This is a genomic window from Pseudomonas sp. ADAK18 (assembly GCF_012935695.1).
In the GTDB taxonomy this organism is placed as follows: domain Bacteria; phylum Pseudomonadota; class Gammaproteobacteria; order Pseudomonadales; family Pseudomonadaceae; genus Aquipseudomonas.
Map to the genome: position 1 here is coordinate 1,644,053 of NZ_CP052859.1, position 115,343 is coordinate 1,759,395.

Consider the following 115,343-nt stretch of genomic DNA (forward strand, 5'->3'; position numbering starts at 1 on the left):
TGCCTTCATGGGGCATTGCGTACTCCAGGATCTTTTACCTAATCAATAGGGTGCTATTAGAGCGCTTTTTTACGTGCTGAAATCTGAATTTTTGCCGAGGGATAGCCCTTTGCCATCCGTATTTGCAGGCTCTCAGGCATTTCTGGCGAAGAAAGAACGAAAGTATTAATACCATTTATTTCAATGACTTTTGTGCGGCCAACTACCGTTTTGACAACTAGGAACAGTTGACCACGGTATCAGGCAGTTCGAATTCGATGCGTGTTGGCTCTTTGGTGACCCCCCGCGTGCACACGGACGAAAAGCTTGAACCACAAAGGAGATGAGTGTGGAACGATCATTTGCGACTGCCGCTGCCCCCCGTATTTCTCCCCTCTATCTCGCTATTCGCCTCGGTGTTGCCGGGTTGGTGATTGGCCTCGCCAGCCCTGAAGTGCTGGCTGCCTGTACGCCGGCAAACCCAGCGGACGGTACCACGGTGACGTGCACGGGGGTGCCGTCACTGCCGTTGTTCTTGAATACCTTTTCCAGCGCAGCCAATGGCCTGATCGTCAATGTCAACGCAGGCGCGCAGCTCAACGCAACGCTGGCTGGCACGGCATTGAGCCTGACGGGCAATAACGTGACGTTGAATAACTCCGGCACGGTTGACCCGTCGTTGCTCGGCCTGGTGACGGCGTTAAGTGGCGGCGTGGTGGTGGGCAACACTACGGCCAGCACGGTGAACATCACCAACTCGGTCACCGGGATTATCCGCGGTACCGGCAACCTCCTGGGGGTAAACCTGGCATCGCTGGGGGGCCTGGCACTTAACGTCATCAACGGCACTGCCGGTTCTGGCGGTACCACCACTATCACCAACAATGGCACCATTGAATCCTCTTCACTGCTCGGCCTTAGCCTGTTCAGCTCCGATACCCCGGTGATCGCGGTGCAGGGCGGCGGACCGGTCCACATGGTCAACAACGGTACCCTGACCGGGCGCGTTGCATTCGAAACCTCTGCCTCGGGCAACACCTTCGTCAACACCGGGAGCATTGCCGGCGGCGTGTCGATGGGCGCCAGCAGCACCAACACCTTTACCGCCGTTACCGGGTCGACCATTTCCGCCGCCGGTGGCCTCGGGCTCAGTTTGGGCGGCCTGCTCGGCGTTGAGCTGACGTTTGCCCCTACCGGCCAGGTAGACGGTGGCGCCACCGGCAGCAACACCTTGATCCTGCAAAACCCCCTCGGTGTGGGCGGTGGCACTTCGGGCGCCGGTACGGCATCGAGTGCCAATTACGTCAACTTCAACAACCTGACCGTCAACAGTGGCACCTGGGCCTTGCAAGGCCCGCTGATCAGCGGTAGCGCCACCCTCAATGGCGGTGTTGCACAGTTCAACGACAGCGGCACATTCGGTACCGGTGTCCTGACCTCCAATGGTGGGGCGATCCAAGCGAGTAATGCGGGCCTGACACTCAATAACTTGATGACCCTGGGCACGGGGGGGCTGAGCATTCTAGGCGCCAACGGGATGACGTTGGGAGGTGTGCTGTCGGGCACTGGCAGCCTGATCAAGTCCGGCACTGGTCAACTCATCCTCAATGGTGCCAACTCCTACAGCGGCGGTACCACGCTGAATGGCGGCAGCGTGCAAGTGGGTAACGCCCTGGCGCTTGGCTCGGGCGCAGTGACGGTCGCCGGAGCGTCAACCCTGGCCGCACCAGGCACCGTTAGCCTGGCCAACGCGTTCACCCTCAACAACGCCCTGACCACCAGCGGCACCGGAGCGTTGGCCCTCAGCGGCAACCTCACGGGGGCCGGTGGCCTCAATGTAAACGGTAGCGGTGGCCTGACTCTGAGTGGCAACAACGCCGGTTACACCGGTCCTACCGGTTTGAACGCCGGTATCTTGACCCTCGGCAGTGGCAATGCGCTGGGTTCGGGGGCGCTGAGCGTCAACGGTGTCGCCAGCCTGGATACCACCGCAGCAGCCACGCTGAACAACAACGTGACCCTCAACGCCAACCTGACGACCGTTGGCAGCAACCCGCTGACCCTTGGCGGAGTGATCTCGGGAGCCGCCGGAATCATCAAAAATGGCCTCGGGGCCCTGACGCTGACTGGCAACAATGCTTACCAAGGCCCAACCGCCCTCAATGGCGGCACACTGTTGCTGGGTTCCAATACCGCCTTGGGCACAGGCGTGTTGAACGCGGCGGCAGGCACAACCCTGGACGCCACCACGGGCGTCACCCTGGGCAACGCCCTCAACCTGGCGGGTAACCTGACACTCGGCGGCAGCCAGGCGATGACCCTGACCGGCGTCGTCAATGGCATCGGCGGCCTGATCAAAAACGGCGCCGGCGCCCTGACCCTCAGTGGCAACAACGGCTTTCTGGGTAATACAGCGCTGAACGCAGGCTCTTTGATCCTGGGCAGCAACAACGCGCTGGGCCCGATTGGAACCTTGAGTACCGCCAACAACACCACCTTGGATACCAGTGGGGCGGTGACGTTGGGCAATGCGCTGAATGTCACCGGCAACTTGAATTTGGGCGGCAGCAACAACCTGACGTTGGGCGGTGTCATCGGCGGTACGGGCGGCCTGACCAAAAACGGCGCGGCCAACCTGATTGTCAATGGCGCCAACACCTTCCTTGCCGGCACCGTCCTCAATGGCGGGACCTTGACCGTCAACAATAACAACGCACTGGGCACCGGCAACTTGACCGTCAGCGGTGCGGGCACCCTGGACAACGCAATTGGCATCAACCTGGCCAACGGCATCGACCTCAACGCCGACTTGACCCTCGCCGGCACCAACGGTTTGACCCTGGGCGGTGTGATCGGCGGCACCAACCAGTTGATCAAGAATGGCGCGGGCTTGCTGACTCTCAATGGCGCTAACACCTTCCAGGGCGGTACTACCCTGAACGCCGGTGGCCTGAACCTGGGCAACGGCGCGGCGCTGGGCACTGGCGCGTTGACCGTGGCCGGCGCTGCCAGCCTGGATACCGGCGCCGGGCTGACGGCCAACAACGCTATCAACCTCAACGCTAACTTGACCCTCAACGGCAGCAATCCCCTGACTTTGGGTGGCGTGATCGGTGGTGCGGCCGGCCTGATCAAGGCCGGCGCGTCGAGCCTGACCCTCAATGGCGCCAACACCTACGCCGGCGCTACCGCGTTGAACGGAGGGTCGCTGATTGTCGGTTCCAATACGGCGTTGGGTATCGGCGCATTGAACACAGCGGGCGGCACCACTCTGGATGCCAGTGCGGCCATTTCCCTGGGTAATAACATCAACCTGGGCGGCACCCTGTCCCTCGGCGGCAGCAACGCTCTGACCCTCAACGGTAATGTGAATGGCGTCGGCGGCCTGACCAAAAATGGTGCCGCAGACCTGACCCTCAATGGCAATAACGGTTACCTGGGCAACACCGCACTGAACAGCGGCAAACTGATAGTGGGCTCCAATACCGCCCTGGGCATTGGCGCGTTGAACGCGGTAGGCAACACCACGCTGGACGCCAATACCGCCGTCAGCCTGAACAACCTGCTCAACCTGGGCGGAGCCTTGAACATTGGCGGCAGCGCCGACTTGACCTTGAACGGCGTGGTCAATGGCCTCGGGGGCAGCCTGGTCAAGAACGGTACCGCCAACCTGGTGCTCAATGGAAACAACGGCTACCTCGGCGGCACCACCCTCAATGCGGGTACCCTGACGGCCGGCAGCAACGCCGCACTGGGCCTCGGCGGCCTGACCGTTGGTGGCGCGGCCACTCTGGACAGCAACACAGGGGTCACCTTGAGCAACAACGTGGCCTTGAACGCTAACCTGACCCTTGGCGGCAGCAATGCCCTGACCTTGGGTGGTTTGATCAGCGGCGCAGGTGGCCTGATCAAGAATGGCGCGGGCAACCTGACCCTCAACGGCATCAACACCTTTCAGGGCGGTACCAACCTCAATGCCGGTGCCCTGACCCTGGGCAACGCGGGCGCCCTGGGCGGCGGCTCCTTGATCGTTGGCGGCGCCGCGACCCTGGACAACAGCGCAGCCTTCACCTTGGGCAATAACATCGCCCTCAATGGCGACTTGACCCTGGCAGGCAACAACAACCTCAACCTTGGCGGTGTCATCAGCGGCGCCAGCGCCTTGATCAAAAATGGTTTGGCCGACCTGACTCTGAGCGGTAACAACACCTTTACCGGGCCGTTGAATGTCGTCTCCGGCAGCCTCACTACCGTCGGCACCGGCGCCTTGGGCAACACCTCCGGCGCCAACATCAGCGCCGGGGCCAGCCTCAACCTCGGTTCCGACAGCAGCCTGGCGACCTTGGCCGGCAGCGGTGGTTTGCAGATTGGCGCTGGCACCACGTTGAGCGTGGGCGGTGTCAACAGCACCAGCACCTTTGACGGTAGCCTCACCGGCACCGGCAGCCTGGACAAAATCGGCACCGGCACCCTCAATCTCAGCGGCATCAATGGGCTCACCGGTAACACCGCGGTCAACGGCGGTACCTTGAACCTCACCGGCCCCCTGGGCAGTGCCCTGGTCGACGTCAATAGCGGCGGTACCTTTACCGGCACTGGCTCGGTGCTGGGTACGCTGAATATCAACAATGGCGGCCACCTAGCCTTGAGCAGCGGCAATACGTTGTCTGCTGGCGTATTGAACATGGGCGCCGGTGGCAACCTGGACGTCGCTCTCGGTGCGCCATCCCTCACGTCCTTGCTCAACGTCGGCGGCAACGTGAACCTCGCCGGCAACCTGAATGTGACCGACGCCGGTGGTTTTGGCGCGGGTACCTATCGCCTGATCAACTACACCGGCGGCCTGACCGGTGGGTTGACAGTGGCTGGTGTTCCCGTGGGCTTTGGCCTCGGCGATCTGCTGGTACAGACCTCCGTCGGTAACCAGGTCAACCTGGTGGTAGCGGCGCCGAATATTCGGTTCTGGGATGGCAGCCAGTCCGTCGCCAACGGCGTCGTGGATGGCGGCACCGGCAACTGGACCGCTGGCGGCTCCAATTGGACCTCGGCCGACGGCCTGACCAACTCACCTTGGGCCAGCGGTTTTGCGGTATTCACGGGTGCGGCGGGGACCGTTACCGTGCAAGGCCCGCAAGCCTTTACCGGCCTGCAATTTGTCACCGATGGCTACAATCTGGTCAGCGGCGCGGGTGGGCAATTGACCGCGATCAATGGTGGTACCGGCAATGTGTCGCTGCGAGTTGACCCGGGCGCTACCGCGACTATCGGCGTCAATATCGACGGCGCCGGCACCCTGAATAAACTCGACACCGGCACCCTGGTACTCGGTGGCGCCAACACCTATACCGGCGGCACCTTACTCAACGGCGGCACCTTGGTGGTCGGTAGCAACACGGCGCTGGGCACCGGCCAGTTGACCGCTGTGGTGGGCACGACGCTGGACAGCAATGCGGCAGTGACGCTGGGTAATGACGTTGCCCTTGCCGGTAACCTGACTGTCGGCGGCAGCAACGCCCTGACCCTGAATGGGGTGGTCAATGGCGTTGGCGGCCTGATCAAAAATGGCGCTGCGAACCTGACCCTGGGCGGTGCTAACACCTACCTCGGCGTCACCGCACTGAATGCCGGCGGCCTGATCCTGGCGTCCAATACTGCACTGGGTGGCAGTGTGCTGAATGCCGCGGGCGGCACCACGCTGGATGCAAGCAGCGCCGTCACTGTCGCCAACGCCATCAACCTGGCGGGCGACCTGGGCATAGGCGGTACGGCTGACCTGACCCTGAACGGACCTGTCGCGGGGATCGGCAGCCTGACCAAGAACGGTACGGCTAACCTGACCCTCAATACGGTCAACGGCTTCCTCGGTGGCACCACACTTAATGCCGGTACCTTGACAGTGGGCAATGCCCTGGCTCTCGGGCTGGGCAACCTGACTGTCGGCGGTGCTTCGACCCTCGACAACAACACGCCGCTGGCCCTCGGTAACAATGTGATGCTGAACGCCAACCTGGCGGTGGCCGGCAGTAATGACCTGACCCTGGGCGGCGTGCTCAGCGGCACGGGTGCCCTGACCAAAAACGGCGCCGCCAACCTGACCCTCAATGGAGCCAACACCTATCAGGGCGGGACCACTCTCAATGCGGGCACGTTGACCTTGGGCAATGCCACTGCTCTGGGTAGCGGCGCCTTGACGGTGGCTGGCACCGCCGGGCTGACCAACAGCGCACCGTTGGTTCTGGCTAATGCGGTCAATGTCAATGGCGGGCTGACGGTGTCCGGGGTTAACAACCTGACGTTGACCGGTCCTCTGGCGGGCAACGGCACCCTGACCAAACAGGGCATCGCTGACCTGACCTTGAGCGGCAACAACACCTTCGGTGGCCTGTTCGATGTACAGGTGGGCAGCCTGACCACTGTTGGTAGCTCAGCCCTGGGCAACAATGCCGGGGTCAATCTGGCGACGGGCGCGTCTCTCAACCTCGGCGCTTCGACCAGCCTGGGTAGGCTGACCGGCAGCGGCACCACAGCAGTCGGTGGCGGCAGCACCCTGAGTATCGGCGGCGGTAACCTGAGCAGCACCTTCGGTGGCAGCCTGAATGGCGCCGGAGGTCTGGACAAAGTCGGCACCGGCACCCTGACTCTCGGTGGCATCAGCGGCTTGACTGGCGACACGCTGGTCAGCGGTGGCACCCTGAACGTCAACGGTTCCCTGGCCAGCGGCAACGTCGGCGTCGGCAGCGGTGCCACCCTGGGCGGCACCGGTACCCTGGCAGGGTTGGTGAATGTCGCCGATGGCGGCCACCTGGCGGTCAACTCTGGCAACACCCTGACGGTCGGCGGCCTGGTACTGGGCGCCAACGCCAACCTGGATGTGGGCCTCGGCGCACCGTCCACCGGCGGTACGGCATTGGTCCATGTGGGCGGCAACCTGACCCTAGACGGTACCCTCAATGTCAGCGATATCGGCGGCTTCGGCACCGGGATTTACCGGTTGTTCGACTACACCGGCGCTCTGACCAACAACGGTCTGCAATTGGGCAGCCTGCCGGTCAATATTTCCCCCGGTAGCCTTGACCTGCAAACCGCCGTCGGCAGCCAGATCAACCTGCTGGTCAGTGGCACTACCAACGTGCAGTTCTGGGACGGTAGCCAGACCACTGGCAACGGCGCAGTGGACGGCGGCACCGGCAGTTGGAATGGCACCGGCACCAACTGGACTGGGGTCAATGGCTCGTTCAACTCGGCGTGGGCACCCAATAGCTTCGCGGTGTTCCAGGGCACGGCCGGTACGGTCACCGTGGACGGTCCGCAAGCCATCACCGGCCTGCAATTCGTCACCGACGGCTACAACGTAGTGGGCGGCGCGGCGGGGGCCTTGACCCTGTTCAACGGCACTGGCGGCAACACCGCTGTGCGGGTCGACCCCAACGTGACCGCGACCCTGGGTGTGACCCTCGATGGCGGCGGCACCCTGGCCAAACTCGACGCCGGCACCCTGGTGCTTAACGGCGCCAACACCTACACCGGCGGCACGGCCCTCAATGGCGGTACGCTGATTATCGGTAACAACAGCGCCCTGGGTACGGGGCTGCTGACCACGTCCAACGGCACCACCCTGGACAGCAACGCAGCGATCACCTTGGCCAATGGCGTCACCGTCAACGGTGCGCTGACGGTGGGCGGCACTAACGCACTGACCCTGGCGGGCACCGTGGCCGGCACTGGCAGCTTGATCAAGAACGGCATTGCCGCCTTGACCCTGAACGGCGCCAACACTTACACCGGGCCAACCGCGCTGAACGCCGGTGGCCTGATTCTCGGGTCCAACACCGCACTCGGCGCAGGTGCCTTGAATGCGGCAGCGGGTACTACCCTCGATACCAACACTGGCGTGACCCTGGCCAATAACGTAACGGTGGCCGGCAACCTGGGCATTCTCGGCACCTCCGACCTGACCCTCAACGGTCTGGTCACCGGCGCTGGCGGGCTGACCAAAAGCGGGGCGGGCAATCTGATCCTCAACGGTGCCAACGGCTATGTCGGTGGCACCCAACTGAACGCAGGCTCCCTGACCCTTGGCAACAACACCGCCATCGGCACCGGCGCCTTGCTGGTCAATGGCCCTGCCACGCTGGACAACAGTGCGGCGCTGGTGCTGGCCAACAACGCCACGCTCAATGGCAACCTGACGGTGGCGGGCAGCAACGGCCTGACCCTCAATGGTGTCGTCGACGGTGCGGCGCAGTTGATCAAAAACGGTGGTGCCGACCTGACGCTCAACGGCGCCAACACCTACAGCGGCGGTACGGCGCTGAATGCCGGTTCGCTGACGCTGGGCAACACCACGGCGCTGGGTTCCGGCGCCTTGACGGTTGGCGGTGCGGCGACCCTGGATAACAGCGTTCCACTGGTGCTGGCCAACGCGGTCAATCTCAACGGCGACCTGTCGGTAGCCGGCAACAATAACCTGACCCTGGCCGGTGTAGTGGCAGGGGCGGGCGGCTTGATCAAAAACGGTGGTGCGGACCTGACCCTGAGCGGTAACAACACCCTGACCGGGCCGTTGAGTGTGCTGGGTGGCAGTCTCACTACCGTGGGCAACGGCGCTCTGGGCAACACCTCCGGCGTGACCGTTGGCAGCGGCGCGGCTCTCAACCTGGGCGGTAATGCCAGCCTCAACACCCTGGCCGGTAACGGCGCGGTGCAAGTGGCGGGCGGCAGCACCTTGGCAGTGGGCGGCAGCAACCTGGACAACACCTTCGGCGGCTCACTGGGCGGTGCAGGCAACCTCGACAAGAACGGCACCGGTACGCTCAACCTGACCGGCACCAATGGCATCAGCGGCGCGGCCAACGTCAACGGCGGCACCTTGAATGTTGGCGGAACCCTGGCCAGCGGCACAGTGGCCGTCAACAGCGGCGCGACCCTGACCGGTACCGGTTCGCTGGCGGGCGCGGTGACGGTGGCCGACGGTGGCCATATCGGCCTGACCTCCGGCAGTACCTTGTCGGTAGGCTCGCTGGCACTTGGCGCCAACGCCAACCTCGACGTCGGCCTGGGTACTCCGACCGTGGGCGGTGGCAGCGGCCTGTTGAATGTCGGCGGCAACCTGACGTTAGACGGTAACCTCAATGTCACCGATATCGGCGGCTTTGGCAGCGGCGTCTACAACCTCATCAACTACGGCGGCGCCCTGACCGATAATGGCCTGACCGTTGGTACCGTCCCAGGCAGCGTGGCACCGGGCGATCTGCAAGTGCAGACCGCGATCAACAACAAGGTCAACCTGCTGGTGACCGCGCCGAATACCACCGTGCAGTTCTGGGACGGTGCCCAATTGGCCGGTAACGGCGCCATCTTGGGCGGGAATGGCACTTGGGGCACAGGCACCACCAACTGGACCAACGTCGACGGCACCGTCAACCAAGGTTGGGGCAACAGCTTCGCAGTGTTCCAAGGGGCGGCGGGTAATGTGACGGTTGACGGCGCGCAAGCCATCACCGGCATGCAGTTCGTCACTGATGGCTACAACCTGTCCTCCGGCGCTGGCGGTTCGCTGACCCTGGTCAACGGTAGCACGGGCAACACGGCGATCCGTGTTGACCCGAACGCCACCGCGACCCTGGGCGTGACCCTCACTGGCGGCGGTACCCTGGCCAAACTCGACACGGGCACCCTGGTGCTCAACGGCACCAACACCTACACCGGCGGCACCGCGCTCAATGGCGGCAAGCTGGTGGTCGGTAACAACAGTGCCCTGGGCACCGGTGTCTTGACGGCTGCCAATGGCACCACGTTGGACAGCACCGCAGCCGTTACCCTGGCCAACGCGACGGTACTCAACGGTGCGTTGACCGTCGGCGGCTCCAATGCGCTGACGCTCAACGGAGTGGTCAGCGGCAGCGGCAGCCTGGTGAAAAACGGTGCTTCGAGCCTGACCCTCAACGGCGTTAATACCTACAGCGGTAGCACCGGCCTGAACGCAGGCCAGTTGGTCCTCGGCAACAACGGCGCCCTGGGCAGTAGTGCCCTGAGTGTCGGCGGCGCCGCGCAACTGGACGGCACCTCGGCCCTGCAACTGGCCAACGCGATCAACCTCGGCGGCCCGCTGACCCTCGCCGGCAGCAATGACCTGGCCTTGAACGGCGTGGTCAGCGGTACCGGCAGCCTGGTGAAAAACGGCAACGGTTCGCTGTTGTTGGCCGGTGCCAACACCTACAGCGGTGGCACGACGTTGAATGGCGGCACCACCAGCGGCACCACCAGCAGCTTGCAAGGCGCGATCGTCAACAATGCGACCCTGACCTTCGAGCAAGGCAGCGACGGTACCTACACCGGCAACCTCACCGGCACGGGCGTGCTGAACAAAAACGGCACGGGCAACCTGCTGTTGACCGGCAACAATACCTTCACCGGCAACACCAACGTCGCGGCCGGCAGCTTGCTGGTCAATGGCACCTTGAACAGCGGGGCGGTGCAAGTCGCCAGCGGTGCTTCTCTGGGGGGCAGTGGTTCGCTGGCAGGTGCGGTGACCATGGCGAATGGTTCGACCCTGGCCGGTGGCGGCGGTACTGCGCCATTGTCCGTGGGCTCCCTGGCACTGTCTTCGGGCACCAACCTGAACTTCGCCCTGGGCGCACCGGGTTCGTCAACCACGGCGGTCAACGTCGCCAGCAACCTGACCCTGGACGGCACGCTTAACGTCACGGACGCGGGCGGCTTTGGTGTCGGTGTCTATCAACTGTTCCGCTACGGCGGCACGCTCACCGACAACGGCCTGGCTTACGGCACGCTGCCCACCGGCATCGTTCCGGGGGCTTTGACCCTACAAACGGCGCTGGCCAATCAGGTCAACCTGCTGGTGCAAACCACACCGGGGCAAATCCAGTTCTGGAACGGCGGCACCACCAACCCTAACGGGACCATCACCGGTGGCAGCGGTACTTGGGGGCCAGGCACCAACTGGACTGATCCGAACGGTACCCAAGGCCAGGCGTCCACCAACCAGTTCGCCGTGTTTGGCGGGCAGGGCGGGACCGTCACCGTGGTGGGCAACCAAGGCTTTACCGGCCTGCAAGTGCTCGACCCGGGTTATACGCTGGTGGCAGGAACAGGCGGTAGCCTGAGCCCGACCAATGCGCCGGATGGCAGCCTGGCCGCCGTTCGCGTGAATGCGGGTGTCACCGCGCAAATCGATGCGCCATTGGTAGGCACAGGCGGTATCAACAAACTGGACGCCGGCACCTTGCTGTTGACCGGTGCCAATACCTACACCGGCGGCACCACCGTCAGTGGCGGTACCTTGGCGGGTAACACCACCAGCCTGCGGGGCAATATCCGCAACAACGCCCGGTTGCTGTTTGCGCAAAACAGCAATGGTCGCTTCAACGGTGTACTGACGGGTACCGGTGCCGTGGTCAAGCAAGGCGCAGGTGCGCTGTTGCTGACTGGCAACCAGCCGTTCAGCGGGACTGTGGCGGTGGATCAAGGCGTGTTGCAAGTCGGTGATGCGGCCAACCCAGGCACAGTGCTGGGTGGGCAGGTCACGGTGGCCAACGGTGCAGGCCTGACCGGCAACGGCAGCGTCGGCTCGCTGGTCAACCATGGCTCGGTCACACCTGACAGCGGCAAACTGACCGTCGCAGGCAACTTCACCAACGCCGCCGATGGCGCCCTGAATCTGGTGATTACGCCATCGGTTGCAAGCTCCTTGGCGGTCGGCGGCACGGCCAACCTGGCGGGCACCTTGAATGTGGTCAACCTGGCACCGTATGCCGGGCCTGCCACCTACACCTTGTTGACCGCCAGCGGTGGGGTCAACGGCACCTTCAGCACCACCAACCTGGATAACCTGGCGTTCCTCAACACCGCACTCAACTACAGCCCGAACCAGGTCGCCCTGGCGGTTAGCCGCAATAACGTCAGCTACGCCAGCGTGGCGGCAACCGGTAACCAACGGGCCGTGGCGGCTGCGTTGGGCAGCGGGGCGGCAGTCGGAGGTGCAGCGGTGCAAAATGCGCTGCTCAGCGGCAACGCAGCGGGTGCGCGTGCGGCCTTTGACAACCTCTCGGGTGAAATTCACGCCAGCACCGCCAGCGCCATGATCGAAGACTCGCGCTACGTGCGTGACGCGGTCAACGAGCGTATGCGTCAGCAGGGTTGCTCGCGTGAGGACGATCCACGCAACAGCCTGGCACCTAGCGAAAACCGTCTGAGCAGTGCCGGTTGCCACGATGAGATAGTTGGCTGGATGCGCGCTCTTGGCGCCTGGGGCCATATGGGGGGCGACGGCGACACCGCCAAGCTGGATCGCAACCTCGGTGGTTTCTTGTTGGGGGCCGACAAACAACTGGATGACGCCTGGCGTGCCGGTGTGGCTGCCGGTTACACCCGCAGCGACCTCGACGCCAAGCGCCGCAATTCCAGTGCCGATGTCGATAGCTACCACCTGATGGCCTACACCGTGTACCAGCAAGAAGCCTTCGCCGCTCGCATGGGCGTGGCCTACAGCTGGAACGACATCGAAAGCAAACGCGATGTGGCCGTAGGTTCTGTCAGCCAGCGTCTGAAGGCTGACTACAAGGCCCGTACTGCACAAGTGTTCGGTGAAGTCGGTTACACCTTCGAGAAAGGCGGTGTAGCCCTGGAACCGTTCGCAGGTCTGGCCTACGTTAATTACGACACCGACACCATCAAGGAAAAAGGTGGCTCAGCTGCCCTCAAGGGCGACGCCGATCAGAACGTCACGTTCTCCACCCTGGGTCTGCGTATCGGCAAATCCATCACGCTGGGCAATGGCTCGAAAATCACTCCACGGGGCAGCATCGGCTGGCGTCACGCCTTTGGTGACACCAAACCGGATGCCGACCTGAGCTTCATCAATGGCGGTGGTGCTTCGTTCAGTACCCAAGGCGTACCGATTGCCAAGGACAGCGCGGTGCTGGAAGCCGGTGTTGATTACCAGATCAGTGCCAACGGCAAGCTGGGCCTGGGTTACTCCGGTCAGCTCTCGCGCAACGACAAGGACCACGCGATGACCGTCACTTTCTCCCTCGGTTTCTGATCAAGGCCGAGTATTTCAAACCGCCCGAAAGGGCGGTTTTTTTTGGCTGGAGTTCAGCGACGGACTATCAAACACCCGCATCTGGGGAGAGCAAGGCTTGACGCAGAAAGTTGTTGATCACCGTCTGACAGCCCGTCCCGGCGCTTTCAGCTTGTTCGCGCGCTGATGTGATCACCGCGTCATCCAGCATGATGGTGATACGTGTTTTGCCTTTGTTGCTGGCAATGGGTCCACGTTTGGCGTTACTGAAATCGTATTCGTCTTTCATTGTTCAAGCCTCTTCATACTGGCCCTGTGGCGAGGGGGCTTGCCCCCGTTGGGCTGCGGAGCAGCCCTAAAACCTGTCATCTCGGTCTCTTTGAAAGAACTCAGCGACCTTATTGGGGCTGCTTCGCAGCCCAACGGGGGCAAGCCCCCTCGCCACAGTCCATTTGCTGTCGGCTCTTTTATTGCGTCAGAAACCGCGACGCTCGATCACTGCAAACACATCACTGGCATCTTGCAGCAACACCCGGGCGACGTTGGTCAGGGTGTTGAGGTCTCGTTCGTCGGTGTCGTTGAGTGTGGTGCAGGCCAGGGTGGTGATCAGGTCAAGGGCGGCTCGCAGGCGTTCGCTGACGCAGGCGTGCAGGTCGAGCAGCGGGGCTTGGTTGTCGATTAAAAGGACGGGGGTGTCGGTGGCGATGCGGGTGAGGGGGGTGTAGCGGTCGGGCGTTGGTTGTACGGTCATGGTAAGAACTCTCTTTCAGAAAAAGAATTGCCACCGTTCGCTGCGAAACAAATGGGTGGCAGCTGTGCGCGGGTTCGCAGACCGGATAAAGAGAGCCAACCCGGCAGACCCGAAGGTCTCCCACACACAGCCGCCATAAAGTGAAACACAGACGAAATTTGTCTGTGTTGTCGTTTAGTGGTGCTGAATGCTCTCTTTGTTAAGGGCTGCGAAACCCTGCTGCTGACCGAAGCCAGCAAGCGCACGAACTATAAGCGTGAGGGCTGTTGGCTGCAACCTGAAGACGGTGTGAGAGACGTCCGATTGGCGTCACGCTGGAAATGGAATCCTAGGGGACCTTCGCCCCGACAGTCAGGACGATTTTTGCCTACCTCTAAACGTTAAATACCTGTCGTCATTGTGCGGTTCTGTGGACAATGTTTGCTGTTCCTCACCGCAGCGGACACCACCGTGAACCAACTGTTAGCCATGCGCGCCTTCGTCCGTGTCGTCGAAACCGGCTCTTTCAGTCGCGCAGCCGACCAACTGGCACTGCCACGTTCCACCGTCAGCAAGCTGATCACCGACCTGGAAAAACACCTCGGTATCCAGCTCATGCATCGCACCACCCGTGCGCTCGCCACCACCTCGGAAGGGCTGGAGTACTACCACCATGCGATGCGTCTGGTGGTCGAACTCGATGCTGTGGACACTGCCGTGCGCGGTAAAAAGCTCAAGCCCGGTGGCCATCTGCGGGTGGATGCACCGGCGTCCTTCGCCAATTGCCTGCTGATCCCGGCGCTGGTGGATTTTCATCGCGAGTATCCGGATATCACCATTGCCCTGGGCATCAGTGATCGTGCGGTGAATATCGTAGGGGAGGGTGTGGACTGCGTGATTCGTGCGGGCAAACTCGATGATATGGCGATGATTGGTCGCAAGGTCACCGACCTTGAATACCTGACCTGCGCAGCGCCCAGCTACTTGGAGCGCATGGGTATGCCTGTCTCTCCGGAGGATCTTGAAAACAACCATCTGCGGACCGGTTACTTCTTTGCCGGGTCGGGCAAGCCGGAACCGTTGATTTTCGAGAATGGAACGACTCGGTATGAAGTGGGCAACTGCGCCTTTTCCACCAACGAAGGCAACGGCCTTAAAGAAATGCTGCTGGCGGGTCTGGGCGTCGGGCAGCACTTCACGTCGATTGTTCAGTATTACGTGGACGCGGGGCAGTTAGTTCCGGTGTTGCAAGACTGGACGCGACCTGCCACGCCGCTGCACATCATTTATCCACCTAACCGCCATCAGAACGCCCGGCTGAAGGTGTTTATCGACTGGGTAATCCAGACTTTCGGCGTCAGGGAATAATCGCTGTCACGCGGATTTCCACGCGCATTGTCGGCAGCCCCAGGGCTTCGACGCCAACTTGTGTCCAGATGGGCGCGTGGTTGGGCATGTAATGGCGGTACCACTTGACCATGGCCTCGTTGACCTCGGGAGGGAAGCCGCCGACATGGTACGAGTTGACGTGGATGACATGCTCCCAGCCGGTACCGGCGGTGGCCAAGGTGCGCTCCAGGTTGTGGAAGGCCTGGGCGATCTCGTCGTCGAGGGAGTGTGGAATCTGAAACGCATCATCCCAGCCGCCCTGGCCTGAGGTTTCCACGCGATTACCGACTTTTACCGCTTGGGCGTAGTGCAGGTGTTCGCGCATGTAGTCGCCGTAGCCGGGGGTGATGAAAAATTCGGGCTTGTTCATGCTATTCCTCTGTTCAGTTGAATACCCGATGGATGCTAATGGAGTAGAAAGCTGAACAAAATCCACAATTCATGGCATGACTATCCATCTGTGTGGACAGTCTGGTCGGTCAGTTTTCACAATTCCCCCATGCGCCCTTTGCTACTATCGCCTCCCCACCGTCACCAGGAGTCACCGCCCCATGCAACACCAGTGGGATGAAATGCACCGCACCCGCAAGCCTACGTTCGTGCTGTGTGGCGAGCCCCAAGGGGAAGTGCTCAATCTCTATGTTCACGGCTACTCGGCGTTCTTCAATCAGCAACAGCTGGGCAACTTCACCGAACAACTGGCGAGCATCGAAGGTTCGACCAACTTGATGCTGTTCTGGCCGGCGGGGCATTTTCTGGAGAACCTGTTTGCACCGTTCAAGGATGTGATCGCCTCGATGCTCGGTGGCGGCACCCTGGGCGCGGCGACTATCGGGTTGGGCAAGGCGATTGCCTACTTTCTCGACCACTACAAAAGTGTCGAGGCCCGGGTCGATGAGGTGGCGACAGGTCTGCTGCCTGAGTTGGCCAATTATCTGCACCGCGAATCCATCAACGTTCGACGGATCAACCTGATCGGCCATTCCCTGGGCGCCCGGATTCTGGTCAAGAGCCTGCTGGCACACCCCGAAACAGCCCGTGAACTGCCGTTGAATAACCTGCTGCTGATGGGCGGCGCGATTTGTACCTCCAGCCCCTGGGACCAGGTCTCGGCGCCCCTCAAGGGCCGGGTGATCAATTGCCATTCCAGCAAGGACTGGGCGCTGGCGCTCAAGCCTGACACCGAGCGTTGCATCGGGCGCTATGCGATCCCTGTGACGCCGGCGCTCAAAGCCAAGGTGGCCAATGTGCACTTGGCCACGTTTGACCACGCCGCCTACTGGCCGCAGTTGAAGACGGTGGTGCAGTACACCGACCTGTTGCAGGAGCGTCGCGGCATGATCCGTGCCGATCAGCGCAGCAGTGAGGTGCGCTTTGCCGAGGACGATGTCGACCTGTTCCCGTTGCTTGCGCAGGCGCGGCCGGAAGAGTTGAAGTTCCTCGCCGAGTTGATGGCGCAAAAGCGCAGTGCGACGATCGACGCCACGGTGCGCGAGCCGTTGAAACTGGCCGTGGAACTGCAGCGCATGGGCGGTGACACCTTCATGAACCTGGCGCGCGGCCATGGCGTCAGCTACCGCGAAATGGCCCAGGATGTGGCGCAGCGGGTGGGGATCAAGTTTGATGAACCTATCGAAACGGTCGCGCTGGCGGACATCGAAGCCCAGGTCGCCGAGACGCTGATTGAGCAGTACAAGGACAAACTCAGCCAGGCCGACCGGCAAGTGTTCGAGGCAGAGCTCAAGGCCGCTGCGCAAAAGGAACAGGGTTTTTTCAATCGCTTCGATGTGGGTCGCTCCGCCACAACGGCGCTAAGCGGTACTGCACTGGCTGGGTTGACCGGCTTTATCCTGCGCCGTGGTGCCGCCACAGCGATCCCGGTGGTGGGCCAGGCGCTGGCGGCGGCGATGTTGCTGGTCACCGGTGTACGGGCCTTTTCCGGGCCGGCGTATTCCATCACCACCTTGGCGGTGTTGGTGATCGGGGTGATTCGCGAGCGCATGGAACGTGAGGCGCTGAATCAGGAAATGGACCTGGTGGTGAAAGTCGTCGAGGCGTTTGATTTGCCTCGGGAGACGGTGATGCGCACGGTCGCGTCCGACTGATAAGCTGCGGCCTTGTCTTGTGTGTTTGCCGGGTACCCGCGTGAAATTCAACCTGCCGAAAGTCGCTACTGCCCCGTTCTGCCCACCGGAAGTGGCCGGCACTATTGTCGTCGACCCCAGGGCTTCGTTTTTCAAGCGGGTCTTCGCATTTGCCGGGCCCGGCCTGTTGGTTTCCATCGGCTACATGGACCCGGGCAACTGGGCCACGGCCATCGAGGCCGGCTCACGCTACGGCTACAACCTGCTATTCGTGGTGCTGCTGGCTAGCCTCGCGGGGATGGCGGTGCAGTGCCTGTGCTCGCGGTTGGGCATCGCCACCGGCAAGGACCTGGCGCAACTGAGCCGCGAGCGCTACAGCAAGCGTGCGTCGTTCACCCAGTGGATATTGGCGGAAATCTCGATCATTGCCACTGACCTGGCCGAAGTCCTCGGGTGTGCCCTGGCGTTCCACTTGCTGCTGGGGGTGTCGCTGACCACCGGGATTGTCATTACCGCCTTCGATACGCTGCTGATCCTGGCCCTGCAAAATCGCGGTTTTCGTCGGCTGGAAGCGATCATGCTGGCGCTGGTGGCGACCATCGGCGTGTGTTTTTTTGTCGAGCTGGTGTTGATCAAACCTTACTGGCCGGACGTGTTCCGGGGGTTCACGCCGTCGTTGTCGGCCATCAGTGACGCTGCGCCGTTGTACCTGGCTATCGGGATTCTCGGTGCGACGGTGATGCCGCATAACCTGTACCTACACACCTCTATCGTGCAAACCCGGTTGTTCGGCAAGGACTTGGCCAGCCGCCAGGACGCGGTCAAGCTGGCGCGGATCGACACCATCGGCTCCCTGGCCCTGGCGTTGCTGGTCAATGCAGCGATCCTGATCCTGGCCGCCGCAGCCTTCCACCAGACCGGTCACACCGAGGTGGTGGAAATCCAGGACGCCTACCACCTGTTGGACCCGCTGGTGGGTGGCGCCTTCGCCAGTGTGCTGTTCGGCGTGGCGTTGCTGGCGTCCGGGCAGAGTTCCACGTTCACCGGCACCATTGCCGGGCAGGTGATCATGGAGGGCTACCTCAACCTGCGGATTCCCTGCTGGCAACGGCGCCTGATCACCCGTGGCCTGGCGCTGATCCCGGCGTTTCTCGGGGTGTGGCTGATGGGGGACAGCGCCATCGGCAAATTGCTGATCCTCAGCCAAGTGGTACTCAGCCTGCAGCTACCGTTTGCGTTGTATCCATTGATTCGTATGACCGGCGATAAAAAACTCATGGGGCCGTTCGTCAATCGCCTGCCGACGCGGCTATTGGCCTGGAGCCTGTTTGCCGTGATCAGCGCAGCGAATGCCTGGCTGATCGGGCAGTGGTTGTTTTGAGTCAGCGATCCCAGTACGGCACCGGCCCGAAGCATTCGACGAAGTAGTCGATCACCGTGCGTACCTTTAACGACAACCGTCGGCTGCCGGGCCACAGCGCGGCGATTTGCTGTGGTTCCAGGGTTGTCGCCACTTCATAGTCCGTCAGCACCGCCTGTAACGTCCCGGCACGCAGGCTTTCGCCGATCAGCCACGACGGAAACACCACCAACCCCAGCCCTTGCTCGGCGGCGTGGGTGAGGGTATCGGCGTGGTTGCCGGTGATCGGGCCTTTGACGCTGTAGGGCGTCCAGTCGCTCTGGCCGCGACGGAAAAACCAGCGTTGCTGGCCGGTCACACCTTTGTAGGCCAGGCATTGGTGGTTCACCAGATTATCGGGATGTTGGGGCGTGCCGAACTTCGCCAGGTAAGCTGGGCTGGCAGCGATGCGGAACCGTTGGGGGGCAAAGATGCGCGCCTGCATACCGGAGTCGTTGAGCACGCCGATGCGAAACAGCAGGTCGGTGCCGTCTTGCAGCGGGTCGACATAGGTGTCGGTTTGCTGGATATCCAATTGCAACTTGGGATAGCGCCTGCACAACTCGCCCAGCCAGGGTGATAGATGACGCTGGCCAAACACCATGGGTGCATTGATCCGTACCAGGCCGCTGGGCTCGCTGTCCTGCTCCTGCAAGGCTTGGCCGGCCGCTTCCAGCTGTTCGAGCATCAAGCGCGCGTGCTGACCCAGCAGGCGACCGGCTTCGGTGGGGCTGACGGCGCGGGTGTGGCGATACAACAATTGTTGGCTCAAGGCTTGTTCCATCAACTGGATCTGCCGGGAGATGGAGGAGGGAGCCAAGCCTTCACGACGGGCGACTTCGGAAAAACTGCCGTAGTCCAGCACTGCGACAAACAGGCGAAGTGTCTTAAAACTCAACTCGTTCAAGCCCTGCATGATGACTCCGTGCTGTGCGTAATGCGCAAAGGTGTTGTCTGTATGCTCCCATTTATCGCATAGCTCGGCCACCCGATAATGCACGCCATGTTTATTCTCTGACACGCAGGTGGTGTATGCAGGTTTCAACTCTTGATGGTGTGGGTGCGGCTTCGGCCAAGCCCAAGACGGTGCTGCGCTTGTTGTTATTGCCGCTGGTGATTTTCGCCGGCATGGGGTTGTCGGTGGAGGCCGGCTTGCTGGGGCCTCTGGGTGTGCAGGTCGGGCACTTGTGGGCGACCTTGAGTATCTTCGGCGTCGGCTCGGCGATTCTGTTTTTGCTGTTGCTGTTCAGCGGCCGGCAAAAAGGCCCGGCGCTGACTGACCTGCCGCGCTGGCAGTTGATCGGCGGTTTCCTGGGGCCGATGTACGTGGTGGTACTGACCCTGGCCACGCCGCATATCGGCATTGCCATGACCATGATCGCGATCCTCTCCGGCCAGGTGGGCAAGAGCGTGTTGATCGACCATTTCGGCTGGTTCGACACGGTGCGTAAACGGGTCAATGGAGAGCGCTGGATGGCGTTGGCGTTGATTGTGGTTGCACTGGTTTTGATAGCGCGAGGTTGAGGCGATGAATCTGATTCTGTTGTTGGTGTTGGTGGTAGCCGCTGGTGCGGTATTGAGTGTGCAGGCGGCGATCAATGGGCGTCTGGGGCAAACAGTGGGCGTGCTGCGCAGCAGTCTGCTGACCTTTGTGGTGGGCGCGATCAGTACCGGCCTGCTGATTGTGTTTTTTGAGCCGGCCCATGTTGTCAGCCTGCTCGATGTGCCGAAGTGGCAACTGACCGGCGCGTTGTTCGGGGTGGTGTACATGATGGTTATGGTGGGTGCGGTGCCGATTGTCGGCACGGCCGTGGCGACGGTGGCGGTGATCGTCGGGCAGTTGGGCATGGGCATGTTGATCGATAACTTCGGATGGCTCGGCAACCCGGCCATCGAGCTGTCCGGCAGCCGGATTGTCGCGATGCTCTGCCTGGCGTTGGCCCTGGTGTTCATGTACCGCAGCAGCGCACGCGCGGACTAATGCCTTTGAACCCTGGGCTCAGGCCCGGAGTCACTGCTTAAGGTGTCGGTGTTCGCCGCTACCTGGACGACCACGAAAAAGGAGTCTGATCATGCAACAGCAAACCTGTGCTTGCCCACACTGCAATTGCCTGGTGGGAAACAACGCGGTGATGAAAGACGGCAAGAGTTATTGCTGCCAGGGCTGCGCCGATCACCATGCCCATGGTGAACCGTGCGCTTCGTCGGCTGGATGCGAGTGCGCCAAGTCAGCCCACGGCTAGCGTGAACGGATTGTAAGAGCGAGCAGGCTCGCTCTTACAGCTGCCCATCCGAGCGGCGCCATTGCACATTTTCGATGCCGAACTGTTGAGCCTGGAGCGGGCTGGTCTTCTTCACCTGCTCTCGGGCAAACCGGCCGATTCGGCCCACACCGGCATCGCAGCTTGCCCAATGCCAGGCTTCGGGCGTGTCGAGTTTTTCCAGGCGGATGATGAAAGACTTGGGTTGGCCGTGCAGCGTGTAGTCGATGACGAAAAGCTTTGCGTTGTTCATGGATCCGTTGACCCTCCTTGTGTCTTTAAGTGATCCCGTGGCGTTGTAAAAATTCACTCGGATTGTCGGCCGTTGATCATTAACATGGCGGTTCCAGCCTTGAGTGATGTGCCGTCCATGGCCCTTGCCGCACCTCCCGACCTCAGCGATCACGGCGTCCCCGTTCAGCCTCTGGCGCGCACGTACCCGCGTGGGCTGTATGTGGAGCCTCATCAGCATGACTGGGGCCAGTTGCTCTACGCCATGAGCGGGGTGATGTGGGTCGAGACACCGCGGGAAGCGCTGGTGGTGCCGCCACAGCGGGCGGTGTGGCTGCCGCCGGGTGTGGAGCACGCGATTCGCGTGGTCTCGGACTTGCAGATGCGCAATATCTATTTGCGCCCGGCCCTGGCGGCGACGTTGGACAGCCAGGTGCAGGTGATCGAGGTCGGCGGCCTGTTGCGCGAATTGATCGTGACGCTGGTGGAGCAGGGCGACCGCTTTGATGCCTACTACGACGCCGTCGTGGGCCTGGCCCTGCTGGAACTGCAGCGCGCCCGGCGCTCGGCCATCCGCATCGCCTTGCCTGAAGGTGCCGACCGACGTTTGCTGAATGCCTGCCAGGCGGTGATGGCGGCGCCCTCCCTGGACATTCCCTTCGAGCAGCACGCCGAAATGGCCGGCGCCAGCGTGCGCACCCTGGCGCGTCTGTTTCAGATCAGCCTGGGTATGGGCTTTGCTGAATGGCGTCGACAGGTGCAACTGGCCACCGCCGTGGCCGAGTTGATCCAGGGCCAGTCGGTCAGCGGTATCGCCCGTTCCCTGGGCTATTCCCCCAGCAGTTTCAGCGACATGTTTCGCCGCGAACTGGGCATGGCGCCGTCGCAATACCGCACCTGAGGCAGCGTTTTCCCGTAGTGAGCCACCCCACCCCGTAGATACCGTCTTGAACCTCACCCGGCAAGACCCCGTAGCAGCTGTCGAGCGCCAGCGAGGCTGCGTAAGGAGCACCTTGATGCCAGTGATTGTCGATGGCAGCGGTATGGCCTACGCAGCCTCGCTGGCGCTCGACAGCTGCGGGGGGCGTGCTTTCCCGGTGAGGTTCAAGATGGTGTTTTTAGAGGGTTGGCCGAAATCCTGAAGTACTTGGCCGATTGTGTCGGCCGCTCCTCCCTAAACTGACCGCATCGACTACCGCTGCGGAGTGCCCCATGAGTTACCTGATTTCCCTGGCCATCGGCCTGTTTGTCGGCGTGCTTTACGGTGCCCTGGACTTTCGCTCGCCTGCGCCGCCGGCCATTGCCCTGGTTGGGCTGATGGGCATGCTCATGGGTGAAAAGCTCTGGCCCATGGGCCGACAATTGATCAGCGGCTGGTTGTCCTGAACTTTTCTGACTTTCAAGGAATATTTGCCACATGAAAGCACTGCAATTTTCCGCCACTGGCGATCTCGCTGCCCTGGACTACGTCGAGGTGCCCACACCGGTGCCGGCTGCCGGTGAGGTTTTGGTACAGGTCAAAGCCGCCGGGTTGAACCCCAGCGATGTCAAGAATGTGCTCGGACGTTTCCCCTACACCACGTTGCCGCGTATTCCCGGTCGTGATTTTGCCGGCGTGGTGGTGGAAGGCCCGCAGGACCTGCTGGGCCAGGAAGTCTGGGGCACCGGTCGTGACCTGGGTTTCTTCGCTGACGGTTCCCACAGCCAGTACCTCACGGTGTCGGCCAAGGGCGTGGCCCACAAGCCCAGTCATCTGAGCTTTGCCCAGGCGGCCAGCCTTGGTGTGCCGTACACCACGGCTTGGGATGCCCTAGAGCGTAGCGGGGTAGGCAAGGGCACGCGGTTACTGGTGATAGGAGCCAATGGTGCGGTGGGCAGTGCGGCCCTGGCCCTGGCGAAAATTCGTGGAGCGCAGGTGCTGGCGGCGGTGCGTCGCCCCGAGCAGGTCGAGGCGTTGAGGGCTCAAGGCTTTGACGCGATTGCCTTGGACAAGCCTGAAGACTTGGCGGCGCAGGTGAGCGCGGTATTGGGCGGCGCTGATGTGATCTTCGACACCACCGGTTTCTGGCTGCCAGCGGCGGTTTCGGCCCTGGCGCCCTTTGGTCGCATCGCGATCATAGCCGCTCCGGTGGACGGCCATGTGCAACTGCCCGCCCTGGCGTTGTACCGCAAGGGTGGCTCGGTGGTGGGGATCAATTCGTTGCTCTACAACAGCGAGGCCTGTGCGCTGATGCTGGAGCAGTTCGGGCGATTCTTCGATGAAGGGTTGTTGCCATTGCCGACGGGCTTGCGGGAGGTGCCGCTGGCGCAAGGGGTGAAGTGCTACGAGGAAGTGAATCGGGGCAGTGCGGACAAGATTATCTTCCTGCCTTGACACGGTCAGTGTGGGAGCGGGCTTGCTCGCGAATGCGGTGTACCAGCCGACATATTCGTCGATTGACACTACGCATTCGCGAGCAAGCCCGCTCCCACATTTGATCTCTGGTGCCGGGAGGTTAGGCCTCAGGAACCCCTTTCTCCCACGCCGACCAGTTCTTCAGAATCGCCTGCACCAACGGGTTACCCGTGCGGTACAGGTTCTCCAGCGCCGGCACAAAACCGCCCTGGTCCGCATATTTCAGCAGGTTGTCCACTTCGCTGTAACCCGGGTATGGCCGATCAAAATCAGACCCGGCACGCACCACGGCCAGGCGCTGCATATCCACCAGGCCTTCACGGCTGGCTCGCAGCAGCGCTTCATAGGTGGAGTTGTCTTCCTGCTGGGTGGTGCAGTACTCGCCTTTATTATCCGTCAGCAGTTTGGTCCAGACTTCGGCGCGCTCGCTCAGGCGCGTCCCGGAGAACCAGGTGTTGCCCGCCACGGTGTCGCACTGGGTGACCTGGGGTGGCTGGTTGGCTGGGGCATTCGGATAATGCTTGCGCCACGCCGTGGATTCCTTGCTTTCACTGAGTTCGACCTTGTGCGACAGGGCAAAGGCCTTGGCTTGCAGTTTCGGGTTCAGCTCGAAGACTTCAGTCTTGTAGTCCAGCGGTGGTTTTTCATTCGGGCCCTTGGTGTTGATGCCGATGTAACCGGTCGGCCAATCCTTGGGTGCGTCCCGGGAATCCAGCTCCCATTGCGTACCGAACTCCACCAGGTAATGGGCCCACGCGGCCGTGCCGATGGTGCCGTGTTTCGGGCTGATCCCGGCAATCCCGGCGATCAGGAAGTAGCTCTGGCGCAGGTCGAACTTGGGCGACAATGCCAGGGCCAGGGTGGAAGCGGCGGCGTTGGTTTGGCCCATGCCGGTTACCAGCAGGCACACGTCCTGGGTGTTGCAGCGGATCACTGGATATTCAGCGGACAAGCCCGGTACGCGGACTTCCTGCTTGAGTTCCAGGCGATCAATCCAGTTCTGCGCCTCGGGGGCGAACATGGTGATCAGCACCACTTTGGGTTTGATCGGTGCCGGGGTATTGGCCAGCACTGCCTGGGGCAACAGCGAACCCACGGCCAGGCCGATGGCGATTGAAAGGCGGGCAAACGTAGTCATCCATTTCTCCTTTATCAAGTAAACGCACACTCAGAATTGATAGCCCACACCGGCGTAGTAACCCCAGCCATTGGACCGGGCGCGGAAATTACCGTCGCCGAAATTCAGCTCACTGCCGTCTTCCCAGTTGCCGCCGTTGTGGAAGTAACGACCCACCAGGGTGAAGCGCAGGTGAGTGAAGGAATACAACAGCACGTTGGTTGCAACCAGGGAGTTGGCGGTACGCGCCGGGTTGTCCTTGTGCAAGTCCGAACCGAAATCGTAGTTGGTAAAACCGATATAGGTGAGCGACGCGCCGTTATCAAAGCTGCTGATGGGCACGATGTACTTCATTTGTGCGCGGTAGCCGTCCCAGGAATATTCGTTGCTGGCGCCGTAGTTTTCCCACTGGTAGCGCCCATAGAAGTTGGCCGACAGGTTGACCCGCGAGTGGGTTTCGATGTCAGTGCCCAGGCCGCTGTAGAGGGTGTTGGCGCGGTTGGCCTTGTTGCTGCCGTGGTCGTAGATCCAGTCGAAGGCGACGTACCATTCCTTGAACGGCCCGATGGCCAGGCTGCGGCCGGCCAGGTAGTCGATGGAGATACGTGGCTCGTGCTCCATGAACACCGGTGAACCGTGGTCCCAGGCGCCTTTGTCATTGGCGTTACCGATGCCGAAGATCTTCGGTATGTCGATGTAGCCATAGAGCTCGAAGGGCCCTTTGCGGCCGAAGTATTCGTACTCCAGATAAACGTCGTCAGCAGGTTTTGGGCCGAAGCTGATGTCTTTGCTGCCAATGACCGTCAGGTCCTGGTTGAACCAGTCCGACAGGTAAACGCCTTTTTTCGCTGGACTGGCTTCCGGGGCCAGGGTTTCGCCCTGTGCTGAATCATCAACGGGCGCTTGCTGCCCAAAACTGGGCGCGCTGAGTACTCCCGTAACGGCAGCCAGTAGCAAGGAAACACCCAAAGTGGTGGTCGACGTGGGGCGTCTGGAGGTTGATTGCATTGAAAATCCCTGTTCGTACGCGGTTTGGACCCGATTCACCGGGTGTGGGGTGAACATGTCGCCAGTTGGCGGTCAAGTTCGATTCGCAAACGTTTGCACAGGCTGTACCAACTTTTGTCAATTGCTTGAAGTGGATAGAAAAATGTCGAATTAGCCGACCTTTTGGTCAGAAACGTGAGTGCCCGCTTATGGCATCCTGTCGGGCAATGAACAGAGAGCCCTCGGATGTTTGAGCACTATTTACAACGCTGGAATCTGACGACGGACGGCGATGCCATCATCACTCCTGGCAGTCACCTGCTGCCGGTGCGCTGGCAAGGTCTGCCTGCGATGCTGAAAATCGCCCATACACCTGAAGAAAAACTCGGCGGCTTGCTGATGAGCTGGTGGGCGGGTGAGGGCGCAGCGCGGGTTTTCGCCCATGACGGCAATGCACTGGTGATGGAGCGCGCCACTGGGACGGGTTCCTTGAGGCAGATGGCCCTCAATGGCCAGGACGACGAAGCCAGCCGTATCGCCTGCGCCACCGTCGCCCGGTTGCATGCGCCGAGGCCGTCACCGCCGCCAGGGTTGTTTTCCCTGGAGCGGTGGTTTGAGTCGCTATGGACTGCCGCTGAGCACGAAGGCGGGCTGTTGCTCGACTGTGCAGCGACGGCGCGCACGCTATTGGCTTCACCGCAGGACATCGTGGTGCTGCACGGCGATGTGCACCACGACAACATCCTCGACTTCGGCCCGCAGGGCTGGCTGGCCATCGACCCGAAGCGGGTGATGGGCGAACGGGGCTACGACTACGCCAATTTGATCTGCAACCCGGACTTGCCCACCTGCGCTGATCCGGCGCGTTTCAGCCGGCAGGTCGAGGTCATTACAGAGGCCGCCGGACTGACACGCCAGCGTCTGCTGCAATGGGTTGTGGCCCACGCCGGGTTGTCAGCCGCCTGGTTTCTGGAGGATGGCGAACGGGAACGGGCCGATGTCGAGCTGGACGTGGCACGCTTGGCTCAATGCGCCTTGGTAAACGGCAACGCCTGATCGCCATTGCGATGAAACAGGTACAGCGCGGTTTCGCGTCGATATTCGCTGGGCGTCTGGTGCATCTCGATACGAAAGTGCCGATTGAAGTTGGAGAGGTTAGCGTAGCCCACTTCAAAGCAGATATCGGCCACCGACATTTCGGTCTGCAATAACAGCCGGCAGGCGCGCTGCACCCTGAACTTGCGCATCAGATCAATAAAGCCGTGGCCGGTGACCCGTTTGAAAAAACGCGAGAAGCCTGGCTCGCTCATCTTCAAGCGCTGGGCGATCACCGACAGGCGCACATCGCCGGTCAGCTCTGTCATCAGGTAGTCGAAAGCCTTGTGGATGCGCTCGGAACTGCGGGCATCCAGGGTCGGCGTGTAGCAAGCGCTGGCCAGTGCATGAGACTCCTGTGACGGTGCCTGGACCAGGGTTTGTAGCAACTGCATAAACAGAATCAGACGGTCGAGCCCTTGCGCCGGCCCGATGGCCTCAAGCAGTTCTGCCGCGCGAGTAGCCGTCTCACCGGTAAATTCCAGGCCACGCCGTGCCCGTTCAAACAGCCCTTGCAGATCCCCCAACTCCGGCAGCGTGCCACGTAGTGCCAGCAGCGCCGCACCATCGAATTGCAGCACCACATCACGTCCTGTCAGATATTCATCGGGCGCTAGGTCGCCAATCCAGTCATGGGGCAGGTCGGGGCCGATCAGCGCCACATGGCCGGCGCCAAACGCACCAATATAGTCACCCGCCACCAACTTGCCGCTGCCTTGGCGGATCAGGTGGATCTCGAATTCAGGGTGGTGATTCCAGCGGGCGAGGTCGTAGGGATAGTCGTGTTCATACCAGCGAAAGCCATGTTCGGCTTCAGGCAGAATCACTTCCAGCTCGGCAGGACGTTGCTCGAACAGGGCGGTGCGGCTGTCAGGCATGGATATGGCCCTTATGGGGTCTTGGAATAGCACCAAAATACGCTCTTTGGGCAAGCGGTGGCTACTCCAGGTTTTACCCGCCACTGATACTTTTTTGATCCATGTTCGTCCGGTTAAAAAAGTACCAGAACAGCATCCGCCACGCGTTTGTCCGAGCCTTTCCGAGCTGCTGTAATCGAGCCGTCAAAAATAAAAACAATAGCTCCCGTTGCCCACGGCGCGGGGTGGAGAGCAGCATGATCAAGATCCCGAAAGCGCTTTTACTGATCACGGGTCTGTCAGTGGCCATGACCAGCCACGCAGCAGACACCGTCACCATCGCCACGGTCAACAACAGCGACATGATCCGCATGCAGCGGCTCTCCAAGGTGTTCGAACAGCAGCATCCCGAGGTGAAACTCAACTGGGTGGTGCTGGAAGAGAACGTCCTTCGCCAACGCCTGACCACCGACATCGCCACCCAGGGCGGTCAGTTCGACGTACTGACCATCGGCACCTATGAAACCCCGCTATGGGCCGCCAAGCACTGGTTGGAGCCGCTGACCCAACTGCCTCCCGAGTACGACGTTGACGATATCTTCCCGTCGGTACGCCAGGGCTTGTCGGTCAATAACACCCTCTACGCCTTGCCGTTCTATGGCGAAAGCACCGTGACTTATTACCGCACCGACCTGTTCCAGCAAGCCGGCCTGAGCATGCCGGAACATCCCACCTGGACCCAGCTCGGCGAGTTCGCCGCCAAACTGCACGCCCCGGCAAAAGACCAGTACGGCATGTGCTTGCGGGGCAAGGCGGGGTGGGGTGAGAACACTGCGTTGCTGAGCACCATGGCCAATGCCTTTGGCGCGCGCTGGTTCGACGAGCAATGGAAGCCGCAGCTCACCAGTCCCGAGTGGACTGCCGCGGCAAATTTCTACGTTGATACCCTCAAGAAGTACGGTCCACCCGGCGTATCGAGCAACGGTTTCAACGAAACCCTGGCGCTGTTCAACAGCGGCAAGTGTGCGATCTGGGTGGATGCCAGCGTCGCCGGCTCCTTCACCACCGACACCACCCAAAGCAAGGTTGCCGATCGTGTTGGCTTTGTCGCGGCGCCCACCGAAGTAACCGACAAGGGTTCGTCCTGGCTGTACGCATGGTCCTTGGCGATACCCGCCACTTCCAAGCATAAAGACGCGGCGAAGGCCTTTATCACCTGGGCCACGTCCAAGGACTACATCCAGTTGGTGGCTGACAAGGAAGGCATCACCAACGTACCGCCGGGCACCCGCCAGTCGACATACAACGAGGCGTACTTGAAGGCCGCACCGTTTGCCAAAGTCACCTTGCAGATGATGCAGCACGCTGACCCGGCGCATCCCTCCGCGCAGCCGGTGCCGTACGTGGGCATCCAGTACGTGACCATTCCCGAGTTCCAGGCTATCGGCACCTCCGTGGGCAAGCTGTTCTCGGCCGCGCTTACCGGCGGGATGACTGTCGACCAGGCTCTGGCCCAGGCGCAGTCCACCACCGAGCGCGAGATGAAACGCGCCGGATATCCGAAGTAATCACTTTTCAAGACGGATGAACATTCAATGAAACGACTGGAAGGTAAAAGCGCACTGATCACTGGGTCCGCCCGTGGCATCGGTCGAACCTTTGCCCAGGCCTATATTGCCGAGGGCGCGACCGTGGCCATCGCCGATATCAACCTGCAGCGCGCCCAGGCCACGGCGGCGGAGCTGGGCCCGATGGCTTACGCGGTAGAGATGGACGTCACGGACCAAGCCTCCATCGACGCCTCCATTGCGGCGGTGGTGGCCCAGACCGGCAAGCTCGACATCCTGGTCAACAATGCCGCGCTGTTCGACCTGGCACCTATCGTCGACATCACCCGGGAAAGCTTCGACCGCCTGTTCTCCATCAACGTCGCCGGTACGCTGTTCACCCTGCAGTCCGCCGCGCGGCAGATGATCCAGCAGGGCCACGGCGGCAAGATCATCAACATGGCCAGCCAGGCCGGGCGCCGGGGCGAGGCGCTGGTGGCGGTATACTGCGCGAGCAAGGCGGCGGTGATCAGCCTGACCCAATCCGCCGGGCTGAACCTGATCAAGCAGGGGATCAACGTGAACGCCATCGCCCCCGGCGTGGTGGATGGCGAACATTGGGACGGGGTGGATGCGCTGTTCGCCAGGCACGAAGGTTTACCGTTGGGCGAGAAGAAAAAACGCGTAGGGGCCGAGGTGCCGTTTGGGCGGATGGGCACGGCGGAAGACCTCACCGGCATGGCGATTTTCCTCGCCTCCAAGGACGCCGATTACGTGGTGGCGCAGACCTATAACGTGGATGGTGGGAACTGGATGAACTGAGCCGGTGCCCACTTATTCAGAAAAGCTGCGATCAAAGAAATAAATCTCCCCAGGCTTCAGGTTCTCCACCGTCGCCTGGGGCCTGCCGCCATCGCCATGCTTTTTGCGCCCTGTTTCCCGCAAATACCCCGCCTCAGTCAGCTTCAGCAAGCGCTGGCGAATGCTGGTCTTGAGCACTGGCCTTGCCAGCACCAACGAGAAAATCGTGGTGGCTTCCGGCGCACTGAATTCACTCCCCAAAAACAGCAGCGGCAAGTTGCTGTACAGCGACTTGGAAAACAGCCGCTCCAGCACTGCGGCGACGATGACGTTGTGATCGAAGGGCAGCTTGATGCTGCCATTGGCCACGTCCTTGAGGGAGAACCAGGCCTGATGTGCGCCTAGCGGCGATTCTTGATCAACGATCGCCAGATAGTAGGTGGATGACGACCAGCAGCGTGGGTCGCGGAAGGCATCGCCAACGGTGCCCACTTGCTCGCTCCAGACCAGGGGCAGGCCGACCTTGTCACTGGCGCGCAAGCGCTCCACCGCATCCTTGAGGCTCAGATCTTGCACCCCGCCGTTCACCACCACTCCTGGCAGCGCCCAATGCCCGACGAAGGGATCGGCTTCACGCTGATTCAGCAGCAGCTTCAATTCCCCCGAGACACGGCAATAAAACAGTACGCACAGGTCGACGGTGTGAAGGTAGGCACTAAGGGGCATGTGAAGTCCTTGTAAACAGGGTAGGGCACAGTCTAACGGATCAGGCGGCTATGTCATGTACTTGACTCAGCATAGATAACTAAATGTTTCTTGCAGTTAAAGTACATGACGTGTACTTTTATTTCCATGACAGAGGAGAACTCGAAAATGACCATCTCGAAAAACACCATCGCCTCATTCGACGTCGACCCACAAAAGAGCTTCACGCCACTGTGCCCCAATGAGTTACCGGTGGCGGGCGGTGACCAGATTGGCGCCGAGCTCAACTACATGGCCAGCCTCGCCAGCCACCGGGTCGGCAGCAAGGACGCCCACGCCCCGCAGGCGCCCTGGGTGGTCAAGCAACACAGCGAGATGCTGCAACCTACCGGCCTGGCACACGCCGACCTCACCTGGGTCAGCCACTGCGTGCCGGGTACCGAAGGCTTCACCTTGCTGGACGAATTGCCAGCGCCCTATGACTACGACTACTTCATCTGGAAGGGTGTCGAGCCCGACCTGCACCCCTACGGCGCCTGCTACCACGACCTGCACGACAAGCTGTCCACCGGCGTCATCGAGTACCTGAACGCCCAGGGCATCACCCGTGTTTTGGTCGGCGGCCTGGCCCTGGACTACTGCGTCAAGACCACTGCGCTGCAACTGCTCAAGGCCGGCTTTGAAGTGATTCTGCACTTGCCGGCCTGCCGAGGCATCAGCGAGGAGGGTGGGGTGCAGGCCGTCAACCACCTGCTGCAAGCCGGCGCTGCCATCAGCAGCACCCGGGAAGAACTGGCCGCATTGGCCACGCGTTAAGGAGAAGCCCATGGAAAGTGCATTCGACTATGAAAACGGTGTGATCCAGGGCCTGCTGGACACCGACTACTACACCTTCACCATGATGCAGGCTGTGTTGCACCAGCACCCTAATGTGGATGTGGAATACCAGTTCATCGTGCGCGCCAAGGAGAAACTCGGGCACCTGATTCCCGAGCTGCGCCTGGAGCTTGAGAAGCTCGCCGACCTGCACATGCGCGAAGGTGAATTGCGCTTTCTGTTCAACAAGCGTTTTCGTGAGTACCTGACCCCGGATTTCGAGCAATTCCTCGGCCTGTTCCGCTTCAACCTGCGCTATATCCATGTCAGTGAAGTCGATGGCCAACTGAGCATCCGGGTGATCGGCCCGATGCTGCACTGCATCATGTTCGAACAGCCGGTATTGGCCCTGGTCAGTGAGTTGCGCAACCGCGACAAGTACCCGGACGTGACCCTGGAAGACGTGACTCGCAAGCTCTACCAGAAGTTTGATTGGCTGGAGAAAAACCTCAGTCAGGAGGAGTTGGCCGATCTGCGAGTCTCGGACTTTTCCACCCGGCGCCGGTTGTCGTTCAAGGCCCAGCGGGAAGTGGTCAACATCATGGCCCGCGACTTCCCCGGCAAGTTTATCGGCACCAGCAACGCCCACCTGGCCTACGAATTCGACTTGCCGCTGATCGGCACCATGGCCCACCAATGGCTGATGGTGCACCAGCAACTGGGGCGGTTACGCGAGAGCCAAAACGCGGCGCTGGAAAACTGGGTGCGCGAATACCGTGGGCGTCTGGGGATTGCCCTGACCGATTGCATCAGCACCGACTTTTTCCTCAAGGATTTCGACCTGTACTTCGCCAAGCTGTATGACGGGCTGCGCCAGGATTCCGGTGACCCCATCGTCTGGGCCGACAAGGTCCTGGCCCGCTACCAGGAGCTGGGCATTGATCCGATGACCAAGGACCTGATGTTCTCCGACGGCCTGAACTTCGAGAAATGCCTGCCGATCCTGCGGCACGTGCGTGGCAAGGCCAAGTTCGGGTTCGGCATGGGCACCAGCCTGGCGTGTGATGTCGACGGTGTGGAGCCGTTGAGCATCGTCATGAAGCTGGTGCGGGTGCACGGCGAGCCGGTGGTGAAATTCTCCGATGACCCGATCAAGAATGTCTGCGAAGACGCCTCGTTTTTGCAGTACGCGGCGCAGGTGTTCAACGTGGGTAACGTCAATCCGAAGCTGGGGGTGTGACATGGAAACTCAGGCGCGTATTGCCCGGGAACTGAATATCAACCGGATGCTGGTCAAAGGGGGAGAGGGCGAGGAACTGCAACGGCGCATAGCCTTCATCAAGAGCACCTTGCGCCAGTCGGGCTGCAAGGCCCTGGTGCTGGGGATCAGCGGCGGCGTTGATTCACTGGCGGCCGGGCGCTTGTGCCAGCGGGCGGTGGAGCAACTGCGCCGTGAAGACTACGACGCCCGCTTTATCGCCATGCGCTTGCCTTACAAGACCCAGGCTGATGAACGCGATGCCCAGGCGTCACTGGACTTTATCGCGCCGGACTTGATCGAAACCTTGAACATCGCCGCCTGTGTCGATGGGCTGATGGGCAGCCTGACTACCGCCAATGTCAGTGCCGAGCGTATCGACTTTATCAAGGGCAACGTCAAGGCCCGGGCGCGGATGATGGCTCAGTATGCGGTGGCCAATTTGCACAATGGATTGGTGGTGGGCACTGATCATGGTGCTGAAGCGTTGATGGGCTTTTTTACCAAGTTTGGTGATGGTGCTTGCGATCTGGCGCCGTTGTCGGGGCTGACTAAAACACAGGTTCGGTTGCTGGCGGCGGCGCTCGGTGGGCCGGCGCAGTTGGTGGCTAAACCGCCGACGGCTGATCTTGAGGAACTGGCGCCAGGCAAGCTGGACGAGCTGGCGTATGGGTGCAGTTATGACGAGATTGACGCGTACCTGATGGGCGAGGTGGTGAGTGAGCGAGTGAGGGGGGTTGTTGAAAGTGCCTACCTGAAGACGGCTCACAAGCGAGCGTTGCCCATCACACCGACTTGAAATGATACAGACCTGACAATGAGGTCAAATGTGGGAGCTGGCTTGCCTGCGATAGCCATGGGTATCTACACATTTCTTGAATTCCCCGAAAGCCCTGCAACCGCCATCGCAGGCAACCAGCTCCCACATTGGATTGATATTGGCTTATAGATCGTGCGCAGGCCCCGTCAGCACCTGCCTGAACGTCTCCACCAACGGCCTCAAATTGATCCGATGCCACGCCGCCCACAACGGTGTGGTGTAGGTCAGCCAGGGCAGCTCCCGCAAGACCACCCCCGGCGGTGCGTTCCGGCTCAAACCCTTCTGCACCATCGCCACTCCCAACCCCGACGCTACCAGCCCTAATGCAGTAAACGGCTCACTGGCTTCCATCGGCATCTGCGGCGTGAAGCCGGCGCGGATGCAGGCGGCGACGAAATCGTCAGCGGTCCCGGGTTTGCGCTGTACGCCGATCCATTGCTGGTCGGCCAGGTGCTGCGGCAGCAGTTCGGCCTGGCTGGCCAAAGGGTGATGCTCTGGCAAGGCCAGCAGCATTGGGTCGTCGAGCACCTGGAAGGACAACAGGTCCGGATCATCGGCCGCTGGCGGCTCACCGACCAGGGCGATATCCAGGCTACGTTGACGCAGGCCTTCCAATTGCTCGCCGGAGGGCAGGTTGTACAACGCGATATGCACGTTGGGCCGTGCCTCGCGCAGCACTTTCAGGGCATTGGGCAGCACACCGGCATGCATGGCGTTTTCAATGTAACCGATGCACAAGCCACCTTCTTCACCTCGGCCCAGGCGACGCCCTAAAGACTCCAGCCGGTTGGCGTGGGTGAGCAGCGCCTTGGTTTCTGCGAGAAAGGTCTGGCCATCCCGCGTCAGGCGAATGCGCTGTTGGCTGCGTTCGAACAGGGTCAGGCCCAGGCGTTCTTCCAACTGGGCAATCTGCCGGCTCAAAGGTGACTGGGAGATGTGCAACCGTTCGGCGGCGCGCCCCACGTGTTCTTCTTCGGCGACTACAACGAAGTAGCGCAGTTGGCGGAAATCAATCATGTAAGGCCTATGCTTCAGACGTAAAAGGACTCAAGTAGGTCGCAGTATGTCTTGGACGGTCTGATCGAAGCAATCTAGGATCTGCTCAACGGTCACACAACGACCTTGAACCTTTTGAGGATCCAATCATGAGTTTGAAAGACAAACTGCCCGGCGTACTGGGTTTTGGCACCGCCCCCTTGGGCAACATGTTCCGCGCCATTCCCGAGGAAGAAGCCCAGGCCACCGTCGAGGCGGCGTGGAACCAGGGCGTGCGTTACTTCGACACCGCACCGTTCTACGGTTCTGGCCTGTCGGAGTTGCGTCTGGGCCAGGCCCTGTCGAAATACAACCGCGATGACTACGTGCTCAGCACCAAGGTCGGTCGGCTGATTCTCGACGAAGTGGAAGAAAGCGCCCGGGACCTGGGTGAGAAAAGCGGCGTGTTCGAACACGGTCGCCCCAACAAAATGCTCAATGATTACAGCGCCGACGCCACCTTGCGCTCCATCGAAGACAGCCTAAAGCGCCTGCAAACCGACCGCCTGGACATTGTCTGGATCCACGACATCGCTCAGGACTTCTACGGCGACCAATGGCTGGAGTACTTCAACCAGGCCCGCACCGGCGCGTTCAAAGTGCTGACCCGCCTGCGTGAAGAAGGTGTCATTAAGGCCTGGGGCCTGGGGGTTAACCGTGTTGAACCCTGCGAACTGACCCTGGACCTGACCGAAGCCCAGCCCGACGGCTTCCTGTTGGCCGGTCGCTACACGTTGCTGGACCATGAGCGCGCCCTGCAACGCCTGATGGATGCGGCCTTGGCCCAGAACGTCGAGATCGTGGTCGGTGGCCCTTACAGTTCGGGGATCCTGGCCGGAGGTGAGCATTTCGAATACCAGAAAGCCAGCCCGGCGATCATCAACAAAGTCGAGCAGATCAAGGCCATCGCCCAGGCCCACGGCGTCGATGTGAAAGCCGCTGCGCTGCAATTCTCCCTGGCCCATCCGGCCGTGGCTGCGGTGATTCCCGGTGCCAGTCGTCCGGGGCGTCTTGCCGAAGACGTCGCAGCGTTGTCAGTAAAGATTCCAGCCGCCTTTTGGCAGGCCCTGCGTGACGCCCGATTGATTTCGGCCCGTGCGCCATTGCCCCTCTAATCACAGGAGTTCACTTATGAAAATCGATGTAAGCGGCAAGTTGGCAATCGTCAGTGGCAGCACTGCCGGGATCGGCCTGGGCATCAGCCTGGCCCTGGCTGAATCCGGTGCCACGGTGGTGGTGATCGGGCGTGAATCGAGCAAGGTGGACGCGGCCCTGGCGAGTATTCGCCAGGCGGTCCCCGGCGCCCAACTGCGTGGGTTGGTGGCTGACCTGGGCACTGCCGAAGGTGCAGAAAAGCTGTTCGCTGCCGAACCGCGAGCGGACATCCTTGTGAACAATCTGGGGATCTTCAACGACGTGGATTTCTTCGACGCCCCGGACAGCGAGTGGACGCGCTTTTATGAAGTCAACGTCATCTCTGGAGTGCGCCTGGCACGGCATTATGTGCCGGACATGGTCAAGCAGGGCTGGGGGCGGGTGATTTTCCTGTCCTCGGAATCGGGTGTGGCGACGCCGGCGGACATGATCAACTACGGCGTCACCAAAAGCGCCAACCTGGCGGTGTCCCACGGTTTGGCCAAGCGCCTGGCGGGCACGGGTGTGACGGTGAATGCGATCCTGCCGGGGCCGACCTTTACCGACGGCCTGGAAGAGATGCTCAAGGAGGCCACGGCGAAATCCGGGCGCAGTGCGCGGGAGGAGGCCGATGTGTTTGTGCGTGAGGCCCGGCCGACCTCGATCATTCAACGTGCGGCGAATGTGGATGAAGTGGCGAATCTGGTGGCGTACATTGCTTCACCGCTGTCTTCGGCCACCACCGGCGCAGCTTTGCGGGTTGACGGCGGCGTCGTCGACAGCATGGCGATCTAACTATTTTTTTGGAGTCTTATCGTGGCAAAAGCATCTGCTGTTATTGAAATTCCAGCGTCGGCCGAACAGGTCTGGCAATTGGTCGGTGGCTTTAATTCGCTACCGGATTGGCTGCCCTTTATCGCCAAGAGCGAGCCCAGCGATGGCGGTCGTGTGCGTCACCTGCAAACCGCTGACGGTGGCGTGGTGGTTGAGCGTCTGCAGACCTTTGATGAAGCGGCGCGTACCTATAGCTACTCCATCAGCGAATCGCCGTTTCCGGTGAACGAGTATTTAGCGACCCTGAAGGTTGAGGCGCTGACCGAGAGCACGGCGAAAGTGACGTGGTCCGGAGTGTTCACGCCGGTGGCCGGTGTGACGGACGCGGCGGTGGAGGAGTTGTTCACTGGTGTGTACAGCGGTGGGCTTGAAGCGTTGCGCGGCAACTTCCCGGCCTGATCAATCTAAAAATCAACACGAATCTAATGTGGGAGCGGGCTTGCTCGCGAAAGCGGTGTGTCAGTCGACAGATGTATTGGCTGGCCCGCATTCGCGAGCAAGCCCGCTCCCACATTTTTGATCGGCGGTGTATTCAAGCTTCCGGCATCAACTGCTGCCGACACTCCAGCACTAGCCGCGCACCGCCCAGCTCGCTGGTGCCCACTTCCAGCTTGAAGCCGTGCAGGTTGATGATCGCCGCGACAATCGACAATCCCAATCCAAACCCGCCGTGTTGATTGCCTTCTTCCACTCGATAGAAACGTTGGAACACGGAGTTGCGTTCCGCCTCGGGAATACCAGGCCCCGAATCCAGGACTTCAATTCGTGTACTGCCGGCATCGTTGACTGCCCGCAGAATCACCGAGCCGCCCGGTGGGGTGAATTTGATCGAGTTGCTCAGCAGGTTGGCCAGGGCTTCGAACAGCAAGGCCCGGTCACCGGTAATCCACGGCAGCGATTCCGGGGTTTCCAGCAGCAGCTGCATTTCGCCTTCTTCCGCCAGGGGGAGGTAGAAGTCGTGAAGTTCGCGCAGCAAGGGCAGGGGATCGAGCACCAGGAAACCAGAGCGGCGTTGGTGGTCTTCCAGCTCGGAAATCCGCAGCAACCCGCGAAAACGCGCCATCAGCGTATCGGTCTCATTGATCACTTCATCCAGTTGCAGCGCGTGGGGCGAGTCTTCATCGGCCTGCTGCTTGATCCGATACAACTGCGCCCGCAGACGGGTCAGCGGTGTGCGCAGGTCGTGGGCAATGTTGTCGCACACGCCCTTGACCTCGTTCATCAGTTTCTCGATGCGATCGAGCATGGCGTTGACGATCGCCGCCAGCATGTCCAGTTCATCACGCCGATTGGACAGCGGCAGGCGGTGGGTCAGGTCGCCAGCGACGATGGCCTCGGCGCTGGCCTGAATCCCGCGAATCCGGCGCAGTGGTCGCCGGCGCAACAGATGCCAGCCGGCTGCACCGGGGATGATGGTCAGGGAAATCCCCCAGAGCAGGGCATGCAGGATGATCCGGGTCACACCGAACAGCGAGCCGTTTTCCCGCACCAAGATCAGCCAGCGGCCGTCGCCGGTATGGGTGGCCACAGCATCACAACTGTCTCGGGGCAGTTTCGGGTCGTCGGAGTCGATGCAGTTGGCGAGGGCGTGGATGTGCCCGTCCAGTGGCAGGTCCGGAGGCACCACGCGGATGGGACCACTCAGGGGATTGAACTGCTCGTCGAACAGGCCGTAGGCGTCTACGCCTTTCATGTCGAAGGTCATGCTGGTGGTCAGCGCTTCCACCAGCTCTTCGCCATCGAAGCGTTGGAACAGGTGCTGACGCTGCATCAGGGAATGGCGCGACAGATCACCCAAATAACCCGACACCTCGTAATACAGCACCCCCATGAGGATGCAGCTCCAGGCCACGAACAACGAACTGTACAGCGCCAGCAAGCGGCTGCTGGAAGAGCGCCAGCCCTTAGAGGGGTTCAGCAATGACATAACCCGAGCCTCGTACCGTGCGGATCAGCGGCGTGAGGCCCGGGGGATCGATTTTCTTGCGCAGGCGACCGATGTGTACGTCGATCAGGTTGGTGCCCGGGTCGAAGTGATAACCCCAGACTTCCTCGAAGATCATCATCCGCGACAGGATCTGCCCGGTGTTGCGCATCAGGAATTCCAGCAGTTTGTATTCGGTGGGCAACAGGCTCAGGGGCTGATCGGCACGGCTGGCTTCGCGGCTGATCAGGTTGAGCTCCAGATCGGCCACCCGCAGCGCGGTTTCGAATTCCTTGACCGTGCTTTTGCGTCGCAGCAGCACCTCGACCCGCGCCGCCATTTCGTCGGAGGCGAAGGGTTTGGTCAGGTAATCATCGCCACCGGCCCGCAGGCCGCGCACCCGTTCGTCGACATCGGAGAGGGCGCTGATCATCAGGATCGGCGTCGACACACCGATGGTGCGCAGGGTGGTGACGATGGCCAGGCCATCCAGTTCGGGGAGCATACGGTCGAGGGTGATCAGATCGTAATCGCCACTGACCGCGCGGACCAGGCCTTCGCGGCCGTTGTCCACCCAATCGACGTCCAGTCCATGACTACTCAGTTCAGCGACGATCTCGCGGGCCGTTACGGCGTCGTCTTCGATGGTCAAAATGCGGGTCATAAGGAGTACCTGGTGAGCAATTCACACTGAAGTAGGGGCATTTTGCCAAGAAATGATAGTCAGCTTCCTAAAAAAATATTCATGTAGGCATAAATGCCACATTTTTGTGGCCCGCCGCCTTCTGTGGCGAGCGGGCTTGCCCGCGTTGGGCTGCGTAGCAGCCCTGAAACCTGAGACTTCGTTTTCACTGAGTATATGTGCTGCTCTTTTCGGGCCGCTGCGCAGCCCAACGCGGGCAAGCCCGCTCGCCACAGAGAGAATGCATAAAGCCCGCCTTCAGCAGCCATTTCTTGCAAGTTGCATGGCCTAAGGAAGTTCAAATTACTTAACTAATTGAAACGTATGAGGTTTTAATTTTTTGCTACTGGCATGCAGCCTGCACTGTCCCTTTCGACAGTTGTAACACCATTTTTCATGCCTGGAGCAAAACAACAATGATCACATCCTCATCCACGCTGCAAGAGTCAAGCACGCTCTCCGGGGTTTCCTGGGGGGCGATCTTTGCCGGGGCGGCTGCGGCGGCGGCTCTGTCGATGATCCTGATACTGCTGGGCTTCGGCCTGGGCTTTTCGGCGGTGTCGCCGTGGTCCGACAGCGGCATCAGCGCCAAGGGGCTCGGCATTTCAACCATTGTCTGGCTGGCCTTCACCCAGATTGTCGCGGCAGGCCTGGGCGGATACATCGCCGGGCGACTGCGGGTGAAGTGGGCCAATATGCATGGCGATGAGGTGTACTTTCGCGACACCGCCCATGGCTTCCTGGCCTGGGCCGTGGCGACGTTGATCACTGCGACGCTGGTGGTCGGCTCGGTGAGCAGCATCGTCGGCGGTGGCGTACAGGCCGGTGCCAGCGTGGCGTCGGGCGCGGTCAGTGGCATGACCCAAGCGGCCGGCAACGCCGCCAGCGGTGAAGACTTCGGCTATTACGTCGACAGCCTGTTCCGTGACGATCGCCCCGCATCGGTCAGTGATGACGCAGTGCATGGTGTGGTTTATCGAATCTTTACCCGCACCCTGAGCAACGATGGGCAACTGGCCCCTGAAGACCGCACCTACCTGGCGCAGTTGATCAGCCAGCGGACCAACCTCAGCCAGGCCGATGCCGAACGTAGGGTCGGTCAGGTCTATGGCCAGGCCCGTAAAGCGGTGGATGACGCCAAGTTGAAAGCCAAGCAGGCTGCTGACACCGCCAGCAAAGTGGCTGCATGGACTTCGTTGTGGATGTTTGTGGCTTTGCTGTGTGGTGCCTTCTTTGCCAGCTTCGCCGCTACCTTCGGTGGCCGCCGCCGGGATGCCGTGGTGTACCTGGAAACCGAAACCTACACCACGTCCGTTCGTTAACTTAGGGAGAACGTCATGCGCTCATTACTGCTGTGGTTCCTCGGTGTACCGATCCCGGTCATTATTCTGATCGCTATCTTCATGCATTGATCCGTTTGTTCGTCTGATCAAAGCCGCCTCTGCTCCAGCAGAGGCGGCCTTTTCTGTATTTGCGAATTCTGCGCACTTTGTTAATTGTCGCTTAACCGTCCTTTGGCTAGACTCCGGCCCCATGAGCCGCTATCTGCGTTTATTCCTGGTCCTGTTGCTGAGTCTCGCGCTTCCCCTGACCGGGATGGCGGGCGTGCCCTCGAGCACCGAACCGTGCCCGATGCAGATGCCCGATATGCCGATGATGAGCGACATGTCCCTGGACTGCTGCCAGGACGGTGCGACCCCGGCCGATCACAGCAAGTCCTGCAAACCCGGCCAGGAATGCAAGACCGGCGGCATGCTGCAACTGTCGATGCCGGTGCTCAAGGCCCCGGTGATGTTCTCCAATGCACTGATCGCCAGCCTCTCCTCTGATTTCATCCCCGAGCGCACGCCATCCGGCGTCTGGCGTCCGCCCCGTTCCTGATTTCTGTTGTACCGAAGACTCATCCCGCTGAACCGGGATGGCCTTGCTGTGGGCCGCATTAAGCGACGCACAGTGGAACAGAACAGGAATCTTCAACATGAATTCCCTATGTGCGCGCATTGGGCGGCCCTTGGCGGCTGCCCTGGCGGCGGGCGTGCTGACGTGGCCGGCGCTGGCCTCGGCGCTGACCCTGGATGAAGCCTTGCGCCTGGCGCAGAACAACGCGCCATCGCTGACCGCCGAGTCGGCCAAGCTGCAAGCGGCGACCCAGGCAGCAATTCCGGCAGGTGAGCTGCCCGACCCGAAACTGGTGCTGGGCCTGCAGAATTTCCCGGTGGGCGGCCCCGATCGCGGCACGCTCTATGGTGACGACATGACCATGCAAATGGTCGGCGTTCAGCAACAAGTACCCAGCCGCGACAAGCGCAAGGCCCGGATCGAACTGGCCGAGGCTTCGGTAGAACGGGCCGCAGCCGAAGGACGGATAGAGCGCCTGAACGTACGCCAGGCCACGGCCCAGGCGTGGATTCGCGCTTACGCCGTCGAGCGCAAAAACGCCTTGTTCAAGGACTTCTACCAGCAGAACCGCCTGCTGCAAGACACCGTGCGTGCGCAATTGGCCGGTGGGCGTGGCCAGCCATCCGACGCGGTGATCCCCCGGCAGGAAGCGGCCGAACTGGCCGGGCGCGAAGACGAACTGACTCAACAACGCGCCCAGGCCCGCGCCGCCCTCAAGCGCTGGATCGGCCCAGCCGCCAGCGAAGCCCCCAGCGGCCAGTTGCCCAACTGGTCTCTCGATACCCAAGGCCTGTCCCATAACCTGCACCAGCATCCGGTGCTGCAAGCCTTTGTGCCACGCACCCGCGAAGCCGAAGCCCGAGTGCGCGAAGCCAAGGCGCAAAAGACCTCGGACTGGAGCTGGGAAGTGGATTACCAGCACCGTGGCCGTGAGTACGGCGACATGGTCAGCCTGCAACTGACGTTTGATCTGCCGATCTTCCCCGGCCGCCGGCAGAACCCCGGCATCGCCGCCAAGCAGGCCGAACTCGATCAACTGGACGCGGAGCGCGAAGCCACCACCCGCGAACACACTCAGGAGTTGGACGACGACCTGGCCGATTACCAGCGCCTGGACCGTGCGGTGCAGCGCAGCCAGGACAGCCTGGTGCCGCTGGCCGAAGAAAAGGTCGCGCTGAGCCTGGCCGGTTATCGCGCCGGCAAGGGTGACTTGATGAGTGTGGTAACCGCGCGCCGTGAGCTGGTGGAAGCGCGTTTCAAACAGATCGACGCTCTGGAGCAACGGGCACTGACCGGTGCACAGCTGTATTTCGCGTATGGGGAACCTGCCAATGAATAATCGAATCGCCAACGTCGCCGTGCTGGGCGGCGTCCTGCTGCTGGGTCTGGGTGGGGGCTACTGGTTGGCGGACATGCGTGCGGCGCAACCTGCAGCCGCTGCCCCGATCCAGGAGAAAAAGACGCTGTACTGGTACGACCCGATGTATCCGCAGCAGAAATTCGACAAGCCAGGCAAGTCGCCCTTCATGGACATGCAACTGGTGCCACGTTATGCCGATGCTGATGAGAAATCGGACAGCGCGACCCTGCGTATCGACCCGAGCCTGACCCAGAACATCGGCATGCGCCTGGCCAGTGTCACCCGGGGGGTGCTGACGTCCAGCCTGGAACTGCCCGCCACCCTGGCGTTCAACGACCGCGACGTGGCCGTGGTGCAGGCGCGCGCGGCGGGTTTTGTCGAACGGGTGTATGCCCGTGCGCCCGGCGATGTACTCAAGGCCAATGCGCCCTTGGCGGACATCCTGGTGCCAGAATGGGCAGCCGCCCAGGAAGAGTTCCTGGCCTTGCGTCGCAGCAACGATGCCAGTTTATTGGCCGCCGCTCGCCAGCGCTTGCGGCTGAGCGGCATGCCCAACGGGTTGATCACGCAGATGGAGCGCAGCGGCCAGGTGCAATCGGTCATGACCATCACCAGCCCATTGGGCGGCGCACTGCAAACCCTCGACGTGCGCGAGGGCATGACCGTCGCGGCGGGCCAAACCCTGGCACGGGTCAATGGCTTGGGCACCGTATGGTTGCAGGTGGCGGTGCCGGAAGCGCAAGGCGCAGCCCTGGCGATTGGGCAAGTGGTGGAGAGCCACTTTGTCGGCTTGCCGGGCCGGATGTTCAGCGGCACCGTCAGTGCGGTCCTGCCGCAGACGGCCCTGGACAGCCGCACCGTTCAGGTCCGCGTTGAACTGCCTAACCCTGACGGCGTGTTGCGTCCCGGTATGACCGCCCAGGTACGCCTGGCGCAATCCAGCGGCCAATCGGTGCTGTGGCTGCCCAGCGAAGCGTTGATCCGCACCGGCAAGCGGGTGCTGGTGATGGTGGCCGAGGAGGGCGGTCGTTACCGGCCAGTGGAAGTTCAGGTGGGGACGGAAAGCCAGGACCAGACGGTGATCGTCGCCGGGTTGCAGGAAGGCCAGCAAGTGGTCGCTTCCGGGCAGTTCCTGCTGGACTCAGAAGCCAGCCTGAAAGGCCTCACCCCTCAATCGCCTGCTGAATCAGCCATGAGCATGCAACCGGGGAGCCGTCCATGATCGCCTTGCTGATTCGCTGGTCGGTGGCCAACCGTTTCCTGGTCTTGCTGGCGACGCTGTTCGTCACCGCCTGGGGGATGTGGTCGGTGCAGAACACCCCGGTGGACGCCTTGCCGGACCTGTCGGATGTGCAGGTGATCATCCGCACGCCGTACCCGGGCCAGGCGCCGCAGATTGTCGAAAACCAGGTCACCTACCCGATGACCACCACCATGCTCTCGGTACCGGGGGCCAAGACCGTGCGCGGCTATTCGTTCTTCGGCGACAGCTATGTCTACGTGTTGTTCGACGAGGGTACGGACCTGTACTGGGCGCGCTCCCGGGTGTTGGAATACCTGAGCCAGTTGCAGGCGCGTCTGCCGGCTTCGGCCAAGCCGACGCTGGGCCCGGATGCCACCGGCGTGGGCTGGATTTACCAATACGCACTGGTGGACCGCACTGGCCAACATGACCTGGCGCAACTGCGTGCGCTACAGGACTGGTTCCTCAAGTTCGAACTCAAGACCCTGCCCAACGTTGCCGAAGTGGCGACCATCGGAGGCATGGTCAAGCAGTATCAGGTGCAACTCGACCCCGTGGCCCTGGCCACTCGCGGTATCACCCAGGCCCAGGTGAAGGACGCCATCGGCAAGGCCAACCAGGAAGCCGGCGGTTCGGTATTGGAAATGGGCGAGTCCGAATACATGGTCCGCGCCTCCGGCTACCTGAAAACCCTGGAGGACTTTCGCGCCATCGCGCTGCGACTCGATGCCGGCAATGTCCCGGTGACCCTTGGCGAGGTAGCCTCGATTCAACTGGGCCCACAAATGCGCCGGGGTATCAGTGAGTTGGATGGCGAAGGCGAGGCGGTGGGCGGCGTGGTGATCCTGCGCAACGGCAAGAATGCCCGCGAGGCCATCGCCGCCGTGAAGAGCAAGCTGCAAGAGTTGAAAAGCAGCCTGCCGCCTGGTGTGGAGATCGTCACCACCTACGATCGCAGCAAACTGATCGACCGCGCCGTGGACAACCTCAGCCACAAACTGCTGGAAGAGTTCCTGGTGGTGGCGCTGGTGTGCGGGATCTTCCTCTGGCACCTGCGCTCGTCCCTGGTGGCGATCATCTCGTTGCCGGTGGGGATCTTGATTGCCTTCATCGTTATGCGATTCCAGGGGATCAACGCCAACATCATGTCCCTGGGCGGGATCGCCATTGCGATTGGCGCGATGGTGGATGCGGCGGTGGTGATGATCGAAAACGCCCACAAGAAAATCGAGGCGTGGCACCAGGCTCATCCGGGGCGTGAGCTCAAGGGCGAAGCGCATTGGAAGGTAGTGACCGACGCGGCAGTGGAGGTCGGGCCGGCGCTGTTTTTCTGCCTGCTGATCATCACGCTGTCGTTTATTCCGGTATTTACCCTGCAAGCCCAGGAAGGCCGGCTATTCGGGCCCTTGGCGTTTACCAAAACCTACGCCATGGCCGCCGCCGCCGGGTTGTCGGTGACCTTGATCCCGGTGTTGATGGGCTACTGGATTCGCGGGCGCATCCCCGATGAGCAACGCAACCCGCTGAATCGGGGTCTGATCAAACTCTATCAACCAGCCCTCGACGCGGTCCTGCGCTGGCCGCGCATGACCTTGCTGGTGGCGTTGTTGATGGTGCTCAGCGCCCTGTGGCCGATGTCTCGCCTGGGCGGTGAGTTCCTGCCGGCTTTGGATGAGGGCGACTTGCTCTATATGCCCTCGGCGTTGCCTGGGCTCTCGGCGCAAACAGCCGGTGAATTGCTGCAACGCACCGACCGCTTGATCAAAACCGTACCGGAAGTCGCCCATGTATTCGGCAAGGCCGGTCGCGCGGAAACCGCCACCGATCCGGCACCGATGGAGATGTTCGAAACCACGATTGAATTCAAGCCCCGCGATCAATGGCGCCCGGACATGACCCCGGAAAAACTGGTGAAGGAACTCGACCGTGTGGTGCAAGTGCCGGGCCTGACCAACATCTGGATCCCGCCGATCCGCAACCGTATCGACATGCTCGCCACCGGGGTAAAAAGCCCGATCGGGGTGAAAGTCGCCGGCACCAGCCTGATGCAGATCGACGCCGTGACCCAGGCCGTGGAAAAGGTCGCCAAGGGTGTGCCTGGTGTCAGCTCGGCCCTGGCTGAACGGCTGACGGGTGGGCGCTACATCGACGTTGATATTGATCGTCAGGCGGCGGCCCGTTATGGCCTGAACATCGCGGATGTGCAGTCCATTGTCTCGGGTGCCATTGGCGGTGAGGACATCGGTGAAACGGTGGAAGGCCTGGCACGTTTTCCGATCAACCTGCGTTACCCCAGGGAGTGGCGTGATTCGGTGGACGCGTTGGGCGACCTGCCGATCTACACCCCGTCGGGCAGCCAGATCACCCTCGGTACGGTGGCCAGGGTCAAGGTCACCGAAGGCCCGCCGATGCTCAAGAGCGAAAACGCGCGGCCTTCCGGCTGGGTGTATATCGACGTGCGTGACCGTGACCTGGCTTCAGTGGTGAACGACCTGCGCCAGGCCATTAACCAGCAGGTTGCGTTGCAGCCGGGCATGAGCCTCAGCTATTCGGGGCAGTTCGAGTTTCTGGAGCGGGCCAATGAGCGGCTGAAATTGGTGGTGCCGGCGACGGTGATGATCATCTTCGTGCTGTTGTACCTGACCTTCCGCCGCTTTGACGAGGCGCTGCTGATCCTGGCCACATTGCCGTTTGCTCTTACGGGTGGGGTGTGGTTGCTGTATTGGCTGGGTTTCAACCTGTCGGTGGCTACCGGGGTGGGGTTTATTGCGTTGGCCGGGGTGTCTGCCGAGTTTGGTGTGATCATGCTGTTGTACCTGAAAAATGCCTGGGCTGAGCGGCAGGCCAAAGGCGGGCAGGGTGAGCATGAGTTGCTGGCGGCGATCACGGAGGGCGCGGTGTTGCGGGTTCGGCCCAAGGCCATGACCGTGGCGGTGATTATTGCGGGGTTGTTGCCAATTTTGCTGGGTGGAGGGACGGGCAGCGAGGTGATGAGCCGGATTGCGGCACCGATGATTGGGGGGATGCTGACGGCGCCGTTGTTGTCGTTGTTTGTGATTCCGGCGGCGTATAGGTTGATGCGTCGGGTCAAAGTTTTACGGTGATTAACAGGTGGGTTGGGGGGTATATCCGTTACCGCAGCAACGGATATGCTCCCAACCTCAAGGAACGGAAGAGCACAGCGGTCAATCATCAAACCCCACCTGCTCATGAATCTCATCCACCTTCAACTCCAACCGATACGCCACCGCAATAAACAACGCCTGACACAGACAAAGCGTCGCACTCAACGACCTGAAGGCAAACGAAGACCCTTCATTCACCAACAACACCGCATTCGCCCGCTTCGCCAGAGGCGAAAGGTTGCTGTCGGTGATGATCAGCGTCTTGGCCTGATGATGCTGGGCAATGCGCAGGCAATGCTGGGTTTCCTTGCCATACGGCGTAAAGCTGATCGCAATCACCAGATCATTGGCCCGCACGCTGCGCATCTGCTCGCGGTAGCTGCCACCCAACCCGGACACCAAGTGGATGCGCTTGTTGGTGTGCTGCAGGTTATAGACCAGGTAATCAGCCACGGCGAAGGAGCGACGCACGCCCACCACGTAGATGTTGTCGGCATTCACCACCAGGTCCACGGCCTTGTCGAAGGCCACGTCATCCAACTCCAGCCCCAGGCGTTCGATGCCCGATAGGGTAGCGTTGACGCATTCGCGCGCCAGGTCGCCGCCGCTGGCTTTCTGCGACTTGTTGGCGATCATGCTGCGGATGCGCTGCTGGTAATTCTGCACCGGCGTGGTCTTGTGGGTGTACGCCTCGCGAAACAGCGCCTGCATCTCGCTGAAACCACTGAAACCGAAGCGCTGGGAAAAACGCACGATGGCCGAAGGGTGCACTTCGCATTCCCGAGCGATGTCGCTGATGCGGTCGACCATGATCCGGTCGCTCTGCTGGCTCATGTAGCTGGCGATGCGTTTGAGCTGGCGCGGCAGGCTTTCGTATTCGTCGGTGATCAGTTGCAACAGACGCTCGGCATTGATCGGAGAGCTGGCGAGTGCATCTTCCGGGGCGCTCTGGGACATAGGGAATCCTTCTGGCTTGTTCTTATAGGGCAGTTCGATCTGCCCCTGACAATAGGTCGATGTGCGCAAGTCTACAGGGTAGGCGTAAAAAAATACCTTGGCTTCATGGCCGGGGCGGAGGCTGAAACGATGCACCATGGCTGGAACAATCTTGTGCAAGGTTAATGGAAAAATTATTCCACTAAAAATATTTATAGAATAAATATTGATTGGCGCCGTCGGACGTTTTAGTCTGCATCTACCAAGAGCGGTTGCCGCCTCCACGACGGCAGACGCAGGCTGATAAAAATAACAGGAGCCAGCATGGGCCAGACTCGTTTTGCCAGTGGGCGTCAATTGGATCTGATTTGCCTCGGGCGCCTGGGCGTCGACCTCTATGCACAGCAGGTAGGTGCACGGTTGGAGGACGTCTCAAGCTTCGCCAAATACCTGGGCGGTTCCTCCGCCAACATCGCCTTCGGCACCGCGCGGCTGGGGCTCAAGTCAGCCATGCTGACTCGGGTGGGGGACGACCACATGGGCCGTTTCCTGGTGGAATCCCTGGCCCGCGAAGGCTGTGATGTCAGCGGTATCAAGGTCGATCCGGAACGGTTGACCGCCATGGTGTTGCTGGGCCTCAAGGACCGCGAAACCTTCCCGTTGGTGTTCTACCGCGAAAACTGCGCCGATATGGCTTTGCAGGCCGCAGACATCAGCGAAGCCTTTATTGCCTCCAGCAAAGCCCTGCTGATCACCGGCACTCATTTCTCTACCGATGGCGTGTACAAAGCGAGCATCCAGGCGCTGGACTACGCCGAAAAGCACAACGTCAAACGTGTGCTGGACATCGACTACCGACCGGTCCTTTGGGGCCTGGCGGGCAAGGCCGACGGTGAAACCCGCTTTGTGGCCGACCAGAATGTCAGCCAGCATGTGCAGAAAATCCTCCCACGGTTTGACCTGATCGTTGGCACCGAAGAAGAGTTCCTCATTGCCGGTGGCAGTGAAGACTTGCTCACCGCTTTGCGCACGGTGCGACGCCTGACGGCAGCGACACTGGTGGTCAAGCTCGGTCCACAAGGCTGCACGGTGATTCACGGCGATATCCCGGCTCGTCTCGAAGACGGTGCGATTTACCCTGGCGTGCGAGTAGAAGTGCTCAACGTGCTGGGGGCCGGTGATGCCTTCATGTCGGGTTTCCTCAGTGGCTGGCTGGAAGACGCCAGCGACGAACGTTGCTGCCAACTGGCCAATGCCTGCGGCGGTCTGGTGGTGTCGCGCCATGCCTGTGCACCGGCGATGCCGACCCGTGCCGAACTGGATTACCTGTTCAACAGCCCGGTGCCCATCACCCGGCCGGACCAGGACCCGATACTGCAACGCCTGCACCAAGTCAGCGTGCCGCGTAAAAGCTGGAAGCAGCTGTTCGTATTTGCCTTCGATCATCGCGGGCAACTGATGGAGCTGGCGCAGAAAGGTGGCCAGGACCCTGCGCGTATCAGCGTCATCAAGCAGCTGTTTATCAAGGCTGTGGAGCGGGTCGAGCACAAACTGCGGGAGCAAGGCGTCGAGGCCGATGTGGGCCTTTTGGCCGACCAGCGTTTCGGCCAGGACGCCCTCAATGCCGCCACCGGTCGTGGTTGGTGGATAGCCCGCCCGGTGGAAGTCCAGGGCTCGCGCCCGCTGGCCTTCGAACATGGTCGCTCCATCGGCAGCAACCTGATTGCCTGGCCCCAGGAGCAGATCATCAAGTGCCTGGTGCAATTTCACCCTGACGACGAACCGCTGCTGCGCCTGGAACAAGAAGCGCAGCTCAAGGGCCTGTATCAGGCGTCCCAAGTCAGCGGTCATGAATTGCTGCTGGAAGTCATCCCCCCCAAGGATCACCCGTCCACCTACCCCGATGTGCTCTACCGCAGCCTCAAGCGCCTGTACAACCTGGGCATTTACCCGGCGTGGTGGAAGATCGAGGCGCAGTCGGCCGAGGATTGGAAAAAGCTCGATGAGCTGATTCAAGAGCGCGATCCGTACTGCCGTGGCGTGGTATTGCTGGGCTTGAATGCGTCGGCCGAATGCCTGGCGGATGGGTTCCGGCAGGCCGCACAGAGCCAGACCTGTCGTGGGTTTGCCGTGGGCCGCACGATCTTCCAGGAGCCGAGCCGGGCGTGGATGGCGGGGGAGATTGATGACGAAACCCTGATCCAGCAAGTTCAGGGCACCTTCGAACAGTTGATCAACGCCTGGCGCAGTTCACGCAGCTGAGTGCTGGCCTGTGCCTGGAATGCAATCACATGTGGGAGCTGGCTTGTTGTGGCGAGGGGGCTTGCCCCCGTTGGGCCGCGAAGCAGCCCCCTCATAAGATCACCTCATTCTGCCAGGTAGAGAGAGGTGAGAGATTTTGGGTCTGCTTCGCAGCCCAACGGGGGCAAGCCCCCTCGCCACAACAAGCTCACTTGCCACAAGAACCGCATTGTCATAGTTGAATTTGAAAACAATAAAAGGTGCAGCCATGCCCGCTATCCGTATTGGCATCAACCCGATTTCCTGGAGCAACGACGACCTGCCGGCCCTGGGTGGTGAAACGCCCTTGAGCACCGCCCTGAGCGAAGGCAAGGAGATCGGTTACGAAGGTTTCGAACTCAACGGCAAATTCCCCAAGGACGCCAAGGGCGTCGGCGATGTATTACGCCCTTATGACCTGGCGCTGGTCTCCGGCTGGTACTCCAGCCGCCTGGCCCGGCGCTCGGTAGCGGAAGAAATCGAGGCCATCGGTAGCCACGTCGAACTGCTGCGGGAAAACGGCGCCACGGTGCTGGTCTACGGCGAAGTCGCCGACTCGATCCAGGGTTCCCCCATTCGCTTGGTTGAACGCCCGCGTTTTCACAGTGAACAAGCCTGGCAGGACTACGCCGACAAGCTCACTGAACTGGCGCGTTTTACCCTATCCCAGGGCGTGCGCCTGGCCTACCACCACCATATGGGCGCCTATGTCGAGTCCCCGGAAGACATCGACAAACTCATGAGCCTCACCGGCCCCGAAGTCGGCCTGCTATTTGATTCAGGCCACTGCTACATGGGCGGCGGCGAACCCATCGAGGTGCTGCGCAAGCACATCGACCGCATCTGCCACGTGCATTTCAAGGACGTGCGCAAACCGGTGGTGCAACTGGCCCGCAACAACCTGTGGAGCTTCCCGGACTGCATCATCAACGGCACCTTTACCGTACCCGGCGACGGCGATATCGACTTCGCTGCGTTGCTTGATGTGCTGCTGGCCGCCAATTACCACGGCTGGCTGGTGGTGGAAGCCGAGCAGGATCCTGCTGTGGCCCCCAGCTATATCTACGCGAAAAAAGGTTACGACACGCTGCGCGCGCTGCTGAATGAGAGGACGGGACAATGAGCCTATTGGTCAAAAGCAGCAAACGCGGGCAGACCATGGTGGCGCTGGAAGCAGGGCGCCTGGAGTACGTGGGTTTTGCCGCCTACCGCCTGAGCCTGGGGGAAACCCTGCCGGTCAGCGCGGGCGATAAAGAGCTGTGCCTGGTGCTGCTCAGCGGTCGCGTCTCGATCAAGGGCGAGGGTTTCAACTGGGAAAACCTCGGAGATCGCCAGTCGGTCTTCGAAGACAAATCGCCGTTTGCCGCCTACCTGCCACCGGGCACCCACGCTCAGGTGGTGGCCTTGAGTGACGTACAAATCGCCGTCTGCGCCGCCCCCGGCTCCACCGCCGCAGGCCTCGCCCCACGGCTGATTCGCCCCGAACAATGCAAGCGCAGCGTGCGTGGCAAGGGCGCTAATACCCGCTATGTGTGCGACATCCTGCCTGACAGCGAACCTGCCCATTCGCTGCTGGTGGTGGAAGTACGCACCCCGTCCGGCCATTCGTCGAGCTACCCGCCCCACAAGCACGACACTGATGACCTGCCGCACCAGAGCTTTCTCGAAGAAACCTATTACCACCAGATCAACCCGCCCCAGGGCTTCGTGTTCCAGCGGGTCTACACCGATGACCGCAGCATCGACCAGGCTATGGCCGTGGAAAACAGCGACCTCGTCGTGGTGCCCAAGGGTTATCACCCGGTCAGCGTGCCCTACGGCTACGAGTCGTACTACTTGAACGTGATGGCCGGCCCCAAGCGTGCCTGGCACTTCCATAACGACCCGCAGCACAGCTGGCTGCTGGATCTTTAACGACTTCGACGGAGAACACCATGAGCAACGCCCAGGTAATCGGCCATTACATCAACGGCCAGGTGCAGGACAGCGGCAGCGAGCGCTTCAGCAATGTGTTCAACCCGGCCACCGGTGAGGTGCAGGCGCGGGTTGGCCTGGCCAGCCAGAAGACCGTCGATGAAGCCGTAGCGTCGGCCTTGAAGGCCTTCCCTGCGTGGTCCGAGCAATCCTCCCTGCGTCGCTCGCGGGTGCTGTTCAAGTTCAAGGAACTGCTGGATCAGCATCATGACGAGTTGGCCGAGATCATCAGCCGCGAACACGGCAAGGTGTTCTCCGATGCCAAGGGTGAAGTCACCCGTGGTATCGAGATTGTCGAATACGCTTGCGGTGCCCCGAATCTGTTGAAAACCGATTTCAGCGACAACATCGGTGGCGGTATCGACAACTGGAACCTGCGCCAGCCACTGGGCGTATGCGCCGGGATCACTCCGTTCAATTTCCCGGTGATGGTGCCGTTGTGGATGATCCCGCTGGCCTTGGCCACCGGCAACTGCTTCATCCTCAAGCCGTCCGAGCGTGATCCGTCCGCCAGTTTGCTGATGGCCCGTCTGTTGACTCAGGCCGGCTTGCCCGATGGCGTGTTCAACGTGGTTCAGGGCGACAAGAGCGCCGTGGACGGCCTGTTGCAGCACCCGGACATCGAAGCGATTTCGTTTGTCGGCTCCACACCAATTGCCGAATACATCCACCAGCAAGCCACCCAGCGCGGCAAGCGTGTGCAGGCGTTGGGCGGGGCAAAGAACCATATGATCGTAATGCCTGACGCCAACCTGGATCAGGCAGCGGACGCCCTGATCGGCGCGGCTTACGGCTCGGCTGGCGAACGCTGCATGGCGATCTCGATTGCCGTGGTGGTGGGCGACGTCGGTGACAAGCTGATCGACAAATTGCTGCCGCGCATCGACCAATTGAAGGTCGGCAACGGCATGCAGAAGGACAGCGAAATGGGGCCGTTGGTCACCGCTGAGCACAAGGCCAAGGTTGAAGGGTTTATCGACCAGGGCGTGGCCCAGGGCGCGAAGCTGATTGTCGACGGGCGTGGCTTCAAGGTGCCAGGTGCCGAAGGTGGTTTCTTCGTCGGCGCGACCCTGTTCGATAACGTCACGACCGAGATGAGCATCTACCAGCAAGAAATTTTCGGCCCGGTGCTAGGCATTGTGCGAGTGGCGGATTTTGCCAGCGCGGTGGCCTTGATCAACGCCCATGAGTTCGGCAACGGCGTGTCCTGCTTCACCAGCGACGGCGGCATCGCCCGCGCCTTCGCCCGTAACATCAAAGTCGGCATGGTCGGCATCAACGTACCCATCCCTGTGCCAATGGCCTGGCATTCGTTTGGTGGCTGGAAGCGCTCGTTGTTTGGCGACCATCACGCCTATGGCGAAGAAGGCATTCGTTTCTACAGCCGCTACAAAAGCGTCATGCAACGTTGGCCCGACAGCATCGCCAAGGGCCCTGAATTCAGCATGCCAACCGCCAAGTAATTTTTTCGAGTGTGGAGCACAACAATAATGAAGTCGCCTCTACGTTTTGCCCTGAACCGCATGGTTGCTCCAAGCCTGTCCCTGCCGGACTTTATCGAGTTGGCGGTGACCTTGAAATGCGACGCCATCGAGATCCGCAATGATCTCAAAGGCATCGAGATTGAAGACGGTACGCAGGCCAGTCGCGTGCGCGAGTTATGCGCCGTGCAGGGCATCAAGGTGCTGTCGATCAACGCGCTGTATCCATTCGATGTGTGGAATGACGAGCGCCGCGCCCAGGCCGTGAAGCTCGCAACCTATGCCCGTGAATGCGGCGCCCAGGGCCTGGTGATGTGCCCATTGAACGACCGTGCCGACTCGCGCAATGAAGCCCAGCGCGCTGCCGGTTTGCGCACTGCGTTGACCGAGTTGGCGCCGATTCTGCGCGAATACGGGATTGTTGGGTTTATCGAACCCCTGGGCTTTGAAGAGTGCTCCCTGCGCCGTAAGCGCACGGCGGTGGACGCGATCAAGTCCATCGGCGGCCTGGATGTATTCCGTCTGGTGCATGACACCTTTCACCATCACCTGGCCAGCGAGCACGAGTTCTTCCCTGAGCTGACGGGCCTGGTGCATATCTCCGGTGTGGAAGACGCCCAAGCGCCGCTGGCGAGCATTCGTGACGGCCACCGGGTGTTGGTGGGTGAGGGTGACATCCTCGGCAATGCCGCGCAGATCGACACCTTGCTCAGCACTGGCTACAGCGGCTATTTGTCATTTGAACCGTTTGCCGAAAGCGTGCATGGTCTGGCGGATATCAAGCAGGCGCTGGGGGCGAGCATGGCCCACCTACAAAAAAGATAAGGTGCGAAACATGACCACAACAAGGTTGACCATGGCCCAGGCCTTGGTGAAGTTCCTCGATAATCAGTACATCGAAGTCGATGGCGTGCAGAGCAAGTTCGTCGCCGGGATCTTCACGATCTTCGGCCACGGCAACGTGCTCGGCCTGGGCCAGGCCCTGGAACAGGACAGTGGTGACCTGGTGGTGCATCAGGGCCGCAACGAGCAAGGCATGGCCCATGCCGCGATTGGATTTGCCAAGCAGCACCTGCGCCGCAAGATCTACGCCTGCAGCTCTTCGGTGGGGCCAGGCGCGGCCAATATGCTGACGGCTGCTGCCACCGCGACGGCCAACCGCATCCCGTTGCTGTTGTTACCTGGCGATGTGTACGCCAGCCGCCAGCCCGATCCGGTGCTGCAACAGATCGAGCAGTTCCACGACCTCAGCATCAGCACCAATGATGCCTTTCGTGCCGTCAGCAAATACTGGGACCGTATCAACCGCCCTGAGCAATTGATGAGCGCGGCGATCCACGCCATGCGCGTGCTTACCGATCCGGCGGAAACCGGCGCCGTGACCCTGGCCTTGCCGCAAGATGTGCAGGGTGAAGCCTGGGACTATCCAGACTATTTCCTGCAAAAGCGCGTACACCGTATCGACCGTCGCCCGGCCACCGAGGCCATGTTGGGTGATGCCGTGGCCGCCTTCAAAGGCAAGCGCAAGCCGCTGATCATCTGCGGTGGCGGGGTCAAGTACTCCGGTGCCAATGCTGCACTGCAAGCCTTTGCCGAACGTTTTGATATTCCCTTCGCCGAGACCCAGGCGGGCAAGAGCGCGGTCGTGTCCAGCCATCCGCTGAACCTTGGCGGTATCGGTGAGACCGGCTGCCTGGCGGCCAATTTGTTGGCCCCAGAGGCCGACCTTATTATCGGTATTGGTACCCGTTACACCGACTTCACTACCTCATCGAAGTCATTGTTCAAGCATCCCGAGGTGCAGTTTCTCAACCTCAATATCAGCCCGTGCGATGCGCTGAAACTCGATGGCGTGCAGTTGCTGGCGGATGCCAAGGTGGGCCTGGAGGCCTTGTACGATGCCTTGGGCGACTATCGCTCAAGCTGGGGTGACCAGCCACGGGATGCCAAGGCGCAGTTGGATAGCGAAGTCGACCGCATCTACCAGGCTGAATATCAGAGCGAAAACTTCGTTCCGGAAATCAACGACCACATGGACCCGGCCGTGCTGCGCGAATTCATCGAGCTGACCGGCTCCTGCCTGACCCAAAGCCGGGTGCTGGGCGTGCTCAACGAAACCCTGGCTGACGACGCAATCATCGTCGCCGCCGCCGGCAGCCTGCCCGGTGACTTGCAGCGCAGCTGGCGCAGCAAGGGCGTCAACACCTACCACGTCGAATACGGCTATTCGTGCATGGGTTATGAGGTGAACGCCGCCCTGGGCGTGAAGCTGGCTGAGCCTGAGCGTGAGGTCTACGCGTTGGTGGGTGATGGCTCCTACATGATGCTGCACTCGGAACTGGCAACCTCGATCCAGGAGCGCCGCAAGATCAACGTGGTGTTGCTGGACAACATGACCTTCGGCTGCATCAACAACCTGCAGATGGAACACGGCATGGACAGCTTCGGCACCGAGTTCCGGTTTCGCAATCCTGAAAGCGGCAAGCTCGACGGTGGTTTTGTGCCGGTGGATTTCGCCATGAGCGCGGCGGCCTACGGGTGCAAGACGTACAAGGTCAACACGGTGGAGCAACTGCGTGCGGCGTTGGCGGATGCGCGCACGCAAACGGTGTCGACGCTGATTGATATCAAGGTCCTGCCAAAAACCATGATTCATAAATACCTGTCCTGGTGGCGGGTGGGTGTGGCGCAGGTGTCCACCAGCGAACGCACGGATGCGGTGGCCAAACAACTCAATGAACGCCTGGCCAAGGCTCGGCAGTACTAATAACAAGAGGAGTGTTTACATGTCTTTGCTCTCTAATTCGTTGCGGTTAGGCGTTATCGGTACCGGCGCCATCGGCCAGGATCACATCCGTCGTTGCAGCCAGACCCTGCTCAACAGCCAGGTCGTCGCGGTTACCGACATCAACCTTGAGCAGGCCGCCAAGGTCGTCGCCGACTTGAAGCTCACTGCCGAGGTCTACCCCGACGGCCATGCGCTGATCAACTCGCCGCAAGTCGAGGCGATCCTGGTCACCTCCTGGGGCCCGAGCCACGAAGAGTTCGTGCTGGCTGCCATCGCTGCCGGCAAACCAGTGTTCTGTGAGAAGCCCCTGGCGGTGACCGCAGAAGGCTGCCGCAAGATCGTCGAGGCCGAAGTGGCCCACGGCAAGCGCCTGGTTCAGGTGGGTTTTATGCGTCCTTATGACGAAGGCTATCGCGCCTTGAAGGCTGTGATCGACAGCGGCCAGATCGGTGAGCCACTGATGCTGCATTGCGCGCATCGCAACCCGACTGTGGGTGAGAACTATAAGACCGACATGGCGATCACCGACACGCTGATCCATGAGCTGGATGTGTTGCGCTGGTTACTGGCCGATGACTATGTGTCGGTGCAAGTGGTGTTCCCGCGTAAGACCAGTAAAGCCCATGGTCACCTGCGGGACCCGCAGATCGTGTTGTTGGAAACCGCCAAGGGCACACGTATCGATGTGGAAGTCTTCGTGAACTGCCAATACGGCTACGACATCCAGTGCGAAGTGGTGGGGGAGACCGGCATTGCCAAGCTGCCGGAACCGTCCCAGGTGCAGATGCGCAGCGGCGCCAAGCTGTCCAACGCGATTCTGATGGATTGGAAAGACCGGTTTATCGCGGCCTATGACGTTGAGCTGCAAGCGTTCATCGACGGCGTGCGCGCCGGGCAAGTGAGTGGGCCGTCGGCGTGGGATGGGTTTGCGGCGGCGGTGGCGGCGGATGCGTGTATCGAGGCGCAAAACAGTGGGCAGATTGTCAAAGTCGGCCTGCCGGATCGCCCACGCTTCTACGGTTAACCACCTATTCCATTGGAGGAACCCGGTCAGTGTGGGAGCTGGCTTGCCTGCGATGACGGCGGCACATTCAACATCACTGTCGCCTGATACACCGCTATCGCAGGCAAGCCAGCTCCCACAGTTGATCGGGTTTCACCCCCAGATCCGGGAGGCTCCGAAAATGCGCATCGCCCTAGACCCCTACATGTACCGCCACCTGCCCCTGGGCCAGATGGTCGACAAGGTTGCCGAACTCGGCTACCAGCACATCGAACTGTCCCCTCGGGAAGATTTCCTGCCGTTCTACAAGGCGCCGCGCGTCGACCGGGCACGCATCAAGGAGTTTCGCAAAGCCTTGAGCGACACCGGGGTGCAACTCTCATCCTTGCTGCCCATGTACCACTGGGCCGCCGCCGACGAAGGCCTGCGGGTTGCCGCCGTGCGCAACTGGAAACGCGCGATCCAGATCGCCGTGGAAATGGACTGCGAGCTGGTTAACACCGAGTTCACTGGCCAATCGGATAACCCGCTGGTCTGCGAAAACCAGTTCATGCGCTCCATGGACGAGTTGATGCCGGAGTTTGAACGCGAAGGCATCAAGCTGGATATCCAGGCGCATCCCTACGACTTCTGCGAACGCAACAACGAATCGGTGGACATCATTCGCGGCCTGGATCGCGACTGGATCAACTACCTCTACGCCGCGCCCCACACCTTCTTCTATGACGACGGCAAGGGTGACATCGCCTCGATGCTCAAGTACGCCGGCAGCAAGCTGAGCCACTTGATCATCGCCGACACCTACAACCACAAGGCGTCTTCCGGGCTGCGCTACATCGTCAACCCGCCGGGCGTCACCGCCACCGTGCATCAGCATCTGGACATCGGCCAGGGTGAAGTGGACTGGGAGGCGTTTTTCAGCACCCTGCGGGAGATCAAGTTCGACGGCATCGCCACGGTCTCGGTGTTTGCCTGGGAGGATCGGCCAGATGAGTCCAACCGGATGATGCTGGAGCGGGTGACCCGTGAACTCTGCCGGTAGATCGTTCCCACCATTGTGGCGAGGGAGCTTGCTCCCGTTCGACTGCGCAGCAGTCGCATCAAGCGCAACGGAGGTCTGACTGATATACCGCGAGTTCTGGGTTTGGGGGCGCTTCGCACCCCAACGGGAGCAAGCTTCCTCGCCACACTCAATCATGGAGTACCTGTATGCGAATCGGACTGGTTGGATACGGCCACGGTGGCCGTTTTTTTCATGCCCCGCTGATTGCCAGCCTGCCGGGGGCAACCTTCGTCGGCGTGGTGACTCGCTCGCCGGAACGCCGCCAACTGCTGGCGACCGAACACCCTGGGGTCAAGGCGTTCGATAACATCGGCCAGATTGTTGAGGCTGGCATTGATGCCCTGGTGATTTCCACCACCCTGGAAGGGCGTCCGGCATTGGTGCTGGAAGCGATTGAGCACGGTGTGGCGGTGGTCAGTGATAAACCCTTCGCCAGCGATGCTGCCGAAGCGTTCGAGATGATTGCCGCCGCCGAGCGCCAGGGCGTGTTGCTCAGCGTCTATCAGAACCGGCGCTGGGATTCGGACTTCCTGACCCTGCGCAAGCTGATCGACAGCGGTGCCTTGGGCACCATCACTCGCTTTGAATCCCGGGTGGAACGCTACAGCCCGAAATCCGTGGGCAATGCCAGCGGTGGCGGGTTTCTGCGCGACCTCGGCAGCCATCTGGTGGACCAGGCGCTGCAACTGTTCGGCCCGGTGGATCGGGTCTTTGCGCAATTGCATTACACCGCTGAACACCCGGACGTCGACCACGGCTTTTTTGTCTCCTTGACCCACACCAGCGGCGTAATCGCGCACCTGTGGGGCAGCGCTTTGCAAAACAGCCAGGCTCCGCGTTTTCGGGTCAATGGCAGCCTGGGGTGTTACACCGTCGACGGCCTGGACGGCCAGGAAGAAGCCCTGATGGCAGGTCTGACCCCGAAAACCGAGGGTGAGCACTGGGGCGCGGAAGAGCACCGGCGCTGGGGTTGGTTCGAACAAGGCCCGGAGCGTGAGCGGGTGCCGTCGGAAAAAGGCCGCTGGAACCAGTTCTATCAACAGTTGCAAAGTGCTGTGCACGGTGATGGGCCGTTGCCGGTAAACGCTCGTGATGCCCTGGCAACTACCCGGGTACTGGACGCGGCGCGGCTGAGTTCCAAGCGTCAACAAGTGGTGGAAATGGCTGCGATTGAGGTCCATGGAACGAAAATAGAATAAAATTCTAAAATAGGTTGATATGGAAATTATTTTCCAATAAAGTCATTTCCAGGTTGCCCAAAGTGCCGTCCCGACCTGCCATCAAGGCGATTCTGGCGGCTCAACAAAAACAAGATCAAAAACAACCAGGTACCGTCAGATGAAAATCTTCAACGCTGTACTGCGAATTTTACGCCCTGCCCATACGCCACGCGGTCTGCCCCGCGCCCGGCCGTTTTACTTCTCTTTCCTCAATGTGCTGTGCGTCGAAAACAAAGGCGCCCTGGTCTGCTGCATTCCAGGCGCACCGATTGTTCGACTGCCGACGTCGCAAGGCCCGCTCTGACCAACGTAACGTCCAACAAAACCAACAAGAATGTGGAGACAGACCGTTCATGAAGACCCCGATCCGTTTTACCGCGCTGGCCCTGTCCATGATGCTGGCCAGCGGTTTCGCTGCGGCCGCCGATATCAAAGTGGGCGTGAGCATGTCCGCCTTCGATGACACCTTCCTGACCTACCTGCGCGAAGACATGGACAAGCAAGCCAAGTCCTATCCCAAGGGCGATGGCGTGCAGCTGCAGTTTGAAGACGCCCGCGCCGACGTGGTCAAACAACTGAGCCAGGTCGAGAACTTCATCAGCCAGAATGTCGACGCCATTATCGTCAACCCGGTGGACACCGCTTCGACGGCTAACATCATCAAGGCCGCCACCGCTGCGAAAATCCCGCTGGTGTTCGTCAACCGTCGTCCTGACAGCCAGACACTGCCCGCGGGCGTCGCAGCGGTGGTTTCCAATGACGTCGAAGCCGGCAAACTGCAAATGCAGTACATCGCCGAAAAACTCGGCGGCAAGGGCAACATTGTGATCCTGCTGGGTGACCTGGCGAATAACTCCACCACCAACCGTACCAAGGGTGTGAAGGAAGTCCTGGCCAAGTACCCGGGTATCAAGGTCGAGCAAGAGCAGACCGGTATCTGGTTGCGTGACAAGGGCATGACCCTGGTCAACGATTGGTTGACTCAGGGCCGCGACTTCCAGGCGGTGTTGTCGAACAACGATGAGATGGCGATTGGCGCCGCCATGGCGCTGAAATCAGCGGGCAAGAAAGGCGTATTGATTGCGGGTGTCGATGGCACGCCGGACGGCCTGAACGCGATCTCCAAGGGTGACATGACCGTGTCGGCCTTCCAGGATGCCAAGGGCCAGGCGGATAATTCGGTGGAGACGGCGCGCAAGATGGCCAAGAACGAACCCATCGAGCAGAACGTGGTGATCCCGTTCCAGCTGATCACCCCGGACAACGTCAAAGATTTCAAGTAGCCCTTCATAACAACAATAAGCGGGCAGGGTGGCCACGGTCGCCCTGCTGATGGAGTACTCGATATGCTCGCTCAAGCCACTGTCTCGCAGCCTCCCGGCGTCCAGCCCGCGCTGCTGGAAGAACCCTACCTGCTGGAAATCGTCAACATCAGCAAAGGCTTTCCCGGCGTCGTGGCCCTGGCCGATGTGCAACTGCGGGTGCGCCCCGGTTCCGTGCTGGCGCTGATGGGCGAGAACGGTGCGGGCAAGTCGACGCTGATGAAGATCATCGCCGGCATCTACCAGCCTGACACTGGGGAAATCCGCCTGCGTGGCAAGCCGATTGTATTTGAAACGCCGCTGGCGGCGCAGAAGGCTGGGATCGCGATGATCCACCAGGAACTCAACCTGATGCCGCACATGAGCATCGCCGAGAACATCTGGATCGGCCGCGAGCAGCTCAATGGCCTGCACATGGTCAACCACCGGGAAATGCATCGCTGCACCGCGCAACTGCTGGAGCGCCTGCGCATCAACCTCGATCCCGAGGAGCAGGTCGGCAACCTGAGCATCGCCGAGCGGCAGATGGTGGAGATCGCCAAGGCGGTGTCCTATGACTCCGACATCCTGATCATGGACGAACCCACTTCCGCCATTACCGACAAGGAAGTGGCTCACCTGTTTTCGATCATTGCCGACCTGAAATCCCAGGGCAAAGGCATCATCTATATCACCCACAAAATGAATGAAGTGTTTGCCATCGCCGATGAAGTGGCGGTGTTTCGCGACGGCGCCTATATCGGCTTGCAACGCGCCGACAGCATGAACAGCGACAGCCTGATCTCGATGATGGTGGGCCGCGAACTGAGCCAGTTGTTCCCGGTGCGGGAAAAGCCCATCGGCGATTTGCTGCTGTCAGTGCGCGACTTGCGCCTCGATGGGGTGTTCCAGGGCGTGTCCTTTGACCTGCACGCGGGGGAGATCCTGGGCATTGCCGGGCTCATGGGTTCCGGGCGTACCAACGTTGCGGAAACCATCTTTGGCATCACTCCCAGCAGTGGCGGCGAAATCAAGCTTGACGGCCAGACGGTGCGCATCAGTGACCCGCACATGGCTATCGAAAAGGGTTTTGCACTGTTGACCGAGGACCGCAAGCTCAGTGGCCTGTTCCCTTGCCTGTCGGTGCTGGAAAACATGGAGATGGCCGTGCTGCCGCACTATTCGGGCAACGGCTTTATCCAGCAGAAAGCCCTGCGGACCCTGTGCGAAGACATGTGCAAGAAGCTGCGGGTGAAAACCCCGTCCCTTGAACAGTGCATCGATACGTTGTCTGGCGGTAATCAGCAAAAGGCCTTGCTGGCCCGCTGGTTGATGACCAACCCGCGTCTGTTGATTCTGGATGAGCCGACCCGTGGCATCGACGTCGGCGCCAAGGCTGAGATCTACCGGTTGATTTCCTACCTGGCCAGCGAAGGCATGGCCGTGATCATGATTTCTTCGGAGCTGCCGGAAGTCCTGGGCATGAGCGACCGGGTAATGGTGATGCACGAAGGCGACCTGATGGGCACCCTGGACCGCGCCGATGCGACCCAGGAAAAAGTCATGCAACTGGCTTCCGGTATGACGGCGGTCCACTAACGAATAGAAAGCACGGGCCTGCGACAGGGCCTGCGCCACGCGATAAAAAAAGGTGAGTGGTTATGAACGCGATACTGGAAAGCAAACCCGAGGAAAAGAAGTCCGAGGAGAAGAAACCCTCCGCGGCACCGGCCAAGAGCCGTCGACGGCTCCCGACTGAGCTGAGCATTTTCCTGGTGCTGATCGGCATCGGCCTGGTGTTTGAAGTGTTCGGCTGGATCGTGCGCGATCAGAGCTTTTTGATGAACTCCCAGCGTCTGGTGCTGATGATCCTGCAAGTGTCGATCATCGGCCTGCTGGCGATCGGCGTGACCCAGGTGATCATTACCACCGGTATTGACCTGTCCTCAGGCTCGGTGTTGGCGCTGTCGGCAATGATCGCCGCCAGCCTGGCGCAGACCTCCGACTTTTCCCGGGCGGTGTTCCCGTCCCTGACCGACTTGCCGGTGTGGATACCGGTGGCGATGGGGTTGGGTGTCGGGTTGCTGGCGGGGGCGATCAACGGCAGCATCATCGCGGTCACCGGCATTCCACCGTTTATTGCCACCTTGGGCATGATGGTCTCGGCCCGTGGCCTGGCCCGTTATTACACCGAAGGCCAGCCGGTGAGCATGCTGTCGGATTCGTATACCGCCATCGGTCACGGTGCGATGCCGGTGATCATCTTCCTGGTGGTGGCGGTGATCTTCCATATCGCCCTGCGCTACACCAAGTACGGCAAGTACACCTACGCCATCGGTGGCAACATGCAGGCGGCGCGGACCTCGGGGATCAACGTCAAGCGCCACCTGATCATCGTCTACAGCATCGCCGGCTTGCTGGCGGGTCTGGCGGGGGTCGTGGCGTCGGCACGGGCGGCCACCGGGCAGGCGGGGATGGGCATGTCTTATGAGCTGGATGCGATTGCCGCGGCGGTGATCGGCGGTACCAGCCTGGCAGGTGGGGTAGGGCGCATTACCGGCACGGTGATCGGCGCGCTGATCCTCGGGGTGATGGCCAGCGGGTTTACCTTTGTGGGCGTGGATGCGTATATCCAGGACATCATCAAGGGCTTGATCATCGTGGTGGCGGTGGTGATCGACCAGTACCGCAACAAGCGCAAGCTCAAGCGCTGAGCAATAATGTGGGAGCGGCGGTGCGACGATTCGACTTGCTCGCGAAGGCGGTGGATCAGTTGATACATCCTGCGACTGATGCTCCGCCTTCGCGAGCAAGCCCGGCTCCCACATTCGATCTTCGCCAGCCAGATTTAACCGTTTGTCTTCTATATAGCTCCACAACAGTGAATTTCTTGCTATAAACGCACTCCGATGACCGTTCGCCGAGCCCGTCCTGGTGCTTTTGGGGGTTATCTTGGAAAAATTGCCTGTCATTTCAGTTGCTGAGCCCTCAAGTCGGCCTTAGACTGCCGCCCCTCGTAAATTGAGTGCCGGGTGGCGCTTGGAATGGACGGCGCCTTTCCGAGACCTGCAAGGGTCGGCCGGAACGCTCCCTTATTCGCCTTAATGCACGTATTTTTTATAGAGAAATCAATGACAAAGGAAAAGTTGCTGGCCATGCCGGCGGATGACTACATGAATGCCGAGCAGCACGCTTTTTTCGAGCAGTTGTTGCAAGACATGAAAGTGGAACACCACGAGCGCATTGAGCAGAACCGTATCGCCATTGAAAGCCTGGACACCCCGGCTGACCCGGCGGATGCCGCATCTGTTGAAGAAGAGCGCACCTGGCTGGTGAATGCCATCGACCGCGACCAGCGTATGCTGCCGCAACTTGAACAAGCCCTGGGCCGCATCAAGGAAGACTCCTTTGGCTGGTGCGATGACAGCGGCGAGGCTATCGGCCTCAAGCGCCTGCTGATCAGCCCGACCACCAAGTACTGCATCGAAGCGCAAGAGCGCCACGAGCAAATCGACAAGCATCAGCGCCAAGCTTGATGTGATCTTGCAGGAGTGAGGCGCGCGCCCAGTGCTCGCTTTCTCCTGCAATAGATTTCGCTCGCCTGAAGTTCAGGCTATCTAGTCTGGAAAATCGCACAGTAAGCGCACTGCTATCCGAGACTGTCGAAACCTTCGGCGAGTCGACTCACGAGCTATCCCATATCCTCCCTCGATTACGCCCTGTCAGTCGCCGACGAAGATTGTTACGGCTTATGCAATGAAGCTATTCCGGGGATAGCTTTTTCCTACTGGAGGAAACCAGTAGCATGGTGAACATTGTTAGGTAGCTAACTAACTCCCTGGAGAGTCTCCATGCAAAGCAAAGTCGATGTGGCCGTGATGATTGGCAGTGGTGTACCGGCTACCCTGCGTGCGCTGGGCCAGAAAGCCTGTTGGGTGGTGCTGCTCAATGGCGAGCAGCGAGGTACCGCCTTCGCCAGTCGCGATGAGGCCGAAGAGTGCAAGGCTGCCTGGCAGGTGCTGCTTCAAATGGAGCAGTCAGACAGCCTGCATTGAAAGCGGGTGGGGTGGGTGCAGGTGTTGTTCGGTTCGTCGACGGCGATCGCCCAATCGGCATCTAGGACGTCAGCGCCCCGGAGTCGACTGCGGTCTTGAGGGCCTTGGCGGCTTCTTTGGCAGCGGTATCAGCCGCGTCTACGGTTTTGAACCAGCGATCCTTTTCCACCTGGTGAGTCGTGACGGTCGTCAGCGGTGCTTTGGCCCGCATCACAATCACGGCCTGGAACTCACCGTCTACCTCCCTGGCTTCGCCATGGATGAAAAATTCGCCTATATCAAATTCCGTCACGTAAAGCCTTCCCTTGGAGGTAATTGCGCTGATGAAACCTGCCCCACGGAGGGACCGGCGTCAGTGGACGGATGAGTATGGCAGTTGTTGTGCTCGGGTGGCGCAGTAAAGTCATCGATGTGACGAAACGACCACGTTGGCGTTCAACGCGTAGAGAGTGATTTCCAGTTCCTTGGCCAGGGCACAAGCTTGGTTATGGTCACTGCGAAATCCTTTGATTCGGCCACTGGGTACTTCCAGGATATGGAAAAAGTTCTTGCCGGCGGGTATGACTCGATAAAGCGCCGAATGCAGGCACCCGCCTTCGGCGTACAGGTTGTAGAATGGCTTCGGGTTCAGGCTGGATGAGCCCGTAGGGGACAGTGCAGCGTCGCGTTGAAGTTGGAGTAGTGGCATCGTCAGCTCCCGTCGATCAGTCGTGTTGACCCGCTTGCAGTATTTCGAGTGGTTTTGACCCGTGCTGCTGTTTTAGTATTGTCGTCAGCATCCGGCGTCTGGTTCCATTCAATGGATGTCCTTTTGTATAGGCTGTCGGAATTCTTCTTTTTTAAATGGGTTATTCTCTGAAGCAGGTCCACCAGTATTCTCTGGCGGTTGAACCTGTGATTTCCTGCTACGCCTGACGACCTTGCACAAGGTGCGTTGGGCGCGCCTGTACTAGGCTTGCGGTGCAGCGGTGGGGATCTTCTTCAGTTTTTCAGTGTTCTTGTTGTGTGATCGTGCCGAATCGGCCGCTTTTTCGTGCTGCGCGCCTGGGCGGGCAGCACCTTTTTTGATGTGGGGGCGTTTCCTTGGCAGTCAGTAATCTGGATATGCACGCGCTATTTGTGCTGGGCGATTTGCGTGCAAAGTTGGTCAAGCAGTTTCAATCTCGTTACGTCTACATCACTGAACAGACGCCTGAAGGCATTTACATCGCCGAGCTCGATACCGAATCGGCGCTGGTGGTAGACGACAAACAGCATCTGGAACTCAAAGTGGGCGATCATTTCCGCGCCGCCGTACTGCCCAGTCGTGAAGGCGGGAAGTTCGAGCTGAAGTTTCGTGAGATCAAGTTGACGGTGTATGGCTTGGGCGACTACGCCTTTGTTTCCTCGGCCGAAGGCCAGGGCATCGTGTTCAAGGAAGGCCATAGCGTCATGCTGGTATTCGCGGCCAATGAGCAGCTACAGGAAGGCTTGACCAAAACCCTGAAAGCCGTGACCGGCAAGGCCGCCAAATGGCGCAAGGGTGAACTCGTGACCTTCAAGGCCAGCGAGTAATGAGCCTGGACCGGGCCCAGTTTCATCAGCAGCACCTGGCGGATGCCCAGGCCAAGGCAGCCGAGTTGCTTGCCCACAAACCCGAGTTGCAAGGCGCCTGGTTAAGCTGGGTGGCCAGTCAGTTGTATGAGCTTCGTCCCGCCGAGTACGCCAGCATGGTGCGCCGGGAGTTGCAGCGTTTGCACAACCTGCCATAAGAACGGTGGTACACCGTGTTCACCGGAACCTCTACTACAGTTGAGCTGACTTAAGTATTCAGAGGCTTTTGCGGTGTAACAGCAAAGCCGTCCGCTATTGCTGTGTCAAACACGAGGTGTAAAGGCATGAAAGGATTTCGAGCGTTGTTGGCGGCATCACTGACGACCCTGGGGTTGTCGGCGGCTTCACTGCCGGTATCGGCCGCCCAGGCGCCGATTCATTTTGCTGACCTGAACTGGGAAAGTGGCAGCCTGATCACCGAGGTCCTGCGGGTGATCGTCGAAAAGGGCTATGACTTGCCCACCGATACGTTGCCCGGTACCACCATCACCCTGGAAACCGCTCTGGCGAAAAATGACATCCAGGTGATTGGTGAAGAATGGGCAGGTCGCAGCCCGGTGTGGGTCAAGGCCGAGGCCGAAGGCAAAGTGCTGGGCTTGGGGGATATCGTCAAGGGCGCCACCGAAGGCTGGTGGGTTCCGGAATACGTCGTCAAAGGCGATCCGGCCAAAGGTATCAAACCCTTGGCTGCGGATCTGCACAGTGTGACGGACCTGGCGCGGTACAAGGACGTGTTCAAGGATCCGGAAGCGCCGAGCAAGGGCCGCTTCCTCAATAGCCCGATTGGCTGGACTTCGGAAATCGTCAACAAACAGAAACTCAAGGCTTATGGGCTTGACGACAGTTATGTGAATTTTCGCAGTGGCTCGGGCGCCGCGCTGGATGCCGAGATTGCCTCGTCGATCCGCCGTGGCAAGCCGGTCCTGTTCTACTACTGGTCTCCCACACCGCTGATGGGCCGTTACAAGCTGATCCAGTTGCAAGAGCCACCGTTCGACGCCGAAGCCTGGAAAACCCTGACTGACGCCGACAACCCCAACCCGAAACCGACCCGTTCCCTGGCGTCCAAGTTGAGCATCGGGGTGTCAGCGCCGTTCCAGAAGGAGCATCCGCAGATCACCGCATTCTTTGCCAAGGTTGATTTCCCGATCGAACCCCTGAACCAGGCCCTGGCCGAGATGAGCGAAAAGCACACGCCACCGCGCGAGGTGGCGCAGGCGTTTCTCAAGGCTCATCCTGAAGTCTGGAAAGCCTGGCTGACGGACGATGTGGCACAGAAGGTTGAAGCGAGCCTGAAATAACATCCGATCTTACGGACAGCCCTTTCAAGGTTTTTGAAAAGCCAGCCGTATTTGGAGAGCGAACACTGACCTGTGGCGATCCGGCAAGCCCCCTCGCCACACTAACAGTGTTCCAGCATTAGAACTGGGTTTGCACCGCCACCTCAAACGTTCTCGGCGACCCCAAATAATACGCCGGCGACACATGGGCAAACTCGGCATACACCTCATTGGTCAGGTTACGCACGCGGCCGGTCACTGAGGTGTGCTGATCGACCTTGTACTTCAGAAACGTCCCAAACACGGTGTAGGCCGGCACCGTCATCGTGTTGGCATTGTCGGCATACACCGACGCCACATACCGCGCATCCACACCACCTTGCCAGTCCGGTGAGAAGTCATAAGTCAGCCACAGATTGCCGACCCGTTTCGGCACGTTGGTCGGTGTGTTGCCCTTGCGCGACACCACCGCGCCGCTGGCGATCTTCTCATTGAAGTCATCGTACTCGGCATCGACCCAGGCGAAGTTGCCTTCGGCCAGCAGCCTGGGTGTGATCCGCAACGAACTGGCCAGCTCGATACCCTTGGACGTCTGCGCGCCCACCGGAATGCTACGGGTAGGATCCAACGGGTCGGTCACGGCGAAGTCCTTGCGTTCGATCTTGTAGGCCGCGACGGTGGCCGAACCCCGACCATCCAGATAGTCGAACTTGCTGCCCACTTCCCACTGCTTGCCGGTGGACACATCGAACACCTGGGTGGTGCTCGACGGCTGTTCGGCGGCGGTGCTGTATTGCACGTAGACATTGGCTGACGGAATGAACTGATACGTGAGGCCTATCCGCCCGGTAACGGGCTCCCAACTGCGCTTGGCGTGCCGAGGGTTGCTGGCTGTCAACTCGCGGTGGTTGGTCACGTCCAGGTCAATGGCGTCGTAGCGCAGGCCCGTAAGCAACGACAATGTGTCGGTCAGCCCCAGGCGGTTTTCCACGAACAGCGCCTTGGTGGTCACTTCGTTGGTCTTGTCCTGGATAAACCCGGGCTTGGTGTCGGGAAGGTCATAGAAGTGCCCCGGATCATAGCTGTTCGGGTTCACAGTGCTGTTGCCCGGCACGTTCAGCGGGTTGTTGGTGGTGCTGTTGACCTTGTACTCGAAACCACCGGACCAGGTGGTGGCCAGGCCGAAGAAGGTGTCTTCGTGGCGCAGCTCGAACTGGTTGCCGTTCTGCTGGCCTTGATGGCGTACCTGATACGCGGTCGAGCGATTCACCGCGCTGTTGTCGGCGTTGTACTGGTACGTCTCCAGGTTGCGATAGTCGCGTTGGCTGTCCAGGTGATAGAGGGTGTTGCGTAGGCTGGTGCTGTCGTTGATCCGGTAGTCGATGATCGACCGCGCCCAGATCGTGCGCTGCTCGTAGCGGCCGTCGGCGACGTTGTAGTTATTGAAGCGGTTGTGTTTGTCGATCTTCAACTCGCCGGCCTTGGGGTTGAGCACCGGCGTGCCCCAATAGGGGCTGTCTTCGTGTTCGTCCTGGTATTCCAGGGCCAGGGTGTGGGACAGGTCGGGCGTGAAATCGCTGAGCAGCGAAAAGGCCACGCTCCAGGCGTCGCGCTGCTGGCGGTCGATGTAGGTGTGGTTGGTGTTGCGGCTCACATCCAGGCGCGCGTAATGCTGGACCTCGGCGCCAGGCTCGGTCAGGGCATGGTTGAGGCCGAAGGCGATGCCGGCGGTGTCGTAGCTGCCATAGGTGAGCTGGCCCTCGGCGGCTTGTTCTTCACGGGTGGCCAGCTTGGTCACGTAGTTCAACGAGCCGCCGACGGAGCCGGCGCCGTTGATCAGAGAGGAGGGGCCGCCCACCAGTTCCACCCGGTCATAGATCCAGGAATCCACCGGCCGTGCCAGACCTCCGGATACAGCGACGCCGTTGAACATCTGGGTGATCTGGCTGCTGGTGAAACCGCGATAGGAGATAAACCCGCCAAACCCTGGCGGTGCACTGGCGTTGACACCGGGCAGCGTGTTGGCTGCTTCACGGAAAGTCCTGGCGCCATGGCGTTCGATATCGTTGCGGTTGGCGATGCTGATGGACGCCGGAGTTTCCCGCACGTTCAGCCCAAGGCGCGAGGCCATGCCACTGGACTGGTCCAGTGCCAGGCCCGGCTCGGCGGCCTGTTCGCCATCAATCGTGGTGGGCGCCAGCTCAATGGCCCAGGCGCTGACAGGCAGGCAGCCGAACAGGCCTGCCAACAGAGGTAAATGTTTCATCGGTACATCCTGAAAAACGTGGCTTGAAAGCAACGCACAGCCAACCGTACTCCCGAAGGAGACGGTGTTCCGTGCAGATCAGAAAGCGCAGGTATCAGGCGTGGGCGGGTGGCGCGCGCGGGTTGGCCGCGGGCCAGGTGAAGCGGGCAGGAATGTCAGCACTGGCTACGATAGTCGCCGGCGGCGCGTGGGGTTGTGGCAAGACCGCCACGTTGAGACTGGAGTTGAGCGCCGGGCCCATGCCGCCACTGGAACACAGCGGACAGCCGAAGGCCTTGGACAGTGTCGGCAGGGATTCATCGGTGGAGTTGGTCGGGGCCGGCGCCTGGGTGCGCGGGTCCACCGTACAGAACTGGCCGCCGATGCCATTGAGCTGCATCCCGACCATCTGCCCGTGACCAATGCTGCAGGCGAACACATTGAACAGGACGCAGCAGTAAAGCATCCAGGCAATGAGCGAGCGGTCCGTCCGGGCGAGTTTCATGGGGCGGCACTTTACCATCAGTCGCCGACGAATGGCCTGCAAAAAATCTCAGGAGAACTATCCTCTTTCCCACTTTTTCAGGGAAATCCAGCCATGAGCTTTGTTATTGCGCGGTGGATCGTCGCAGCGTTTGCCTTTATCAGCATGGTGCATTTGTACTGGGCAGCAGGTGGCAAGCTGGGGAGCACAGCGGCCATTCCGCAGTTGCCCGGTGAATTCGCCAGAGGCCCACGCCCGGCATTCAAGCCCTCGACGCTGGGCACTTTTCTGGTGGCGGTAGGGCTGGTGCTGATTGCGCTACTGGTGTGCTTACGGGCGGGGTTGTACTTCGAACCGGTTTCCAATGATGCTTTGCAGTGGGGCATCAGTGCAGTTGCCTTGGTGATGTTTGCCAGGGCGATCGGGGATTCGGAGCTGGTGGGTTTTTTCAAGAAAGTGGGCGGGTCGCGGTTTGCGCGGTTGGATACGTTGTTCTATTCGCCGCTGTGTCTGGTATTGGGAGCGGGGTTGTTGGTGGTGGCCTGGGGGTAAGTGGCGGCGGTAAATGTGTACCGCTTTGCTTGAAGACAAAAACCACAAAAACCACATATCCAACAAAACCAACTTGACATCACTGAGACCCCTGGCGTTTATTGGCATACCGGCTGGACCATTTCGCAAATGTCCCAGGATGCTCAATGAAGACTGATCCCTCACTGACCGATATGCCCAGCGTCATCGACGCTGCCGAACGTATTCGCCAGGGTTCATTAACCCCTGTACATCTGGTTGAGCAATGCCTGGCTGCCATCGAAGCCCACAATTGCACATTGCATGCCTTTGGTGATGTCTACGCCGAATCCGCGTTGGACCAAGCGCGCACCTTGGCCGCAGAAGCCAGGGCAGGGCGGTTGCGCGGTCCGCTCCACGGCGTGCCGTTTGGTATCAAGGATCTGTTCTCCACCGCAGGCATGCGCACCACCCGTGGCTCACTGACCGGGCTGGACAATGTGCCCACTCAGGACGCCCCGATCATTCGCCGGCTCAAGGAAGCGGGCGCAATCATCCTCGGCAAAACCGCCACCACCGAGTTCGGCTGGACCGGTGCCAGCACCTCCCGCGTATTTGGTAATGGCCGCAACCCCTGGAACCCACAGCTCACCAGCGGCGGCTCCAGCTCCGGCTCGGCCATTGCCGTGGCGGCGCGGATGGTGCCGGGTAGCCTGGGTTCCGATGGTGGCGGTTCGGTGCGGATTCCTGGTGCATTTTGCGGTGCATTTGCCTTGAAAGGCTCCCTGGGACGCATCCCTACCTGGCCCTGGTCGGCCACCGAGATGCTCAGCCACGCCGGGCCTATCACGCGTACGGTGCGCGACAGCGCCTTGCTGTTCGATATCCTTTCCGGCCCCGATCCCCTGGACCACCAGGCGCTGCCGGCACCGACTGAATCCTATCTGGCCCGTTGCGACCAACCGCTGAAGCCACTCAAAGTGGCGTACTGCCCGACGCTGTTTGATACGCCGGTGGACCCTGTGATTGCGTCCACGGTCGAGGCCGCTGTCCAAAACCTGGCAGAACAACTCCCGGTCACCATCACCCCCTTGACCCTGGACTGGCAAGACCCGTTGTCCACCTTTGAAACCCTGTGGGTGGGCGGGCGTGGCATTGCTTACGGCAAAGCCCTGGCTGATCGCCTGGACCAACTGGACCCCGGCTTTGCCACGCTGATCAAGCGCTCGGCCGATTACGACCTGAGGGATTACCTCAATGCCGTCCAGCAGCGCGCGCTATTTGCCAATCAGGTGCATGCCCTGTTTGCCGATTACGACCTGCTGCTGATGCCAACGCTGCCGATCCTGCCGTTCGCGGCCGACCAGGTTGCCCCAGAGGGCTGGCCCGGCGCAGAGGGCGCTGTGCCTTGGGCCCGTTGGACGCCCTTTACCTACCCGTTCAACATCACCGGCAACCCCGCCGCCAGCCTGCCGTGTGGCTGGAGCCCGAGCGGTTTGCCGATAGGCTTACAGGTGGTCGGCCCACGTTTTGCCGATGCCCTGGTGCTGCAATTCTGCGCAGCCGTTGAAGCCGTTGCACCGTGGGATCAGCACCTTCCACCCTTGCTGAAGCGCTGATTGATTGCCTCGCGGAGTGGGTTCAAAAGAAGCCCGCCCGTTGTAAACGCTTAGTGTTTTTCTGCCCTTTCACACCTTGATCAGTGAGAGGTAACCGTGACCCAACCCATGGCCGTATTGTGTGCCTCGCATCCCGCTGGACCGGCTTTCGCCGCGTTACGTGCTGGGCGCCTCGCACGTCATACAGGTCATCCGAACCTGCCCTGGAACGCGCCATCTATGCTTAACCAGCCCCGCCTCGACGAAATCATGCACCTGCTCACCCAGCACCAGCGCGTCAAGGCGTCGGACCTGGCGCAGGCGTTGTTTGTCTCGGAAGAAACCATCCGCCGCGACTTCAAGTACCTGGAGGACGCCGGCAAGTTGCGGCGCATCCACGGCGGCGCAATCCTGCCCCGACTTAACGTCGAACAACCGCTGCAAGTACGCAGCCGCATCAAGACCCAGGCCAAGACGCGTATCGCTGTGCGTGCCGCGAAACTGGTGACTGAAGGCATGGTGCTGTTTCTCGACACCGGTACCTCGACCCTGGCCGTGGCCCAACAGCTGATCGGTTTCAGCCAACTGCGCATCATCACCAACTCCCTGGACATCGCCCGTGTGATCACCGAGCAAAGCGCCAACCAGGTGCTGGTGGTGCCTGGGGATGTGCGGCGTAATGACAACGCGCTGATCGGCGCACACACCCTGGAATTTGTCCGCCAGTTTCACTACGACATCGCCTTCATGGGCATCGGCGGGGTGGACCTGGAACTGGGTTTCACAGACTACGAGGAGCCTGAGGCGCTGTTGCGCCGTGTGCTGACCAAGCACTCCCTGCGCAGTGTGATCCTGGCCGACGATGCCAAGTTCGGGCATCGCACCTTTATCAACACGCTGACGTTCGACGCGATCACGACCCTGGTCACCAATCGCCCGCTGTCCGCTGATTTTTCGACCCGTCTGGAGCAAGCTCATGTCGATGTCCTTTACCCCTGAACTGCTGGTGCCCAGTGAGCAGGACATCGCGTCATTCGAGGCGTTGTTCCGGCACAGCTCGGCGATTGGCGGGACCCCGGCCGGAGGCTTGCATCGCCTCGCAGCCTCGGCCGAGGACGGTGCCGTACGCGACCTGTTCGCCAACTGGCTCACCGAACGCGGCTTTGAAGTGCGGGTGGATGCCGTGGGCAACATGTTCGGCTTGATCACCTTTAACCCCGATGCACCTTATGTGCTGTGCGGTTCGCACCTGGACAGCCAGCCCAGCGCCGGGCGCTTTGATGGGGTCTACGGGGTGCTGGCCGGTGCGGTGGCGGTGGCCAGCCTGGCGCGTCAATTTCGCGAACGCGGCGAGGTGCCGCCGTGCAATCTGGCCGTGGTGAACTGGACCAACGAGGAAGGCGCACGCTTTCAGCCCAGCCTGATTGGCAGCAGCGTATTCACCGGCGACCTTGCGCTGCAAGAAGCCTGGGCCTGTCGCGACGGTGATGGCATCAGCCTCAAGCAGGCCCTGCAACAGATCGGCTACCTGGGCGCTGGTCGGGTCGAGCTGGAGATCGCCGGCTACGTGGAAATCCACGTCGAGCAGGGCGACGGCCTTGAGCGTGATGGCTTGGCCATTGGTGTGGTCCGCGACACGTGGGCCGCCCTCAAACAACGGATTCGCTTTATCGGTGAGCAAAACCATACCGGGCCCACCCCCATGGTTGCCCGCAAGGATGCCTTGCTGGCCGCCGCCCATGCCATCACCGCCGTACGCGCCGAGGCGGATTTGCATGGACAGCAATTGCACAGTTCTGTGGGTCGCCTGGAGATCTACCCCAATTCGCCCAATGTGGTGCCGTCTCGCGTCACCCTGCATGTGGAGTACCGCTCGCCCGATACCGAGTTACTGGCCGCAGCCGGTGATCGTCTGAACGCCAGCCTCAAGACCGTCGCGGCTGACACATCGACGTCTTACGAGGTGGAAAGCCATGCCCTGCGTGAGCCGACGCACATGCACCATGGTTTCGCGGAACTGGCCTACAGTGTCGGGCAGCAACTGGGATTACCCATTGGCAACAGCGTGACGGTTTCCGGCCATGACGCCATCAGCTTGAATCGGCATTACCCGGTCTGCCTGCTGTTTATTCCCAGCAGCAACGGTGTGTCCCATAACGAAGCGGAGTTCACCAGCGATCAGGACATGCACAACGGTTTGCGCATGTTGACCGCGTTGCTCTATCGCGCCTGTTCAACCCCCAACGCCTACCGCTGAGGTCAGCCATGCCGAGCCGTTCGCAAGCAATGTCACGATTGTTGGGTGCCCTGGAGGCCGCTGGCTTGTCAGCCAAGGTGGTGATTGAAGAGGGCACCGCCGGGATCGCCTCACCCGTGCGGCTGGCCACCGAGTGGACCGGCTTCACCGTTACCGCACCCTGGGGCCAGTGCTACGCCAAGGTCCTGCATGACGACATGCGGGCGCTGATCGACATCGAACGTACCGCCCGCGCTACGCAGTTGGCGGCGGATTGCGACGTGACACCGGGCGTGCGCCTGGTGGACGCTGCGGCCGGGGTACTGCTACTGGATGCGTTGCCAGCCGATGAGTGGCGTTGGGCACGGCTCGATGAATTGATGCAACCCCAGCGCCTGCAAGCGCTGTGGACCTTGAAGAAACAACTGCACGCCGGCACCTCGCCGGGGTTCACGCGTTCACCGTTGCAGGATATCCAACACCTGCGCGAGCTGTGCGCCCGCGATGGCGTGGCCTTGCCGGCGGATCATGCCTGGATCAGTACCTGCATTGACCTGGCCTGGACCGCCCTGCAATTCACCGCCAGCCCTCCAGTGCCGCTGCACGGAGATGGCGTGGCGAGTAACGTGCTGATCGGTCCGAATGGCGCCTTGCAGCTGATCGACTTCGATTACGGCGGCTGTTTTGATCCCTGGTATGACGTGGCCATCAGCCTCAATGAACTGTACTCATTCGAAGCCCAATGGCGCGAAGGCATCACCGCCTGGGCCGGCCACTGCCGGGAAAGCGATTACGCCCGCTGTCGGCTGTACGCACTGATCAACGATTGGTACTGGACCCTTTGGGGCCTGTGGGTTGGCGCCACCTCAGCGCGACCACTGGAATTTTCCAAGGTCGGGCAGTGGACGCTGTTGCGCTGCCGGCAAAGCCTGCAAGACCCACGGTTCGAAGGTTGGCTGCGTCAGGTTCAGGAGGAACAAGGATGAAAGCATTAGGTGAGGGTTGCACGCCCCAAGAGTGTCAGCTGGAAGCAGCGGTGCGCGGCGTCGCCGATTGGGGCGGCAATGGCATTCGCTACGAGCCGGTCAGTGGCGGGATTTCCAACAGCAATTGGCGGGTGGAAGTGGCCGGGGCGGACACGGCGTATTTCTTCAAGGTGCCCGGTGTGGGGACTGAAATGTTCATCGACCGCCGCACCGCCCATGACGCCAGCGTCAAGGCCGCGCAGACCGGTTATGGCGCGCCGGTGTTCGCCTTCCTCGAAGAGTTCGGCGTGGAAGTGTTCGAGTTCATGGAAGGCTGGCGCGCTTCATCCAACCACGACTTCCTCGACCGCGACATACGCCACAACGCGCTGCACGCCCTCAAGGCCTTCAACGACCAGCCGCCGCTGGTACAGACCAAGACCGTGTTCGACATGATTGCCGAACACCAACGCCAGGTCGAACAACTCAACGGCTGTAAACCCGACGATGACGCCTGGCTACGCCGTCAGAGTGATCGTGCACGCGGCGTGTTGCAGGCCTCCGGCATGGACCTGGCGCCGTGCATGAACGACACCCTGGCGGGCAATTTCATGCTCAACGACCGTCGTCAGATTCGCCTGGTGGACTTCGAGTACGCCTCCAACAACGACCGTCATTACGAACTGGCCTTGTGGTTCGGCGAGATGTTTTTCACCGATGAGATGGAACTGGCGCTGATCGAGGACTACTTCGGCCAGGTGACCGCGCAAAACCTCGCACGGATCAAATTGCACAAGGCACTGGCGGACATCAAGTGGTCGACCTGGGCGATGGTTCAGCACGCGGTGTCGCAACTGGATTTCGACTTCTACAAATACGGCACTTGGAAGCACATGCGGGCCCGCAGCATCATCAACGATTCACAATGGGAAACCTGGCTGAGACAGGCTTGAGCCTGCGCCATTACCACAATATGCATTGAAAAGTAGTCACTTTGGCGCTGGTTGGCGCTCACGTTTTCACTGCTTGATTTTTGTTTGATCACACAACAATCCGATCCAGAAATTCAAGGAGCACACAACCTCATGAAAACCGATACCGCACCCCCTGGACGCCTGAAGAGTCAAATCTTCGGCGTGTATTTCTTTTTGTTGCTGATGCTGGCGTTATTCCCGCCGCTCTACTTGAGCGTCAGCGCCAGCACTGTGCTGGTCCTGGGCATTCCACTGCCGATCTTCTACTGGATCGCTATTGCCGTGCTCGCCGGCCTCGGCCTGTGGGCGTTGTATCTCGCCGAGCTGGCGGCGGGCGAACTGCCGGAAGAGGGGGAGGGGCAATGATCAGTACCGCCACCGACGCCAACCTCTACATCACCTTCGGCATCATCGGCCTGTTCCTGGCCGGGATGATCGCCGTGCTGTACGCCACCAACCGCGAGAGCACCAGTTTTTCCGATTACGCCGTAGGCGGGCGCTCCTACGGGCCGTGGTACATCGCCATGTGTTACACCAACTCCTGGTGGCCGGGCTCGACCTTTACTGCGTTTTTCGCCCTGACCATCGGGGGTGTCCTGGGCTTCTACGGCATGGTCTATGCCACCCTCGGCGTCACCGCCATGTACCTGATGGCCCGTCGCGCCTGGACCTGGGGCCAGCGTTTCAACCTGCGCACCCAACCGGATTTGCTGGGCATGCGCTTCAACAGTCCTGCGGTCAAACGCGTGGCTTCGATCATCGGCATCATCTCAGTGTTCCCGTGGGTGGTGATGGGTATTCAGGCCCTGGCGATGCTGTTTCAATTCGCCAGTTTTGGCCGTTGGGGCGTGACCACCTGCCTGCTGGCCGGTGTCGGGGTGGTGCTGGTGCGCCAGTACTGGACCGTGAGCATGGGCATGCGCGGCTTGATCATGACTGACATGTTCCAGGGCTTGATTGCCTATGTCCTGTGCGCGGCACTGTGTGTGTTCCTGCTGTTTGGCGATCAGGCGTCGTTCTCCAACCTGGCCCATTTGCCGGCCAAGATGCTGCTGGTGCCTGGCGACAGCGGCACCGGTTACGGCCCGCTGTACATGTTCAGTCTGATTTTTACCGGTGTTATCGGCTCGATGTGCTGGCCGATGAGCTTCCAGCGTATCTACACCGCCAGCGGTGTGCGGGCGGTGAAGAAGGGCACGCTCTACACCATTCTGCTGGTGGGCGGTTTCTACGGGATTCTGATGCTGTTCGCCGCCGCCATCAGCCAGGACCCCAACGTACTGGCGAACCCGCAACAAGGCTGGTTCCTGTCGTTGTTCGACATCGGCGGGCCGTGGTTGCTGGCGCTGGCCATCGTCATCGTGCTGGCGGCAAGCATTGGCCACGTGGATGGTTGCGTACAGGTGTGCGGCACCCAGTTCGCCAATGACTTGGCCACCTGGAACACCCCACGTACCGACCGGCAACTGACCCTGCTGGCCAAGTCGGGGATGGTGGTGTTTATCGTCGCTGCCTCCATCCTGGCCTACCTGACCTTCGACTACTCGCGGTTGCAGTTGCTGGCGCAGATTTCCTACCAGGGCATCATCCAATTGGCGGTACCGCTGTTCTTCGGGATCTTCAGTCGCCGCGGCAACAAGGAAGGCGCGATTGCCGGGATGCTCGCGGGGATCGTGGTGGCGATTGTGCTGACGACGATGTACCCGGATGACATTCCCGGCCTGGGCTCGTTGACCAGTGGGATTGTCGGGTTGGTGGTCAATGCCGTGATCTTTGTGGCGTGTGCGTTGGCGATCAAACCCAGCCCGGCAGAAAGTGCGCGGGTGCAAAACCTGTTCGACATAGCGGCCCCCGGTCGCAAGGTGCCGCTGGGCGCCACGCCGGTGATGAACTGAAAACAAACCTCAACACAATGGGTATCACATGGCACTGGCACTGTTCGACCTGGATGAGACCCTGATCAAGGGTGACTGCTCAACCCTGTGGAGTCGGGAAATGGTCCGCCTGGGTTGGGTCGATGGTGCGTTGTTCATGGAGCAGGACACGCAATTGATGAGTGCCTACTGCGAAGGCAAGTTAGCGATGGAGGACTATATGGCCTTCAGCCTGGTGCCCATGGCCGGGCGCCGGGAGAGTGAGGTGGCGGCGTGCGTGGCGGACTTTATCCGGCGGGTCATTGCCCCGGCGGTGTACCAGGAGGCCCGCAAAACCATCGACACCCACCGCGCCATTGGCGACCGGTTGCTGGTGATTTCGGCGTCCGGTGCGCATTTGGTCAAACCCATCGCCGCGTACCTGGGCATCGATGACGTGCTGGCCATCGACCTGGAAACCGAAAGAGGCTGTTTCAGTGGCTGTACCCGAGGTGTGCTGACGTACCGTGAAGGCAAGGTCACGCGCTTGATGGAATGGTTGCAGGCCGAGGGCGAGAGCCTGGAAGGGGCAAGTTTCTATTCTGACTCGCGCAACGACTTGCCGCTGCTCAGCCAGGTCAGCCAGCCGTATACGGTGAACCCGGATCCGGTGTTGCGGGCCCATGCTCAGGCGGCGGGTTGGCCGGTGTTGAGTTGGGGTTAGGCGTCGTTCTGGCGTAAGCGTTTGTACAGGGTGTTGCGGCTGACACCCAGTTCCCGGGCGAGGTGGGAGATGTTGCCGCCCACCGCTTTCAATCGCTGGTTGAGGTCCAGGCTGTCATCCGGCAGTTCGTTGGGTGACGGCGGGGCGGACAGGTTCAGGTCGACAAAAAAATCATCCGGTAAATGCTCCACCCGCACCGGCTGGTCCTCGGCCATGGCCAGTGCCACCTGCATCACGCTGCTGACCTGGCGCAGATTTCCCGGCCACGGATGCTGTTCGAACAGTGCCAATACCTCCTGACTGAGCCCGGCCCATTGGCTCGGTTCACGGTGTTGCGCCCACAACTGCTTGAACAGTGCCTGTTTGTCACTGCGCTCGCGCAATGGCGGCAGTTCCAGGGTCAGGCCGCCGATGCGGTAATACAGGTCTTCGCGAAAGCGGCCGATCTGCACCTGTTCACGCAGTGAGCGGTTGGTGGCGGAGATGATCCGCAAGTCCACCGGGAATACCTCGCTGCTGCCCACTGGTTGCACGCAACGCTCCTGCAGTACCCGCAGCAAACGCGCCTGGGTGGGCAGCGGCATGTCGCCGATCTCGTCGAGAAATAGCGTGCCTTTGTCGGCCTTGCGGATCAGGCCGATGCTGCCTTTTTGGTTGGCGCCGGTGAACGCGCCTTTTTCGTAGCCAAACAACTCCGATTCCACCAGCTCGGCGGGGATCGCCGCGCAGTTGACGGCGATGAACGCTTGTTGGCCGCGGGAGCTGGCTTGGTGCAGGGCTTTGACGAACACTTCCTTGCCGACCCCGGTTTCGCCGTGGATCAGCAGCGGGATGTCCTTCTCCAGCAGGCGCTCGGCCTGGCGCACAGCTTTTTCCACACGGCTGTCACCGAAGTGCAAGGTTTTGAGGTTGATCGCCGTAGGCGTTGGCTCGGCTTTTTTCGGTTCGGCAAACACCCGGGCCTGGACCGGCACCTGCTTGGGGCGTTTCAACAGGCACTGAAAACGGTTGCGGCCTGCGGCCTGCAGCGAAAAGGGCAGGCCCTCGGGTTGATTGAGCAGTTCCAGCAGCGAGACCTTGAACAGGCTGTCGATCATCACCCGCGACAGGCTGATGCCCAGCAGGTTGTCGGCACGGCGGTTGGCTGACAGCACCTGGCCGCTTTCATCGAAGATCAGCAGGCCGGCCCATTGGCTGTCGAGGTTACTCAGGCCGGTGTTGAAGGTCAGTTGGAAGTGCTCACCACGAAACAGGTTGAGGATCAGCCGGTTCTCTACCGTCTGGCTCATCATCTTGACCATGCCCAGGGTGTGGGAGGGCGGCAGGTAGCTGTCGCTGGACACATCCAGCACCGCAATGATCTCGCGCTGGGCGTCGAAGATCGGCGCTGCCGAGCCGGTCATGAAGCGGTTGGCCTTGAGGAAGTGTTCGTCATGCTCGATATGCACCGCCTGGGCACAGGCCAGCGCGGTACCGATGGCATTGGTGCCACTTGCGCGCTCCTGCCAGCTGGCGCCGGCACTGAAGCCACGGGCCAGTTTCGGCTCGATAAAACGTTGGGTGCCCCAGGATGTGAGGACCTGGCCTTGATTGTCGGCCAGCATGATCAGACAGTTCGAATTGCTGAGGATATTTTCGTAGTAAGGCAGGACTTCCTGATGGGTGGTCTGCACCAGGGAGTGCTGGCTTTCCAGCAGTTGGCTGATGCCTTCGGCAGGCAGTTGATCGAAGCTTGGTGGGCTCTGATGATCCAGGCCGAAGGCGCGGCAGCGGCGCCAGGAGTCCTGGATGATGGTGTCGTGAGCCAGCGGTGAGGCAGGAGCAGCCATGGCGGTCACCCTCGGTTTTATTGTTGTTATGGGGGCAAAAAGTCCATTCAGTGTTGTTCAGAACTGTTCATTGTCAACCCGGCAGTTGTTCAATTGTTCAGCACCCTATGTTCATTTCTGTTCAGGAGTGAATTCACCTTTTTGCCCAATTCATTGATCCGCCTGAGTTTTAAGCTTCTGGCACGAAACTCGCTCTGCCCTTTCGCCAGCACTCTTCCAATAATAAAAAAGGGCGTGTCATGTCATTGACCCTGGAACATGTCACTCGTGTTGTCGAAGGCCAGACCTGGATCGACGACGCCAACCTGCGTTTCGAGGCCGGTTCCTTCAACGTCCTGCTGGGCCGCACCCTGTCCGGCAAGACCAGCCTGATGCGCCTGATGGCCGGCCTGGACAAGCCTGACAGCGGGCGCATCCTGATGAACGGCGTCGACGTCACCCAGCAACCGGTGCGTCTGCGCAACGTGTCGATGGTCTACCAGCAATTCATCAATTACCCGACCATGACCGTATTCGAGAACATCGCCTCGCCGTTGCGTCAGGCTCGGGTTTCGGCCGAACTGATCCAGAGCAAGGTGCTGGAAACCGCAAAGATGCTGCGCATCGAGAAGTTCCTGCAACGCCATCCCCTGGAGCTGTCTGGCGGCCAGCAGCAGCGCACCGCCATGGCCCGGGCGCTGGTCAAGGATGCGGAGCTGATTCTGTTTGACGAGCCGCTGGTAAACCTGGACTACAAACTGCGCGAAGAGCTGCGCCAGGAAATGCGCGAGCTGTTCAAGGCGCGCCATACCATCGCGATCTACGCCACCACCGAGCCCAACGAAGCCCTGGCCCTGGGTGGCACCACCACGATTCTCCACGAAGGTCGGGTGATCCAGAGCGGCAAGGCCGCCGAGGTCTATCACCAGCCGCAAACCGTGTTGGCCGCCGAGCTGTTTTCCGAGCCACCGATCAACCTGATGCCGGGACGAATCAGTGGCAATGAAGTGAGCTTCGCCAACTTTGTGCACTTCCCGCTGAACGTTGATCTGCGACCCATCGGTGACGGCGAGTTTCGTTTTGGCGTGCGCCCCAGCCATATCAGCCTGGTACCGAGCAACGATGATGATTTGGAACTGGCGGTGACCGTGGAGGTTGCGGAAATCAGTGGTTCGGAAACCTTCCTGCATGTGCGCAGCGAGCACTTTCTGCTGGTGCTGCATTTGCCAGGGGTGCACGAGTACGACGTCGATGCACCGATTCGTATCTATATCCCTACCCACAAACTGTTTGTGTTCGATGGTCAGGGACGTTTGGTCCAGGCGCCCGGACGACGTGTCGCGAGGGTTGCCTGATGGCCGAGATCCATTTGCAGAACCTGGCCCATAGCTACAGCCCTACGCCAGTAGGCCCGGAAGACTACGCCATTCGCGAAATGAACCACGTCTGGGAGCAGGGTGGCGCCTACGCCTTACTCGGCCCCTCAGGCTGCGGTAAGTCGACCCTGCTCAATATCATCTCCGGCCTGCTTAGCCCCTCCGAAGGCCAGGTGCTGTTCGACAGCAAGGTGGTCAATGACCTGACCCCGGAGAAGCGCAACATTGCCCAGGTGTTCCAGTTCCCGGTGGTCTACGACACGATGACGGTGTTCGACAACCTGGCGTTTCCCCTGCGAAATCAGGGAATGGCTGAGGCGAAAGTCCACAGCAAGGTGCAGGAAATCGCCGAAGTCCTCGACCTGCAAAGCTTGTTGAGCAAAAAAGCCCGCAACCTCACCGCTGACGAGAAGCAGAAAGTCTCCATGGGCCGCGGGCTGGTACGCGACGACGTCTCGGCGATCCTGTTTGACGAGCCGCTGACGGTGATCGACCCGCACCTGAAGTGGAAACTGCGGCGCAAACTCAAGCAGATCCACGAGCAGTTCAACATCACCATGGTCTACGTCACCCACGACCAGTTGGAGGCCTCGACCTTCGCCGACAAGATCGCGGTAATGTACGGCGGGCAGATCGTGCAGTTCGGCACGCCCCGGGAGCTGTTCGAGCGGCCGAGTCATACCTTTGTCGGTTATTTCATCGGCAGTCCTGGGATGAATCTGATTGAAGTGCAGGCCGAGGCGGGCGGTGTGAAGTTTGCCGGTACTCATCTGGCGTTGTCCGAGACATTGCAGCAGCGGATCGCAGAAATGGACTACACGAAGCTGCAGGTCGGCATCCGCCCGGAGTTCGTCCATGTGTGGGACGAGCCCTATGCCGACGCGCTGCAAGCGCAGGTGGTCCACATCGAAGACCTCGGCACCTACAAGATCATGACCCTGGACCTGGATGGCGCGCTGCTGAAAGTGCGCCTGGCAGAGGATAAACCGGTGCCCGAAGGCCGTGCGTCCATCAGCTTTCCGGCGCAATGGTTGATGGTGTATGCCGATGACTATCTGCTGGAGGTGCTGCCATGAACAAGGTGCAGAACAACAAGGCCTGGTGGCTGGTGTTGCCGGTGTTCCTGCTGGTGGCCTTCAGTGCGGTGATCCCGATGATGACCGTGGTCAACTATTCGGTGCAGGACATCTTCGACCAGTCCAGCCGCTATTTTGTCGGTGCCGACTGGTACAAACAGGTGCTGCTGGACCCACGGCTGCATGACTCGCTGCTGCGCCAGTTCATTTACTCCGCCTGCGTGCTGATCATCGAGATTCCCCTGGGGATCGCCATCGCCCTGACCATGCCCACCAAGGGCCGCTGGTCGTCGTTGGTGCTGATCGTAATGGCCATCCCGCTGCTGATCCCGTGGAACGTGGTGGGCACCATCTGGCAGATCTTTGGCCGGGCCGATATCGGCTTGCTCGGTTCCACACTCAACGCCATGGGCATCAGCTACAACTACGCGGCCAATACGATGGACGCCTGGGTCACGGTGCTGGTGATGGACGTCTGGCATTGGACGTCCCTGGTGGCCCTGCTGTGTTTCTCGGGACTGCGGGCGATTCCGGATGTGTACTACCAGGCAGCACGGATCGATCGGGCCTCCAGTTGGGCGGTATTCCGACATATCCAGTTGCCGAAGCTGAAGAGTGTGCTGCTGATCGCGGTGATGCTGCGTTTCATGGACAGTTTCATGATCTATACCGAGCCGTTTGTACTGACCGGCGGCGGGCCGGGCAATGCCACCACCTTCCTGAGTCAGACCTTGACCCAAATGGCCGTAGGGCAATTCGACCTGGGCCCGGCGGCAGCGTTTTCCCTGGTGTACTTCCTGATCATCCTGCTGGTGTCCTGGCTGTTCTACACCGCCATGACTCACTCCGACGCCAATCGCTGAGGCCGCCATCATGACTAAACGCAAGCTGGTGCCGCTGCTGATTTACATCCTGTTCTTGCTGGTGCCGATCTACTGGCTGCTGAACATGTCCTTCAAGAGCAACACCGAAATCCTCGGCGGGCTGACGCTGTTTCCCCAGGATTTCACGTTCGCTAACTACAAGGTGATTTTCACCGACCCCAGTTGGTACACCGGTTATCTCAACTCGTTGTACTACGTCAGCCTGAACACGGTGATTTCCCTGAGCGTGGCGCTGCCGGCGGCCTATGCGTTTTCGCGCTACCGCTTTTTGGGGGACAAGCACCTGTTTTTCTGGTTGCTGACCAACCGCATGGCGCCACCCGCAGTATTCCTGCTGCCGTTCTTCCAGCTGTATTCGTCCATCGGCCTGTTCGACACCCATATCGCCGTAGCCCTGGCCCACTGTTTGTTTAACGTGCCGCTGGCAGTGTGGATCCTTGAAGGGTTCATGTCGGGAGTGCCCAAGGAAATCGACGAAACCGCCTACATCGATGGCTACAGCTTTCCCAAGTTCTTCGTGAAGATTTTCATCCCGTTGATTGGCTCGGGGATCGGTGTGACGGCGTTTTTCTGCTTCATGTTTTCCTGGGTCGAACTGCTGCTGGCGCGAACACTGACGTCGGTGAACGCCAAGCCCATCGCGGCGGTGATGACCCGCACGGTCTCGGCCTCCGGGATTGATTGGGGTGTGCTGGCCGCCGCCGGGGTGCTGACCATCCTGCCGGGCATGCTGGTGATCTGGTTTGTTCGCAACCACGTGGCCAAGGGCTTTGCCCTGGGCCGGGTCTGAGGAGTCGATGATGGAATGGATGGCCTGGACCACCCCGACTGCACTGTTCTTTGTCGCCATTGGCCTGTTGCTCACGGGCATGACCACTTGGGAACTGCGCTCGCCGAGTATTCCCCGGCGCGGCTTTTTACCGATCACCACTACCCGTGGTGATCGCTTGTTTATCGGTCTTCTCGGAAGCGCCTACCTGCATTTGCTGGTGATCGGCGTGACTGGCTGGAGCATCTGGGTGGCGTCCGCGCTGTCTCTGGTGTGGCTGTTGTCTGTGATGCGCTGGGGCTAGTGGCCGGGTCTGGCATCCCCATCTGAACTTAACCAGGAGGTCTCTATGTTCGATAAAAACAATAAGCTGCGACATAGCATTTCATTGGCCGCCGTACTGGCCCTCAGCGGCCTGAGCGCCACGGCCTGGGCCGATGCTTACGAAGACGCCGCGAAAAAATGGATCGGCAGTGAGTTCAAACCGTCGACCCTCACCGAAGCCCAGCAGCTCGACGAGTTGAAGTGGTTTATCAAGGCGTCCGAGCCGTTTCGTGGGATGAAGATCAACGTGGTGTCGGAAACCCTCACCACCCACGAGTACGAGTCCAAGGTGCTGGCCAAGGCCTTCAGTGAAATCACCGGAATCAAGCTGACCCACGACCTGCTGCAGGAAGGCGATGTGGTGGAAAAGCTGCAGACCCAGATGCAGTCCGACAAGAACATCTATGACGGCTGGGTCAACGACTCGGACCTGATCGGCACGCACTTTCGCTACGGCAAGACCGAATCCATCACCGACCTGATGGCCAACGAGGGCAAGGATTACACCTCGCCGACCCTGGATATCAAGGACTTCATTGGTATCTCGTTTACCACTGCACCGGACGGCAAGATCTATCAATTGCCCGACCAGCAGTTCGCCAACCTGTACTGGTTCCGCGCCGACTGGTTCGAGCGGCCGGACCTGAAAGCCAAGTTCAAGGAAAAGTACGGCTACGACCTGGGCGTGCCGGTGAACTGGTCGGCCTACGAGGACATCGCCAAGTTCTTCAGTGAAGACGTCAAGGAAATCGACGGCAAGCGCGTCTACGGGCACATGGACTACGGCAAGAAAGACCCATCCCTGGGCTGGCGCTTTACCGATGCCTGGTTCTCCATGGCCGGTGGTGGCGACAAGGGCCTGCCTAACGGCCTGCCGGTGGACGAGTGGGGCATTCGCGTCGAGGATTGCCATCCGGTGGGTTCCAGCGTGACCCGTGGTGGCGATACCAACGGCCCGGCGGCGGTGTTTGCCACGCAGAAGTATGTCGACTGGCTGCGGGCCTATGCGCCACCGGAAGCGGCGGGCATGACCTTCTCCGAATCCGGCCCGGTGCCGTCCCAGGGCAATATCGCCCAGCAGATCTTCTGGTACACCGCGTTTACTGCCGACATGACCAAACCCGGCCTGCCGGTGATGAATGCCGACGGTACGCCGAAATGGCGAATGGCGCCGTCGCCGCGTGGGCCGTACTGGGAGGAGGGCATGAAACTGGGGTATCAGGACGTGGGTTCCTGGACGTTTCTCAAGTCCACGCCTGAGAAGCAAAAACTCGCGGCCTGGCTCTATGCGCAGTTCGTGACCTCGAAAACCGTATCGCTGAAGAAAACCATTGTGGGTTTGACGCCGATCCGCGAATCCGACATCAACTCCCAGGCCATGACCGACCTGGCGCCCAAATTGGGTGGGTTGGTGGAGTTCTATCGCAGCCCGGCGCGGGTGCAATGGACGCCGACCGGGACCAACGTGCCGGACTATCCACGCTTGGCGCAGTTGTGGTGGAGCCATATCTCGGAAGCCGCCAGCGGCGAGAAGACTCCGCAACAGGCGCTGGACGGTCTGGCCAAGGATCAGGACGCCATCATGACGCGCTTGGAGCGCTCCAAGGTGCAGCCTGTTTGCGGGCCGAAGATGAACCCCGAGCGGGATGCGCAATACTGGTTTGATCAGCCTGGGGCACCGAAGCCGAAGCTGGCGAACGAGAAACCCAAGGGCGAAACGGTCAGCTACAACGACTTGCTCAAGTCGTGGGAGGCCGCGCGTAAGTAGGTGTGCTCTGTAGCCGCTGCCGAGGTACGAGGCTGTGATGCGGTCCGCAGGACCTCCCTCTTGGGGTCGCTTCGCAACCCATCACAGCCTCGAGCCTCGGCAGCAGCTACACATCACACATCAGGTCAATGCTGCCAGACGCTCGATGGTTTCCGGAAACTTTGCCACCAATCGGATCAATGTCGCCGCTTGGGCATTCGGTGTTGCCCGCCCTTGCTCCCAGTTCTCCAGTGTCCGTGTGTTGGTCCGCAGGTACATGGCAAATACCGACCGGGACAGGTTCAGTTGTTGACGCACTGCCACCACTTCCTCGGCGGTGAGTGGCGCCAGTTTGTTCAGGTGTACCTTGTGGGTGCGCAGGGTGACTTTGCCCTGGCGTTCATCTGCCAGGGCCTCGAAGCCTTCGATCAATTCGGAAAAGATGTCACGTTTCATGGGGTGTTCTCGCTTTGATTTCCCTGTCCAGCATCTGTTTGAGGGCTTTTTTGTGAGATGGGGTTAAATCGTCCTGCTCATGTTTGCCGTACAAGGTAAACAGCCAGAATTGTGTGCCGCCTGACCACCAGTAATAAATGACCCGCAGGCCACCGCGTTTGCCCTTGTTTCGTCGCTCATCAACAAAGCGAACCTTGCGTAGCCCGCCAGTCCCCTCGATCACGTCGCCCGCTTGCGGGTTTCTCATCAACTCTTGTTGAAACCGTGAAAAAGCTCGTCACTCAGATAGTCCCTGCGATACCGCTCAAAGGGCGGCAGTTCTATAAATAGAGCATTCATGTTCTGTACGTAGCCTGCGTATAGTTTGGTGGCCCATCTGCAATGGGTCAAGTGACCCAGCTGTGGGATCTTTCCTAAAGCGCAAACACCATACGAGCGGCTCTGGCGTCTAGATGCCAGACGGGGAGGTATATCGGTGAGGAATATTCCGTGAGTAGAGCAGGGGAGCAAAACCATCCCCCCAGAAACGCAAAACGGCACCCGAAGGTGCCGTTTTGTTTACATCCGCCTAAGTGATCAACCCGCCATCACCGCATGCTGCACCAGGGTGAGCAACGGTTGTGGGTAGACACCCAGGAAGAACGCCAGCAGGGCGATTGCCAGCAGCATCACGCCGCCCGCTTTCTGTTCCCAGTGCAGCTCGGCGTCCACACGGCGCAGGTTTGGCTCGATCAGGTACAGGGTCACCATCACGCGCAGGTAGTAGAAGACGCCAATGGCGCTACCCAGTACCAGGGAAGCCACCAGCCACCATTCGTGGGCTTCAACACCGGTAGCCACAATGTAGAACTTGCCGATGAAGCCTGCGGTCAGCGGGATACCGGCCAGGGACAGCATCATCACGGTCAGCACGGCGGTCAGGTACGGACGGCGCCAGAACAGGCCGCGGTATTCGTACAAGGCGTCGGCGTCGCGGCCTTTGTAAGGCGAGGACATCAGCGTGATCACACCGAACGCACCCAGGCTTGTGATCACGTAGGTGACCAGGTACACGCCGATAGCTTCCATCGCCAGGCCTTTGCTCGCCACCAGGGCGATCAGCAGATAGCCGAAGTGGGCGATGGACGAATAACCCAGCAGACGCTTGAGGTTGTTCTGGGTCAGCGCCAGCAGGTTACCGAACAGGATCGAGGCGATGGCGATGATGGTCAGCACGTTGCTGAGTACACCGGTGTTGGCAGCAGGGGAGATCTGGAACAGACGCACCATCACGGCAAACACGGCCACTTTCGACGCGGTAGCCAGGAACGCGGCCACCGGCGCCGGGGCGCCTTCGTACACGTCCGGGGTCCACAGGTGGAACGGCACCAGCGACAACTTGAATGCCAGGCCGATCAGCATCATCGCCAGGCCCAACTGGGCCAGCGGTGCAGGGCTGTTGGTGGCTGCCAGGGCATGACCGATACCGCTGAAGCTCAGGCTCCCGGCTTCTGCGTAGAGCAGGGCCATACCGAACAACAGGAACGCGGAACCGGCGGCCGACAGCACCATGTACTTGATGCCGGCTTCCAGGGAGCGCTTGTTGAAGAAGGCATAAGCCACCAGGCCGTAGACCGGGATCGACAGCAGTTCCAGGCCGATGAACAAGCCGGCCAGGTGCTGCGCGCTGACCAGCACGATACCGCCGGTAGCTGCCAGCAGGATCAACAGGTACAGCTCTTCCTTGTTGCCCGGGTAACCGGTGCCGCCTTCGCCGAGGTAGGCGTGGGCGAGGGTGACGCAGGCGAGGGTGGCGACGAGGATCAACGCGATGTACAGCAGCGCGAAATCATCGACCATCAACAGCGGTGTGACCGCCAGCGGTGCGACCTTGAGTGCCGGGATAATCGACAGCAAGGCCAGGTTCAAACCTGCCACGGAAATCAGGAAGGTCTGTGAGTGGTTGCGGCGCCATGCGATCGCCAGCATCACCACCACAACGGTGAGGCTGGAGATCAGCAGCGGCGCAAGCGCGATAAAGTGTTGGATCGTGAATTCCATAGCGCTCTTACCGGGCCGAAGCGAGTTGAGTGAAGGCGGTGCTGAACCATTGCTGCACGCCATGCATCGTTGCGGCAGAAGTATCCAGGAACGGTTGCGGGTACACGCCGATGAAGATCAGCAATACCGCAAGGCCAAGCACCATGATCAGTTCGCGACCGTCCATGCCGTGCAGCACGGTGTCGGATTTGGCCGGACCGAAGTACGCACGGTGGATCATGATCAGCGAGTAGACCGAGCCGAACACCAGGCCGGAGGTCGCGATCGCACTGATCCACGGTGTATGCACGAAGGCACCCATCAGGATCAGGAACTCGCCGATGAAGTTACCGGTACCCGGCAAGCCCAGGGACGCGGCGGCGAAGAACAGGCTGATGGCCGGCAGGTAGGCGATACGCGACCACACGCCACCCATCTCACGCATGTCACGGGTGTGCAGGCGCTCGTACAGTTGGCCACTGAGGATAAACAGTGCGGCTGCCGACACACCGTGAGCCAGCATCTGGATCACTGCGCCTTGCAGCGCCAGTTGGCTACCGGAGTAGATGCCGATCAGTACGAAGCCCATGTGGGAAACGGACGAGAAGGCAATCAGACGCTTGATGTCGGTTTGCGCGAACGCCAGGAACGCACCGTAGAAGATCCCGATCAGACCGAGGGTCATGGCGATCGGTGCAAACTCGGCCGAGGCATTCGGGAACAGCGGCAGGGCGAAACGCAGCAGACCATACGCAGCGGTCTTCAGCAGGATACCCGCCAGGTCCACGGAACCTGCAGTCGGCGCCTGGGCGTGAGCGTCAGGCAGCCAGGAGTGGAACGGCACCACCGGCAGCTTCACCGCGAACGCGATGAAGAAGCCCAGCATCAGGATGTACTCGGTGGTCAGGGACATCTTGGTTTTCAACAGGTCGGCGTAGTTGAACGTAATCACGCCCGTGCTGTTGAAGTTGACCAGTACCAGACCCAGGATCGCCACCAACATGATCAGGCCGGAAGCCTGGGTGAAGATGAAGAACTTGGTCGCCGCGTAGATCCGGGTTTTCTTGCCGTCCGAAGAACTGTGACCCCAGAGCGCGATGAGGAAGTACATCGGCACCAGCATCATTTCCCAGAAGAAGAAGAACATGAACAGGTCCAGCGCAAGGAACACGCCGACAACGCCGCCCAAAATCCACATCAGGTTCAGGTGGAAGAAGCCCACGTGACGCTGAATCTCTTTCCAGGAGCAGAGTACCGAGAGGATACCCAGCAGGCCGGTCAGCAGGATCATCAACAGTGACAGGCCGTCGAGGGCCAGGTGCACGTTGATGCCGAAGCGCTGGATCCAGACGTGCTTGAATTCAAGCGCGAAAGTTGGATCGGCACCCGGTGCCGGAGCAAATGAATAGTCGCCATGGGCCCACAGCCAGAGGCCGAGTGCGAGTTCCAGGGACATGGTCAGCAACGCAATCCAGCGGGGCAGGGTAGCGCCGAAGCGCTCGCCCATCCAGCAGAGCAGGCCGCCGATAAAAGGGATCAGGATTAGCCAGGGCAGAATCATGACGGGCTCGTTTCCTTTCGCAAGTTCGCAAAGTTCGCAATGTACTTAGGCATGGTCAGACCGCTACCACGACGATGGCGCCGATCACCAGAACGGCACCGGCCGCCATAGAAGCTGCATACCAACGCAATTGGCCTGTCTCGCTGCGGCTCAGGGCGGTATGACCGGCCTTGGCAGCGCGCGGGATCAAACCGATGGTCTGGTCGAGCGGGTCTTTGCGCAGTACATGGCTGATGGCAAGGTAAGGCTTGACGAACAGTTTGTCGTAGATCCAGTCGAAGCCCCAGGCAGCGAACCACCAGGCCGAAAGGAAGCGGCCAATGCCACTGTTGGCAACGGCGGTGGCGAAGCGGCGCTTGCCGAGGAACAGCAGGGCCGCCAGCAGGATACCTGCGATGGCAATGGCACCCGAGGCGAGTTCCAGGCTGTGCTTGGCTTCGCCGCCGGCATGGCCGACGCTTTGTGGCAGTACACCGGCCAGCGGCGGGGTGATCATGGCACCGACGAAGGTCGACAGGATGATCAGCACCGACAGTGGCAACCAGTGGGAAATGCCATGGCCTGCGTGGGCTTCGGTCTTGGCTTCACCGTGGAACGTGATGAAGATCAGGCGGAAGGTGTACAGCGAGGTCATGAATGCACCCACCAGGCCTGCATACAGCAGACCCTGGTTACCGCTGGCAAAGGCTTCCCAGAGGATTTCGTCTTTGGAGTAGAAACCTGCGGTCACCAGTGGCAGGGCCGACAAGGCCGCACCACCGACGATGAAGCTGGCGTAGGCCAACGGCAGTTTCTTCCACAGGCCGCCCATCTTGAAGATGTTCTGCTCGTGGTGGCAGGCAACGATCACCGCACCGGACGCAAGGAACAGCAGGGCCTTGAAGAAGGCGTGGGTCATCAGGTGGAAGATCGCGCCGTCCCAGGCGCCGACGCCCAGGGCCAGGAACATGTAGCCGATCTGGCTCATGGTCGAATAGGCGAGGATCCGCTTGATGTCGGTCTGAACCAGGGCCGCGAAGCCCGCCAGTACCAGGGTCACGCCACCGACCAGACCGACGAGATGCAGAATCTCCGGTGCCAGGGTGAACAGGCCGTGGGTACGGGCGATCAGGTAGACACCGGCGGTTACCATGGTTGCGGCGTGGATCAGTGCCGAAACCGGGGTAGGGCCCGCCATCGCATCTGCCAGCCAGGTTTGCAGCGGCAGTTGTGCGGATTTACCGACAGCGCCACCCAGCAGCATCAGGGTCGCCAGGGTGATCCAGAAGTCACCGACCTGGAATTTCTGCGGTGCCAGCACCAGCAGTTCCTGGATGTTCAGCGTGCCCACTTGTTGGAACAGGATGAACAGGCCGATGGCCATGAACACGTCGCCGATACGGGTGACGATAAAGGCCTTGAGTGCCGCGTTACCGTTGTTGCGGTTGCTGTAGTAGAAACCGATCAACAGGTACGAGCACAGGCCCACGCCTTCCCAGCCGAAGTACAGGAACAACAGGTTATCGCCCAGTACCAGGAACAGCATGCTGGCGATAAACAGGTTGGTGTAAGCGAAGAAGCGCGAGTAACCGGCCTCACCGCGCATGTACCAGGACGCGAACAGGTGGATCAGGAAGCCAACACCCACCACCACGCCCAGCATGGTGATCGACAGGCCATCGACGTACAGGGCGAAGTTGGGCTTGAAGCCGTCCACCGACATCCATTGCCACAGCACCAGGGTGTAGTGACCACCTTCAGGCGGTGCGACGTTGAATTGCCAGATCACATAAGCCGCGACAATCGCCGACAAGCCGATGGAACCGACGCCGACCAGGGCCGAGAGGTTTTCCGACCAGCGTCCACGAGAGAACGACAGCAGCAGGAAACCGATCAGGGGAAACAGGAAAGTCAGAAAGATCATGTTCATCCGCGCATCTCACTGGCAGCGTCGATATCAAGCGTGTGGAAGCGACGATACAGTTGCAGCAGGATCGCCAGGCCAATGCTGGCCTCGGCGGCTGCCAGGCTGATCACCAGGATGAACATGACTTGTCCATCCGGCTGGCCCCAACGGCTACCCGCCACGATGAACGCGAGTGCGGCAGCGTTCATCATGATTTCCAGGCTCATCAACACAAACAGAATGTTACGGCGAACCATCAGGCCGACCAGGCCAAGGCAGAACAGGATGCCGGCAACCGCCAGACCATGCTCCAAAGGGATAGCAGGCATCGTCATTGCTCCTTGGCTTCGTTGCGGCCCAAGTGGAAGGCGGTGATGGCTGCAGCGAGCAGCAGCATCGAAGCCAGTTCGACCACCAGCAGGTACGGACCGAACAGGCTGATGCCCACGGCCTTGGCGTCTACGGTGGTGTGGCCGATGGCGTGGCCGCTCTGGTGAGCGAACAGCACATACAGCAGTTCAGCCAGCAGCAGGGCAGCCAGGATCACCGGACCGAGCCAGATGCCGGGCTTGAGCCAGACGCGTTCCTGGGCGACCGAAGCCGGCCCCAGGTTGAGCATCATCACCACGAACACGAACAGCACCATGATGGCGCCGGCGTAGGCGATCACTTCCAGGACACCGGCGAACGGTGCGCCGAGGCTGAAGAAGGTCATGGCCACGGCGATCAACGAAATGATCAGGTAGAGCAGGGCGTGCACGGGGTTCGTGTTGGTGATCACGCGAAGCGTGGACACCACTGCAATACCCGATGCGAAATAGAAAGCGAATTCCATCTTTCTTCCTTAAGGCAGCAAGCTCTTCACGTTGATCGGCTCGGCTTCGTTTTGCGCGGCGCCTTTTGGCTTACCGGCAATGGCCATACCTGCAACACGATAGAAGTTGTAATCAGGGTTTTTACCGGGACCAGAGATCAACAGATCTTCTTTCTCGTACACCAGGTCCTGACGTTTGAACTCGGCCATCTCGAAATCCGGTGTCAGCTGGATCGCGGTGGTCGGGCAGGCTTCCTCACAGAGGCCGCAGAAAATGCAGCGCGAGAAGTTGATGCGGAAGAAGTCCGGGTACCAGCGACCGTCTTCGGTTTCAGCTTTCTGCAGCGAGATGCAGCCTACCGGGCACGCCACGGCGCACAGGTTGCAGGCTACACAGCGCTCTTCGCCGTCGGGGTCGCGGGTCAGGACGATGCGGCCGCGATAACGCGGCGGCAAGTAGACCGCTTCTTCCGGGTATTGCAGGGTGTCGCGTTTACGAAAGCCGTGACCGAATATCATCACCAGGCTTCGCAACTGGGTACCGGTACCCTTAATGATGTCGCCAATATATTTGAACATGGGTCAAATCCTCACTGAACCGCGCCCGCTGGCGTGTTCAACAACACAACGGCAGCAGTCACCAGCAAATTGATCAGGGTCAGCGGCAGGCAGAATCTCCAGCTGAAATCCATCACCTGGTCATACCGTGGACGCGGGATAGAGGCGCGCAACAGGATGAACAACATGATGAAGAACGCGGTCTTCAGGAAGAACCAGAAGAAGGCCAACTGAGGCAGGATGCCGAACGGACCATGCCAGCCACCGAAGAACAGCGTGACCAGCAGGGCCGAGATCAAGATGATGCCGATGTACTCACCGACGAAGAACATGCCCCATTTCATGCCGGCGTATTCAATGTGGTAGCCGTCGGCCAGTTCCTGTTCCGCTTCCGGCTGGTCGAAGGGGTGACGGTGAGTCACGGCGACGCCTGCGATGAAGAAGGTACAGAAGCCAAAGAACTGCGGAATGATGAACCACAGGTTCTGCGCCTGGTACTCGACGATGTCGCGCATGTTGAACGAGCCAACCTGCACCACGATGCCCATCAGCGCCAGGCCCATGAACACTTCGTAGGACACGGTCTGGGCCGAGGCCCGCAAGCTGCCCAGCAGGGCGAACTTGTTGTTACTGGCCCAACCGGCGAACAGCACCGCGTAGACCGACAGACCGGCCATGGCGAAGAAGAACAGCAAGCCGATGTTCAGGTCCGCCACGCCCCAGGTCGGGGTGATCGGGATGACTGCGAAGGCAATCAGCAAGGCACTCATGGCCACGACCGGTGCCAGGGTGAAGATCACCTTGTCGGCAAACGGCGGAGTCCAGTCTTCCTTGAAGAACATTTTCAGCATGTCGGCGGCGATCTGGAACATGCCGAACGGGCCAACGCGGTTCGGACCATAACGGTCCTGCCACCAACCCAGCAGGCGACGTTCGACGAAGCTGAGCAGGGCGCCCGCCACGACCACGGCCAACAGGATCACGATGGCCTTGAGGACCGCGATGATCACGTCGATCACTTCAGGGGTGAACCAGGTCATTGCGCTGCCTCCTGCAGACCGTCAACGGTTTTGCCGAAAATGGCTGGAGGAATGCCCGCGATACCTGCTGGCAATGCAACCAGGCCTACACCCAGCTCTTCATTGATACGCAGTGGCAGGCGCAGGGTCTGGCCGGCTACGTTCAGGCTGAGCAGGGCACCGTCGTTGACGCCCAGGCGATCGGCTTCGGACTTGGCCAGGGATACATAGGCAGCTGGAATGCGCTCTTGAACCGGGGCGGCTTTGGAAGAGGTCTCTTCGCTGCCGAACAGGTGGAAGAACGGCACAACCTGCCAGGTACCCGGGGCCGGGTTGAACGGACGCGGCACAGCGGCGAACCAGTTCAGCGTGTCACCCTGGCTTTCGATCAGGCGGGTGCCCGGGTCGCCAGCTCGGATATGACCACCGACTTCGTCCTGGAACTTGTTCCAGGCTTGCGGCGAGTTCCAGCCCGGCGACCAGGCGAAAGGCACCTGCTGACGTGGCTCGACCGAACCCGAGTAACCTTCCATGGAGAAGGCAAACGCGGTGTCGTTGTCTTGTGGCGTACGCGGTTCGTGCACGCTGATGTCTGCGCGCATGGCGGTACGGCCGGAGTAACGCAACGGTTCGCGGGCCAGTTTCATGCCCTTGATGCGGAACGCGGCGGACGGTGCTGCGTCGACAATCCGGGCAAGCTGCGGTGCACTTGCGGCGACGGCTGCGGTCACGTGGTCGAGCTGGGTCCAGTCGATCGGCTGGTTCAGCAGGGTCACGCGCAGGGCATGCAGCCAGCGCCAGCCTTCGTGAACCAGGATGCTGGCGTCCATGTACTTCGGATCGAAGACCTGGAAGAAGCGCTGGGCGCGGCCTTCCTGGCTGACCAAAGTGCCGTCGCCTTCGGCAAAGCTCGCCGCAGGCAGGACCAGATCAGCACGGTCGCTGGTGGCGGTTTTCTGGTGGTCGGCAACGATCAGCACTTTGGCTGCGTTCAGCGCTGCGTCGACCTTGGCCGAATCAGTACGGGTGTACAGGTCGTTTTCCAGTACCACGATGGCATCGCTACTGCCATCGATCACGGCTTGCAACGCAGCATCAAGCGAGTCGCCACCGAGCATGGCCAGGCCGAGGCTGTTGGCTTCCGGCACGATCAGGCTGATGGAGCCGTTCTTCTCGCGCAGTTTCAAAGCTTTGGCGATGTTGGCAGCGGCTTCGATCAGTGCCTTGGAACCCAGAGAGGTACCGGCGATGATCAGTGGACGCTTGGCTGCCAGCAGGGCGTCGGCGATGCGCTTGGCCAGTTCAATGGCTTCAGCGTCCAGGCCTTCAACGGCAGGCGCGCTGGCGTCGAGGGCGTGGGCCACGGCGAAACCGATGCGAGCCAGGTCGTCGGGCGCTGCGTGTACGCATTCTTCAGCGATGTCGTCGAGCTTGGTTTCAGCCAGGCTGGCGATAAACAGCGGGTTCAGCGCGTGCTGGCCGATGTTTTTCACCGCAGCGTCGAGCCACGGCTGGACGCGCATGGCGTCGGCCATGTCTTCGGCCTTGCCCTTGACCGACTGGCGCAGGGCCAGGGCCATGCGAGCGGCGGTCTGGGTCAGGTCTTCACCGAGGACGAAGATCGCGTCGTGGTCTTCGATGTCGCGCATGTTCGGAACCGGCAGCGGGCTGTCGTTCAGCACTTGCAGGACCAGACGGATGCGCTCCAGCTCGGAGGCTTCAATACCGGAGTAGAAGTGCTCGGCGCCGACCAGTTCGCGCAACGCGTAGTTGCTTTCGAGGCTGGCACGGGGCGAACCGATACCGACGATATTGCGACCACGCAGCAGGTCAGCGGCTTTATCCAGTGCTTCGTCCAGGCTCAGCTTGGCGCCATCGGCCAGCAGCGGCTGGCGAGGGCGGTCTTCACGGTTGACGTAGCCATAGCCGAAACGGCCACGGTCGCACAGGAAGTACTGGTTGACCGAACCGTTGAAGCGGTTTTCGATCCGACGCAGTTCGCCGTAGCGTTCGCCCGGGGAGATGTTGCAACCGCTGGAGCAGCCATGGCAGATGCTCGGCGAGAACTGCATGTCCCACTTACGGTTGTAGCGCTCGGAGTGAGTCTTGTCGGTGAACACACCGGTCGGGCAGACCTCGGTGAGGTTGCCGGAGAACTCGCTTTCCAGGGTGCCGTCTTCAACGCGACCGAAGTACACGTTGTCGTGGGCGCCGAATACACCGAGGTCGGTGCCGCCGGCGTAGTCTTTATAGAAGCGCACGCAGCGGTAGCAAGCGATGCAGCGGTTCATTTCGTGGGAAATGAACGGGCCCAGTTGCTGGTTCTGGTGGGTACGCTTGGTGAAGCGATAACGGCGCTCGTTGTGGCCGGTCATCACTGTCATGTCTTGCAGGTGGCAGTGACCGCCTTCCTCACAGACCGGGCAGTCGTGGGGGTGGTTGGTCATCAGCCATTCGACGACGCTGGCGCGAAACACTTTCGCTTCTTCGTCTTCGATGGAGATCCAGCTGCCGTCGGTGGCGGGCGTCATGCAGGACATGACGATACGACCACGGGTGTCGTTCTCGTCGGTGTACTGCTTGACCGCGCACTGGCGGCAAGCGCCAACGCTGCCAAGGGCGGGGTGCCAGCAGAAATAAGGGATGTCGAGGCCTAGCGACAGACACGCCTGTAACAGGTTGTCTGCCCCATCGACTTCGAGCTCTTTGCCGTCTACGTGGATAGTGGCCATGGTTCAAAGTTCTTCGTTGGCCCGGTGTCAGCGGGCGTGGCTAATGGAATCTTGTTATGGGTGTGAATCAACACAGCCGTTAAGGCGTCATCACACACGAAGACGAAGGGCACGGACCCTTCGCCTTTTTAAGCGTTACGCGCCGACTACGATCGGCCTTGCCAGAGGCGGCACGGCGGCGCTGGTAGGCGCGATGCCGGCTTCGAACTCCGAGCGGAAGTATTTGATTGCGCTGCCCAATGGCTCCACGGCGCCCGGTGCGTGAGCACAGAAGGTCTTGCCTGGGCCGAGGAAACCGACCAGACCCAGCAGGGTCTCGATATCACCGGCCTGGCCTTCACCGTTCTCGATGGCGCGCAGAAGCTTGACGCTCCAGGGCAGGCCGTCACGGCAAGGGGTGCAGAAGCCGCAGGATTCGCGGGAGAAGAACTCTTCCATGTTGCGCAGCAACGACACCATGTTGACGGTGTTGTCTACAGCCATGGCCAGGCCGGTACCCATACGGGTGCCCACTTTGGCGATGCCACCGGCATACATTTGTGCGTCCAGGTGCTCGGGCAACAGGAAGCCGGTACCGGCGCCGCCAGGCTGCCAGGCCTTGAGGGTGTAACCGTCGCGCATGCCGCCGGCGTAGTCTTCGAACAGCTCGCGACCGGTGACGCCGAATGGCAGTTCCCACAGGCCCGGGTTCTTGACCTTGCCGGAGAAGCCCATGAGCTTGGTGCCCATGTCTTCGCTGCCTTCGCGGGCCAACGATTTGTACCAGTCCACGCCGTCGGCAATGATCGCCGGCACGTTGCACAGGGTTTCAACGTTGTTCACACAAGTCGGCTTGCCCCACACGCCCACGGCGGCAGGGAAGGGAGGCTTGGAGCGCGGGTTGGCGCGGCGGCCTTCGAGGGAGTTGATCAGTGCGGTTTCTTCACCGCAGATATAACGCCCGGCGCCGGTGTGCACGAACAGCTCGAAATCGAAGCCGCTGCCCAGGATATTTTTACCCAGCAGGCCAGCGGCCTTGGCTTCTTCCACGGCACGGTTGAGGTGCTTGGCGGCGGTGGTGTATTCACCCCGCAGGAAGATGTAGCCCCGGTAGGTTTTCAGCGCGCGAGCACTGATCAGCATGCCTTCGATCAGCAGATGGGGCAGTTGCTCCATCAGCATGCGGTCTTTCCAGGTGTTGGGCTCCATTTCATCCGCGTTGCACAGCAGGTAGCGGATGTTGATGGACTCGTCCTTGGGCATCAGGCCCCACTTCACACCCGTGGGGAAGCCTGCACCGCCACGGCCTTTAAGGCCTGCGTCTTTCACGGTCTGGACGATGTCGTCCTGGGCCATGTCGGCAAAGGCTTTACGGGCGGCAGCGTAGCCGTTCTTGGCCTGGTACTCGTCGAGCCATACGGCTTCGCCGTCGTCACGCAGGCGCCAGGTCAGCGGGTGAGTCTCGGCCGACCGCTTGATGCGGTTGGCAGGACCGAAGGAAGTCAGGGTCATGGGTAGCCCTCGAGCAATTGGGTGACGCCAGCAGGCTGCACGTCGCCGAATGTGTCGTCGTCGATCATCAACGCCGGCGCCTTGTCACAGTTGCCCAGGCAGCACACCGGCAGCAGCGTGAAGCGCCCGTCCGGAGTGGTCTGGCCCAGGCCGATGCCCAGCTTGCTCTGGATTTCGCTGACCACGGATTCGTGGCCGCCGATGTAGCAGACCATGCTGTCGCATACGCGAATGATGTGGCGGCCCACCGGCTGGCGGAAGATCTGGCTGTAGAACGTCGCCACGCCTTCAACGTCGCTGGCGGGGATGCCCAGCAGTTCGCCGATGGCGTAGAGGGCGCCGTCCGGCACCCAGCCACGTTCCTTCTGGACGATCTTCAAGGCTTCGATCGACGCCGCGCGCGGGTCTTCGTAGTGATGCAGCTCGTGCTCGATGGCCGAGCGCTCGGTTTCACTCAAGGTGAAACGGTCTGTCTGGATAAGCGTGCTGTTCATGCTTAGCGGTCCACGTCGGCCATAACGAAATCGATACTACCCAGGTACGCAATCAAGTCCGCGACCATTTCACCTTTGATCACCGAAGGGATCTGCTGCAGGTGCGGGAAGCTTGGGGTACGAATCCGGGTGCGGTAGCTCATGGTGCCGCCATCGCTCGTCAGGTAATAACTGTTGATGCCCTTGGTCGCTTCAATCATCTGGAAGGACTCGTTGGCCGGCATCACCGGGCCCCACGAAACTTGCAGGAAGTGCGTGATCAAGGTCTCGATGTGCTGCAGCGTGCGTTCTTTCGGCGGCGGCGTGGTCAGCGGGTGATCCGCCTTGTACGGGCCAGCCGGCATGTTGCGCATGCACTGCTCGATGATTTTCAGGCTCTGGCGCATTTCTTCGACGCGCACGATGCAACGGTCGTAGGCATCGCCGTTGGCCGCCAGCGGAACTTCAAATTCGAAGTTCTCGTAGCCGGAGTACGGACGCGCCTTGCGCAGGTCGAAATCGCAACCGGTGGAACGCAGGCCAGCACCGGTGACGCCCCATTCCAGGGCCTCTTTGGTGTTGTAGGCAGCGACGCCGATGGTCCGGCCCTTGAGGATGCTGTTGTCCAGGGCGGCTTTCTGGTACTCGTCCAGACGCTTGGGCATCCAGTCGATGAATTCCTTGACCAGACGCTCCCAGCCGTTCGGCAGGTCGTGTGCGACGCCGCCGATGCGGTACCAGGCCGGGTGCAGACGGAAACCGGTGATGGCTTCGATGACCTTGTAGGCGCGCTGACGGTCGGTGAAGGTGAAGAACACCGGAGTCATGGCGCCGACGTCCTGGATATAGGTACCCAGGAACAGCAGGTGGCTGGTGATCCGGAAGAACTCGGCCATCATGATGCGGATGGTGTCGACCCGGTCCGGAACCTTGATGCCTGCCAGCTTCTCGACCGAGAGCACGTACGGCAGGTTGTTCATCACGCCGCCGAGGTAGTCGATACGGTCGGTGTACGGGATGAAGCTGTGCCAGGACTGACGCTCGGCCATCTTCTCGGCGCCACGGTGGTGGTAACCGACGTCAGGCACGCAGTCGACGATTTCTTCGCCGTCCAGTTGCAGGATGATGCGGAAGGCACCGTGGGCCGAAGGGTGGTTCGGGCCCAAATTGAGGAACATGTAGTCCTCGTTGGTGCCGGAGCGTTTCATGCCCCAGTCTTCTGGACGGAAGCGTGCGGCTTCCTCTTCAAGCTGCTGCTTGGCGAGGGTCAGGCTGAACGGGTCGAATTCGGTGGCGCGGGCAGGGAAGTCCTTGCGCAGCGGGTGACCTTCCCAGGTCGGCGGCATCATGATGCGCGACAGGTGCGGGTGGCCCGGGAAATCGATGCCGAACATGTCCCACACTTCACGCTCGTACCAGTTGGCGTTTGGCCAGATACCGGTCACGGTCGGAATGCTCAGATCGCTCTCGGACAGGGCAACCTTGATCATCACGTCGCTGTTACGTTCCAGCGACATCAGGTGGTAGAACACGGTGAAGTCGGCGCCGCTCGGCAAGCCCTGGCGCTTGGTGCGCAGGCGTTCGTCCACGCCATGCAGGTCATAGAGCATGACGTACGGCTTGGGCAGGTTGCGCAGGAAGCTCAGGACTTCGACGAGCTTGGCACGCGCCACCCACAGCACCGGCATACCGGTGCGTGTGGCCTGGGCGGTGAAGGCGTCAGGGCCAAAACGGTTATTGAGTTCGACGACCACATCCTGGTCGTCTGCCTTATAAGGCGGGATGTACAGAGCGCTGCCTGTAGTCATGGTTTTTTTATCGCTTTCGGTCAACGTAAAGAATGAAGCCAGGTTTTCGTTCTATAGAAGAAGCGGTCTGGATCAGACTTCGTCGGGGCTGCGCAGGTTAGTGACCTGAATACGCTGTTCGCGGCGCTGTTCCTTTTGTGACGGCATCTCGGCGCGGTATACGCCTTGATCTCCGACAACCCAGGAAAGTGGGCGACGCTCCTTGCCAATCGATTCTTGCAACAGCATCAAGCCTTGCAGGAATGCTTCAGGGCGGGGCGGGCAGCCAGGCACGTAGACGTCCACGGGCAGAAACTTGTCCACCCCTTGAACCACGGAGTAGATGTCGTACATGCCACCGGAGTTGGCGCACGAACCCATGGAGATAACCCACTTTGGCTCGAGCATTTGCTCGTAGAGACGCTGAATGATCGGCGCCATCTTGATAAAGCAGGTTCCGGCGATAACCATGAAGTCCGCCTGACGCGGCGATGCCCGGATAACTTCGGCGCCAAAGCGCGCGATGTCGTGGGGCGCCGTGAAGGCGGTGGTCATTTCCACGTAGCAGCAGGACAGACCGAAGTTGTACGGCCACAGGGAGTTCTTACGTCCCCAGTTGACCGCGCCATTCAGCACGTCTTCCAGCTTGCCCATGTAGATGTTTTTGTGGACTTGGTCTTCTAACGGATCGGAAACGGTTTCCCGTTCGCCGATGGGGTACTGCTCGTTAGGAGCATCCGGGTCGATCCTGGTGAGATTGTATTGCATCGCCAAAGCCTCATTGTTTCAGCTTCGCTTGCCGCTTGCGACGAGCTTCCGGAGCCCAATCAAGGGCGCCCACTCGAAATAGGTAGACAAGGCCTGCCAACAGAATTGCTATGAAAACGAGAGCTTCGACGAATCCGGTCCAGCCGCTTTCGCGAACAGACACAGACCAGGCAAAGAGAAAGAGGGCTTCGATATCGAAGATCACGAAGAGCATCGCGACCAGATAGAATTTGGCTGAGAGCCGCAAGCGGGCGCCACCTGTAGGTAGCATGCCGGACTCGAACGGTTCGTTTTTGCTGCGACCCCAGGCTTTTGACCCCAGGAGGCTGGATACGCCGAGCATGAAGGCGCAAAGGCCAACAACACCCAGAAGGAAAATGGCAAAGCCCCAGTTGTGGGCCATGAGTCCTGTCGCTTCGGGCATGCTGAAAATCCTTAACAGAGAGCAAGGGTCTCTGAGCTTGAAAAAGTAACGATGCAGTGACGATATGTCGCAGCGCAATCAATCGCGGTGATTTTATGGCTAAACACCGGGCAAGTAAAATTCCTGTGGCGAAATTATTCGGTGGAATAAGGACATAGTGCACCTTTGTAAGGCTGCAGCCCATGCTGCGCGGGCATTAGCCGGGTTTTTGTGAATTATGTTTTGTTTAACCTGTAACGAAGTTTTTGCGCTCTAAATGATAATGAATATTGTTTGGGTGGGTTTTAAACGGGTGTTTGGCATGTAACGGGGGAAGTTGTTGTTACTTGCCCGTTCGGCGCAAGTTGGTAAAGCGGATCTTTTAACTGAATTTGGCGATGCAAATACCGCACTGGATCAATGTTTTGCGCAAATCCTCGAGGTTGGTGCCATTCCCCTTGTGGGAGCGAGCAAGCCCCACATTTGAACTGCGGTGTTTTCAGATGCAAAAAAACGCCCCGAACCAGTCGGGGCGTCAGATCGTGCGGCACTGCGGTTAGCTTTTTAACGGATCCGCAATGGCCGTGTACTCAAGTCACTCAGTGGAACTGTTCTTCTTCGGTCGAACCGGTCAGCGCGGTCACGGACGAGGAGCCGCCCTGGATCACGGTGGTCATGTCGTCGAAGTAGCCAGTGCCCACTTCCTGCTGGTGAGCCACGAAGGTGTAACCCTTGGAGGCGTCAGCGAATTCCTGCTCTTGCAGCTTCACGTAGGCAGTCATGTCGTTGCGGGCGTAGTCGTGCGCCAGGTTGAACATGCTGTGCCACATGTTGTGAATGCCGGCCAGGGTAATGAACTGGTGCTTGTAGCCCATGGCGGACAGCTCGCGCTGGAACTTGGCGATGGTCGCGTCGTCCAGGTTCTTCTTCCAGTTGAAAGAAGGCGAGCAGTTGTAGGACAGCAGTTGGTCCGGGTATTCCTTTTTGATCGCTTCAGCGAAACGACGGGCTTCGTCCAGGTCTGGCTTGGCGGTTTCGCACCAGATCAGGTCGGCGTACGGTGCGTAGGCCAGGCCGCGAGCGATAGCCTGGTCGAGACCGGCGCGCACTTTATAGAAGCCTTCCTGGGTACGTTCGCCAGTCACGAATGGCTGGTCGTACGGGTCGCAGTCCGAAGTCAGCAAGTCAGCTGCGTTGGCGTCGGTACGGGCCAGGATGATGGTCGGGGTGCCGGCCACGTCAGCTGCCAGGCGGGCAGCGGTCAGCTTCTGTACGGCTTCCTGGGTTGGAACCAGTACCTTGCCGCCCATGTGGCCGCATTTTTTCACGGAAGCCAGTTGGTCTTCGAAGTGAACGCCGGCAGCGCCTGCCTCGATCATGCTTTTCATCAGCTCGTAGGCGTTCAGTACGCCGCCGAAACCGGCTTCGGCGTCAGCCACGATTGGCGCGAAGTAGTCGATGTAGCCTTCGTCGCCCGGACCTTTACCGGCCTTCCACTGGATCTGGTCGGCGCGACGGAACGAGTTGTTGATGCGCTTGACCACGGTTGGTACGGAGTCCACCGGGTACAGCGACTGGTCCGGGTACATCGATTCGGCGGAGTTGTTGTCCGCAGCCACTTGCCAGCCCGACAGGTAGATCGCCTGGATACCGGCCTTGACTTGTTGCACAGCCTGGCCGCCGGTCAGGGCGCCCATGCAGTTGACGAAATCTTTATCGGGACGGAAGGATGGCTTGGCACCCTGGGTCACCAGGTTCCACAGCTTCTCGGCGCCCAGTTTTGCAAAGGTGTGCTCAGGTTGAACCGAGCCACGCAGGCGGACGACGTCAGCAGCGGAGTAAGCGCGGGTCACGCCTTTCCAGCGTGGGTTTTCAGCCCAGTCTTTTTCAAGGGCTGCAATTTGCTGTTCGCGTGTCAGTGCCATGGGGAAAAACCTCGTCGCGTCTTTTGTGGAAAAACTACTGGGTTGAAAATTCCGTTTGCCAGCCACGTATGCGGTGCGTGGGAATGGCGGCTCGCTGACCAGAAGCTTAGGCGGTCAGGTCAGGTTCGACGGGGAAGGCGACGGGATGAACGATAGGCTCAAGAGGGGAAGACGAGCGAGGTAAGGGCGAGCTGCGGACAGTCTTCGGGCATCGTGGGCCTTGGTACGGTCAGTCAGTGTATTGCCGGGTTACCTGGTTAGCTTCCGTCCCTCGGGACAACTTCGTTCCAGTCGCAACCTCGTCAAACACACCTTGTGGGCGGTACAGACACGAATCGGCTCAGGTGGGTAGCTTAGAGCGGCGATCCGAAGGCCCTTGCCAGGGCCCCTGATTAGCGGGAGCGAGGCCATCATGCCCATGCTTTTTTGGATCGTCAAATGTTTTGTAGTGCTTTTTTTAAAGCACTACATCTTTAGTCTAATGCGACTTGCCAGTCAGTTTTTGGTGCTTCAGTTCAGGGTCTCGACTTTGACCTTGAGGCTCAGGTCATCCCGGCCCTGAGTAGAGTAGCTGCGGGTTGTACCGGTTTTGTCGGCCTGAGTCTGACGATTAACACCAGCGAGGGTGATCCACTCGCCCAGGCGTCCGCTGACGGTTGTGTCGGTACTCTGCACGTTCACTACATCGGGACGTTCCTGGCTCATACGGTCACGATTGGTACTGATGCTCAGGTGAACGGTCTCACCAGTGACGCTGGCGGTGACGTAGAAACCCTGGGTCACGTTGCGATACTGGGTCTGGTTTTGCGGACGGCCGTAGGCGTCTGGCTGGGTGGTGGTCAGCGGTACGCTCTGGCCGATCTGGATCAGTGCGGGCACGCCTTCGCTGGCCTGGATCTGCTGGATCCCGCCATCGCGGCTCTCGGTGCTGTAGGTGATGATCTGAGTTTGGTTGTCACCGTTGCTCTGCTGGTTGTTTTCGTTGGTGTCGACGGTGATCAGCAGGCGTTTGGATGGGGTGTCCAGTTGCGTGAGCAGGGCGCGCAGGGCTTGGATCTTCTCAGGTTCGGCATTGACGATCAGTTGATTGCCGTAGGCGCTGACGGTGCCGTCCTTGCCGATGAAATTCTGCGCCACCGGCAATAGGTCGGCGCTGGTGCGATTGCTCAGGGGGACGACTTCGGTGGCGGCCATCACCGAGAAACTGGCGGCCAGGAGCAGGGTGGTGAGCAGCGTGCGTAGGGACATGTCCGTTATCTCTGCGATTCAAAGAATGATTCTGCCAGTTTGTCGGCCTGGCTGGGGGCAAGTTGAATCGTAGACGGCAAAAGGCCCTGGCATCGGTGGATGGCAGGGCCTTTTGGGGTATTGCTGATATTGCCTTCGCGAGTAAGCCCGCTCCCACATTTTGACCGCACTCCAAAGGATGTACTCGGTCAAAATGTGGGAGCGGCGGTGCGACGATTCGACTTGCTCGCGAAGGGCTCGGCGCAGTCTCGGATCAGCCCTCGCGCACCATATCAACATGAGGAATCCCGACTTCCAGGAACTCATCGCTGACAATCTTGAAGCCCAGGCGCTCGTAGAACGGTGCAGCGTAGACCTGTGCGCTGAGGAACTGCCTGGTCTGGCCGCGTTTCTCGGCCATGCCAATCACAGCTTCCATCAGCTTGTCGCCGACTTTGAGCCCGCGCCAGTCTTTGAGCACCGATACACGCCCGATTTCACCGCTGGGCAGCAGGCGCGCGGTACCAATCGGGAAGTCGCCTTCAAACGCGAGAAAATGCACCGCATCGGCGTCGTCCGCATCCCACTCCAGCTCAGGTGGAACCGATTGTTCAGCGATAAATACCGCTTCACGAATGCGCCGAATCTCAGCGATATCCTTTTGCCAGTCCGCGACACTTACGTGAATCTTATTCATCGGCAAATCCCAGGCTTCCTTGCTTGACCAGTTCGCAAACCAGGTCGCGGCCATCTTCGTCTGCGAGCCATGCGCCGAGGTTCTCGCTGTGCAGGGCGTCGGCCGAACACACCAGTTTCAACAACTCGCGCAGTTTACCTGGCAGGTAACGGCTCTGGCCGCTGGCGAACAGCAGCACGTCGTCGTCCACTTCCGACCAGGCTAGGCGGGCGCTTGGGTTGCGGACCAGAATCGCACCGTTTTCCAGGCTGTTGATGACGTCGTCTTCGCCCAGCTCTTCACCGGCCACCAGTTCCGGGTAGCGCGGTTCGGTCATGAACTGGCCGAACCAGGTCAGCAGCATGCGTTCGTCGCTCATGTGCTCGGCCAGCAGGCCTTTGAGGCGGTCGAGGGCATCGTGCTGAATCTGGTGCGGATCGCTCACAGGCTGGGCGTCAGCGTCGGTGTAACGCTCTTCGTCCGTCAGGTACTGGCTGAGGAAGTCGGTGAAGTGGGTCAGCACTTCAGCGGCGCTCGGGGCGCGGAAGCCTACCGAATAGGTCAGGCAGTCATCCACGGCGACGCCGCAATGGGCCAGGCGTGGAGGCAGGTAAAGCATGTCGCCCGGTTCCAATACCCATTCGGCAGTCTCTTCGAATTCGGCAAGGATGCGCAGGTCGGCGTGTTGCAGCAACGGGCTTTCGGCGTTGCACATCTGGCCAATCTTCCAGTTACGCTTGCCGTGGCCTTGCAGCAGGAACACGTCGTAGTTGTCGAAGTGCGGACCCACGCTACCACCAGGGGCGGCAAAGCTGATCATCACATCGTCGATGCGCCAGCTTGGCAGGAAGCGGAAGTTTTCCAGCAACTCGGCCACTTCCGGGACGAACTGGTCGACGGCTTGAACCAGCAGGGTCCAGTCACGCTCGGGCAGGGTGCTGAAGGCGTCTTCGGCAAATGGGCCGCGGCGCAGTTCCCAAGGGCGTTCGCCGTGCTCGATGATCAGGCGCGACTCGACTTCTTCTTCCAGTGCCAGGCCGGCCAGTTCGTCGGCGTCGATCGGGCTTTCGAAATCAGGAATGGCCTGGCGGATCAGTAGCGGTTTTTTCTGCCAGTAGTCGCGCAGGAATTCCCGTGCCGTGATGCCGCCCAGAAGTTGAAGAGGAATATCAGGATTCATGTGTAACCTATTGAAAAAATGCACTTTTCAGACGGGAATAAAAACGCCCGGCGCTGCCGGGCGTCTCAAGGGTCTAGCGGTCGATCAGATGCGTTTGGCTTGTGCTACAGCGTTGCCGATGTAGTTGGCCGGGGTGAGCAGTTTCAGCTCAGCCTTGGCGGCAGCCGGCATATCCAGGCCGTCGATGAACGTCTGCAGGGCGTCGGAGGTGATGCCCTTGCCGCGGGTCAGCTCTTTGAGCTTCTCGTACGGGTTTTCGATGTTGTAGCGACGCATCACGGTCTGGATCGGTTCGGCCAGGACTTCCCAGCAGGCATCCAGGTCAGCGGCGATTTTCTGAGCGTTGAGTTCCAGCTTGCTGATGCCTTTGAGGCTCGCTTCGTACGCGATCACGCTGTGGGCAAAGCCCACGCCGAGGTTACGCAGTACGGTGGAGTCGGTCAGGTCGCGCTGCCAGCGGGAAATCGGCAACTTGCTGGCCAAGTGCTGGAACAGGGCGTTGGCGATGCCGAGGTTGCCTTCGGAGTTTTCGAAGTCGATCGGGTTGACCTTGTGCGGCATGGTCGACGAACCGATTTCACCGGCGATGGTGCGCTGCTTGAAGTAGCCCAGGGAGATGTAGCCCCAGATATCGCGATCGAAGTCGATCAGGATGGTGTTGAAACGTGCAATGGCGTCGAACAGCTCGGCGATGTAGTCGTGCGGCTCAATCTGCGTGGTGTACGGGTTGAAGCCCAGGCCCAGCTCATCTTCGATGAAGGCGCGGGCGTTTTCTTCCCAGTCGATCTCAGGGTAGGCCGACAGGTGGGCGTTGTAGTTGCCTACGGCACCGTTGATCTTGCCCAGCAGTGGCACGGTGGCGACTTGAGCGATCTGGCGCTCCAGGCGGTACACCACGTTGGCCAGTTCTTTACCCAGGGTGGTCGGCGAAGCCGGTTGGCCGTGGGTGCGCGACAGCATCGGTACGTCGGCGAAGCGGACAGCCAGTTCGCGGATCGCTTCGGCGGTCTGGCGCATCAGCGGCAGCATCACGTCATCACGGCCTTCGCGCAGCATCAAGGCGTGGGACAGGTTGTTGATGTCCTCGCTGGTGCAGGCAAAGTGGATGAACTCGCTGACCTTGGCCAGTTCCGGCAGCTTGGCCGCTTGCTCTTTGAGCAGGTACTCGATGGCTTTTACGTCGTGGTTGGTGGTGCGCTCGATCTCTTTCACACGCTCGGCGTGCTCCAGAGCGAAGTTTTCCGCCAGGGTGTTGAGCACAGCGTTGGCTTGCGCGGAGAACGCCGGCACTTCGCTGATGCCTGGATGAGCGGCCAGGCGCTGGAGCCAGCGCACTTCAACCAGAACACGAGCACGGATCAGGCCGTATTCGCTGAAAATAGGGCGCAGGGCCTGGGTTTTGCCGGCGTAGCGGCCGTCAACAGGGGAAACCGCAGTGAGCGAAGAGAGCTGCATGGGGTGTTCTCGGACAGTCGGGCAACGAAATGGGGCGCGTATCATACATGAAAAAATCCGCCGGTCCGTCGCCAACTGACCGGCGTATTACGCGTGAGGCGATGAAAAAGGTTGCCTGCGCGACTTATTCGTTGCGCATCAACGGGTAAAGCTCTTTAAGCAATTTACGACGGCTGATGACCAGCTGCCAGCGATGGCCGCCCAACTGCCGCCACAACCGCGCCGAACGAATACCGGCCAGGAGCAGAGCGCGGATTTTCGAGGCGTTGTTCGGTTGTTGCAGGTTGCGCATGTCGCCGTGGACCTGGATCCGTTGGCGTAGCGTGCTCAGGGTGTCTTGATACAGGGCGCCACAGGCTGCGATCACATTTTCGTGGGCCGGGCCGAAGTGCTCGACCTGGGACTGGATCTGCGGCAGACGCTTGCCGATGGTCTCCAGCAAGTCATCACGCTTGGCCAGTTGGCGCTCAAGGCCAAGCATTGACAGGGCGTAGCGCAATGGCTCGCGCTGCAGGGTGCTGGGGTCGCGCTCCAGGGCGCCGACCAGGGCGCGATAGCCTTCGCGCAGGGCCAGGTCATCACCGCCGTAGACTTCGAGGGTGTCCTTGGGGTCACGGATCAGCAAGCTGCCGAGCATGCAGGTCAAACCGGCCTCGGTGACTTGACCGGTCTTTGCAATTTTGTCCACCAGTACAGCGGCGAGAAACACGCCGCCCAGTGCCGTCAGTTGCTCCTGAGTCGGGCTCATGCCTGGCTGCTCCAGGGCTCGGCAACTTCAATCACGCCGCCCCCCAGGCAGATCTCACCGTCATAGAACACCACGGATTGGCCGGGCGTCACCGCACGCTGCGGGTCGTCGAAGGTGGCGCGGTAGCCGCTGTCGGTTTTTTCCAGGGTGCAAGGCTGGTCGCTTTGGCGATAGCGCACTTTGGCAGTCAGGCGGCGCGGGGAACTCAGGTCTACCGGGTTGACCCAATAGATATCCGAGGCGAGCAGGGCGCGGGAGAACAGATACGGGTGGTCATTGCCCTGGCCAACGATCAGTTCGTTGTGTTCCAGGTCCTTGATCAGCACGTACCATGGTTCATCGCTCGCGTCTTTCAAGCCGCCGATACCCAGGCCCTGACGCTGGCCGATGGTGTGGTACATCAGGCCATGATGGCGGCCGATGATTTCACCTGAGGGGGTCTTGATCTCGCCCGGTTGTGCTGGCAGGTACTGCTTGAGGAAGTCGCTGAAGCGGCGTTCGCCGATAAAGCAAATTCCGGTGGAGTCCTTTTTCTTTGCAGTGGCCAGGCCATGCTTTTCAGCGATCTGGCGTACTTCCGGCTTTTCCAGTTCGCCTACCGGGAACAGGGTCTTGGCGATCTGTTCGCCGCCGACGGCGTGCAGGAAGTAGCTCTGGTCTTTGTTGGCGTCCAGGCCCTTGAGCAGCTCGGTGCGGCCATCGATGTCACGGCGGCGCACGTAGTGGCCAGTGGCAATCAGGTCGGCACCGAGGATCATCGCGTAGTCGAGGAACGCCTTGAACTTGATCTCGCGGTTACACAGGATGTCCGGGTTCGGCGTACGGCCGGCCTTGTATTCGGCCAGGAAGTGCTCGAATACGTTGTCCCAGTACTCGGCAGCAAAGTTGGCGGTGTGCAGCGTGATGCCAATTTTATCGCAGACAGCCTGGGCATCCGCCAGGTCGTCCATGGCGGTGCAATATTCCGTTCCATCGTCTTCTTCCCAGTTCTTCATGAACAGGCCTTCCACCTCATAACCCTGCTCCATCAGCAGGACGGCGGAAACGGAAGAATCCACGCCGCCGGACATACCGACGATGACGCGCTTCTTTTGTGTGTCAGAAGGGGCTGGATCACGCATAGGATTTCAACGGGTGTCTTTAAAAAGGACGCGATTCTAGCAGGCCCGAGCCTGCAAGGCTAAAGAGAAGGACGGATCAATTTGAGACTGTGGTTAAAGCCTGCCAGATAATCATCGATGCAACGGATGATCAGCTCGCTGCGCCAGTGCTCGCGCAGGGTCATCAGTTCGTCACGACTCAGCCAGCGGGCGCGGACAATGCCATCGTCCAACTGATAGTCCGGGTGGTGTTTCAGCGCCTTGGCGATAAAGCAGACACGTTGGTAGGTCACGCCATTGCTGGGGGCGGTGTACAGATAAATTCCGACAATCCCAGTGGCCTCGACATCCCAGCCGGTTTCTTCGAGGGTCTCGCGCACGGCGGCCTCGATCAGGGTTTCGTGCGGGTCCAGATGGCCGGCGGGCTGGTTGAGTACGGCACGGCCGGCCTTGAGCTCTTCGACCATCAGGAAACGGCCATTGTCTTCGACGATGGTGGCGACGGTGATGTGGGGTAGCCAGGTCATGGGGGCGTCTCGAGGAATCTGATGGACAGAGGTGCATCATACAGGGGCGCCCGTTGGACGCCCCTGCCGGTTACTTCGCGGCCTTGGTAATAGCGTCGAAGGCGACCATGTCGTCAATCACTTCGGCTCCCGTGGCTTTGGTTTGCGCTTGCCACACGACGATCACCACGTTTTGGGTGGGGTTGATGTAGACAAACTGGCCAAAAATGCCTGCAGCCGTGAAGGCTTTATCGGCCTTGGAGGCGGCGGTCCATGCGGGCCACCACATGGAGGCAAAGTCACCGTACGCCGGGTCGGTGCCGGTGGTGGCACTGGCGAAACTCATCCAGCCTTTGGGTAGCACCTGTTTGTCGCCAGCTTTCCCGCCGCTAAGTACGAACTGTCCGAAGCGCCCGTAATCTTCAAGCGTTGCGCTGATGCCGCTGCCACCCACTTCGTTGCCATTGGGACCGTCGAGCCACCAGTTTGCGTCGGTTTGCATGCCGTACGGCGCCCAGATTTTCTCACTCAGGTATTGCGCCAGTGGCTTGCCCGTGGCGGCACTCACCAGTTGGCCCAGCACTTGTGTCTCGCCGGTGCTGTAGTTGGTCCGAGTGCCAGGCGGCGCGGCGCTGGGCAGGCTCGCCATGAACTTGAGGGCGGAGCCGGGGACTTGTTCGGTTTGCAGCTTGAGCATCATTCGTCGGTCTGACGTTGGGTCGGCGTATTTCTCACTCCATTTGACCCCGGAGCGCATCGCCAGGACCTGGCGTACGGTGGTCTGGTCATAGCCGCTGCCGGCGAGTGCGGGCAAATATTGCGTCACTTTGTCATCAAGGCTTTTGATTGAGCCGTCCTGCAGTGCGGCACCCACGAGGGTCGAGGTAATCGATTTGGCCACCGACATCGACATCCATCGAGTGTCCGGTGTATTGCCTTTTTCGTAGCGTTCAGTAACGACTTGGCCATCCTTGATCACCAGCAGACCCGTTACCCGGTTGAGGGTGATGTAGTCGTCGAGGCTATAACGTTTGCCTTCGTAGTCGAATGCAACCGGGCCCAGCGGTTGGCTGCTGCGCGGCAGTGGCAGCGGGTGGCCGCCGGCCCTGATCGTGCGCACCGGAAACAAGCGATCGATATTGCGGAAGGTACTGATGGCGGCGTCCTGGCTGAGCTTGCCGTCATACATGGTCTGCACGTCGCCAATTGGCTCCTGTGCATGGGGGTAGGGAGGCGAGGGAGTAGAAGTGGCCGCGCAGGCAGTCAGCAAGGCCAGTGCCGAGGAGCAGGTCAGTGCCTGGAAGAGGTTTCTTGGCATGGGGACGTCCTTATTTATTGTTTTTCGAGAGTTGGAACAATAAGAAGACAAAGCAAGGGCTGCGCCCGTTCCTTAAAAGCAGGCAAAAAAAATCCGGAATCCTTTCGAATTCCGGATTTTCCTGTCGCATGAGGATCAGCCAGTAATCCTCATGCGTGGCACCTTAAAACATCAAACCAGCGCAGCAATCGCCGCGTTGAGGGTGTTGCTTGGGCGCATGGCCTTGCTGATCAGCTCGGCATCGGCGTGGTAGTAACCACCGATGTCCACTGGCTTGCCCTGTACAGCGTTGAGCTCGGCAACGATGGTTGCCTCGTTCGCGGCCAGGGTCTTGGCCAGTTCGCCAAACTGCGCTTGCAGTGCAGTGTCTTCAGTCTGAGCGGCCAGGGCTTGAGCCCAGTACAGCGCCAGGTAGAAGTGGCTGCCGCGGTTGTCGATGTTGCCGACTTTGCGCGATGGCGACTTGTTGTTGTCGAGGAACTGGCCGGTGGCCTGGTCCAGGGTTTTGGACAGTACCAGGGCTTTCGGGTTGTTGTAGTTCACGCCCAAATGCTCAAGGGAAGCAGCCAGGGCCAGGAACTCGCCCAGGGAATCCCAGCGCAGGAAGTTTTCTTCCAGCAATTGCTGCACGTGCTTTGGAGCCGAACCGCCGGCGCCGGTTTCGAACAGGCCGCCACCGTTCATCAGCGGCACGATCGACAGCATCTTGGCGCTGGTGCCCAGCTCCATGATCGGGAACAGGTCGGTCAGGTAGTCACGCAATACGTTGCCGGTTACCGAAATGGTGTCCAGGCCTTTGCGGGTGCGTTCCAGGGTGAACTTCATCGCGTCGACAGGCGACATGATGCGGATGTCCAGGCCTTCGGTGTTGTGGTCTTTCAGGTAAGCCTGAACTTTCTCGACCACGACGCCATCGTGGGCGCGCTGTGGGTCCAGCCAGAAGATGGCCGGGGTGTTGCTGGCGCGAGCACGGTTGACGGCCAGTTTGACCCAGTCCTGGATCGGCGCGTCTTTGGTCTGGCACATGCGGAAGATGTCGCCGGCTTCGACTTTCTGTTCCATCAGCAGGTCGCCCTTGCTGTCGGTGACGCGGACTACGCCGTCAGCCTTGATCTGGAAGGTCTTGTCGTGGGAGCCATACTCTTCGGCTTTTTTCGCCATCAGGCCAACGTTTGGCACGCTGCCCATGGTGGTTGGGTCGAAGGCGCCGTTTGCCTTGCAGTCTTCGATCACCGCCTGGTAGATGGTGGCGTAGCAGCGATCCGGGATCACGGCCTTGGTGTCGTGCAGTTGGCCGTCGGTGCCCCACATCTTGCCGGAGTCACGGATCATGGCCGGCATCGAGGCGTCGACAATAACGTCGCTCGGCACGTGCAGGTTGGTGATGCCTTTGTCCGAGTTGACCATGGCCAGGGACGGACGAGCGGCGTATACCGCCTGAATGTCGGCTTCGATCTGCGCTTGTTGCTCGGCCGGCAGGGCCTTGATGCGAGCGTACAGGTCGCCGATGCCGTTGTTCAGGTTGAAGCCGATCTGCGCCAGCACGTCAGCGTGCTTGGCCAGGGCGTCTTTATAGAACTCGGCAACGATCTGGCCGAACATGATCGGGTCGGAGACCTTCATCATGGTGGCTTTCAAGTGAACCGACAGCAGTACGCCCTGTTTCTTGGCGTCTTCGATTTCAGCGGCGATGAAGCTGCGCAGGGCTTTCTTGCTCAGCACGGCGCTGTCGATGATCTCACCGGCTTGTACGGTGGTTTTTTCTTTCAGGACGGTCGCGGTGCCGTCCTGAGCGATCAGCTCGATTTTGACAGCATCAGCGGTTTCGATCTGTACGGCTTTTTCGCTGCCATAGAAGTCGCCAGCGCTCATGTGAGCGATGTGGGACTTGGAGTCAGCAGCCCAGGCGCCCATTTTGTGCGGGTGCTTGCGGGCGTAGTTCTTGA

100 protein-coding genes and 2 pseudogenes (2 of these 102 running past the window's edge) are annotated in these 115,343 nt (G+C 60.5%); 58 read left to right on the forward strand and 44 right to left on the reverse strand.

The genetic code is table 11. The features are described 5' to 3' along the window. Window positions 1–16, reverse strand: the start of a protein-coding gene (locus HKK55_RS07385) for a monovalent cation:proton antiporter-2 (CPA2) family protein (protein ID WP_169354045.1). The gene continues 1,793 nt to the left of window position 1, outside the view; the window shows 16 of its 1,809 coding nt (coding positions 1–16); it begins with the start codon at window positions 14–16; its stop codon lies beyond the left edge, outside the window. A 312-nt stretch (window positions 17–328) separates the two neighbouring features. On the opposite strand from HKK55_RS07385, the gene HKK55_RS07390 reads away from it, so the two are divergent. Continuing rightward, window positions 329–13,042 carry an autotransporter-associated beta strand repeat-containing protein gene (locus tag HKK55_RS07390; RefSeq protein WP_237151322.1) on the forward strand — a complete coding sequence of 4,238 codons (12,714 nt, stop codon included), beginning with the start codon at window positions 329–331 and terminating at the stop codon, window positions 13,040–13,042. Between the two features lie 73 nt (window positions 13,043–13,115). Here the strand turns inward: HKK55_RS07390 and HKK55_RS07395 are convergent. Continuing rightward, window positions 13,116–13,310: pseudogene (locus HKK55_RS07395) on the reverse strand (hypothetical protein); the annotation flags it as partial. Window positions 13,311–13,496: 186 nt separating this feature from the next. Continuing rightward, window positions 13,497–13,772, reverse strand: a complete 276-nt coding sequence (locus HKK55_RS07400; protein ID WP_169354048.1) for a fructose-bisphosphate aldolase — start codon at window positions 13,770–13,772, stop codon at window positions 13,497–13,499. Window positions 13,773–14,222: 450 nt separating this feature from the next. Here HKK55_RS07400 and HKK55_RS07405 point away from each other — a divergent pair, with 450 nt between their 5' ends. Beyond that, window positions 14,223–15,119 carry a LysR family transcriptional regulator gene (locus HKK55_RS07405; protein ID WP_237151323.1) on the forward strand — a complete coding sequence of 299 codons (897 nt, stop codon included), beginning with the start codon at window positions 14,223–14,225 and terminating at the stop codon, window positions 15,117–15,119. Here HKK55_RS07405 and HKK55_RS07410 read toward each other — a convergent pair. Then, on the reverse strand, window positions 15,109–15,510 hold the full coding sequence (locus tag HKK55_RS07410; protein WP_169354049.1) for a RidA family protein: 402 nt from the start codon (window positions 15,508–15,510) through the stop codon (window positions 15,109–15,111). The two genes, HKK55_RS07405 and HKK55_RS07410, sit on opposite strands and share 11 nt — an antisense overlap. Before the next feature lie 181 nt (window positions 15,511–15,691). Between HKK55_RS07410 and HKK55_RS07415 the strand changes: the two genes are divergently transcribed. Together HKK55_RS07415 and HKK55_RS07420 are read left to right on the forward strand one after the other, a co-directional pair. Next, window positions 15,692–17,245, forward strand: a complete 1,554-nt coding sequence (locus HKK55_RS07415; RefSeq protein WP_169354050.1) for a DUF726 domain-containing protein — start codon at window positions 15,692–15,694, stop codon at window positions 17,243–17,245. Window positions 17,246–17,285: 40 nt separating this feature from the next. Beyond that, on the forward strand, window positions 17,286–18,605 hold the full coding sequence (locus HKK55_RS07420; RefSeq protein WP_169354051.1) for an Nramp family divalent metal transporter: 1,320 nt from the start codon (window positions 17,286–17,288) through the stop codon (window positions 18,603–18,605). 1 nt (window position 18,606) lies between these two features. Here the strand turns inward: HKK55_RS07420 and HKK55_RS07425 are convergent, their stop codons facing one another. Next, complete coding sequence (locus HKK55_RS07425) at window positions 18,607–19,539, reverse strand: LysR family transcriptional regulator (protein WP_169354052.1); 933 nt, start codon at window positions 19,537–19,539, stop codon at window positions 18,607–18,609. Between the two features lie 116 nt (window positions 19,540–19,655). Here HKK55_RS07425 and HKK55_RS07430 point away from each other — a divergent pair, with 116 nt between their 5' ends. The 3 genes from HKK55_RS07430 (at window position 19,656) to HKK55_RS07440 (ending at window position 20,866) form a co-directional block, all read left to right on the forward strand. Next, window positions 19,656–20,147: a DMT family transporter gene (locus HKK55_RS07430; RefSeq protein ID WP_169354053.1), complete on the forward strand. Its 492-nt coding sequence runs from the start codon at window positions 19,656–19,658 to the stop codon at window positions 20,145–20,147. Between the two features lie 4 nt (window positions 20,148–20,151). Further along, window positions 20,152–20,604, forward strand: a complete 453-nt coding sequence (locus tag HKK55_RS07435) for a DMT family transporter (RefSeq protein ID WP_169354054.1) — start codon at window positions 20,152–20,154, stop codon at window positions 20,602–20,604. A 91-nt stretch (window positions 20,605–20,695) separates the two neighbouring features. Then, the gene (locus tag HKK55_RS07440; RefSeq protein ID WP_169354055.1) at window positions 20,696–20,866 is read left to right on the forward strand and encodes a metallothionein; all 171 of its coding nucleotides are present in this window, start codon (window positions 20,696–20,698) and stop codon (window positions 20,864–20,866) included. A 34-nt stretch (window positions 20,867–20,900) separates the two neighbouring features. Here HKK55_RS07440 and HKK55_RS07445 read toward each other — a convergent pair whose 3' ends face one another. After that, window positions 20,901–21,137, reverse strand: coding sequence for a DUF6555 family protein (locus HKK55_RS07445; protein WP_169354056.1), 237 nt, complete (start codon window positions 21,135–21,137; stop codon window positions 20,901–20,903). A gap of 117 nt (window positions 21,138–21,254) precedes the next feature. Here HKK55_RS07445 and HKK55_RS07450 point away from each other — a divergent pair, with 117 nt between their 5' ends. The 4 genes from HKK55_RS07450 (at window position 21,255) to HKK55_RS07460 (ending at window position 23,489) form a co-directional block, all read left to right on the forward strand. Continuing rightward, window positions 21,255–22,016 (forward strand): helix-turn-helix domain-containing protein, encoded by a 762-nt coding sequence (locus HKK55_RS07450; RefSeq protein ID WP_169357802.1) that lies wholly within the window; start codon window positions 21,255–21,257, stop codon window positions 22,014–22,016. 115 nt (window positions 22,017–22,131) lie between these two features. Next, window positions 22,132–22,257 carry a hypothetical protein gene (locus tag HKK55_RS29400; protein ID WP_272902584.1) on the forward strand — a complete coding sequence of 42 codons (126 nt, stop codon included), beginning with the start codon at window positions 22,132–22,134 and terminating at the stop codon, window positions 22,255–22,257. Between the two features lie 70 nt (window positions 22,258–22,327). Further along, a complete protein-coding gene (locus HKK55_RS07455; protein ID WP_155585875.1) occupies window positions 22,328–22,501 on the forward strand; it encodes a DUF1427 family protein in 174 nt (57 codons plus the stop codon). Between the two features lie 31 nt (window positions 22,502–22,532). Next, a complete protein-coding gene (locus HKK55_RS07460) occupies window positions 22,533–23,489 on the forward strand; it encodes a zinc-binding alcohol dehydrogenase family protein (protein WP_169354057.1) in 957 nt (318 codons plus the stop codon). Between the two features lie 121 nt (window positions 23,490–23,610). On the opposite strand, the gene HKK55_RS07465 is transcribed toward HKK55_RS07460, so the two are convergent. Together HKK55_RS07465 and HKK55_RS07470 are read right to left on the reverse strand one after the other, a co-directional pair. After that, window positions 23,611–24,648 (reverse strand): purine nucleoside permease, encoded by a 1,038-nt coding sequence (locus HKK55_RS07465; protein WP_169354058.1) that lies wholly within the window; start codon window positions 24,646–24,648, stop codon window positions 23,611–23,613. Between the two features lie 30 nt (window positions 24,649–24,678). Then, a complete protein-coding gene (locus tag HKK55_RS07470; RefSeq protein WP_169354059.1) occupies window positions 24,679–25,635 on the reverse strand; it encodes a nucleoside-specific channel-forming protein Tsx in 957 nt (318 codons plus the stop codon). Window positions 25,636–25,860: 225 nt separating this feature from the next. On the opposite strand from HKK55_RS07470, the gene HKK55_RS07475 reads away from it, so the two are divergent. Beyond that, the gene (locus tag HKK55_RS07475; RefSeq protein ID WP_169354060.1) at window positions 25,861–26,670 is read left to right on the forward strand and encodes an aminoglycoside phosphotransferase family protein; all 810 of its coding nucleotides are present in this window, start codon (window positions 25,861–25,863) and stop codon (window positions 26,668–26,670) included. Here the strand turns inward: HKK55_RS07475 and HKK55_RS07480 are convergent. Continuing rightward, a complete protein-coding gene (locus HKK55_RS07480; RefSeq protein ID WP_169354061.1) occupies window positions 26,640–27,587 on the reverse strand; it encodes an AraC family transcriptional regulator in 948 nt (315 codons plus the stop codon). The genes HKK55_RS07475 and HKK55_RS07480 overlap by 31 nt on opposite strands. 236 nt (window positions 27,588–27,823) lie before the next feature. On the opposite strand from HKK55_RS07480, the gene HKK55_RS07485 reads away from it, so the two are divergent. Continuing rightward, window positions 27,824–29,134, forward strand: coding sequence for a sugar ABC transporter substrate-binding protein (locus HKK55_RS07485; protein ID WP_169354062.1), 1,311 nt, complete (start codon window positions 27,824–27,826; stop codon window positions 29,132–29,134). Between the two features lie 27 nt (window positions 29,135–29,161). Continuing rightward, entirely contained in the window at window positions 29,162–29,935 is a 774-nt protein-coding gene (locus tag HKK55_RS07490; RefSeq protein WP_169354063.1) for an L-iditol 2-dehydrogenase, read from the forward strand. Between the two features lie 12 nt (window positions 29,936–29,947). Here HKK55_RS07490 and HKK55_RS07495 read toward each other — a convergent pair whose 3' ends face one another. Then, a complete protein-coding gene (locus tag HKK55_RS07495) occupies window positions 29,948–30,640 on the reverse strand; it encodes an NUDIX hydrolase (protein ID WP_169354064.1) in 693 nt (230 codons plus the stop codon). Between the two features lie 147 nt (window positions 30,641–30,787). On the opposite strand from HKK55_RS07495, the gene HKK55_RS07500 reads away from it, so the two are divergent. From HKK55_RS07500 to nadE, 3 genes are read left to right on the forward strand one after another with little or no spacing between them, the layout of a single operon-like run. After that, a complete protein-coding gene (locus HKK55_RS07500; protein WP_169354065.1) occupies window positions 30,788–31,435 on the forward strand; it encodes a nicotinamidase in 648 nt (215 codons plus the stop codon). Window positions 31,436–31,445: 10 nt separating this feature from the next. After that, complete coding sequence (pncB, locus tag HKK55_RS07505) at window positions 31,446–32,675, forward strand: nicotinate phosphoribosyltransferase (protein ID WP_169354066.1); 1,230 nt, start codon at window positions 31,446–31,448, stop codon at window positions 32,673–32,675. 1 nt (window position 32,676) lies between these two features. Beyond that, a complete protein-coding gene (gene nadE / locus HKK55_RS07510) occupies window positions 32,677–33,492 on the forward strand; it encodes an ammonia-dependent NAD(+) synthetase (RefSeq protein WP_169354067.1) in 816 nt (271 codons plus the stop codon). A 144-nt stretch (window positions 33,493–33,636) separates the two neighbouring features. Here the strand turns inward: nadE and HKK55_RS07515 are convergent, their stop codons facing one another. Continuing rightward, complete coding sequence (locus HKK55_RS07515) at window positions 33,637–34,530, reverse strand: LysR substrate-binding domain-containing protein (RefSeq protein WP_169354068.1); 894 nt, start codon at window positions 34,528–34,530, stop codon at window positions 33,637–33,639. A gap of 128 nt (window positions 34,531–34,658) precedes the next feature. On the opposite strand from HKK55_RS07515, the gene HKK55_RS07520 reads away from it, so the two are divergent. The 3 genes from HKK55_RS07520 to HKK55_RS07530 are packed head-to-tail and all read left to right on the forward strand — an operon-like array spanning window position 34,659 to window position 36,915. Continuing rightward, window positions 34,659–35,663 (forward strand): aldo/keto reductase, encoded by a 1,005-nt coding sequence (locus HKK55_RS07520; protein ID WP_169354069.1) that lies wholly within the window; start codon window positions 34,659–34,661, stop codon window positions 35,661–35,663. A 16-nt stretch (window positions 35,664–35,679) separates the two neighbouring features. Continuing rightward, window positions 35,680–36,477: an SDR family NAD(P)-dependent oxidoreductase gene (locus HKK55_RS07525; RefSeq protein ID WP_169354070.1), complete on the forward strand. Its 798-nt coding sequence runs from the start codon at window positions 35,680–35,682 to the stop codon at window positions 36,475–36,477. A 21-nt stretch (window positions 36,478–36,498) separates the two neighbouring features. Next, window positions 36,499–36,915, forward strand: coding sequence for an SRPBCC family protein (locus HKK55_RS07530; protein WP_169354071.1), 417 nt, complete (start codon window positions 36,499–36,501; stop codon window positions 36,913–36,915). 133 nt (window positions 36,916–37,048) lie between these two features. Here the strand turns inward: HKK55_RS07530 and HKK55_RS07535 are convergent, their stop codons facing one another. Next, window positions 37,049–38,443 carry a HAMP domain-containing sensor histidine kinase gene (locus HKK55_RS07535; RefSeq protein WP_169354072.1) on the reverse strand — a complete coding sequence of 465 codons (1,395 nt, stop codon included), beginning with the start codon at window positions 38,441–38,443 and terminating at the stop codon, window positions 37,049–37,051. Beyond that, complete coding sequence (locus tag HKK55_RS07540) at window positions 38,421–39,104, reverse strand: response regulator transcription factor (protein WP_010564812.1); 684 nt, start codon at window positions 39,102–39,104, stop codon at window positions 38,421–38,423. The genes HKK55_RS07535 and HKK55_RS07540 overlap by 23 nt, the downstream gene beginning before the upstream one ends. Before the next feature lie 434 nt (window positions 39,105–39,538). Here HKK55_RS07540 and HKK55_RS07545 point away from each other — a divergent pair, with 434 nt between their 5' ends. The 5 genes from HKK55_RS07545 to HKK55_RS07565 all read left to right on the forward strand — a co-directional run bounded on the left by HKK55_RS07545 (window position 39,539) and on the right by HKK55_RS07565 (window position 46,728). Beyond that, window positions 39,539–40,444, forward strand: coding sequence for a hypothetical protein (locus HKK55_RS07545; RefSeq protein WP_169354073.1), 906 nt, complete (start codon window positions 39,539–39,541; stop codon window positions 40,442–40,444). Between the two features lie 211 nt (window positions 40,445–40,655). After that, entirely contained in the window at window positions 40,656–41,003 is a 348-nt protein-coding gene (locus tag HKK55_RS07550; protein WP_169354074.1) for a hypothetical protein, read from the forward strand. Window positions 41,004–41,100: 97 nt separating this feature from the next. Then, entirely contained in the window at window positions 41,101–42,360 is a 1,260-nt protein-coding gene (locus tag HKK55_RS07555) for a TolC family protein (RefSeq protein ID WP_169354075.1), read from the forward strand. Next, window positions 42,353–43,603, forward strand: a complete 1,251-nt coding sequence (locus HKK55_RS07560) for an efflux RND transporter periplasmic adaptor subunit (RefSeq protein WP_169354076.1) — start codon at window positions 42,353–42,355, stop codon at window positions 43,601–43,603. Before HKK55_RS07555 ends, HKK55_RS07560 begins: the two co-directional genes overlap by 8 nt. Further along, window positions 43,600–46,728: an efflux RND transporter permease subunit gene (locus tag HKK55_RS07565; protein WP_169354077.1), complete on the forward strand. Its 3,129-nt coding sequence runs from the start codon at window positions 43,600–43,602 to the stop codon at window positions 46,726–46,728. The genes HKK55_RS07560 and HKK55_RS07565 overlap by 4 nt, the downstream gene beginning before the upstream one ends. An 81-nt stretch (window positions 46,729–46,809) precedes the next feature. Here HKK55_RS07565 and HKK55_RS07570 read toward each other — a convergent pair whose 3' ends face one another. Then, window positions 46,810–47,706, reverse strand: a complete 897-nt coding sequence (locus HKK55_RS07570; RefSeq protein ID WP_169354078.1) for a MurR/RpiR family transcriptional regulator — start codon at window positions 47,704–47,706, stop codon at window positions 46,810–46,812. 303 nt (window positions 47,707–48,009) lie between these two features. On the opposite strand from HKK55_RS07570, the gene iolC reads away from it, so the two are divergent. The 15 genes from iolC (at window position 48,010) to HKK55_RS07645 (ending at window position 64,850) form a co-directional block, all read left to right on the forward strand. Further along, on the forward strand, window positions 48,010–49,947 hold the full coding sequence (iolC, locus tag HKK55_RS07575) for a 5-dehydro-2-deoxygluconokinase (protein WP_169354079.1): 1,938 nt from the start codon (window positions 48,010–48,012) through the stop codon (window positions 49,945–49,947). A gap of 247 nt (window positions 49,948–50,194) precedes the next feature. Beyond that, window positions 50,195–51,088 (forward strand): myo-inosose-2 dehydratase, encoded by an 894-nt coding sequence (gene iolE, locus HKK55_RS07580; RefSeq protein WP_169354080.1) that lies wholly within the window; start codon window positions 50,195–50,197, stop codon window positions 51,086–51,088. Continuing rightward, window positions 51,085–51,879, forward strand: a complete 795-nt coding sequence (iolB, locus tag HKK55_RS07585) for a 5-deoxy-glucuronate isomerase (protein WP_169354081.1) — start codon at window positions 51,085–51,087, stop codon at window positions 51,877–51,879. Before iolE ends, iolB begins: the two co-directional genes overlap by 4 nt. Before the next feature lie 20 nt (window positions 51,880–51,899). Beyond that, window positions 51,900–53,402, forward strand: a complete 1,503-nt coding sequence (locus HKK55_RS07590; protein ID WP_169354082.1) for a CoA-acylating methylmalonate-semialdehyde dehydrogenase — start codon at window positions 51,900–51,902, stop codon at window positions 53,400–53,402. Between the two features lie 27 nt (window positions 53,403–53,429). Beyond that, window positions 53,430–54,245 carry a TIM barrel protein gene (locus HKK55_RS07595; protein WP_169354083.1) on the forward strand — a complete coding sequence of 272 codons (816 nt, stop codon included), beginning with the start codon at window positions 53,430–53,432 and terminating at the stop codon, window positions 54,243–54,245. 10 nt (window positions 54,246–54,255) lie between these two features. Next, window positions 54,256–56,187, forward strand: coding sequence for a 3D-(3,5/4)-trihydroxycyclohexane-1,2-dione acylhydrolase (decyclizing) (gene iolD, locus HKK55_RS07600; protein ID WP_169354084.1), 1,932 nt, complete (start codon window positions 54,256–54,258; stop codon window positions 56,185–56,187). Window positions 56,188–56,206: 19 nt separating this feature from the next. Then, complete coding sequence (locus HKK55_RS07605) at window positions 56,207–57,232, forward strand: Gfo/Idh/MocA family protein (RefSeq protein WP_169354085.1); 1,026 nt, start codon at window positions 56,207–56,209, stop codon at window positions 57,230–57,232. A 160-nt stretch (window positions 57,233–57,392) separates the two neighbouring features. Then, window positions 57,393–58,253, forward strand: a complete 861-nt coding sequence (locus HKK55_RS07610; RefSeq protein WP_169354086.1) for a sugar phosphate isomerase/epimerase family protein — start codon at window positions 57,393–57,395, stop codon at window positions 58,251–58,253. A 167-nt stretch (window positions 58,254–58,420) separates the two neighbouring features. Next, complete coding sequence (locus HKK55_RS07615) at window positions 58,421–59,473, forward strand: Gfo/Idh/MocA family protein (RefSeq protein WP_169354087.1); 1,053 nt, start codon at window positions 58,421–58,423, stop codon at window positions 59,471–59,473. A 139-nt stretch (window positions 59,474–59,612) separates the two neighbouring features. Beyond that, on the forward strand, window positions 59,613–59,798 hold the full coding sequence (locus HKK55_RS07620) for a hypothetical protein (protein WP_155586303.1): 186 nt from the start codon (window positions 59,613–59,615) through the stop codon (window positions 59,796–59,798). 49 nt (window positions 59,799–59,847) lie between these two features. Further along, window positions 59,848–60,777 carry a sugar ABC transporter substrate-binding protein gene (locus HKK55_RS07625; protein WP_169354088.1) on the forward strand — a complete coding sequence of 310 codons (930 nt, stop codon included), beginning with the start codon at window positions 59,848–59,850 and terminating at the stop codon, window positions 60,775–60,777. 63 nt (window positions 60,778–60,840) lie between these two features. Beyond that, window positions 60,841–62,394, forward strand: a complete 1,554-nt coding sequence (locus tag HKK55_RS07630; protein WP_169354089.1) for a sugar ABC transporter ATP-binding protein — start codon at window positions 60,841–60,843, stop codon at window positions 62,392–62,394. Window positions 62,395–62,456: 62 nt separating this feature from the next. Next, entirely contained in the window at window positions 62,457–63,509 is a 1,053-nt protein-coding gene (locus HKK55_RS07635; protein WP_169354090.1) for an ABC transporter permease, read from the forward strand. Between the two features lie 417 nt (window positions 63,510–63,926). Continuing rightward, entirely contained in the window at window positions 63,927–64,331 is a 405-nt protein-coding gene (locus HKK55_RS07640) for a TraR/DksA C4-type zinc finger protein (RefSeq protein ID WP_169354091.1), read from the forward strand. A gap of 315 nt (window positions 64,332–64,646) precedes the next feature. Next, the gene (locus HKK55_RS07645) at window positions 64,647–64,850 is read left to right on the forward strand and encodes a hypothetical protein (RefSeq protein ID WP_169354092.1); all 204 of its coding nucleotides are present in this window, start codon (window positions 64,647–64,649) and stop codon (window positions 64,848–64,850) included. Between the two features lie 61 nt (window positions 64,851–64,911). Here the strand turns inward: HKK55_RS07645 and HKK55_RS07650 are convergent, their stop codons facing one another. Together HKK55_RS07650 and HKK55_RS07655 are read right to left on the reverse strand one after the other, a co-directional pair. Then, the gene (locus HKK55_RS07650; RefSeq protein WP_169354093.1) at window positions 64,912–65,142 is read right to left on the reverse strand and encodes a hypothetical protein; all 231 of its coding nucleotides are present in this window, start codon (window positions 65,140–65,142) and stop codon (window positions 64,912–64,914) included. A 111-nt stretch (window positions 65,143–65,253) separates the two neighbouring features. Beyond that, window positions 65,254–65,538 (reverse strand): hypothetical protein, encoded by a 285-nt coding sequence (locus tag HKK55_RS07655; RefSeq protein ID WP_237151324.1) that lies wholly within the window; start codon window positions 65,536–65,538, stop codon window positions 65,254–65,256. A 416-nt stretch (window positions 65,539–65,954) separates the two neighbouring features. Between HKK55_RS07655 and HKK55_RS07660 the strand changes: the two genes are divergently transcribed. The 3 genes from HKK55_RS07660 (at window position 65,955) to HKK55_RS07670 (ending at window position 67,744) form a co-directional block, all read left to right on the forward strand. After that, window positions 65,955–66,404 carry a hypothetical protein gene (locus tag HKK55_RS07660; protein ID WP_178128871.1) on the forward strand — a complete coding sequence of 150 codons (450 nt, stop codon included), beginning with the start codon at window positions 65,955–65,957 and terminating at the stop codon, window positions 66,402–66,404. After that, complete coding sequence (locus HKK55_RS07665) at window positions 66,404–66,601, forward strand: hypothetical protein (RefSeq protein ID WP_169354095.1); 198 nt, start codon at window positions 66,404–66,406, stop codon at window positions 66,599–66,601. Before HKK55_RS07660 ends, HKK55_RS07665 begins: the two co-directional genes overlap by 1 nt. Before the next feature lie 126 nt (window positions 66,602–66,727). After that, window positions 66,728–67,744 (forward strand): ABC transporter substrate-binding protein, encoded by a 1,017-nt coding sequence (locus HKK55_RS07670; protein WP_169354096.1) that lies wholly within the window; start codon window positions 66,728–66,730, stop codon window positions 67,742–67,744. A 118-nt stretch (window positions 67,745–67,862) separates the two neighbouring features. Here HKK55_RS07670 and HKK55_RS07675 read toward each other — a convergent pair whose 3' ends face one another. Then, entirely contained in the window at window positions 67,863–69,989 is a 2,127-nt protein-coding gene (locus HKK55_RS07675) for a TonB-dependent siderophore receptor (protein ID WP_169354097.1), read from the reverse strand. Between the two features lie 94 nt (window positions 69,990–70,083). Next, complete coding sequence (locus HKK55_RS07680) at window positions 70,084–70,473, reverse strand: DUF2946 domain-containing protein (RefSeq protein WP_169354098.1); 390 nt, start codon at window positions 70,471–70,473, stop codon at window positions 70,084–70,086. Between the two features lie 93 nt (window positions 70,474–70,566). Here HKK55_RS07680 and HKK55_RS07685 point away from each other — a divergent pair, with 93 nt between their 5' ends. From HKK55_RS07685 to HKK55_RS07725, 9 genes are all read left to right on the forward strand, one after another. Further along, the gene (locus HKK55_RS07685; protein ID WP_169354099.1) at window positions 70,567–71,004 is read left to right on the forward strand and encodes a DUF3995 domain-containing protein; all 438 of its coding nucleotides are present in this window, start codon (window positions 70,567–70,569) and stop codon (window positions 71,002–71,004) included. 146 nt (window positions 71,005–71,150) lie between these two features. After that, window positions 71,151–72,581, forward strand: coding sequence for an amidase (locus HKK55_RS07690; protein ID WP_237151325.1), 1,431 nt, complete (start codon window positions 71,151–71,153; stop codon window positions 72,579–72,581). Between the two features lie 219 nt (window positions 72,582–72,800). Continuing rightward, complete coding sequence (locus HKK55_RS07695; RefSeq protein ID WP_169354100.1) at window positions 72,801–73,559, forward strand: DeoR/GlpR family DNA-binding transcription regulator; 759 nt, start codon at window positions 72,801–72,803, stop codon at window positions 73,557–73,559. After that, window positions 73,537–74,817 carry a Zn-dependent hydrolase gene (locus HKK55_RS07700; RefSeq protein ID WP_169354101.1) on the forward strand — a complete coding sequence of 427 codons (1,281 nt, stop codon included), beginning with the start codon at window positions 73,537–73,539 and terminating at the stop codon, window positions 74,815–74,817. The genes HKK55_RS07695 and HKK55_RS07700 overlap by 23 nt, the downstream gene beginning before the upstream one ends. A gap of 8 nt (window positions 74,818–74,825) precedes the next feature. Next, complete coding sequence (locus tag HKK55_RS07705; RefSeq protein ID WP_169354102.1) at window positions 74,826–75,782, forward strand: aminoglycoside phosphotransferase family protein; 957 nt, start codon at window positions 74,826–74,828, stop codon at window positions 75,780–75,782. Next, window positions 75,779–76,714, forward strand: coding sequence for a choline kinase family protein (locus HKK55_RS07710; protein ID WP_169354103.1), 936 nt, complete (start codon window positions 75,779–75,781; stop codon window positions 76,712–76,714). The genes HKK55_RS07705 and HKK55_RS07710 overlap by 4 nt, the downstream gene beginning before the upstream one ends. A 132-nt stretch (window positions 76,715–76,846) precedes the next feature. Beyond that, entirely contained in the window at window positions 76,847–77,101 is a 255-nt protein-coding gene (locus tag HKK55_RS07715; RefSeq protein WP_169354104.1) for a hypothetical protein, read from the forward strand. Beyond that, window positions 77,098–78,630: a sodium:solute symporter gene (locus HKK55_RS07720; protein ID WP_169354105.1), complete on the forward strand. Its 1,533-nt coding sequence runs from the start codon at window positions 77,098–77,100 to the stop codon at window positions 78,628–78,630. The genes HKK55_RS07715 and HKK55_RS07720 overlap by 4 nt, the downstream gene beginning before the upstream one ends. Before the next feature lie 28 nt (window positions 78,631–78,658). Further along, on the forward strand, window positions 78,659–79,312 hold the full coding sequence (locus HKK55_RS07725; RefSeq protein WP_169354106.1) for an HAD family phosphatase: 654 nt from the start codon (window positions 78,659–78,661) through the stop codon (window positions 79,310–79,312). Here HKK55_RS07725 and HKK55_RS07730 read toward each other — a convergent pair. After that, window positions 79,309–81,141: a sigma-54-dependent Fis family transcriptional regulator gene (locus HKK55_RS07730; RefSeq protein ID WP_169354107.1), complete on the reverse strand. Its 1,833-nt coding sequence runs from the start codon at window positions 81,139–81,141 to the stop codon at window positions 79,309–79,311. The two genes, HKK55_RS07725 and HKK55_RS07730, sit on opposite strands and share 4 nt — an antisense overlap. Window positions 81,142–81,380: 239 nt before the next feature. Between HKK55_RS07730 and HKK55_RS07735 the strand changes: the two genes are divergently transcribed. The 6 genes from HKK55_RS07735 to HKK55_RS07760 are packed head-to-tail and all read left to right on the forward strand — an operon-like array spanning window position 81,381 to window position 87,317. Then, on the forward strand, window positions 81,381–82,475 hold the full coding sequence (locus HKK55_RS07735; RefSeq protein ID WP_169354108.1) for an ABC transporter ATP-binding protein: 1,095 nt from the start codon (window positions 81,381–81,383) through the stop codon (window positions 82,473–82,475). Further along, window positions 82,475–83,572, forward strand: coding sequence for an ABC transporter ATP-binding protein (locus tag HKK55_RS07740; RefSeq protein WP_169354109.1), 1,098 nt, complete (start codon window positions 82,475–82,477; stop codon window positions 83,570–83,572). The genes HKK55_RS07735 and HKK55_RS07740 overlap by 1 nt, the downstream gene beginning before the upstream one ends. Further along, window positions 83,569–84,435, forward strand: a complete 867-nt coding sequence (locus tag HKK55_RS07745) for a carbohydrate ABC transporter permease (RefSeq protein ID WP_169354110.1) — start codon at window positions 83,569–83,571, stop codon at window positions 84,433–84,435. The genes HKK55_RS07740 and HKK55_RS07745 overlap by 4 nt, the downstream gene beginning before the upstream one ends. A 10-nt stretch (window positions 84,436–84,445) precedes the next feature. Beyond that, window positions 84,446–85,246, forward strand: a complete 801-nt coding sequence (locus tag HKK55_RS07750) for a carbohydrate ABC transporter permease (protein ID WP_169354111.1) — start codon at window positions 84,446–84,448, stop codon at window positions 85,244–85,246. A 10-nt stretch (window positions 85,247–85,256) separates the two neighbouring features. After that, window positions 85,257–85,529, forward strand: a complete 273-nt coding sequence (locus tag HKK55_RS07755; protein ID WP_169354112.1) for a DUF2160 domain-containing protein — start codon at window positions 85,257–85,259, stop codon at window positions 85,527–85,529. A 45-nt stretch (window positions 85,530–85,574) separates the two neighbouring features. After that, window positions 85,575–87,317: an ABC transporter substrate-binding protein gene (locus HKK55_RS07760; RefSeq protein WP_169354113.1), complete on the forward strand. Its 1,743-nt coding sequence runs from the start codon at window positions 85,575–85,577 to the stop codon at window positions 87,315–87,317. 120 nt (window positions 87,318–87,437) lie between these two features. On the opposite strand, the gene HKK55_RS07765 is transcribed toward HKK55_RS07760, so the two are convergent. From HKK55_RS07765 to HKK55_RS07885, 25 genes and pseudogenes are all read right to left on the reverse strand, one after another. Further along, window positions 87,438–87,752 carry a DNA-binding transcriptional regulator gene (locus tag HKK55_RS07765; RefSeq protein WP_169354114.1) on the reverse strand — a complete coding sequence of 105 codons (315 nt, stop codon included), beginning with the start codon at window positions 87,750–87,752 and terminating at the stop codon, window positions 87,438–87,440. Beyond that, a pseudogene (locus HKK55_RS07770) lies at window positions 87,742–88,091 on the reverse strand (toxin). The gene HKK55_RS07765 and the pseudogene HKK55_RS07770 overlap by 11 nt, the downstream one beginning before the upstream one ends. A 237-nt stretch (window positions 88,092–88,328) precedes the next feature. After that, the gene (nuoN, locus tag HKK55_RS07775) at window positions 88,329–89,792 is read right to left on the reverse strand and encodes an NADH-quinone oxidoreductase subunit NuoN (protein WP_169354115.1); all 1,464 of its coding nucleotides are present in this window, start codon (window positions 89,790–89,792) and stop codon (window positions 88,329–88,331) included. Between the two features lie 7 nt (window positions 89,793–89,799). Next, window positions 89,800–91,332: an NADH-quinone oxidoreductase subunit M gene (nuoM, locus tag HKK55_RS07780; protein ID WP_169354116.1), complete on the reverse strand. Its 1,533-nt coding sequence runs from the start codon at window positions 91,330–91,332 to the stop codon at window positions 89,800–89,802. Window positions 91,333–91,387: 55 nt separating this feature from the next. Continuing rightward, window positions 91,388–93,241, reverse strand: coding sequence for an NADH-quinone oxidoreductase subunit L (gene nuoL, locus HKK55_RS07785; protein ID WP_169354117.1), 1,854 nt, complete (start codon window positions 93,239–93,241; stop codon window positions 91,388–91,390). Then, entirely contained in the window at window positions 93,238–93,546 is a 309-nt protein-coding gene (gene nuoK, locus HKK55_RS07790; RefSeq protein ID WP_003219560.1) for an NADH-quinone oxidoreductase subunit NuoK, read from the reverse strand. The genes nuoL and nuoK overlap by 4 nt, the downstream gene beginning before the upstream one ends. 2 nt (window positions 93,547–93,548) lie before the next feature. Next, window positions 93,549–94,052: an NADH-quinone oxidoreductase subunit J gene (gene nuoJ / locus HKK55_RS07795; RefSeq protein WP_155583986.1), complete on the reverse strand. Its 504-nt coding sequence runs from the start codon at window positions 94,050–94,052 to the stop codon at window positions 93,549–93,551. Between the two features lie 9 nt (window positions 94,053–94,061). Then, a complete protein-coding gene (gene nuoI, locus HKK55_RS07800) occupies window positions 94,062–94,610 on the reverse strand; it encodes an NADH-quinone oxidoreductase subunit NuoI (protein ID WP_169354118.1) in 549 nt (182 codons plus the stop codon). Between the two features lie 11 nt (window positions 94,611–94,621). Further along, complete coding sequence (gene nuoH / locus HKK55_RS07805) at window positions 94,622–95,629, reverse strand: NADH-quinone oxidoreductase subunit NuoH (protein WP_084378060.1); 1,008 nt, start codon at window positions 95,627–95,629, stop codon at window positions 94,622–94,624. Beyond that, window positions 95,626–98,340 carry an NADH-quinone oxidoreductase subunit NuoG gene (gene nuoG, locus HKK55_RS07810; protein WP_169354119.1) on the reverse strand — a complete coding sequence of 905 codons (2,715 nt, stop codon included), beginning with the start codon at window positions 98,338–98,340 and terminating at the stop codon, window positions 95,626–95,628. Before nuoG ends, nuoH begins: the two co-directional genes overlap by 4 nt. 135 nt (window positions 98,341–98,475) lie before the next feature. Further along, entirely contained in the window at window positions 98,476–99,831 is a 1,356-nt protein-coding gene (gene nuoF / locus HKK55_RS07815; protein ID WP_169354120.1) for an NADH-quinone oxidoreductase subunit NuoF, read from the reverse strand. Further along, a complete protein-coding gene (gene nuoE / locus HKK55_RS07820) occupies window positions 99,828–100,325 on the reverse strand; it encodes an NADH-quinone oxidoreductase subunit NuoE (protein ID WP_078743303.1) in 498 nt (165 codons plus the stop codon). The genes nuoF and nuoE overlap by 4 nt, the downstream gene beginning before the upstream one ends. A 2-nt stretch (window positions 100,326–100,327) precedes the next feature. Then, window positions 100,328–102,112 (reverse strand): NADH-quinone oxidoreductase subunit C/D, encoded by a 1,785-nt coding sequence (gene nuoC, locus HKK55_RS07825; protein ID WP_169354121.1) that lies wholly within the window; start codon window positions 102,110–102,112, stop codon window positions 100,328–100,330. A gap of 72 nt (window positions 102,113–102,184) precedes the next feature. Then, window positions 102,185–102,859 (reverse strand): NADH-quinone oxidoreductase subunit B family protein, encoded by a 675-nt coding sequence (locus HKK55_RS07830; protein WP_020296745.1) that lies wholly within the window; start codon window positions 102,857–102,859, stop codon window positions 102,185–102,187. 10 nt (window positions 102,860–102,869) lie between these two features. After that, entirely contained in the window at window positions 102,870–103,283 is a 414-nt protein-coding gene (locus tag HKK55_RS07835) for an NADH-quinone oxidoreductase subunit A (RefSeq protein ID WP_003223812.1), read from the reverse strand. Window positions 103,284–103,861: 578 nt separating this feature from the next. Beyond that, entirely contained in the window at window positions 103,862–105,187 is a 1,326-nt protein-coding gene (gene aceA, locus HKK55_RS07840; RefSeq protein WP_033057066.1) for an isocitrate lyase, read from the reverse strand. Window positions 105,188–105,697: 510 nt separating this feature from the next. Beyond that, window positions 105,698–106,435, reverse strand: a complete 738-nt coding sequence (locus HKK55_RS07845; RefSeq protein WP_169354122.1) for a secretin N-terminal domain-containing protein — start codon at window positions 106,433–106,435, stop codon at window positions 105,698–105,700. 253 nt (window positions 106,436–106,688) lie between these two features. After that, entirely contained in the window at window positions 106,689–107,111 is a 423-nt protein-coding gene (locus tag HKK55_RS07850) for a GNAT family N-acetyltransferase (protein ID WP_169354123.1), read from the reverse strand. Then, the gene (locus HKK55_RS07855) at window positions 107,104–108,270 is read right to left on the reverse strand and encodes a cupin domain-containing protein (protein WP_169354124.1); all 1,167 of its coding nucleotides are present in this window, start codon (window positions 108,268–108,270) and stop codon (window positions 107,104–107,106) included. Before HKK55_RS07855 ends, HKK55_RS07850 begins: the two co-directional genes overlap by 8 nt. Window positions 108,271–108,354: 84 nt before the next feature. Beyond that, window positions 108,355–109,725 (reverse strand): adenylosuccinate lyase, encoded by a 1,371-nt coding sequence (purB, locus tag HKK55_RS07860; protein ID WP_169354125.1) that lies wholly within the window; start codon window positions 109,723–109,725, stop codon window positions 108,355–108,357. Between the two features lie 124 nt (window positions 109,726–109,849). Continuing rightward, window positions 109,850–110,473 (reverse strand): high frequency lysogenization protein HflD, encoded by a 624-nt coding sequence (gene hflD, locus HKK55_RS07865; RefSeq protein WP_010172715.1) that lies wholly within the window; start codon window positions 110,471–110,473, stop codon window positions 109,850–109,852. Beyond that, complete coding sequence (gene mnmA, locus HKK55_RS07870) at window positions 110,470–111,594, reverse strand: tRNA 2-thiouridine(34) synthase MnmA (RefSeq protein ID WP_169354126.1); 1,125 nt, start codon at window positions 111,592–111,594, stop codon at window positions 110,470–110,472. The genes hflD and mnmA overlap by 4 nt, the downstream gene beginning before the upstream one ends. Window positions 111,595–111,653: 59 nt before the next feature. Continuing rightward, window positions 111,654–112,100 carry an NUDIX hydrolase gene (locus HKK55_RS07875; protein ID WP_169354127.1) on the reverse strand — a complete coding sequence of 149 codons (447 nt, stop codon included), beginning with the start codon at window positions 112,098–112,100 and terminating at the stop codon, window positions 111,654–111,656. A gap of 70 nt (window positions 112,101–112,170) precedes the next feature. Further along, on the reverse strand, window positions 112,171–113,397 hold the full coding sequence (locus tag HKK55_RS07880) for a serine hydrolase (RefSeq protein ID WP_169354128.1): 1,227 nt from the start codon (window positions 113,395–113,397) through the stop codon (window positions 112,171–112,173). Window positions 113,398–113,568: 171 nt separating this feature from the next. Further along, window positions 113,569–115,343, reverse strand: partial view of an NADP-dependent isocitrate dehydrogenase gene (locus tag HKK55_RS07885; protein WP_169354129.1) — the 3' portion only. 451 nt of this gene lie beyond the right edge of the window; only the last 1,775 of its 2,226 coding nucleotides appear in the window; its start codon lies off the right edge, out of view; the stop codon is at window positions 113,569–113,571.

Coding starts and splice junctions, on each gene's coding strand:
- HKK55_RS07645 (WP_169354092.1), top strand. CDS start 64,647: ATGCAAAGCAAAGTCGATGTGGCCGTGATGATTGGCAGTGGTGTACCG.
- HKK55_RS07665 (WP_169354095.1), top strand. CDS start 66,404: ATGAGCCTGGACCGGGCCCAGTTTCATCAGCAGCACCTGGCGGATGCC.
- HKK55_RS07545 (WP_169354073.1), top strand. CDS start 39,539: ATGATCACATCCTCATCCACGCTGCAAGAGTCAAGCACGCTCTCCGGG.
- HKK55_RS07690 (WP_237151325.1), top strand. CDS start 71,151: ATGAAGACTGATCCCTCACTGACCGATATGCCCAGCGTCATCGACGCT.
- HKK55_RS07745 (WP_169354110.1), top strand. CDS start 83,569: ATGAACAAGGTGCAGAACAACAAGGCCTGGTGGCTGGTGTTGCCGGTG.
- HKK55_RS07445 (WP_169354056.1), bottom strand. CDS start 21,137: ATGAACAACGCAAAGCTTTTCGTCATCGACTACACGCTGCACGGCCAA.
- HKK55_RS07430 (WP_169354053.1), top strand. CDS start 19,656: ATGCAGGTTTCAACTCTTGATGGTGTGGGTGCGGCTTCGGCCAAGCCC.
- HKK55_RS07735 (WP_169354108.1), top strand. CDS start 81,381: ATGTCATTGACCCTGGAACATGTCACTCGTGTTGTCGAAGGCCAGACC.
- HKK55_RS07550 (WP_169354074.1), top strand. CDS start 40,656: ATGAGCCGCTATCTGCGTTTATTCCTGGTCCTGTTGCTGAGTCTCGCG.
- HKK55_RS07425 (WP_169354052.1), bottom strand. CDS start 19,539: ATGCAGGGCTTGAACGAGTTGAGTTTTAAGACACTTCGCCTGTTTGTC.
- nuoM (WP_169354116.1), bottom strand. CDS start 91,332: ATGATTCTGCCCTGGCTAATCCTGATCCCTTTTATCGGCGGCCTGCTC.
- HKK55_RS07590 (WP_169354082.1), top strand. CDS start 51,900: ATGAGCAACGCCCAGGTAATCGGCCATTACATCAACGGCCAGGTGCAG.
- HKK55_RS07705 (WP_169354102.1), top strand. CDS start 74,826: ATGCCGAGCCGTTCGCAAGCAATGTCACGATTGTTGGGTGCCCTGGAG.
- HKK55_RS07880 (WP_169354128.1), bottom strand. CDS start 113,397: ATGCCAAGAAACCTCTTCCAGGCACTGACCTGCTCCTCGGCACTGGCC.
- HKK55_RS07460 (WP_169354057.1), top strand. CDS start 22,533: ATGAAAGCACTGCAATTTTCCGCCACTGGCGATCTCGCTGCCCTGGAC.
- HKK55_RS07670 (WP_169354096.1), top strand. CDS start 66,728: ATGAAAGGATTTCGAGCGTTGTTGGCGGCATCACTGACGACCCTGGGG.
- HKK55_RS07620 (WP_155586303.1), top strand. CDS start 59,613: ATGAAAATCTTCAACGCTGTACTGCGAATTTTACGCCCTGCCCATACG.
- HKK55_RS29400 (WP_272902584.1), top strand. CDS start 22,132: ATGCCAGTGATTGTCGATGGCAGCGGTATGGCCTACGCAGCCTCGCTG.
- mnmA (WP_169354126.1), bottom strand. CDS start 111,594: ATGCGTGATCCAGCCCCTTCTGACACACAAAAGAAGCGCGTCATCGTC.
- HKK55_RS07415 (WP_169354050.1), top strand. CDS start 15,692: ATGCAACACCAGTGGGATGAAATGCACCGCACCCGCAAGCCTACGTTC.
- HKK55_RS07630 (WP_169354089.1), top strand. CDS start 60,841: ATGCTCGCTCAAGCCACTGTCTCGCAGCCTCCCGGCGTCCAGCCCGCG.
- HKK55_RS07625 (WP_169354088.1), top strand. CDS start 59,848: ATGAAGACCCCGATCCGTTTTACCGCGCTGGCCCTGTCCATGATGCTG.
- nuoJ (WP_155583986.1), bottom strand. CDS start 94,052: ATGGAATTCGCTTTCTATTTCGCATCGGGTATTGCAGTGGTGTCCACG.
- nadE (WP_169354067.1), top strand. CDS start 32,677: ATGGAAACTCAGGCGCGTATTGCCCGGGAACTGAATATCAACCGGATG.
- HKK55_RS07470 (WP_169354059.1), bottom strand. CDS start 25,635: ATGCAATCAACCTCCAGACGCCCCACGTCGACCACCACTTTGGGTGTT.
- HKK55_RS07605 (WP_169354085.1), top strand. CDS start 56,207: ATGTCTTTGCTCTCTAATTCGTTGCGGTTAGGCGTTATCGGTACCGGC.
- HKK55_RS07495 (WP_169354064.1), bottom strand. CDS start 30,640: ATGCCCCTTAGTGCCTACCTTCACACCGTCGACCTGTGCGTACTGTTT.
- HKK55_RS07675 (WP_169354097.1), bottom strand. CDS start 69,989: ATGAAACATTTACCTCTGTTGGCAGGCCTGTTCGGCTGCCTGCCTGTC.
- iolC (WP_169354079.1), top strand. CDS start 48,010: ATGGGCCAGACTCGTTTTGCCAGTGGGCGTCAATTGGATCTGATTTGC.
- HKK55_RS07570 (WP_169354078.1), bottom strand. CDS start 47,706: ATGTCCCAGAGCGCCCCGGAAGATGCACTCGCCAGCTCTCCGATCAAT.
- HKK55_RS07555 (WP_169354075.1), top strand. CDS start 41,101: ATGAATTCCCTATGTGCGCGCATTGGGCGGCCCTTGGCGGCTGCCCTG.
- HKK55_RS07750 (WP_169354111.1), top strand. CDS start 84,446: ATGACTAAACGCAAGCTGGTGCCGCTGCTGATTTACATCCTGTTCTTG.
- HKK55_RS07760 (WP_169354113.1), top strand. CDS start 85,575: ATGTTCGATAAAAACAATAAGCTGCGACATAGCATTTCATTGGCCGCC.
- HKK55_RS07765 (WP_169354114.1), bottom strand. CDS start 87,752: ATGAAACGTGACATCTTTTCCGAATTGATCGAAGGCTTCGAGGCCCTG.
- HKK55_RS07535 (WP_169354072.1), bottom strand. CDS start 38,443: ATGTCATTGCTGAACCCCTCTAAGGGCTGGCGCTCTTCCAGCAGCCGC.
- HKK55_RS07660 (WP_178128871.1), top strand. CDS start 65,955: ATGCACGCGCTATTTGTGCTGGGCGATTTGCGTGCAAAGTTGGTCAAG.
- HKK55_RS07410 (WP_169354049.1), bottom strand. CDS start 15,510: ATGAACAAGCCCGAATTTTTCATCACCCCCGGCTACGGCGACTACATG.
- HKK55_RS07640 (WP_169354091.1), top strand. CDS start 63,927: ATGACAAAGGAAAAGTTGCTGGCCATGCCGGCGGATGACTACATGAAT.
- HKK55_RS07465 (WP_169354058.1), bottom strand. CDS start 24,648: ATGACTACGTTTGCCCGCCTTTCAATCGCCATCGGCCTGGCCGTGGGT.
- HKK55_RS07500 (WP_169354065.1), top strand. CDS start 30,788: ATGACCATCTCGAAAAACACCATCGCCTCATTCGACGTCGACCCACAA.
- nuoF (WP_169354120.1), bottom strand. CDS start 99,831: ATGACCCTGACTTCCTTCGGTCCTGCCAACCGCATCAAGCGGTCGGCC.
- HKK55_RS07490 (WP_169354063.1), top strand. CDS start 29,162: ATGAAACGACTGGAAGGTAAAAGCGCACTGATCACTGGGTCCGCCCGT.
- HKK55_RS07720 (WP_169354105.1), top strand. CDS start 77,098: ATGATCAGTACCGCCACCGACGCCAACCTCTACATCACCTTCGGCATC.
- purB (WP_169354125.1), bottom strand. CDS start 109,725: ATGCAGCTCTCTTCGCTCACTGCGGTTTCCCCTGTTGACGGCCGCTAC.
- HKK55_RS07610 (WP_169354086.1), top strand. CDS start 57,393: ATGCGCATCGCCCTAGACCCCTACATGTACCGCCACCTGCCCCTGGGC.
- HKK55_RS07435 (WP_169354054.1), top strand. CDS start 20,152: ATGAATCTGATTCTGTTGTTGGTGTTGGTGGTAGCCGCTGGTGCGGTA.
- nuoH (WP_084378060.1), bottom strand. CDS start 95,629: ATGACCTGGTTCACCCCTGAAGTGATCGACGTGATCATCGCGGTCCTC.
- nuoK (WP_003219560.1), bottom strand. CDS start 93,546: ATGCCTGCTATCCCTTTGGAGCATGGTCTGGCGGTTGCCGGCATCCTG.
- HKK55_RS07740 (WP_169354109.1), top strand. CDS start 82,475: ATGGCCGAGATCCATTTGCAGAACCTGGCCCATAGCTACAGCCCTACG.
- hflD (WP_010172715.1), bottom strand. CDS start 110,473: ATGAGCCCGACTCAGGAGCAACTGACGGCACTGGGCGGCGTGTTTCTC.
- nuoG (WP_169354119.1), bottom strand. CDS start 98,340: ATGGCCACTATCCACGTAGACGGCAAAGAGCTCGAAGTCGATGGGGCA.
- HKK55_RS07725 (WP_169354106.1), top strand. CDS start 78,659: ATGGCACTGGCACTGTTCGACCTGGATGAGACCCTGATCAAGGGTGAC.
- HKK55_RS07755 (WP_169354112.1), top strand. CDS start 85,257: ATGGAATGGATGGCCTGGACCACCCCGACTGCACTGTTCTTTGTCGCC.
- HKK55_RS07440 (WP_169354055.1), top strand. CDS start 20,696: ATGCAACAGCAAACCTGTGCTTGCCCACACTGCAATTGCCTGGTGGGA.
- HKK55_RS07540 (WP_010564812.1), bottom strand. CDS start 39,104: ATGACCCGCATTTTGACCATCGAAGACGACGCCGTAACGGCCCGCGAG.
- HKK55_RS07700 (WP_169354101.1), top strand. CDS start 73,537: ATGTCGATGTCCTTTACCCCTGAACTGCTGGTGCCCAGTGAGCAGGAC.
- HKK55_RS07830 (WP_020296745.1), bottom strand. CDS start 102,859: ATGCAATACAATCTCACCAGGATCGACCCGGATGCTCCTAACGAGCAG.
- HKK55_RS07835 (WP_003223812.1), bottom strand. CDS start 103,283: ATGCCCGAAGCGACAGGACTCATGGCCCACAACTGGGGCTTTGCCATT.
- nuoE (WP_078743303.1), bottom strand. CDS start 100,325: ATGAACAGCACGCTTATCCAGACAGACCGTTTCACCTTGAGTGAAACC.
- HKK55_RS07565 (WP_169354077.1), top strand. CDS start 43,600: ATGATCGCCTTGCTGATTCGCTGGTCGGTGGCCAACCGTTTCCTGGTC.
- nuoN (WP_169354115.1), bottom strand. CDS start 89,792: ATGGAATTCACGATCCAACACTTTATCGCGCTTGCGCCGCTGCTGATC.
- nuoC (WP_169354121.1), bottom strand. CDS start 102,112: ATGACTACAGGCAGCGCTCTGTACATCCCGCCTTATAAGGCAGACGAC.
- HKK55_RS07400 (WP_169354048.1), bottom strand. CDS start 13,772: ATGACCGTACAACCAACGCCCGACCGCTACACCCCCCTCACCCGCATC.
- HKK55_RS07475 (WP_169354060.1), top strand. CDS start 25,861: ATGTTTGAGCACTATTTACAACGCTGGAATCTGACGACGGACGGCGAT.
- HKK55_RS07525 (WP_169354070.1), top strand. CDS start 35,680: ATGAAAATCGATGTAAGCGGCAAGTTGGCAATCGTCAGTGGCAGCACT.
- HKK55_RS07845 (WP_169354122.1), bottom strand. CDS start 106,435: ATGTCCCTACGCACGCTGCTCACCACCCTGCTCCTGGCCGCCAGTTTC.
- HKK55_RS07560 (WP_169354076.1), top strand. CDS start 42,353: ATGAATAATCGAATCGCCAACGTCGCCGTGCTGGGCGGCGTCCTGCTG.
- nuoL (WP_169354117.1), bottom strand. CDS start 93,241: ATGAACATGATCTTTCTGACTTTCCTGTTTCCCCTGATCGGTTTCCTG.
- HKK55_RS07655 (WP_237151324.1), bottom strand. CDS start 65,538: ATGCCACTACTCCAACTTCAACGCGACGCTGCACTGTCCCCTACGGGC.
- aceA (WP_033057066.1), bottom strand. CDS start 105,187: ATGGCACTGACACGCGAACAGCAAATTGCAGCCCTTGAAAAAGACTGG.
- pncB (WP_169354066.1), top strand. CDS start 31,446: ATGGAAAGTGCATTCGACTATGAAAACGGTGTGATCCAGGGCCTGCTG.
- nuoI (WP_169354118.1), bottom strand. CDS start 94,610: ATGTTCAAATATATTGGCGACATCATTAAGGGTACCGGTACCCAGTTG.
- HKK55_RS07455 (WP_155585875.1), top strand. CDS start 22,328: ATGAGTTACCTGATTTCCCTGGCCATCGGCCTGTTTGTCGGCGTGCTT.
- HKK55_RS07680 (WP_169354098.1), bottom strand. CDS start 70,473: ATGAAACTCGCCCGGACGGACCGCTCGCTCATTGCCTGGATGCTTTAC.
- HKK55_RS07855 (WP_169354124.1), bottom strand. CDS start 108,270: ATGAATCCTGATATTCCTCTTCAACTTCTGGGCGGCATCACGGCACGG.
- HKK55_RS07450 (WP_169357802.1), top strand. CDS start 21,255: ATGGCCCTTGCCGCACCTCCCGACCTCAGCGATCACGGCGTCCCCGTT.
- HKK55_RS07875 (WP_169354127.1), bottom strand. CDS start 112,100: ATGACCTGGCTACCCCACATCACCGTCGCCACCATCGTCGAAGACAAT.
- iolE (WP_169354080.1), top strand. CDS start 50,195: ATGCCCGCTATCCGTATTGGCATCAACCCGATTTCCTGGAGCAACGAC.
- HKK55_RS07595 (WP_169354083.1), top strand. CDS start 53,430: ATGAAGTCGCCTCTACGTTTTGCCCTGAACCGCATGGTTGCTCCAAGC.
- iolD (WP_169354084.1), top strand. CDS start 54,256: ATGACCACAACAAGGTTGACCATGGCCCAGGCCTTGGTGAAGTTCCTC.
- HKK55_RS07710 (WP_169354103.1), top strand. CDS start 75,779: ATGAAAGCATTAGGTGAGGGTTGCACGCCCCAAGAGTGTCAGCTGGAA.
- HKK55_RS07695 (WP_169354100.1), top strand. CDS start 72,801: ATGCTTAACCAGCCCCGCCTCGACGAAATCATGCACCTGCTCACCCAG.
- iolB (WP_169354081.1), top strand. CDS start 51,085: ATGAGCCTATTGGTCAAAAGCAGCAAACGCGGGCAGACCATGGTGGCG.
- HKK55_RS07635 (WP_169354090.1), top strand. CDS start 62,457: ATGAACGCGATACTGGAAAGCAAACCCGAGGAAAAGAAGTCCGAGGAG.
- HKK55_RS07685 (WP_169354099.1), top strand. CDS start 70,567: ATGAGCTTTGTTATTGCGCGGTGGATCGTCGCAGCGTTTGCCTTTATC.
- HKK55_RS07480 (WP_169354061.1), bottom strand. CDS start 27,587: ATGCCTGACAGCCGCACCGCCCTGTTCGAGCAACGTCCTGCCGAGCTG.
- HKK55_RS07730 (WP_169354107.1), bottom strand. CDS start 81,141: ATGGCTGCTCCTGCCTCACCGCTGGCTCACGACACCATCATCCAGGAC.
- HKK55_RS07485 (WP_169354062.1), top strand. CDS start 27,824: ATGATCAAGATCCCGAAAGCGCTTTTACTGATCACGGGTCTGTCAGTG.
- HKK55_RS07715 (WP_169354104.1), top strand. CDS start 76,847: ATGAAAACCGATACCGCACCCCCTGGACGCCTGAAGAGTCAAATCTTC.
- HKK55_RS07515 (WP_169354068.1), bottom strand. CDS start 34,530: ATGATTGATTTCCGCCAACTGCGCTACTTCGTTGTAGTCGCCGAAGAA.
- HKK55_RS07520 (WP_169354069.1), top strand. CDS start 34,659: ATGAGTTTGAAAGACAAACTGCCCGGCGTACTGGGTTTTGGCACCGCC.
- HKK55_RS07615 (WP_169354087.1), top strand. CDS start 58,421: ATGCGAATCGGACTGGTTGGATACGGCCACGGTGGCCGTTTTTTTCAT.
- HKK55_RS07850 (WP_169354123.1), bottom strand. CDS start 107,111: ATGAATAAGATTCACGTAAGTGTCGCGGACTGGCAAAAGGATATCGCT.